The organism is uncultured Roseibium sp. (assembly GCF_963675095.2).
In the GTDB taxonomy this organism is placed as follows: Bacteria; Pseudomonadota; Alphaproteobacteria; order Rhizobiales; family Stappiaceae; genus Roseibium.
The window spans coordinates 1-114,225 of record NZ_CAXXSJ010000061.1 but is presented as its reverse complement, the minus strand read 5'-3'; the positions used below and the strand labels follow the sequence as shown (position 1 = coordinate 114,225).

The following is a 114,225-nucleotide window of genomic DNA, read 5'->3' as shown; positions in this document are numbered from 1 at the left end:
TCTCCTTTCATAGGATTGACTGGAAAGCCCGGCAGAAATGCCGGGCTTTCTTTTTGTTTGAATAGCTTCTTTCTTCGATTGCCAGTGAGAGCAGGGTCGCTTTCGAAAACTGGACGCGCGAAATCCTACCCGCAAGCGAGCGGGTGAAGCGCGACTATCCAGGAAAAGGGGTTTCGAGCCTGCCTCGTTCATGTGAATTAACGCGCCACGCGCTATCCACTTTTGACGCACGTCTTATTGCGAAATACCGGTTTCCACTTTTTCGCGATGTGCTCTAGGCTGAAAGCCGGTCCAAAAAGGCAGCTATTTCCTGCTGGGTTTCCTGATCCCATAGCACCGGCGCATGTCCCTGGCCTTTGACGGTGAACAATTTGGCGTCGGGATGGGTGGCGAGCATCTTGTCACAGGTCTCCCGGCTCAGAAGATCCGATTGTTCTCCATGAATTATGAGAAGCGGAATATTTTCCAGTGCTTCGAACAAATGCCAGATATCGGGAACGGGCGACGCGTCATCCTGACCGATCAGGGTGTGGGCCAATGCCGGATCGTAATCGATCACGCAGCCTGCGTCGCAAGGACTTGCAATTTGCTGGCTCAATTTGAGCCAATCCTGTTTCGCAAAAGATGAGAATTGCGGTCCAAGCAAATGCTCGAGCTGTTCGGCGAGTGCCTCAAAACTCGGATATTGCATTTTCTTGCCAAGTGAAGCCGCGATCCGGTGGATTGCCTTCATCTCCAGGTGAGGGCCGACGTCATTCAAGATAACTCCGACCATGCGATCGGGTCCGTAGCGATGCGCCATGGCCATGGCATGAAGTCCGCCCCGGGATGTGCCGAGAATTGCAAAACGGTTCAGACCGAGGGCCTCGATCGCGTCATCGATGTCGTGCCCTTCGATGGGGATCGCGTAATTGTGCCACTCCGGGTCCCATGCGCTGGCGCCGCGGCCACGGTAATCGAGGGCGACGACATGATAACCTAAGTTCTGAAGAAATATCGAAATATCATTGAAATCACGCGTATTTCGTGAAAGGCCAGATAGGCAAAGGACGGTCGGATGACGGCTTGTATCCTCCCCTTCAGGACGCCATTCGCGGCCTGAAAGGGCCAGGCCGTCGCGGCTGGTCCAGGTGAAGGTTCGGGATGCCTGTCCGGTGTCTCCGGAGGTTTCGATATCGTCTGTCCCGGGCTGGTTCATAAGTTCGGCGCTCCTCGCATGTACCGTCAGGCTTTTTGTTTTGGGAACCTAAACGGCTTTGCCGGATCTTGCCAAGTACGGGGAGATCCGACTTGGCAATAAATGACCACCTTAAACCAGTCGAGCCCGGCTGGACGTGGCCCAACCATGTTGTGAACCTTCGACAGCGGCTTATCAAAAAGAACAGGCTGCTTCTCTTTCAAGACCATTGCCCCGCGAGGATCAGGCGATTATTGTGCCGGTCCGATCGGGGTTCCCGGTCTCCAACGAAAAATCCATGAGGAAACCGAAGATGTTTACAGGATCGATTCCAGCGCTCGTGACACCGTTCAAGGACGGGGCGCTTGACGAGAAACGGTTCCAGGATTTTGTCGATTGGCAGATAAAAGAAGGCAGCACCGGACTGGTACCTGTGGGGACGACGGGTGAAAGCCCGACGCTGTCTCACGACGAACACAAGCGGGTTGTCGAGCTATGCGTCGAAGTGGCGGCCGGACGTGTGCCCGTCATGGCCGGTGCGGGATCCAACAACACGGAAGAAGCGATCGACCTGGCGAAATTCGCCGAGAAGGCCGGAGCAGATGGTCTGCTCGTGGTCACACCTTATTATAACAAGCCGAACCAGGCGGGTCTGAAGGCGCATTACCGTGCGATCGACGCTGTGGTCGGGATTCCGATCTTCATCTACAATATCCCCGGCCGCTCGGTCATCGACATGACTTCGGCCACGATGGCGGAGTTGTTCAAGACCTGCAAGAACATCAAGGGCGTCAAGGACGCCACCGCGAACCTTGCAAGAGCGAGTGAGCAGCGCCATCTGTGTGGTCCGGACTTCATCCAGTTGTCCGGCGAAGACATCACCGCGCTTGGCTTTAACGCTCATGGCGGTTCGGGGTGCATTTCCGTGACGGCCAACGTGGCACCGCGGATGTGTGCGGATTTCCAGGCGGCCTGTCTCTCTGGTGATTATGCGAAGGCTTTGTCCATTCAGGACAAGCTGGCGCCGCTACATCAGGCCCTGTTCATTGAGCCCAACCCGACGGGTGCGAAATATGCCCTGTCGTTGCTCGGGCGGATGGAAAACGAGGTGCGCCTTCCGCTGGTGGCGATTTCGCCGGAGACCGAGACTAAAATCCGCGAGGCTATGACCCACGCGGGGCTGATCAACTGATCGGCGGAACAATTCGGCACGGGACGGTTACTCCGGCCCGTGCCCATACAAGGTATTACAAGAATGGCGCCTAAACGCGGAGGTCCTCCGGGGCGGACGATCATCTCCGACAACCGGAAGGCCCGTTTCAATTTCGAGATCGAGGAAACCTTCGAGGCTGGCATTGAGCTGAAGGGAACGGAAGTGAAGGCCTTGCGGAACGGCAAGGCGAATATCGCCGAATCCTATGCCGCCGAGCACAAGGGCGAGATCTGGATCTACAACGTCTATATTCCAGAATATACGCAGGGCAACCGCTTCAATCATGAGCCGCGCCGTCCGCGCAAGCTGCTCATGCACAAGCGTGAAATCTTCAAGCTTGCGGGTGCCGTGCAGAAGGAAGGCAAGACCATCGTTCCGCTCAAGCTCTATTTCAACGAGCAGGGCAGGGCGAAGCTGGAGATTGCCCTTGCGAAAGGCAAGAAGCTGCATGACAAGCGCGAGACCGAAAAGAAACGCGACTGGCAGCGTGAGAAGTCTCGCCTGATGAAGGCCCATGGATAAGCCTTGAACAACCTGTGCGCAGGTTGTGGATATGATGTGGCTAATCTGCAGACTTCATTGGGGTACAATCTCCAATTTCATTGAACGGGACTTGAACTTTATAATCGAATCTTCTCCTCTGCATTGACAGGTTTCAGGGTGTTGTTTTTTGGGGGGATTATGAACAGGCAACTGTTCTGGGCGGTTCTTGTCCTGATTTCGGGTCAGCTTCTGGTGACATCGGCGATTGCAGGTTGCCAGACACAAGGCTCGCGTTTCATGCTCCACCACAAGAAGCCTATGAAGGCCTATAGTTGGGTGTCTTCGGGCAGTTGTGAGTACTATTTCCGTGCAGGCGGGCGCATGACTTTTACATCAGCGTCTATTATCCGTAAGGCGAAACACGGTGTGTTCAAAAAGACCTCGAGGTTCCAGTTCATCTATACCCCGAATAAGAACTACAAGGGTAAGGACAGCTATTCGGTCAGGATCTGCGGCCAAGATCTTCAGGGTAAAAACTGTGCGGAAATTGTTGTCGAAACGACCGTGAAGTAATCCAGTGCACAGCGGCTGTTGGAAAGTGCAGGGGCCGGCACTGTTACCGGTCGAGCAACTGGCCCAATGCTGCGCGCATTTCTTCGCCAATCGGCTTTGGTCGCCGATTTTCCCGGTCAACAAGGACATGCACGAAGCGGCCCTGGGCTGCCGCGGCTTGTTGCCCTTCCTTGAACAGCGCGATCGTGTAAATCACTGAAGACGAACCGATCTTTTCGATCCGGATACCGGCCGTCACCACCTCCGGGAAGATGAGTTCGGCAAAATACTGGCAGCCGGTTTCCACCACGAGGAAGATCTCCTCCGACCCGGCCGGATCGAGCAGTCCTTCCTCCACGTACCAGCCGTTAACTGCGGTATCGAAGAAGCTCAGATACTGAACGTTGTTGACGTGGCCATAGATGTCCACATCCATCCACCTGGTCGGGATTTCCCGGAAAACCGTGAACTCGGATCGGGTGAGAGGGGCCGGTTTGGCCGGTTTTTCAGCGTCGCTCAAAGGGCAGCCTCGTAAATGGCAAGGGCATCGGCCTCGGTGACCGGCCGGGGATTGTTGACCAGAAGGCGGGTCTGCTTCATGGCATCGCTGGCCATCTTGGGCAAGTCGGCGGCGGTGATACCGACTTCACGCAAGGTGGATTGAAGGCCGAGCCGGTTCGAAAGATGTCCCAATTCGTCGGCAAATGCCTGGGCACGGGCCTCCGGTTCGTCGAGAACCGCCAGCTCCGGAAAAACATGGGGCGCGAGTATGGCGTAGTCCGTTGCTGCGTCGGCTGCGTTGAAGCGCAGGACATGAGGCAGGACGAGCGCGTTCGATAGCCCGTGGGGAACATGGAACGTGCCGCCGATCGGATAGGCAAGCGCATGAACGGCGGCGACGGGCGAATTGGCGAAAGCCATGCCGGCCAGCATGGAGCCCAGAAGCATGGCGCCGCGGGCGTCCTCGTTCTTGGGTTCGAAAACGGCGGTTTCAATGTTGGTGCCGAGCAGCTTCAGCGCTTCGATCGCGAGAGTCCTGGAGACAGGGTTGTTGTTCGCACTCTTCGAAGCATAGCCTTCGATGGCGTGGACCATGGCATCGATGCCGGTGGCCGCCGTGACATGGGCCGGCAGGCCGAGGGTGAGTAACGGATCCAGAATGGCAAGGTCGGGCAGCAGAACCGGGGAGACGACACCGCGCTTTTCGTCGTCCTCCAGAGTGATGATCGAAATCGGCGTGACTTCCGAGCCGGTTCCGGCGGTCGTCGGAATGAGCACCAGGGGCAGGCGAGGGCCCTTGGCGTTGCCGATCCCCCAGGCATCGTCCAGATCCTCGCCGCTCGAGGCGAGCAGGGCGACCAGCTTGGCGATATCGAGAGAAGAGCCACCGCCGAAACCGATGACGCTGGTTGCGCCGTGCTTCATCGCCATACGCGTGGCCTGTTCCACCAGCTTGCGAGGTGGGTCTGCCAGCACGTCCTCATAAAGGGCCGTTTGGTAGCCCGCAGCTTTCAGATCCTTCAGGCAGCCGTCGATCAGTCCGCAGTTGATGATCCCCTTGTCGGTGACGATGAAAGGCCGATCGCCCAGAAGATCGCCGGCATGGCTGGAAAGCGCCCCAGCGGAACCGCTTTCAAAGACCACCCTGTGGCTGGTGTTGAAGGTAAACGCCCCGATCATCCTGTCCTCCCGCACGTTTTACCGCCCGATACGGCATGCTTTCGCGCCAGAATGCAAGGGCAGGTGGCTTTCGTCGAGATCTACTTTGGTGAAAACGGTACAGCGTTTCGAAATGGTGCCGTTACAGCTCGCGCGGGCCGAATTTGTTGGAGCGTGGGAAGCCGGTCGGCGGTAGACGTCCGGCCTGTCCGCGTTCGCCGCGCCAGTCGGCCAATTCGTTCAGCGTGCGGGTGAAACTGCGGCCGGAACTGTCGGTCCAGGTCAGACCGTCTTCGCCCTTGAAGACCCGGATATCGGCGATGTGGCCGTCGCGGTAGCGCTGCAAACGCACGCCGCGGCCGCGGCCCATTTGCGGAATCTGCTCCAGCGGGAAGACCAGAAGCTTCCGGTTCTCGCCGATCACGGCCACATGGTCGCCTTCGGCAGCAACGCAGATCGAGGCTTCCGCCGGGGCTGCCAGGTTCAGGACCTGCTTGCCCTTGCGTGTATTGGCAATGACATCGTCTTCCGGCACCCGGAAGCCGCGGGCTTCGTCGTTGGAAATCAGCAGGATCCGTCCCGGTTTGTGGACGAAGGCGCTGATCACGTCCTGGGCCTCGTCCATTTCCACCATCAGCCGGATCGGCTCGCCATGGCCGCGTCCGCCGGGAAGCTTGTCGGCGCCCAGCGTGAAGAACTTGCCGCCGGTGGAGAAGATCAGGATCTTGTCGGTGGTTTCCGCATGGAAGGACAGTTTCAGCTTGTCGCCCTGTTTGAAGGCGAGGTTGCCGAGATCTGCCTGATGGCCCTTCAGCGCGCGGATCCAGCCCTTTTCGGAGACGATGACCGTGATCGGTTCCTTTTCGATCATGGCCTGCTGAATGTCGTCCAGATCGTGCTCCGGGGCCTCTGCCAGGCCGGTACGCCGTTTGCCGATGTCGGTTTCCGGTCCGTAGACCTTGGAGACCTCCGCAATCTCCTTGCTGATCCGGGTCCACTGGCGTTGGTCGGAGCCGAGCAGCTTGGTCAGCTCGTCCTTTTCCTCGGAGAGCTTTTCGTGCTCCTTGCGGATTTCCAGTTCTTCCAGCTTGCGCAAGGACCGCAAGCGCATGTTGAGAATGGCTTCGGCCTGAACGTCGGTCAGTTCGAACGTCCGGATCAGTTCACCCTTGGCATCGTCCTCCTCGCGGATGATGCGGATCACCTCGTCGAGGTTCAGATAGGCGATCAGATAGCCTTCGAGAACTTCGAGACGATGGTTGATCTGGGCCAGCCGATGTTCGGAGCGGCGGACCAGGACTTCCTTGCGATGGTCCAGCCATTCGCGCAGGACCTGCTTCAGGCCCATCACCATGGGCACCTTGCCCTGGGAGAGCACGTTCATGTTCAAGGCGAACCGATTTTCCAGGTCCGTCAGCTTGAACAGGGATTCCATCAGGAGCGTCGCGTCGACATTGCGCGAGCGGGGAACCAGAACGATGCGGATGTCTTCCGCCGATTCATCTCGGATGTCTTCCAGAAGCGGCAGCTTGCGCGCGGTCAGAAGCTCGGCGATCTTCTCGATCAGCCGCGATTTCGGCACCTGGAAGGGGATCTCGGTGACCACCACGTTCCATTGGCCGCGGCCGAGATCTTCGACCTCCCAGCGGGCGCGGACGCGGAAGCTGCCGCGACCGGTCGTGTAGGCTTCGCGGATTGCCGCCTCGTCGGAGACGAGAAGGCCGCCGGTCGGGAAATCCGGGCCCTTGATGAACTGCAGCAGTTCATCGGGCTCGCATTTCGGGTTCTTGATCAGGTGTTGCGAGGCTTCGCAGAGTTCAAAGGCATTGTGCGGCGGGATTGAGGTCGCCATGCCGACGGCGATCCCCGAAGAGCCGTTGCCGAGGAGGTTCGGGAAGCCGCCCGGCAGAACGATCGGCTCCTTGTCTTCGCCGTCATAGGTCTCGCGGAAATCGACGGCATCTTCGTCCAGACCGTCGAGCAGGCGCTTGGCGGTATCGGTGAGGCGGGCTTCAGTGTAACGCATGGCGGCGGCATTGTCGCCGTCCACATTACCGAAGTTGCCCTGGCCTTCGATCAGCGGGTAACGTTGCGCGAAATCCTGGGCGAGGCGGACGAGGGCGTCATAGACGGCCTGATCGCCATGGGGATGGTATTTACCGATGACATCGCCGACGACGCGGGCGCATTTCTTGAAGCCGGCGCCGGGATCGAGTTTCAGAAGGCGCATGGCGTAAAGCAGGCGCCGGTGCACCGGCTTCAGCCCGTCGCGCACGTCCGGCAGGGCGCGGTGCATGATGGTCGACAGCGCATAGGCAAGGTAGCGCTCTTCCAGCGCTGTGCGCAGTTCGATGCCTTCAATGCCGCTTGGACCGCTCGGCGGAATCAACTCGTTTCCCATAGGAAACGAGTAGCGGCATCGAAAGTTCGACGCAAATGATTTGCGCAGAACTCTGCGGTTTCGAGCGTGGTTTTCCCCGGTTCGGGCATCCGGGGTGGATGGTTTCGATACTATTGCCGGGACGGCTGTAAGCAATGTGTCGGCTAAAGCGGGAAAGTGGAAAACTTACAACCCTGAAGCCTGGCGGCGATTTAGAGCCGGTGCCGTACTGTGATGTCACGGCGGAGCGCCGCAACGTAATATCTGACTAACGGGTTATTTAAGGTTTATCAGTAAGTTTATCAGGATATTGCCGGAACTATATAGCCGGATGTGCATTTTGGAATTGAACGGCAAAATATATTTGAGGCCTGTCAGGTGAAACTTGAAAAGCTAAAAAACCTGTTTTCTGTTCCGAGCGGTGACCCCGAACTGACGCTAGCGCAGTTCGATGCCAATACCAGACAGCTTCCCATGATGTATGCGCTGCTGCTGGTCAACACCTGGGCGCTGGTGGCAACGTTCTGGAACCTGGCGCCCCGCAGCCTCACGTTCTATATTCCGGTTGGGCTGTCAGTCCTGGTATTCGTCCGGCTGGTGAGATGGAGGCGCTCCATTTCAAAGTGCCCGGATGCCGCAACCGCTTTGAAATCCCTGAAACAGACAAATACGCTTGCACCGCTCATCGCGGCCGGCTTTTCCGCCTGGTCACTGGCGCTTTACCCTTATGGCGATGCCTATGCACAGGGGCATGTGGCGTTCTTTATGGGGATCACGGTCGTCGGCTGCATTTTCAGTCTGATGCACATGCTGTCGGCGGCGTTCAACGTGACGATGATCGTCAACGCCGCCTTCATCGTCTTCTTCGGCTTTTCCGGCAATCCTGTCTTCATGGCCAACGCCGGCAATCTCATCTTCGTGTCGATAGCCCTGCTGGTGATCGTGTCGATCAACTACAACAGGTTTGTTTCACTGATCGGGTCCCAAAGACAGCTCATCCAGCAGCAGAACGAGCTTGTGCAGAAGCAGAAAGAGACGCTGGAGCTCTCGAACGAAAACTACCGCCTTGCCAATCTAGACAGCCTGACCAATCTGCCGAACCGACGCTGTTTCTTCTCAGAGTTTGCGGAAAAACATGCGTCCGCGGCTATGGAACAGGCGCCGCTCATTATCGGCCTGATCGACCTGGACGGGTTCAAGGCCGTCAATGACTTGTACGGTCATGCGGTCGGAGACAAGCTGCTGGTGTCCGTGGCGGAGCGCCTGAAAGTTGCCTGCCAGGGGGATCTTCTCCTTTCGCGCCTGGGCGGCGATGAATTCGCCATTCTGATCAACCTGGAGCTTAGCGATGAGAACCTGATGCAGATCGGGCAAAATCTGTGCACGGTTCTGGAGGCGCCGTTCAATCTGGCGGAAGCGACCCTGTCGATTTCAGCCAGTATCGGTTTTGCCCGTTGGCAGACTGGCATCCAGTGCGACGAGCTCTACGAAAATGCGGACTTTGCCCTTTATTCCGCTAAACGAAGCCGGGATGCAGGCAGCAGTCATGTGGTCCTCTTCGGCAAGCCGCATGAAGCCAGGATCCAGCGGACGAAGCTTCTGGAAAAGGCTCTTCGAAGCGATACGGTCGCCGATGAAATGGGTGTTGCCTTCCAGCCGGTCGTGGATGTGAACAGCCGCGCAGTGGTGGCGTTCGAGGCGCTCGCACGCTGGACCAGTCCGACGCTGGGCATGGTGCCTCCGGGCGACTTTATTCCGGCTGCCGAACGGGCAGGGCTTATAAACCCGCTGACCCTGGTTTTGTTCAGGCAGGCGCTTATCTGCGCCAGGACCTGGCCGGAGGACGTCCGCCTGTCGTTCAATCTGTCGGCGGCCAATATCGCCAAGACCGACTATGTTCGCGAACTTGTCGACGAAATCCATAATTACGGCGTTGCGCCTAATCGGATCGACTTCGAGATTACCGAAACCGCGATAATCCGCGACGTCCACCGGGCACAGGAAGCGATCGCCGAACTCAAGCAGACCGGGGTCCGGATCTCGCTGGACGACTTCGGAACCGGCTATTCGAGCCTCAGCCACCTGCACAGCTTCCCGCTGGACAAGATCAAGGTCGACCGGTCGTTCGTGACCAATATCGGCGAGAATTCTGCCGGCTACGGGATCGTCAAATCGCTGCTCAACCTGTCCCGCGACATGAATATCGGCTGTATCATAGAGGGCGTGGAGACCGAGGAAGAACTGGCCATAATCCGCAGCCTCGGCGGCGAAATGGTTCAGGGCTACTATTATTCCAAACCCATTCCGGGGGATGCGGTCCTCGACTATCTGGCAAGCTTGGATGGCATATCGGAGGAGCGGTTTTTAAACCGGGCTTGATTGCCGTCAAGGTCGAATGCCTTCCCTGCATTGTTCGGACTAGTCGAAATTCCACGGATATTCAGCGCGGTATTGCTTCTCCAGTGCCGCAATCAGGCCGGGGCGCAGGTCGCCCGCCTTGATCCCTCGGGGCTCGTAGACGTTGCGATTTAAGAAGAAATCGGTCAGCCGGAACCCCTCAATCAGATCCCGGTAGGTGATCTCGCTGCCCGGCTGACGCTGGCCCTCCACGAGGAACGGGGGCAGGGGAAGCAGTTTGTCCCGGTAGGGCTCGCCGGCCTCCCGGCTGACGGCACGGGCCGATTTCGGCGACACCCACGCGAGGTCATCCCGGGTTCCGGTCGCCGCGCAGCTGGTCAAATCCAGGCCGTAGCCGAGTTGGTTCAACAGTTCCAGTTCGAAGCGGATGATCAGCGGGCCGGCGACATCGAACCGGTCGAGGTGGTCGAGCACTATCCTGAAGGCTTCATAGAGCCGTGCATGGGGATCGCGTTCCGGCAGAAGGCGAATGAGGCCGGCCAGATGCTGGACGCCATGCAGGCCGACGGACGAGGTCATCAGTTCGGCGGCACGCGAGCGGATCGGATCGACGGAAAAGATCCCTAAATGGTCCGCCAGCCGAGCCCGCCAGGTGACCTGCACCTCGTTGCCGGGCTGAAGCATCGGTTGCCGGCGGCGCGAGCGGCCACCGCGCACCAATCCCAGATGCCGGCCGCGCTCCGCCGTCATCACCTCAAGGATGACGTCCGTCTCGCCGTGCTTGCGGGCTCCCAGAATGATTGCTTCGCCGGTCCATTCCATGGAGCAAGTTTATACGATTCCGGGGAGGGGAGAGGCGGGAAGTTCCTGGCCGTAGGGTAAGGCGAGAGATGCTGTATCTCTCGTTGTTCCTTACCTCGGGAACTCCAGCCCCATTTCGCGATAACGCTCAGGATCATCCGCCCAGTTCTCGCGCACCTTTACGAACAGGAACAGGTGCACGGGCGCATCGATGATCTCAGCAAGCTCTTCGCGGGAGGCCTTGGAGATGGCCTTGATGGTCTGCCCCTTCTTGCCGAGGACGATGCTCTTCTGGCTGTCACGCTCCACGTAGATGGTCTGCTCGATGCGGACGGAGCCGTCCTTGCGCTCCTGCCACTGTTCGGTTTCCACCGTTGAGATGTAGGGTAGCTCCTGGTGCAGGCGCTCGAACAGCTTTTCCCGGGTGATTTCGGCAGCCAGGATGCGCAAAGGCAGGTCGGACGGCTGGTCTTCCGGATAAAGCCACGGACCTTCGGGAACCTGTGCGGCGAAATAATTCAGGATCGTCTCGACGCCGTCGCCATTCAGAGCGGACACCATGAAGGTCTCATCGAACGGCATGACCTCGTTGGCGGCTTTTGCCAGTTCCAGAAGCTTGTCGCGCTTGGTGACGTCGATCTTGTTCAGGATCAGCACCTTCGGCGTCTTGATATCGGCGAGCCTCTCCATGATCGCTTCGGCTTCCTCGTCGATTCCTTTTCGGGCGTCGATCAGGAGCGCGATCACATCCGCGTCCCGGGCGCCGCCCCAGGCGGTGTCGACCATGGCGCGGTCGAGGCGCCGCTTGGGTTGGAAGATGCCGGGCGTATCGACGAAGACGAGCTGGGCCTTGTCGTGCATGGCGATGCCGCGCACGATCGCCCGTGTCGTCTGCACCTTGTGGGTCACGATGGAGACCTTGGTGCCGACGAGCTGGTTGATGAGGGTGGACTTGCCGGCGTTCGGCGCGCCGATCAGGGCGATGAAGCCCGCACGCGTGCCCTCAGGCATCGGGGCCGAGGCTTCGGGAAGAGGCATGTCGAACCGCGGGCTTGCCTGCGGCATGTCATCGTCGTCGGAGTTCAAGTCCTGTCCTGTTCTTTCCAGACGCCCTCACGGCGGAGCACGGCTTCGGCGGCAGCCTGTTCGGCGATGCGCTTAGAGCCGCCCTGGCCTTCGCCGGGGGCAATCCCCTTTACATTGACGCCGACCACGAAACTGGGGGCGTGATCCGGGCCTTCGCGGCTGATAACATCGTACTTCGGTGTCGGCAGCCCACGCGACTGAGCCCACTCCTGCAGGGTGGTCTTGGCATCCCGCAAGGGGCCGGACCAGGATAGCATACGCGGTTCCCAAAGGCGCCTGACGAATTTTTCGGCGTCTGCAAATCCGCCATCCAGATAAATGGCTGCGATCACCGCCTCGCAAATATCGGCCAGCAGGGCCGCCTTCTTGCGGCCGCCGGTCTGAGCCTCGCTCTGGCCGATGCGCATGACATCGCCCAGACGCAGTTCGCTGGCGATTTCCGCGCAGGTTTCCCGCTTGACCATATGATTGAAACGCCGGGCAAGTTCGCCCTCATCCGCGTTCGGGAAATGATTGTGGAGCATACCGGCAACGACAAGGCCGAGCACCCGGTCGCCGAGAAACTCCAGGCGTTGATAGCTCTTCGTGACGCTGTCAGTCGGCGCGAGCGCACTGGCGTGGGTCAGCGCCACGTTCAGCAGGCCGGGATCCTTGAACTCATGCTGAAGGCGTTGGGCCAGTTCGCTCATGGCCTGTGTGCTTGCCGCCATATTGTTTCCTTGCGCCGCTTCCGCTCGGGCCGGCCTCAGGGGTGCAGATCCCTGAACAGGCGGTCCCAACGCACGTCCCAGGGCCATTTCCAGATCATCCAGGCCGGCGTACCATCCTCGATGGAGAAGAACAGGACTTCCGCGCGGCCGACCAGGTTTTCGTAAGGCACATAGCCGACAGCCGACAACACGCGGCTGTCGGTGGAATTGTCGCGGTTGTCGCCCATCATGAAGTAATGCCCTTCGGGCACTTCATAGACGCGCGTGTTGTCCAGCGCGCCGTTGTCGCTCAGATTGAGGGTCTCATAGGAAACGCCATTGGGCAGGGTCTCGCGGAAGCGTGCCACCCGCTTGACGCCAAAGCCGGTGTTTTCGATGTAGTCGTCGATGCGTTCCTGCTTGACCGGTTCGTCGTTGATGTAGACGACGCCTTCCTTCACCTGGATCCTGTCGCCGGGAAGGCCGATCACGCGCTTGATATAGTCGGTCGAATTGTCCTTGGGCAGCTTGAAGACGACGATATCGCCGCGTTTCGGTTCCGCACCCCAGATCCGGCCGGAGAAGGGGGCGAGGCCGAAGGGGAAGGAATAGCGGGAATAGCCGTAGCTGTATTTGGAAACGAACAGGTAGTCGCCGATCAGGAGCGTGTCTTTCATCGATCCGGACGGAATGTTGAACGGCTGGAACAGAAAGGTGCGCACGATCAGGGCAAGAAGGAGCGCCTGCACGATGATCTTCACGGTCTCGTAGAGCCCGCCGTCCTTGGCCTTCTTGTCTTCGTTCACGCTCATCTTGTCCTTTGACATGTAAATTCCGGGCTGATGGATCCGGCGGAAACGCCGGGAGCGAAATGACTGTTTAGAATCTGCTGCCGACTATTAGCGGCTCGCGGCTTTCGTGGCAATGACGGCCGGCTGGGTATGGACCGCTCACCGCTCGTCTTTCATGTAGGAATCCGGCAGTAAAAAGGTAGTGTCCTATTTGTCGATTTCTTCCAGTCCCGCAGCATGCGGGGCCGGAAACGGCGCGCGCTTGCGGGCAATCGAGGCCTTCCGCCGCGTCTGGTAGACTTCGACGCTCTTGTAGACAAGTACGTAGCAGATCACGGCGGTGATCGTTCCGAGAGGCACAGCGCCGACCAGCATCGGTTTGAACATCGGCAGCAGGACGTCGAGAGAACTGTCCAGCAGCCGCCTCGCGAATTCCTTGTGGATGTCATGGCCGGCAGGGGCCGCATCGCTGCGCAGGATCCATTGACCGACCTTGAAAGTGGAGGCCCAGATGAACGGGAAGGTCAAAGGGTTGCCGACGGACGTTCCAAGGGCGGAGGCGATCAGATTTCCGCGAATGATATAGGCGATAACAAAAGCGAGAATGAAGTGGAAGCCGACCAGAGGCGTGAAGGATGCGAATGCGCCGGCGGCAAATCCGATCGCAATCGCATGGGGCGTCGCGGTCAGGCGCAGGACGCGTTTTCCGAAATAGCGGGTCGACCGCGACCAGCTGTTGCGCGGCCATACGGCCACGCGAAGGCGTTCGATGTTGGTGGGCTTGTTGCGGCGGCGGAACAGCATACGGTTTTGTCGGTCTCGTTTCCGGTGTCCTAGGCGAGGCCCCGGCTTCCCGGTTTGACCGCAGGGATAGCCGCCAATTCCGGCGGAAGCTTGTCCGCTTCATAGGCCGGGACCTTGTAGTCAGCCAGGGAGATCAGGGGCACGCCCGTATCGGCCGCACCGGCAGAGCGGTCGATCAGACAGGCGACCGCCAGCACGTTCGCTCCGATCGACTTCAAAGCATCCACCGTTTCGCGGCTGGAGAGGCCGGTGGTCACGATGTCCTCGACGATCACGACGCGCGCGCCCTCCGGCATTTCGAACCGGCGCAAACGGAATTCTCCGTCCTCGCGCTCGACCCACATGGCCGGCACCTTCAGGTGGCGGGCGGTTTCATATCCGGGGATCAGCCCGCCCAGGGCGGGAGAGACGACGTAGTCGATGTCACCGAGACCTGCGGCGCGAATCTTTTCCGCGAGCGCCTTGCACAGGGTTTCCGTCCGCTCCGGATACATGAAGACCCGGGCCTTCTGGATGAATACCGGGCTTCGAAGGCCCGAGGACAGGATAAAATGGCCTTCAAGGATCGCGCCAGCGTCGCGGAACTGTTGAAGCACTTCCTCGCGAGTCATGGGGCGGCTCATGGGGCTGGTCATGCGGATGACTGTCCTTTCCTCGGTTTTCCGGCGTCAGCCGTTGACACGGGTCACACTGGAGACATTCGGTTTTGAACGCAACTGATTGATGATCCGGTTCAGGTGTTTCAGGTCCCATACTTCCAGATCAATGACCATTTGGTGAAAATCCGTTGCCTGGCGGACCATCTTCACATTGTCGATGTTGCCGCTGTTTTCGCCGATTACCTGGGCGATGGCGGCAAGCGAACCGGGCTCGTTGATCGCGGAGATGGCGAGTCTGGCGGGAAACCGTTCCGGATTGTCGACGTCGATGTCCCAGCGCACGTCGACCCAGCGTTCGCTCTGGTCGTCGAATTCCTTCAGGGACGGAGACTGGATCGGATAGATCGTCAGGCCGTCGGTCGGGGTCAGGATGCCGACGATCCGGTCGCCGGGGACGGCGCCTCCGTCCGGGGCAAAACCGACCGGGATGTCGCCGGACAACCCGCGGATGGGTAGTGCGGATCCGTCCCGGGCTTCGTCGCCGGAGTCCGGGTCAAGCTCACCCGCGGGTATGCGGAATTTCAACCCCGCTCCCTTTTCCAGGTCGAACCAGCCATCTTCGGACGTGGCCGGCGTATGGACGACACGGTCGTCCTGATAGTCAGGGTGGGCCGATTTCAGAACCGATTGGGCACTGATATCGCCACGGCCGACGGCCGCGAGAAGTTCGGCGACGTTCGGCTGATTGTGATCGCTCAGCGCGCTTTGCAGCAGGTCTTCGGAATACACCTTTTCCGCTCGGGCGAAAGCGCGCTTGAGGATGTGCTCTCCGAGGGCGCCATATTGCTTGCGGACGGATTCGCGGGTTGCCCGGCGGATCGCCGCGCGGGCCTTTCCTGTGACGGCGATCGATTCCCAGGCCGGCGGCGGCGTCTGCGCCTTGGACCGGATGATTTCCACCTCGTCACCGTTTCTGAGTTCGGTGACCAGGGGCATGATCTTGCCATTGACCTTGCAGCCGACGCAGGTGTTGCCGATGCCGGTGTGGACCGCGTAGGCGAAGTCGATCGGGGTCGCGCCGCGGGGCAGGGCAATCAGCCTTCCCTTGGGCGTGAAGCAGAACACCTGGTCGTGGAAGAGCTCCAGCTTGGTGTTTTCCAGGAACTCTTCCGGGGTGTCGCCTTCGTTGAGAAGGTCGATGGTTCGCCGCAGCCACTCGTAGGCGCGGCAATCTTCCGTGTGACGCGCGATGTTCAAGCCACCCATCTCGCCGTCCTTGTAAAGGGCGTGGGCGGCGATGCCGAATTCCGCGACACGGTCCATTGCGGCCGTACGGATCTGCAGTTCCACGCGCTGGCGGGACGGGCCGACGATCGTGGTGTGGATCGAGCGGTAGTCGTTCTGCTTCGGGGTGGAAATGTAATCCTTGAACCGACCCGGAACCGTCGGCCAGGTGGTGTGAATGACCCCCAGGACACGGTAACAGGCCTCGACCGTTCCCACCGTGACCCGGAAGCCGTAAAGATCGGAGAGCTGTTCGAAGCCGAGCGATTTCTGCTGCATCTTGCGAAAGATCGAATAAGGACGCTTCTCGCGGCCCTTGACCACCGCCGCCATGCCGCGTTCCGCGAGGCGTTCGGTCAGGGTCTTTTCGATTTCAGCGATCAGTTCCGCATTGGTCTCGCGCAGCTCGGTCAGGCGCTCGCTGATGGTGTCATAGGCTTCCGGATTGAGGGTCTTGAAGGAAAGGTCCTCCAGCTCCTCGCGCATGTCCTGCATGCCCATGCGCCCCGCGAGCGGAGCGTAGATCTCCATCGTTTCTTCGGCAATCCGGCCGCGCTTGTGCTCGGGCATGTGGTGGAGCGTGCGCATGTTGTGCAGCCGGTCCGCCAGCTTGACCAGTAGCACCCGGACATCGTCGGCGATTGCCAGCAGGAGCTTGCGGAAGTTTTCCGCCTGCTTGGCTTTCTGGGAAACGAGGTCGAGGCGCTTGATCTTGGTCAGTCCGTCGACCAGCTTGCCGATCTCTTCGCCGAACATGGAATCGATTTCGGCGCGGGTCGCGTCCGTGTCCTCGATCGTGTCATGCAGAAGGGCGACGGCGATGGTTGCGTCATCGAGACGCAGATCGGTCAGGATCGCGGCAACTTCGAGCGGATGGGAGAAGTAGGGGTCACCGGATGCGCGTGTCTGGGGGCCGTGCTTCTGCATGGCATAGACATAGGCCTTGTTGAGGAGGGCCTCATCCGCATCGGGATTATATCGGGTTACTCGTTCAACGAGCTCGTATTGGCGCATCATGGCCGGAACCGACCCATATGACAGCCGGGAGAAACGGGAGGTTTTCGAAAAACCTGCCGGGCTGGCGATGTTCTGAAGCCGTCAACCCGGCGTGTCTTGAAACAAATCCTAGACGTCGTCGCTGCGCTCCGGTGGTACCAGGCCTTCCAGGCCGCGCAGAAGATCTTCTTCCGACATACGGTCGAATTCCACAGCCGAATCATCGACCGCATTGACCTGGGTCGTCTGCTGCTGGCCCGAGGGAACCATCGGCACGGCTTCCGCTTCCGGCTCGTCCACTTCCACATATTTTTGCAGGGAGTGGATAAGGTCTTCCTTCATGTCTTCGGGACTTACGGTCTGCTCGGCAATCTCGCGCAGGGCCACGACCGGGTTCTTGTCGTTGTCACGCTCTACGGTGAGCGGTGAGCCGCTTGAGATCATGCGAGCGCGATGAGCGGCCAGGAGGACCAGCTCAAAACGATTTTCGACCTTGTCGATGCAGTCCTCGACGGTCACACGCGCCATACGACGTCTCCATGAGTTAGGGAACTTGAAAAGAAAGCGTATAATATTCAGATTAAGGGAAAGCAACCCCGTATCGGGGAGCTGTTTGCTTCAATTCAATTTTGCTGGAAAATGGACCTTCGGGCGGAAGTTGGCGCGCTTTGTCATTGCGACCGGCGACAGTTATGGTGTAGGGCAATGGTATCGGTTATGTAAAAATACACAAATACCAACCAAATGGTAAAAACCGACAGAAGTAAGAATCGTAAAAGCGATCATGTGCACGAAATGACAATGGAAGTACGCACCATGATGTGGGTTGGACGGCTCGATTCCGTCGGCTTCGGAGTTTCAACTCCGGGAGGCTGTAGAAACAATAAGAAAGGTTCCCACGCGAATGTTTGATGCCAGAGAAAAAGTTGCTTTATTTATTGACGGCGCCAATCTTTACTCGACTGCCAAGGCCATAGGCTTCGATATTGATTACAAACGTCTCTTGAAGGAATTTCAGGGTCAAGCTTATCTGCTTCGGGCCTACTATTACACCGCTCTCATCGAAGATCAGGAATACTCCTCCATCCGGCCGCTGATCGATTGGCTCGATTACAACGGTTATAAGGTCATCACGAAGCCGGTGAAGGAGTTCGTTGATTCGTCCGGCAGGCGGAAGGTGAAGGGCAATATGGATATCGAGCTCGCCGTCGATGCGATGGGGCTCGTCGACAGCGTCGACCATATCGTTCTCTTCTCCGGTGACGGTGATTTCCGGTCGCTGGTGGAAGCCCTGCAGAGAAAAGGCCGCAAGGTCAGCGTTGTTTCGACCCTGAAGACGCAGCCGCCGATGATCGCCGATGATCTTCGCAGGCAGGCCGATCACTTCATCGACCTGGCGACCCTTGCCAGCAAGATCGGCCGGGATCCGTCCGAACGTCCCGCACGCCCGCAGACCGGGCCGGACTTCGACGACGAAGACGACGACGACTACTAAGCCGGCGATTTCGTAAAGAATGCGAGGAACCTGACTGCGATGGTCAGTGTCGACCCACCGCTGGACTGTCAGGCATGCCCGAGGCTCGTAGGCTTACGCCATGAGCTTCGGGAACAATTTCCCGACTGGTTCAACGCGCCGGTCCCGTCTTTCGGGTCTCCGGATCCGAAGCTGCTCATCGTCGGTCTGGCGCCGGGTATGCGCGGTGCGAACCGGACGGGCCGGCCGTTTACCGGTGACTTTGCCGGTGACCTTCTTTACGAAACCATGCTGGATTTCGGTTTTGCCGCCGGAGCTTATGAAGCCCGTCCCGATGACGGACTGGAACTGCGGGATGCGATCATCACCAATGCGGTGCGCTGCCTGCCGCCGCAGAACAAGCCGACAGGTCCGGAAATCAAGACATGTCGCCCGTATCTGATCGCGACGCTTGAGGCCAATCCGGGCCTGAGGGCGGTGCTCGCACTCGGGCGGATCGCCCATGAAACCTTCCTGAGCGCTCTGGAGCTTCGCCGCGCCGATTTCACCTTCGGTCACGGTGCGCGCCACGATCTGGGGACGCGGCAGCTTGTCCTGTTCGACAGCTATCACTGCTCGCGCTACAACACCAATACCGGCCGGTTGACCACGGAGATGTTCCGCTCGGTCTTTACCGATATCCGCCAGTTTCTGGATGCGGCATAAACGCGGGAAGCGTTCTTTCAGGGATGATCACCCAAGCAGAGGGTCGGGCTCGGTCCAACCTTCCGGCCCCAGGTGTTCCTGAGGCTTGAAGCGGGCCTTGTAGGCCATCTTCTCAGATCCTTCGACCCAATAGCCCAGATAGACGTAAGGCAGCCGCAGCCGGCGGGCACGCTCGATGTGATCGAGGATCATGTAGGTTCCCAGGCCCACGCTTTGCACGTCCGGGTCGAAGAAGGAATAGACCATGGACAGGCCGTCGGCGAGCTGGTCGGTCAGTGCCACCCCGAGCAGGGGGCCTTCGCCAGCCCCGGTTATGAAGCTGTCTGGGCCGCGCCGCCTGTATTCGATGACCATGGTTTCCACATGGGTGTCTTCGACCATCATAGCGTAGTCGAGTACGCTCATTTCCGTCATGCCACCGCTTTCGTGACGGGCACGCAGATAGGTCTGGAACAGATCGTATTGTTCGGCCGACGGACTGGGCGGAAGGCGCGCGCCGATCAGGTCGGCTCCCTGCTTCCATTGGCGCCTCAGGGACCGTGTCCACTCAAAATCATCGACTCTTACCCGAACCGAGATGCAGGCACGGCAGCTTTCGCAAGCGGGACGATAGGCGATGTTCTGGCTGCGCCGGAAGCCGCCCTGGGTCAGAACGTCATTGAGCGCCGTGGCGTGATGGCCGATCAGGTGGGTAAACACCTTCCGCTCCTGACGGCCTTCCAGATAGGGGCAAGGCGCGGGCGCGGTCAGATAGAACTGCGGATGTTCGGTGGGATGCCTTGTCACTGTCCGGTTCCGTGGGCCTTCATGCGTTCTTGTTCACCCGTCAAAGTCCATAATACCATGGAGCGACCAATGAGAAAGTCACCCATAATATAAGCGATAGCGGCGTTCCGGCACGTATGAAGTCGGAAAATCTGTAATGTCCCGGGCCCATGACGATCAAATTGGTCTGGTAGCCCACCGGTGTCGCGAACGAACTGTTTGCTGCCAGCAGCAGACACACAACGAAGGCTTCGGGGGACTGCCCGAGCTGGTTCGACATGTTGATCGCAATCGGTGTGAACAGAACCGCTGCGGCATTGTTGGACAGGAAATTGGTCAACACCATGACGATCAGGTAGAGCGCCGACAGAATGACTGCTGCGGATTGGCCCTTGAGCAGGGTGACGAGTGTGCCTGCAATCGCGGTCGCGCCGCCCGATGATTCCAGCGCCACGGCGCCGGCCAGGGAGGCGCCGACCAGCATGAAGATCCGGCTGTCGATGGCGCGCATGGCCTGGCGCACATTCAGGCACCCGGAGGCCACCATGGCGAAAGTGCCGGCGATGGCCGCGGTAACGATGGGGATCAGGCCGCTGGCGGACAGGCCAACGACAATCGCGAAGATGGCAAGGGCGCGGGGTGCGTAGCGCCGGCGCGGCACTTCCGCCGTCGACCAGTCGAGCAGGAGAACGTCGCGGCTGCCGCGCAGCCTTGAGATCTGCTCAGCGCTGCCGCCCACCAGCAGCACATCGCCGGCCTCCAGACGGATATTGTTCATGGCCATGCGCGGCATGCGGCTGCGCCGCTGGATGCCCATGACGACGCAGCCGGTTTCCGCGTGGAAGCCCGATTGCAGCAGGGTGCGCCCCATCATGCGCGAGGCGGGGGCAACCACGACCTCCGCGAGGGTCATGGAACCCGGCGGCGTGGACGACTGGTCCCCGTTGTCCGCAGTCTGGCTGGAGTTTTCCGGATCCATCAGTGGCTGGCGGCGGGACAGGGCGTTGGCAAGGGCCGCGCGGGTTGCCGCCACAATGACCGTATCGCCGGGCGACAGGGTGACGTTCTCGAAAGGAGGCAGGATCGGCTGCTCACCCCTTTGCACAAGGCGGACCGTCATGTCTTTCAGGGCGGGGAACATGCCGGCGACGGAGGTCACGCCCACCAGGGGGTGGCCGTAGGTGATATCGATCTGGGCGATGAACTGCTTGCCGGAGGCGCCGGTGAGTTCGTCGGCCATGGTCTTGCGCGTCTTCAGGAGGCGCGGCATGAAAAACAGCACATAGATCGAACCGGCGCCGGCCAAAAGGAGGCCGATCGGGGTGAAGCTGAAGAACCCCAGACGCAGATCGGAATGCTGGGCAGCGTAGTTGACGACCAGCAGGTTCGTCGAAGACCCGATCAGCGTGGTCATGCCGCCGAGGATGGCCATGAAGGACAGCGGCATTAGCACCCGGGACGAAGACTGGCCCATGGTTGCCGCGACCGCGGTCAGGATCGGCAGGAACATCACCACGACGGGGGTGTTGTTGAGAAAGGCGCTGAGGCCCCCAACAGCGACAAGGACCGGAATGGTCGCCAGATGCGAGCGCCCGCGCACCCAGCGGACGATGGCCTGGGCCGGACTTTCCAGCGCATTGGTCTGGAACAGGCCCTGGCCGATGATCAGCAGGCAGATGATGGTGACCAGCGCGGGATTGGCAAAGCCGACGAGAAAGTCGGCGGTTGTTACCGGACCGCGCTCGGTCTCGACGGGAAAGAGCGTGAATATTGCTGCGAGGGAAACGACGGACCCGAGCGCGATTACCTCGATGGAATAGCGCTCCAGAGCATAGAGTACCACCGTTGACGCGATCACCACGAAGGTCAGCGCCATGGCTACGTCAATTGATTCCATCCACCTGCCTGCTGCCGCCTGGCCGAAGCCGAAGGCGTCCAGTCTAAAGCACGCGCAGGGGGAATAGGAAGTCCCCCGACTGCAGTAAGAACAGATCTGGCGAAAAGAGCCATGCGTTCTCGTCGGCGTTTTGGAAAAAGATTCCTGCCGTCAGGCCCAAAATCAGCCGCGTGCCTGGAGGGCAGCGGAATTCATCACAACCGTTCCGAGGATCAGGTCGTGTAGCAGGCGCTTGCGGTCGGTGAACAGCGACACCAGGAGCACGAGGGGCGTCAGCAGGGCGACGGAGAACCAGAACAGGAGCAGGTGCATGACGGCCAGCAGCGGGTAGGGGCGGCCGCCGTACCAGAGGCGCATTTCCAGGCCCATGGCACGCATTCCGGGCGTTGCCGCATTGGGGCCGCCGAGGGTGAAGGCGGTGTAGAGGATCGCGACGCCCTGGGCCAGGAAGGCGTAGAAAAACCAGGCCAGGCCAAGGGTGAAGATCCCGAGAATGAAGACGAGAACCGCGGCCACGCAGGTCAGGATGGCAACAGCGATAGCGTCGATGCAGAAGGCGAAGATGCGCTTCGTTCTGATGCCATCGAACAAGTCCGGCATGGCGACCGGATCGTAGGCGTCCTGTCGGGAACCGGTGGAATCAATGTCTGTGGCCATGGGACGGTCTCCTTATCCGCTCCAACCGATGTGGGGACGACCGCCCGGTTTCGCAAACCAAATGTCGCGGAAACCGGTGGGTTTCACTCAATCGATTCCGCCACGTCCATGTGACGGACCCGGTAGCCGCGCTCGCGCAGGGCAGCGACGATCTCCTCGCCGTGATGGGCGTCGAAAGCCTCGAAGGTGACGTCCAGTGTGGTTCCTTTGGCCGGGACATTCAGGAACAGGTGGTGATGGGCGACATCGACCACATTGCCCTTGAGGTTGCCGATGATCGTAGCGATCTCGCCCAGAACGCCGGGCCGGTCGGGCGTATCGATGCGGATGGAGACGAGACGGCCGTCCCGAGCCAGTTCGCGGATCACGATGGAGGACAGGAGCCGGGGATCGATGTTGCCGCCGCACAGGATCAGGCCGACCTTCTTGCCGGCAAACCGTTCCGGTTCGGTCATCAGGGCGGCTAGGCCTGCGGCACCCGCACCCTCGGCGATGGTGCGCAGACGGGTCAAATAAGCGTTGATCGCCCGCTCGATGGTGCTTTCCTTGGCCAGAATGATGTCGTCGACGACCTTCTTGACGATCTGCCGGGTCAGCTTGCCCACATCGCGCACGGCGATGCCTTCGGCGATTGTTGCGCCTTCACAGCGCACCTCCTTGCCGTAGAAGTCGCCCCACATGCCGGGATAAAGCACGGTCTCGACGCCGATCACCTCGATGTCCGGCCTGATCGCCTTGGCAGCGGTACCGTTGCCCGAAATCAGCCCGCCGCCGCCGATCGGAATCACCAGCATGTCCAGGTCCGGATAGGCTTCCAGCATTTCCAGAGTGATGGTGCCCTGACCTTCGATCACACGGGGATCGTCGTAGGGGTGTACCCAGACGAGGCCGCGTTCCGATGCGATCCGGTCGGCTTCTTCCGAGGCCTCATGGACGGTCTCTCCGGCAAGCACAACCTCAGCACCGTAGCTTTTCGTCGCGGCGATCTTCACGAAAGGGGTTGATTCCGGCATGACGATGGTTGCCGGAATGCCGAGGCGCTTTGCATGGCAGGCGACCCCTTGGGCATGGTTGCCGGCCGACATCGCGATTACACCGCGGGCGCGTTCATCCGCGGTGAGGCTTGCCAGCTTGACGATGGCGCCGCGCTCCTTGAACGCGCCGGTCACCTGCATGTTTTCGTATTTGACGAAAACCTCTGCGCCGGTCAGGGCTGACAGCGCGGGAGCGGGCAGGCAAGGCGTCTCCAGGACCGCGCCCCGTATCAGTTTGGCCGCCTTTTGAATGCCTGCGAAGGTGACCTCACCGGGATCCGGAATTGCGCCAGGTCCGGTTGGCGTGGCGGTCATAACGTGCGGGCCAGGAGAGTGGCCACCTGAGGTGCAAAATAGGTCAGGATACCGTCGGCGCCGGCCCGTTTGAAGGCCATCAGGCTTTCAATCATGGCGCGGTCCCGGTCGATCCAGCCGTTGGCGCCGGCCGCCTCGATCATCGCGAATTCGCCGGAGACCTGATAGGCATAGGTCGGCATGCGGAACGTGTCCTTCAGACGCCACAGGATGTCGAGATAGGGCATGCCCGGCTTGACCATGATCATGTCGGCGCCCTCGGCGATATCCAGTTCCGCCTCGCGGATGGCTTCGTCCGTATTAGCCGCATCCATCTGGTAGGTGCGCTTGTCGCCGATCAGGGTGGCGTTGGTGCCGACCGCGTCCCGGAACGGACCGTAGAAGGCCGAGGCGTACTTGGCCGCATAGGACATGATCTGGACGTCGCGGAAATTGTTGGTGTCCATGGCCTGGCGAATGGCGGCGACGCGGCCGTCCATCATGTCGGACGGGCCGATGATATCGGCGCCGGCTTCCACCTGATTGAGCGCCTGGCGGCAGAGCTGGTCGACGGTTTCGTCGTTGAGGATCGTCTCGCCGTCCATCAGGCCGTCATGGCCGTGGCTGGTATAGGGGTCTAGGGCAACGTCGGTCATCAGCCCGAGATTGAGGCCCTCCTGCTTGATCGCCCGGCAGGACTGGCACACCAGATTGTCCGGATTGAGCGCTTCGGAGCCCGTCGGATCGCGCAGGGCCGGATCGGTGTAGGGGAAAAGGGCGATGACCGGAATGCCGAGGCTTTCCGCCTTGACCGCATCCTTCACCGCTTCGTCGACGGACAGGCGTTCCACACCGGGCATGGAGGGAACGGGCTGGCGGATGCCGGCGCCCTCGACGACGAAGATCGGCCAGATCAGATCGTTGGTCGTCAGGACGGTCTCCCGCACCAGGCGCCTGGACCAGTCCGCGCGCCGGTTGCGGCGCATGCGGCGGCCGCCGAGGATCTCATCCATATCGGAACTGGTGATGGACGGGGAGCGGGTGGAAGACGACATCTTTCTGGGATCCTGTAATGGGGGCCTGCTAACAGGGGAAGCATGCATGATACATTGCCTGAATCCATGCGACCCTATCACGGGATCGGGTGCGATCCAACATGATGTAAAATAACGATAAACGCTTATGAAAATGCGTTTTATTGACGTTTACGTCAAAACTGGCTAAGTCCCATTCAACATCGGAAGCCAAGACTTTAACCTGTAAACAGCAGGGCTCGGGAGGACAGGTCATGGATTTTTCCCTCAGTGAAGATCAGCGCGCCTTTCAGGACATGGCGGCAGCCTTTGCCCGCGATGAAATGGAACCGTATGCGCGGGAATGGGACGAGAACAGCCTCTTTCCCGTCGATACGCTGCGCAAGGCTGCGGAACTGGGATTCGGTGGCATCTACGTGCGCGAGGATGTCGGCGGCTCGGGTCTGACCCGCACGGACGCGGCGATCATCTTCGAGGAACTGGCCAAGGGCTGCACCTCGACGGCGGCCTATATTTCCATCCACAACATGGCTGCCTGGATGATCGATACCTATGGCAGCGAGGAACTGCGGCAGAAATACCTGCCCGACCTCTGCTCCATGAAGAAATTCGCCAGCTATTGCCTGACCGAGCCGGGAGCAGGATCCGATGCGGCCTCCCTGCGTACGAAGGCGACGGATGATGGCGACCACTACATCCTGAACGGCTCCAAGGCGTTCATTTCCGGCGGCGGCGCCAGCGATGTCTATGTGGTCATGGTGCGCACCGGAGGCGACGGCCCCAAAGGCATCAGCTGTGTCGTGGTGGAAGAGGGGACGCCCGGTCTGAGTTTCGGCGCCCAGGAGATCAAGCTCGGCTGGAAGAGCCAGCCGACTGCCCAGGTAAATTTCCAGGACTGCCGAATTCCGAAGACCAACCGGGTCGGGGCGGAAGGCGAGGGCTTCAAGATCGCCATGGCCGGGCTCGACGGCGGCCGGTTGAATATCGGTGCCTGTTCGCTCGGCGCCGCCCAGACCTGCCTGGAACGCACCATTATCTATATGAAGGACCGCAAGCAGTTCGGCCGTGCGCTCGCCGAATTCCAGGCGCTGCAGTTCCGCCTCGCCGACATGGCGACCGAACTGGAGGCCGCACGGCTCTTCCTGCACAAGGCGGCCATGCTGGTGGATGCCAAGGCACCGACGGCGACAACGACCGCCGCAATGGCCAAGCGGCTTGCGACCGATACCGGCTTCAAGGTGGTCAACGAGGCCCTGCAGCTGCATGGCGGCTACGGCTATCTGCGCGACTACCCGATCGAGCGTTACCTGCGCGACGTGCGCGTGCACCAGATCCTGGAAGGCACCAACGAGATCATGCGGCTGATTATTGCCCGCGATCTTTTGAAAGACTGATCATTCGAAACGGGGACGGATGTGAGCGACGATATCTTGTTTGAACAGCGCGGCGCAGCGGGTTTCATCACGCTGAACCGGCCGCAGGCCCTGAACGCTCTGAACCACGGCATGGTAACGGCAATGGCCCGCCAACTGACGGCCTGGGCCGGCGATGACGGGATCAGCCACGTGGTCATCTGCGGGGAAGGGGAGAAAGCCTTTTGCGCCGGCGGAGATATCCGCAGCATCTATGATGCGAAAATAGCCGGCGAAACCGGTCTGGCGGACTTTTTCCACGATGAATACCTGCTGAATGCCCAGATCAAGTCCTATCCGAAGCCCTATATCTCGCTGATCGACGGTATCGTCATGGGCGGCGGTGTCGGTGTTTCGGTGCATGGCAGCCACCGGGTCGGCACAGAGAACACCATGTTCGCCATGCCGGAGACGGGAATAGGTTTCTTTCCGGATGTAGGCGGGACCTGGTTCCTGCCGCGGATGCCAAAGGAAACCGGAACCTATTGTGCCCTGAGTGCCGGGCGCCTGAAACAGGCGGATGCGCTGGAAACAGGGGTTCTGACTCACGCGACCTCCCGCGAGAAGCTTCCGGCTCTGATGGAGGCGCTGGAGCAGGCTGCGGACGTCGATGCGGCTCTTGCTGGCTTCCATGTCGACACGGAACCGTCCGACCTGATGACAAGGGCGGATTTGATCGAGGAGGTTTTCTCCGCCCCGACTGTTACGGACGTGATGAACCGGCTCGATGCCTGCGGGGATCCATGGGGCCAGAAGGTGGCGGCAGGGATCCGCTCCAAGTCGCCGACCAGCGTTCATCTGGCTTTTGAACAGATGCGACGAGGTGCAAAGCTGGACTTTAGCGGCTGCATGCGCTTGGAATACCGGATCGTTACGAAGATCCTCGAGGGACATGATTTCTTTGAGGGGGTAAGGGCGCTTCTGGTCGACAAGGATCAGTCGCCGAAATGGCAGCCGAACCGGTTGGACCAGATCGACGAGACCGTGCTTGCACCCTATTTCGAGGAACCGGCCTCAGGGGATCTTCCTCTTTAATAATAAGTACCGGACAGGACCGAAATGCTCGCGAATCTTCATGCCATTATGAGTTCGAGGCCGCCGTGGAGCAGCATCCTGGTATGGTATCTGCGCGCAATTGCGGTCCTGTTGCTCGGGGGAGGGCTGATCCACTGGGCGCGGATCATCGGGATCACACCCTGGCGCGATGTCTGGTTCTGGGACATGCCGCTGGCGTGGCAATCGGCGACGGTCTTCTTCGGCGTGCTTGATCTGGTGGCGGCGATCGGGCTGTGGCTGGCGGTCTCCTGGGGCACGGTCATGTGGCTGTTTCGCGCCGGGCAGCCAGATCGTGATGCACACCCTGTTTTCCGATATCTACGGCCGCCCGACCCTACGAGATCGCATTCTATCTTCTGACGATCGCGGGATATCTGCTTCTGACCTACCTGATGGAGCGGGAAAATCGCGCGCGTTAGCCCTGTGCGGACCAAGGACCGGGCCATCACAGGCTGTCGGGGACGCAGGATCACTTATTTCAACAGCAACACGGATATGCCGGAAGCGAAAGCGCGGTCCGGCAGCGGGACAAGTCGGGAGGAGTTGTCATGACAAGTAAGATCGGATTTATCGGCCTGGGCAATATGGGCGGGCCGATGGCGGTCAACCTGATGAAGGCCGGGCATGACGTCCTGGGTTTCGATCTGTCGGAAGGCGCGCTTGCGGCCTTTGAGGATGCGGGCGGCACTTGCATAAAAAGCGTCCCCGGAGCTCGCGGCGGCCAGTGACGTCATCGTCACCATGCTTCCGGCCGGTGCCCATGTGCGCCAGGTCTATATGGACGAAGGCGGTATTTTCGAAAACGCCAAGCCGGGGACGCTGATGATCGATTCCTCGACCATCGACGTGGAAAGCGCGCGCGCGCCGTCGCCGCGGCCGCAGCCGAACGGGACATGCCGATGGTCGACGCGCCGGTGTCCGGCGGCGTCGGTGGCGCCACGGCCGGAACCCTGACCTTTATGGTCGGCGGGGCCCGCGGCAGCCTACGAACAGGCCAGGCCCTATCTGGACATCATGGGCAAGACCATCGTCCATGCCGGCGACTCCGGAACCGGGCAGGCCGCCAAGATCTGCAACAACATGGTGCTGGGCATTTCCATGATCGCGGTCAGCGAGGCATTCGTTCTCGCCGAGCGGCTCGGCCTCGATGCGCAGAAGTTGTTCGACATTTCCTCCACCGCCTCCGGCCAGTGCTGGGCGCTGACCTCCTATTGTCCGGTGCCGGGGCCATTGCCGAGCTCGCCGGCGAACCGGGACTACCAGCCGGGCTTTGCGGCCGCGATGATGCTCAAGGACCTGAAGCTGGCGCAGGAGGCGGCCAGCACCTCCGGGGCGTCCACACCTCTCGGTGCGGAGGCGTCCGCGCTTTATAATATGTTCTGCAATTCCGGTGGCGAGGCGCAGGACTTCTCGGCCATCGTCAAATACCTGCGTGGATCATGATTAATCAAAACTTTCAAGGTGTTGAGAATCGACCTTAAATAATTAACGGACGATTCAGTGTGTCTCTTAAGCGGATTTTAGAAGCGCTGCTGTAACTTTGTTTACAAGGTGGGAAAAATATCCACCTCGCGACAGGTAATGAATAAAGAGGCGCAAACATATGATCACGGCTACAAAGGGCAGTCGACGCAGTGGTTCAGGGGGAAGATGAAGCGGAAATCAAGCCGCTTTATCTTGAAGCCCTGACCCTTGTTGAGCGGCTGCACAGACGACTGCTTGATGTCATCAAGGACGAGTTCGATCGCATGGGCCGGTCCGATGTGAACAGCGTGCAAGCTCTGCTTCTGTTCAATATCGGCGACGCCGAACTGACCGCAGGCGAGTTGAGAACCCGAGGCTACTATCTCGGCTCGAACGTGTCCTACAACCTGAAGAAACTGGTTGAAACCGGCTATATTCACCATCAGCGCTCCCGCATGGACCGCCGCTCGGTTCGTGTCAGCCTGACGGAAAAGGGACAGGAAGTCGCGCGCATCGTGAACGACCTTTACGAACGCCACGTTCTTTCCGTCGAGCAGGTCGGGGGAAATCGGTACCGAGGATTTCGTTACCCTGAACAAATCCCTGCGCAGGCTGGAGCGTTTCTGGACCGATCAGATCCTCTATCGGCTCTGAGCGGCTCCAACGCCAAATGCTCTTTCAAACGCCGCTCCCGGTTCGCCGGGGCGGCGTTTTCCTGTTTGTGTCGCCCAATGGGCAGAAGAAGACCTCACGAAATGTTCAAGTCGCTGTAAGTGCCGCCGAGCGACATGTTCTGGACACAATGGGATGCGTATGTGCAATACAGGAAATCGCGCCAGGATTTGCCTTTTTCAGTCGATAGCGAGACTTATTTTTCGACTTCGAAATGTGAATTCCGGAGAGCGCAGGCCGTTGATCGGGGCCAAAACCTGTAATTTGTTAATCATGATGGCCATAAATTGGCCTTGGGTTTTGGCTAATGCACCGGTTCAGGTGTGAAATGACGAGATCCGGTCCAGGCGATACGAAAGACCGTATTTGAGATCACAGTGACATAATGGGGTTGGTAATGACTGCATCCTTCGGGAACGCCCGCGGTTTCATGTTAAAGGCGGCAAAGCGGCCGGCGGCAGCCTATGGGGCTGCTCGCCTTGTCGTTCGCAGCCTTCAATACGGCTGCCGTGGCGCAAAGCCCGCTTGATGCCGTTCGTCATCAGAATCAGTCGCTGGAATGGCAGGACCGGTTCCAGGCCACCATGGAAAGCCTCAATTCCCTCGACAGCGCCGAGCCGACCCTGTCGCCGCAAACGGCAGACTATATCGCGGGTGGCGATCGATCGCTATTCCCGTATCGTCCAGCAGGGCGGGTGGGGCCGCGTGTCCAGTGGCAAGACGCTGCGGATCGGCGCGCGGGATGCGCGCGTCGTTGAACTTCGCCGCCGCCTGATCGCTTCTGACGACCTGGAACAGAAGGCAGGCATGTCCGACACCTTTGATTCCTACGTGGATGCCGCTCTGCGCCGGTTCCAGCTTCGCCACGGGCTTCTGGCCGACGGTGTTCTGGGCGAATCCACCATTGTCGCGCTCAACGTTCCGGCGGATGTCCGACTGCGCCAGCTTGAAACCAATCTGGTGCGCCTGCGCTCCATGTCGGGCTTCCTTGGCGACCGCTACGTAATGGTCAATATTCCGGCAGCCGAAATCGAAGCGGTCGAAAACGGCCGCGTGCGTTCGCGCCATACCGCCGTCGTCGGCAAGATCGATCGGCAGACGCCGATCCTGAACAGCGAGATCTACGAGCTCAACTTTAATCCGTACTGGACCGTTCCGGTGTCCATCATCCGTAAGGACCTGATCCCGAAGATGAAGGAAGACCCGGAATATCTGGCCCGGAACAAGATCCGGATCTTCGACTGGAAGGACAATGAACTGGCCTGGCAGCAGATCGACTGGAACACCGAAGAAGCGACCCAGTACCAGTTTCGTCAGGAACCGGGCGCGGAGAATTCGCTCGGCCATGTCCGGATCAACTTCCACAACAAACACCAAGTCTATCTGCACGATACGCCGTCGAAGACTCTTTTCGGTTCCGATTACCGCTTCCATTCCTCAGGCTGTGTCCGCGTTCAGAACGTGCGCGAACTCGTGACCTGGCTGCTGCAGTCGACCACGCCGGACTGGAACCGGTCCAAGGTCGATCAGGTTATCCGGGTCGGCGAGCGTGAAGACGTGAAGCTGAAGAGGAAGATCCCGCTCTACCTGACCTACATCACGGCCTGGGCCAACGCGGAAGGCGTGGTTCATTTTCGCGAAGATATCTATAACCGGGACGACCTCTACGGTTCGACCGGCGAAGGTATCGGCGATGCGCAAGCTCGTCTGTAACCAGCCTTCTTATCTTGCTGTTTCGTCATTCCAGACAAGCGCAGCAAAGCTGCGTGCTGATCTGGAATCCAGAAATCAGTCGCGCCGAAGGCGCGCCTTTTCTCTTTTCCTTTTGTAAGTAGGGCTCGCAAATGCTCGCGCTGACATCTGGCAACTGTGTTTCACGGAGTGAACGGCACTTCATCACGAATAACTGCGTTCGCGGTTGTCAGCAGCTTTCTGGCAACCGCTATTTTGAAAGGCTTTCCGCGATTTTCAAGAGTGTCAGCGAAGGCCTTGAACCTTGAGCTTGAGCGGGAAGCGGTCACAGCCGCCATGTAAAGGGCATCCCGCACCGGTTTGCGTCCCCCGCGGATTGAGCGTTTACCGCAGAAGCGCCCGGTATCGGCGTTGAAAGGGGCAAGTCCAGCGAGTGCGGCCAGTGATTTGGCCGGTCGGGTGCCGAGCTCGGGCAAGAGGGTCATCAAGGTCACAGCGGTTACCGGACCGATGCCCGGAACAGAGCGCAGGAGCTTTTCCTGACGGGCAAGGACTGCGCTGTTGTGCAGAAGTGCTCGCATCTTTTCTTCCAGACGTGCGATCTCCCGGTCCAGCCAGGCGATATGTCGCTTCAAGCTGTCCCGTTCATCTGCAGTGGCCTCACTGAGACGCTGTTTGTCCTTTTGCCGGACGGAGACCAACTGACCGCGCCGCCGATGGACGGCTTCAAGGCGGAGGCGGGCCGGATCTCTGGGCAAAGTGGCTTCTGGGGCAAGGCTTTGGCCTAAACGGGCAAGCATGCGCGCATCGATACGGTCCGTCTTGGCCAGATGTCCGGTGGCTGTCGCAAAGGCACGTGCTCGAGCCGGATTGACCCTGGCATAGCCGATGCCGTGAACCTCCAGAGCCTTGGTCAGAACTCTGTCGTAGCGCCCGGTCGCCTCCAGAACGAAGAAGGGCGTGCGTCCATTCAACTGGCTGAGCCATCCCGCAATGTCAGTGACCGTATTGCCGATCCGAAGGGACCTGCCGGTGTCGAACAAATCCAGATGCGCTTTAGAAACGTCGCATCCAATAACGTCAGGGTGTAAAGTCATTGTGCCTATCCCTGTGCTACGAGGTCCGCGCCAACGGCCTCTATCAACTGTTCAGGTTGGGTATGTGGAACGGGCGGGGGCCAAGCCAGTAAACGGTCTTACAAGACCAGGATTCCAACGGCCTCCCGCCCGGACACACCTAAGCACAATTCCGACACACAGGATTCCAGATCAGCGTTCGGCAGCGCCTCACTTGTCTGGAATGACGGCGCGGGAGTGTGATAAATGCGGGAAGGCTTATGGAGAGAAGCAGATGAGTCGCGATGCGCCGCCTTCCGGCGAAATCTATCTTGAAATCCAGCAGATCGGACGGCAGGTCAAGATGACCGCCATTCATGCGGATACAGGGGTAGAGGTCGTCGTCTTCGGCCCGATTACCGCATCTCAGGAAGATTTGAAGCGTATTGCCGTGCGCAAGCTGCAGAGGCGCCTGGAGCAGGAAAACGGCGCCTGATACCTCTCGGGACCCAAATTTCTGTTGTTGGACCGGCCCGGTGTCAGTTTTGTGAAACTTGGCGTCGCAGTAGCCCTTGGTTCGTGCCGGTCCCTATGCTAGTTCCACGCCTGCACGGAACGTGAGGCCTCAACAGTGGCGAACGGACCGGGGCCGGAGAGAGATCCGGCAATCAGAATTCTACCAGAAAAGGATGGTGCGATGTCCTTGACAGATTCCGCGGCCGGCCAGTCTTCCCATTCGGCATTCTTTACCCGCAGCCTTGCAGAGACCGACCCGGATATTTTCGGCGCCATCGAGAACGAACTTGGCCGGCAGAGGCACGAAATCGAGCTGATCGCTTCGGAGAACATCGTTTCCCGTGCGGTCCTGGAGGCCCAGGGCTCGATCATGACCAACAAGTATGCGGAAGGCTATCCGGGCAAGCGCTACTACGGCGGCTGCCAATTCGTGGACGTGGCCGAGTCCCTTGCCATTGAACGCGCCAAGCAGCTGTTCGGCTGCAACTTCGCCAACGTCCAGCCAAATTCCGGCAGCCAGATGAACCAGGCGGTGTTCCTGGCACTGCTGCAGCCGGGCGATACCTTCATGGGTCTCGACCTCAATTCCGGCGGTCACCTGACCCACGGCTCTCCGGTCAACATGTCCGGCAAGTGGTTCAACGTGGTTTCCTACGGCGTTCGCAAGGACGATCACCTGCTCGATATGGACGAGATCGAGCGGCAGGCGCAGGAACACAAACCGAAACTGATCCTGGCCGGCGGAACAGCCTATTCGCGGATCTGGGACTGGAAGCGGTTCCGGGAAATCGCCGATTCCATCGGTGCCTACCTGATGGTCGACATGGCCCACATCGCCGGTCTTGTGGCCGGCGGCGTGCATCCGTCGCCGATCCCGCATGCCCATGTGTGTACCACCACCACCCACAAGTCCCTGCGCGGTCCGCGCGGCGGCATGATCCTCAGCAATGACGAGGACATCGCCAAGAAGATCAATTCCGCGGTTTTCCCGGGTCTTCAGGGCGGTCCGCTGATGCATGTGATCGCCGCGAAGGCAGTGGCTTTCGGCGAAGCGCTGCAGCCGGAATTCAAGACCTATGCGAAGAGCGTGGTCGACAACGCAAAGGCCCTGGCTGCGACCCTGCAGGAGCAGGGGCTGGATATTGTATCCGGCGGCACGGATAACCATCTGATGCTGGTCGATTTGCGTCCGAAGAACGCGACCGGCAAGAAGGCCGAAGCCTCGCTCGGCCGGGCGAACATCACCTGCAACAAGAACGGTATCCCGTTCGATCCGGAAAAGCCGTTCGTGACCTCCGGTGTCCGTCTGGGTACGCCAGCCGGTACCACCCGTGGTTTCGGTGTCGCCGAGTTCCGCGAGATCGGCCTGCTGATCACCGAAGTGCTTGACGGCCTGAAGGCGGCCAACAGCGAAGAGGGTAATGCGGCGGTTGAAGCGGCGGTCAAGGCGAAGGTCGAGGCTCTGACGGCCCGGTTCCCGATTTACTGAGGCCATCATGAGGGCCGGTTGAACCGGCAGGGAGCTTTCGAAAATGCGGTGTCCCTATTGCGGGGGTGACGAAACCCAGGTCAAGGATTCCCGTCCGACCGAGGATAATACGGCCATTCGCCGGCGCCGGGTATGCAACACCTGCGCCGGCCGGTTCACCACGTTCGAGCGGGTCCAACTGCGCGAACTCATGGTCCTGAAGCGGTCGGGCCGGCGGGTTCCCTTCGACCGGGAAAAGCTGATGCGCTCGGTGCAGATCGCGGTGCGCAAGCGCCCGGTCGAGCCGGAACGGATCGAGCGGATGGTGAGCGGCATCGTCCGGCAGCTGGAAAGCTCCGGGGAAAGCGATATTACTGCGGAAACCATCGGCAATCACGTCATGGAAGGCCTCAAGGGCATCGATGACGTGGCCTATGTCCGCTTCGCCTCCGTCTACAAGAACTTCCGCGAAGCCAAGGACTTCGAGGCGCTTCTGGACGAATTGAGCGGTCCGGAGCAGCAGATGCTCGACGAGAACTGATCGGGGCCGGATTTTCCGCAGAACCAGAAGTAAAGCAGTCCGTTTCATGCCATCGGCGACCAACCTCGACCTCAAATACATGGCTGCCGCCGAGCGTTATGCGCGCCGGGGGCTGGGCGTGGTCTGGCCGAACCCGCCGGTCGCAGCGCTGATCGTTGCCGAAAACGAGCGCGGGGTTCCGGTGCTTGTCGGCCGGGGTCGGACGTCGAAGCCGGGCGGGCCTCATGCGGAGGTCAATGCGCTCAGAAGCGCCGGCGACAAGGCGCGCGGTGCGACCTGTTACGTGACGCTGGAGCCGTGTTCGCATTACGGTCGGACACCGCCGTGCTCGCTGGCCCTTGTCGAGGCAGGCATCAAGCGGGTCGTCATCGGCATGCTCGATCCGAACCCGCGTGTAGCCGGGCGCGGGGTCAGGATGCTGCAGGAAGCCGGAGTGGAGGTCGTGGTCGGCGTCCACGAGGAAGCCTGCCAGCGGTTGTACCACGGCTTCACCCTGCGGATCACGCGGCAGCGGCCGCATGTGTTCCTGAAGCTCGCCGTGTCGCGGGACGGTTTCATCGGCCGGGAAGGGGCGGGACAGGTGCGGATTTCCGGCGAACTGTCCATGCGCATGGTTCATGGATACAGGGCGACCTATGATGCGATCCTGGTCGGGATCGGGACTGCCCTTGCCGACGATCCGCAGCTGACCTGCCGGCTGCCGGGCATGGCCGAGCGCTCTCCGGTCCGGGTGATCGTCGATGCCAGGGCCCAATTGCCGCTCAAGTCGAAGCTGGTGAAGACCGCTGCCGATGTCCCGGTCTGGCTGATCTGCGGCAATGGCGCCGATCCGGATCATCTGAGAGAGCTTGCCGATGCCGGCGTGCTGGTGATCCGCGTTCCGATCGATGACGGCCGTATCCACCCGTCGGTCGTCGTCAGCGCGCTGAGTGCCCGGGGCATCACCCGGCTGATGGTGGAAGGCGGGTCGCGGATCGCGAATGCGTTCCTGGACGCGGACCTTGTCGATGACCTGTGTGTCGTGACCGGCGCGGTGGACGTGGGCGAGGGCGGCATCCCGGCGCTCTCCGGCCGGGATCTTGAAACGGTCCTGAAAGACCCCAGGTTCGCACGGGTCGGTGCCGGTTATCTCGAAGATGACCGGTATATCTATCTGAGCAGGCGGGAAGCCTGAACGACGGGAAGCCTGACATGTTTACTGGAATCGTTACCGATCTCGGCGAGATCCTGAGCGTCACCAAGATCCCGGCCGGCATCCGGACCCGGATTCGCACGGCATATGATCCGGATGGCATCGACATCGGCGCATCGATTGCCTGCGGCGGCCCGTGCCATACGGTGACGGCCAAGGGGACGGACGGGCAAGGCAACTGGTTCGAGGTGGAATCGGCGTCCGAAACACTGGCACTGACCACCGCCTCGGACTGGGCGGCCGGAATGAAGCTCAATCTGGAGCGCTCGCTTGCCATCGGGGACGAGCTCGGCGGTCATCTGGTTCTAGGTCACGTCGACGGACGGGCAAGGATCGTCAAGCGGGAAGACCATGACGACTCGGTCTATTTTCAGTTCGAGGCGCCGGAGGAGTTCGCGCCCTACATTGCCCGGAAAGGCTCCGTTGCCCTGGACGGCACGTCGCTGACGGTGAACGAAGTCGACGGTCGGTTGTTCTCGGTGTTCCTGATCCCGCATACGCTCTCCGTCACCACATGGAGCGAGCGGAAGGAGGGCGATTTCGTCAATCTGGAAGTCGACATGATGGCGCGATATGCTGCGCGCCTTGCGGAATATGCCAGGCCGTCATAACAGCGCCGCAAAGTCTTATGTAACGGTATCGCCGAAACGTTCTTGCCAAGCGATGGCTGCAGGGACATATCGGGGTGGACAAATCGAGGCAGACATGGTTCCTGTCGCGACCCTCAAGACAAATGAATGGATCCATGAGCTCAAATCCGAAACTGCTGATTATCGAAGCCCGTTTCTACGATGAAATCGCTGACGCCCTTGCCGAAGGCGCGATTCAGGCGATCGAGGCCGCCGGTGCCCAGTATGATCGGATTTCCGTTCCCGGCGTTCTGGAAATTCCGGCAGCCCTTTCCATGGCCCTGACGGCGATGGAAGGAGAGGGCACGTTTTACGACGGCTTCGTGCTGCTCGGCTGCGTCATTCGCGGCGAAACCTCGCATTACGACATTGTCGCCAATGAATCGGCGCGGGTCATCATGGACCTGATCGTCGATGCGGACCTGGCCGTCGGCAATGCTATTCTGACTGTTGAAAACGCCGAACAGGCCTGGGCCCGGGCAAAGGTGGACCAGAAGAACAAGGGCGGATCGGCGGCGGAAGCAGCTCTCGCGATGATCGCCCTGCGCGAAAGGCTTGGAGTTTAACCGATGACCGACAAGGTCGATCAACCGAAGCCGCAACCGACTGCGAAAACGAACCGTCCTGCAAACAAGCGCGGCGCGGCGCGTCTGGGAGCCGTGCAGGCTCTCTACCAGATGGACGTCGGCGAAGTGTCGCTGGCCGATGTGATCAGCGAATTCACGACCTTCCGGCTCGGCAAGGAACTGGACGGCGAGCAGTACCGTGAAGCGGATGAACAGTGGTTCAAGGACATCGTTAAAGGCGTGGTTGAAGACCAGAAGTTCCTGGATCCCTTCATTCACACAGCGCTTGCCGAAGACTGGCCGCTGAAGCGGATCGACAGCCTGCTCAGGGCGATCCTGCGCAGCGGGTCCTACGAGCTGCTGCGGCGCAAGGATGTACCAGCGCGCGTGATCATCTCCGAATATATCGATGTGGCGAAAGCCTTTTTCGAGGATGACGAGCCGGGGCTAGTGAACGGTGTTCTCGACCGGCTGGCACATGATCTGCGCAAGGCGGAATTCGATGCGCCGAAGGCCGGCGGCAGCGAGGCCTGACCATGGCCGGTGACCGGCCGCACGAATTCGAGCTGATCAAGCGCTTTTTCGCGCCGCTTGCGACCGATTCCGGCAGTCTTGGTCTTGCCGATGACGCTGCAGTGTTCACACCCCGGCCCGGATATGATCTTGTCCTGACAAAGGACATGCTCGCCGCTGACGTGCATTTTTTCGCGGTTGATCCTCCGGAGGCCATCGCGCGGAAGGCGTTGCGGGTCAATCTCTCCGATCTGGCGGCCAAGGGCGCCCGGCCGAGGGGCTATCTGCTCGGTCTCGGGCTTGCCGTCGACTGGACGGCAGACTGGCTGGAACGGTTCTGCGCCGGTCTCAAAGCCGATCAAGCCGCCTATGACGTTGTGCTTTGGGGCGGCGATACGATCAAGTCAGGCGACGGTCTGCAGATATCGGTCACGGCGATCGGCGAGGTGCCGCAGGCGAGAGCAGTTCGGCGCAATGGCGCGCGGGCAGGGGATGCGCTTTATGTGTCCGGCACCATTGGTGACGGAGCAGCTGGCCTGAAGGCACGCCTCGACGGCGGCTTTGCCGCACGGTTCGGCCTCCATGACGAGGACTTGGCGCACATTCTCGACCGATATCTGCTGCCGCGTCCGCGTGTGGAGCTGGCAGAGGCGCTGAGCGATCATGCCCATGCGGCGATGGACGTCTCCGACGGGCTCTTCGCCGATGCAAAGCACATCGCCGAGGCGTCCGCGGTGGATCTCAAGATCGATCTCGATCTTGTGCCGGTTTCACCGGCGCTGGGAAAGATCCGTGAAGCGAACCCCCGGGAATTCACCGGCTTGCTCGGCGGCGGCGACGACTACGAGATCCTGGCGTGCGTTCCCGAAGCCTCGGTTGCCGCGTTTGAGGACGGCGCCGGGGCTGCGGGCTGTCCCGTGACCCGGATCGGAGAAGTCGCGACCGGCAACGGCCAAGTCGAGCTGCATCGGGGCGGTTTGCCGGTGCAATCTCCGACCGCCGGCTTTCAGCATTTCTGACGGCCGGCCTCCAAGCCGTCGCACCTTCTTGCCGTAAACGCCTTGCCAATGAAACCGGGCCTCTGATATTCGAAATCCACGGTTTCAGGCACCGGCCGCTCGCGAGCCTTTGGCTTCGGTAGAGCCTGTTTCAGAACGATACCCCGAAACCTTTTGTTCCGTTGGGGCAATGCGAGCACCCTCCATTCCCGCAGATGCCGGGATCACAAGGAATGTGAGAAAGAGGATTTCGGCATGTCGTCGGACACCGTGAAACCGAATGCCTTTGTCCATGGTCCGCTTGGCGTCATTTACGCCAAAACGGCCCTTCCCATCATCTTCGTCATGAGCATGAACGGCCTTCAGGCCGTGATCGACGCCGTTTTTCTCGGTGTGTTCGTCGGGCCGGAAGCGCTCGGGGCTGTGACGCTGATGTTTCCCTTTTTCATGATCATCATTGCACTCGCGACCCTCGTCGGGAGTGGCATGTCCAGCATTCTGTCCCGCCGGCTCGGAGCGGGAAGTTTCGACGAGGCCCGCTCGGTTTTCGCCGGGGCGCACGGGCTGGCGGTTGTCGTGTCGGGCTGCCTAATCGTGCTTTTCCTGGTCCTCGGCGGGCCGGTGACGCGGCTTGCCGCCGACGGGTCGCCGGTTCTGGAGCATCTGGGGTATGTCTATCTTCGGATCCTGGTGCTGTCGTCGCCGGTTTTCTTCGTGATGGCGGTCAATGTGGACGCGCTACGCATTGAAGGGCGTACCGGCTTCATGGCGGCCATGAGCCTGCTGGTGTCTCTGGCCAATATCGGTTTCACCTATGTGCTGATCGTGGTCATGGGGTTGGGGGTCGCCGGCTCCGCCTTCGGCACGGCACTTGCCCAGGCTTTGGCTCTGGCGATCATTGTCGTCTTTCGGGTGCGGGGACGGACGCCGTTGAGACCGGGTTCCTTGCTGCACCATAGCCCTTTGACCGGCTGGAAACGGATTCTGGCGCTTGGTGCACCGCAAAGCCTGAATTTCATGGGGATCGCGCTGGTTTCGGCTTCGATCATTGCCGCGCTGCAGCTGAGCGGCAGCGGTAATTATCAGGCGACAGTATCGGCTTATGGCATCATCACCCGCATCATGACCTTCGTGTTCCTGCCGCTTCTCGGGTTGTCTCAGGCATTGCAGGCAATCGTGGGCAACAATTACGGCGCGGAGGCCTGGACGCGCTCCAATACCAGCCTTCGCCTGGGACTGGCGATCGCGTTTGTGTACTGCATCGCCGCGGAAGGCGCGCTCGTCCTTTTTGCCGAGCCGATCGGCTTCGCCTTTGTCGACGACAGGCTGGTGGTTGGAGAAGTGGTGCGGATCCTGCCGGTGATGACGGCGATGTATTTCCTGTCGGGCCCGCTGGTCATGATTGCCATCTATTTCCAGTCCATCGGCGACGCGGGACGGGCGGCGGTGCTCGGACTGGCCAAGCCCTATGCCTTCGTCATACCCATGATCTTCCTGCTTCCGCTTGCGTTTGGCGAAGTGGGGATCTGGATGGCGACGCCCGTTGCCGAAGTCCTCCTTTTCGGGCTGACGACTGTTGTGCTGGTCGCAACGGCCCGCAGCCGGAACCTGAGATGGGGGCTGTTCGTCACCGAGGCATGAAGGGGAGGGAGAGCCTGAGATGTTTTTGGCTCGCCAATTATTACGTCTAGTTGCGCTCCCCTGAAATTAGGGGCTGTCAAACCCGGCGCGCTCGTGTAGGCATGACAGCTCTCTTTAAAAAGACGTTCGTATTCTCAGGAACAGACATGTCTGCCACTGCCGCTGCTTCCCACGGGTTCATCGATGACCGGCTTGCCAAGCGCAATGCCCTCTTGCTCGCCTTCGCCCAGGCGCTGGGCGGTGCATCCGCCTCCATCGTGATCGCCACGGGATCGCTGATCGGCAGCAGCCTTCTGGGAAGCGACAAGTCGCTGGCAACCCTGCCGGTCTCCGCCTTCGTGCTTGGGACGGCCATCGGGACCCTGCCGGCCGGGGCAATCATGCGCCGCTTCGGGCGGCGGGCCGGCTTCATGGGGGCGGCCGCATTCGGCATTTTTGCGGCATTGCTTGCGTCGTTCGCGGTGTTCCAGGGCAATTTCCCGCTGTTCATCGTCGCCTGTAGCGGCAGCGGATTTGTCGGTGCTTTCGTGCAGCAGTTCCGTTTTGCCGCGGCGGATACGGCAAGCGACGCATTCAAGCCGAAGGCGATTTCATGGGTGCTTGCCGGCGGCGTCCTGGCGGGCGTTGTCGGTCCGCAGACGGTGATTATCACCAAGGACATGTTCTCGCCGATCCTGTTTGCCGGCACCTATCTGGCGCAAGCCGGACTTTCTTTTGTCGCCCTGCTACTGGTCTCCTTTATCAGGATCCCGAAGCCGGTGAAGGCGCCGGGGGGAACTCACGGCGGTCGGCCGATCCGCACGATCATGGCGCAACCCCGTTTCATCGTCGCGGCCGCCTGCGGCATCTGTTCCTATGCCCTGATGAGCCTGGTGATGACGGCAACGCCGCTGGCCATGATCGGCTGCGGCCTGTCTTCGACCGATGCGGCGCTGGGCATTCAGTGGCACGTGCTGGCCATGTTCGGTCCGAGCTTCTTCACCGGCAACCTTATTGCCCGTTTCGGCAAGGAGCGGATCGTCACCATCGGCCTGGCCCTGCTCGGTGGCTGCGCCATTATCGCACTCATGGGCGTGGAGCTTGTCCATTTCTGGAGCGCGCTCATTCTGCTTGGTCTCGGCTGGAACTTCGGTTTCATCGGCGCTACCGCCATGCTGACGGATACTTATCGTTCCGAGGAACGCAACATGGTGCAGGCGACCAATGATTTTCTGGTCTTCGGATGTGTGGCCTTCGCGTCCTTTTCTTCCGGGGCGCTGCTCAACCATTTCGGTTGGGCAACCGTGAACTGGCTGGTCTTCCCCTTCGTCGTCCTGTGTGCCGTGCTCCTCGGCTGGCTGGTCTTCCACGAGAAGAAGCATGTTGCGGTCTGACAACCGGATCAGAAAAGTCAAAATAAATTCCGACGAAATTGCTGCGGTGCACCGTATTCTGCCCTAAAGGCAAGTGTGTGTAATCCCTAAGAGTAACTTGACGGCTGTTGCCGATCTGTTGCTATCGTGTGGACCATTGACGCGCCGCATCCATGTGGCGCTGTTTTGGGCTGGCCGAAAAACAAAAAGACAAACGGCCTGCTGCACAATTGGGAGGAATTATGAACGAGATAATGATCGTTATCATCGTCTGTGGTCTGCTGTCAGTGGCATATGGGGCCTGGGCGATCCAATCCGTGATGGCAGCGGATGCCGGCACGGAACGCATGCGGGAGATAGCGGGGGCAATTCAGGAGGGGGCGCAGGCCTATCTCACCCGCCAGTACACAACCATTGCCATCGTGGGGGCCGTGGTCTTCGTCATTGCCTGGCTGTTGCTGTCTGCAACGGCGGCCTTTGGCTTCCTGATTGGCGCGGTGCTCTCCGGGACTGCGGGTTTCATCGGCATGATGGTATCCGTGCGCGCCAATGTGCGGACCGCGCAGGCGGCAAGCCAGAGCCTCGGGGCGGGTCTTGAGATCGCGTTCAAGTCCGGCGCCGTGACCGGTCTTCTCGTCGCCGGCCTCGCACTGCTCGGTGTCGCGGTCTATTTCGCGATCCTGACAGGACCGATGGGCCATGCGCCGACGGACCGTGTGGTGATCGACGCCCTCGTTGCCCTCGGCTTCGGGGCTTCGCTCATATCGATCTTCGCCCGTCTCGGCGGCGGCATCTTCACCAAAGGGGCGGACGTCGGCGGCGATCTGGTCGGCAAGGTCGAAGCCGGTATTCCCGAAGACGATCCGCGCAACCCGGCGACGATTGCCGACAACGTGGGCGACAATGTCGGGGACTGCGCCGGCATGGCGGCCGACCTGTTCGAAACCTACGCGGTGACCGTGGTCGCCACCATGGTTCTGGCGTCGATCTTCTTCACGGGTGGTGCGGCTATCGATCTGATGCTGCTGCCGATGGTGATCGGCGCGAGCTGCGTGGTGACATCCATCATCGGCACCTTCTTCGTGAAGCTCGGCTCGAACAACTCCATCATGGGGGCGCTCTACAAGGGTTTCATCGCGACGGCGGTTCTGTCTGCGGTCGCGCTGTTCATCATCACCTTCTTCTGGCTTGGCTTCGACACGACCTATGAGACGTCGGGCGGCACGGTCTTTGCCGCGCGGCACTTGTTCTACTGCGGCCTCGTCGGTCTGATCGTGACCGGCCTGATCATCTGGGTGACGGAATATTACACGGGCACCAATTTCCGCCCGGTGAAGTCCATCGCCCAGGCATCGGTGACCGGACACGGCACCAACGTGATCCAGGGGCTGGCGATCTCGCTTGAGGCAACGGCGCTTCCAGCACTGATCATCATTGCCGGGATTCTGGTCGCGCACTCGCTGGCAGGTCTGTTCGGCATTGCGATCGCGGTGTCCACGATGCTGGCGCTGGCCGGCATGGTCGTTGCGCTCGATGCCTTCGGACCGGTGACCGACAACGCCGGCGGTATCGCCGAAATGGCGGACCTCCCTGCAGAAGTCCGGTCCACGACAGATGCGCTGGATGCGGTCGGCAACACCACCAAGGCCGTGACCAAGGGTTACGCCATCGGGTCCGCAGGTCTCGGTGCGCTGGTGCTGTTTGCTGCCTATACGGAGGACCTGAAGTTCTTCTCCGCCAATGCGGCGGAAGGATCGGTGTTCCACGGCATCAATGTGGAAACGCTGTTTAACCTGTCCAACCCCTACGTCGTGGCCGGTCTGCTCTTCGGCGGCCTGCTGCCCTATCTCTTCGGCGGCATTTCCATGACCGCCGTGGGCCGGGCGGCGGGATCCGTGGTCGAGGAGGTCCGGCGCCAGTTCAAGGAAAAGCCGGGCATCATGCAGGGCACGGAACGTCCGGACTATGGTCGGGCGGTCGACATGCTGACACGGGCGGCGATCAAGGAAATGATCATACCGTCCCTGTTGCCGGTGCTGTCGCCGATCGTCGTGTTCTACGTGGTTCGCGCCGTGGCGACACCGGCCGATGCCTTCGCCGCGGTCGGTGCCATGCTGCTCGGCGTGATCGTGACCGGCCTGTTCGTGGCAATCTCCATGACCGCCGGCGGCGGCGCCTGGGACAACGCCAAGAAGTCCTTCGAGGACGGCTTCATCGACAAGGACGGTGTCAAGCACGAGAAGGGGTCAGAGGCCCACAAGGCTTCGGTGACCGGCGATACGGTGGGTGACCCTTACAAGGATACGGCCGGTCCGGCCGTCAACCCGATGATCAAGATCACCAACATCGTGGCGCTGCTGTTGCTCGCCGTGCTGGCGCATCACTGATCGGATTGTCTCTGCAAAAACAGAAAGCCCCGGCAAACCGCCGGGGCTTTTTCGTTTCGTCCGGAGGTCCGGAACCTGACTTCCGAGACCGGGGTCAGAGACCCAGGCTCGGGTTCGTGGCGCCCTTCAGGATCTGGCTGAGGAAGCCGTAGTCCGTACCGCCGGTGCGGGTCTTGCGGGTGATGAGATCGACGATCTTACCGTCCTGGAGACCGTAATTCGCGATATCGCGGACATAACCTTCCTCATCGAAATAAACAGCGACAACCCGCTGCTCGACGATGTCAGGTGCCATGAAGGCCGTGGTTTCTGTGACCTGGGAGATATAGTAGTAGGCGTCGCCATTCAGACTGGACGTGGTCGAAGGCGATCCAAGCACCAGTTCCACCTGCTCCTTACTGGACCCGACCTGCACCTGATTCAGCATGTCGGAGTTCACCACATGGCCGTGGGTGTAGGAGGTCGTGAAACAGCCGCCCAGCGGCAGGCTGATCAGAAGCGGAATAATCAGGGCGTGGGCCTTTATCGTCATACTCGTCTCTTGTCTTCCTGTGGGCCGGTCCGTTTTCCTGACGCGGCAAACCTTGCGGTGCTTTCTTCAAATTCGTTTCTTGGCAAAGTCCCTATCGTGGGATAGGGCACATGGCAATACAAGTTTGTATCCAATCGTCTTGAACTAGATCCGGAGACCGCAATGCTTTTCGGCCTTTTTCGCCGTCGTCCGCGTGAAGGCGAGTACAAGACCTACGATGAGATCGTGGCTCAAGCGCGGCAGCCGGTATTTTATACCGATTACCGTGTTCCCGACACGCTGGACGGGCGTTTCGACCTGATTGTTGCCCACGCCGTTGTCTTGTTTCAAAGACTTGCGGGCGAAAACAAGACAGTTTCGGAATTCTCGCAGGGCGTGTTCGACCTGTTCTTCCATGACATGGATGCGAGCCTGCGCGAGATGGGAGTGACCGATACCCGGGTTCCCAAGAAGGTCAAGGCGATGGGCGAGGCATTCTACGGCCGTGCGGATGCCTATGCGCCCTGTCTGGCGAATGACGATGTCGCCGGTCTTTCCGAAGCGCTCAGCCGCAATATCTATACCGATGCGCCGGACAAGGTCGCTGAACGCGCCCTTGCGCAGTATTTGTTGGCCGCCTCAAAGGCGCTCGCGGCCAAGGACACGGCAGAGCTGATGACCGGCAAGCTGGACTGGCCGGAACCGGCAGCCTTTGCGCCGGGCGAAGAAACAGCGCCCGGCCGAAACGACGGACAAAACCAATGACAGCCGAAAAATTTCCTTTTTCCCACAAGGTGAATGCGGAACGCTTGGGCGACCGCGAAGAGACGATCGTGATCGAGCCCGACAAGGCAGCGCTGAAGCGGATTGCAGAGGCGAACGGTTGTTTGAATGTCGGCAGCCTTCGTGCGGAACTGACCCTGAAGCCCTGGCGCAAGGCCGGTGTTCGCGTGGTCGGAACGATCGAGGGTACCATCACCCAACAGTGTGTGGTCACACTGGAACCGTTCGAACAGGATATTTCGGAAGAAATTGACCGGACGTTCGAGCCTGTCTCCAGCCGGCCGCGCCGCCCGCGTGATCTCAATGACGAGGGCGAGATCGAAATCGACCTCGAAACGCTCGATCCGCCGGATGTGATGGTGGACGGCGTGATTGATCTGGGAGCGCTTATCTGCGAACAACTGGCGCTGAGCATCGATCCGTTTCCGCGCAAGCCAGGTGCCGTGTTCGAGCAGGAAGAGGAAACCGACAGCGGCGAGGAAGAGGGCAAGCCGTCCCCGTTCGCAGCCCTTGCCAAACTCAAGCAGGACCCTGAGCAGTCGTAATAAATTAACGGTTGTCACGCGGTTGGAAACGGTTATGTTCGCGTGCGTTTGATTGCCTTGCCGGCCTTCCGGCAAGGGAGGAACAGGCGATGGCTTTCTCAAAGCCCTGCCTGCAGAGAGTTTCAAAAGACCCGGTCGATGGCGAAAACCATTCCAATATCCCTCGATGTCATGGGCGGTGATTCCGGCGCGGAGGTGGTTATCCCCGGCGCGGAGATCGCACTTGTCCGCCATCCCGACATTCGCTTTGTGCTTTATGGCAATGAGAAGGTGGTGCTGCCGCTTCTGGAGAAGTATCCGCGGGTGAGGGATGCCTCGACCTTTCATCATTGCGACGTATCGGTCGCCATGGATGCCAAGCCGAGCCAGGCCCTGCGTCAGGGACGGTGGCGGTCCAGCATGTGGCGCGCGATCGAGGCGGTCAAAAGCGGTGATGCGGCCGTGGCTGTTTCCGCCGGCAACACCGGCGCGCTGATGGCCATGTCGAAGTTCTGCCTCAGGACCATGGCCAATATCGAGCGGCCGGCAATCGCGGCGATCTGGCCGACGGCGCGCGGCGAATCCGTCGTCCTCGACGTCGGAGCGACCATCGGGGCGGATGCCCAGCAACTGATCGACTTCGCCATTCTGGGCGGCGCCATGGCGCGGGCCCTGCAGGGCCTCGAAAGCCCGACCGTTGGGCTGCTCAACATCGGCGTGGAAGAGGTCAAGGGGCTGGAAGAGGTGCGCACGGCCGGACGGCTTCTGCGGGAAACCAAGCTGAGGAAGCTGACCTATGCAGGATTCGTTGAGGGCGACGATATCGGCAAGGGAACCGTCGATGTTGTCGTAACGGAAGGATTTGCCGGTAATATCGCGCTGAAAACCGCGGAAGGCACGGCGAAGCAGATTGCCGGATACCTGCGTTCGGCCATGAACCGGACGTTCATGTCGAAGATCGGCTACCTGTTTGCAAAAAGTGCATTCGACCGGCTTCGGGACAAGATGGATCCGCGCAAGGTGAACGGCGGGGTTTTCCTCGGCCTCAACGGCATCGTCATCAAGAGCCATGGCGGGACGGATGCCGAAGGCTATGCCGCGGCGATCGATCTTGCCTATGACATGGTGCGCAACGAACTGCTACACAAGATCGCTCAGGATCTCGTGCATTATCATCGCGGCCGGTTCGCCGACGCCGCGGCTAATTCGGAAGGTGATTTGTGAGCGTAATCCGTTCGACCGTAATCGGCTGCGGCAGCTATCTGCCGGCCAAATGCCTGACCAATGCAGAACTTTCCGCGATGGTGGATACCTCCGACGACTGGATCGTACAGCGGACGGGCATCCGGCAGCGCCATATTGCAGCCGAAGGCGAAGTGACCTCCGACCTGGCCCTCAATGCAGCGCGTGCCGCACTTGAAAATGCGGGCATGGATGCTCAGGACATCGATACCATCATCCTGGCAACGGCGACGCCTGATTACACGTTTCCGGCAACGGCTGTAACGGTCCAGGCGGGTCTGGGTATCCATCACGGAGCCGCCTTCGACGTGCATGCGGTCTGTTCGGGCTTCGTATATGCCCTGACCACCGCCGACGCCTATATCCGCTCCGGGATGTCGAAGCGGGTGCTGGTGATCGGTGCGGAGACCTTCTCCCGGATTCTGGACTGGAACGACCGGACCACCTGTGTCCTGTTCGGTGATGGCGCCGGCGCGGTGGTTGTCGAGGCTTCGGAAGGGGCCGGCGACATTACCGATCGCGGCGTTCTGACGTCCCACCTGCGTTCCGACGGTCGTCACAAGGAAAAGCTTTATGTGGATGGCGGGCCGTCCGCGACACAGACCACCGGTCATCTGCGCATGGAAGGTCGTGAGGTCTTCAAGCATGCAGTCGGCATGATCACCGATGTGATCGAGGACGCGTTCAACGAAACCGGAACGACGGCGGAAGACCTGTCCTGGTTCATTCCCCATCAGGCAAACAAGCGGATCATCGATGCGAGCGCCAAGAAGCTCGGGATCGCGCCGGAAAAGGTCGTGACGACCGTCGATAGACACGGCAATACATCGGCCGCATCAATTCCGCTTGCGCTCGATACGGCTGTCCGGGACGGACGGGTGAAGCGCGGCGACCTGGTGCTTCTGGAGGCCATGGGCGGCGGATTTACCTGGGGTTCCGTCCTCTTGCGCTGGTAGTCCAGTTCCGGGCAAGCCGGTCTCGGTAATTGCAACGATCGCAAGACTGGTGTTGACCGTTCCTTTGGGACGCAATACCGTAGGACTTTACAGCAAGTTCCGTTGCAAAATCAGCCAGATCACTGGCGTTTCGAGGAGGGGTTATGGGTAGCAGGACTATCACCCGCGCCGACTTATGCGAGGCGGTCTATCAGAAAGTCGGTCTTTCCCGAACGGAATCATCTGAACTGGTCGAGCGGGTTCTCTCCGAAATCTCCGAATGCCTGTTGAAGGGCGAATCGGTCAAACTGTCGTCCTTCGGATCTTTTGTGGTCCGCTCCAAGGGCGAACGGATCGGCCGAAATCCCAAGACCGGTCAGGAAGTTCCGATATCGCCGCGTCGCGTCATGGTTTTTAAACCGAGCAACGTGTTGAAGCAGCGGATAAACGATGCGTTGACCGGCTCTTCGTCTTCCTGATTGATGACTAAGGCGGCATGAGCTCTCAGGATAAAAGCCCGGACGCTTTTCGAACGATCAGCGAAGTTGCGGACGATCTGGATCTGCCGCAGCATGTCCTTCGTTTCTGGGAAACGCGGTTTTCCCAGATCAAGCCCCTGAAGCGCGGTGGTGGCCGTCGCTACTACAGGCCGGACGATGTGGAGCTCTTGCGCGGGATCCGCCATCTGCTTTATGGCGAAGGGTATACGATCAAGGGTGTGCAGCGAATCCTGAAGGAGCAGGGCGCTCGCTTCGTGATGCAGATCTGGAAAGAGGATGCGATCCCCGTTCCGGTCTTGCAACAGGCGCCGGTTCAGGATGGTTCGCACATCGATGAACATGCAGAACAATCCGGGAAACCGGAGAAGCTGATTCCGGCAGAGGCCAGTACGGTCGAGATCGCTGAAGGCGAGACGCCCCTGCCGAAAGACGTCCTCGCCGAGACACTCGTCCGGAATGCGGAGCCGGCCAAATCCGGCGGCTTACGCTTCATGGAACGGTTTCGTCCTGAAAAGGAGGGCGAAGGAGCGGCGGGCGCGTCCGAGGCTTTGTCCAAGGATGACGTCCGCCGTCTTCAGGCGACCCTGTTCGAGCTGCTGGAATGCAAGCGCGTTCTGGATCAGGCGCGCTGAGTTTTCCAAAGCCTGTTTTCGGTTTCGAACGAGGCAACGCATTCGGAGCGGCAGTATTCAATCTTTTCCAAACAAACTACTGAATTCTTTTTCGCCATTTCTTGTCGATAAAGGGTGGTCGTGATACGGTTTTGTTAACCATGATCGAATAACTAATCATGGTTTGATGCGGAGCGTATGGCCATGTTTTTAATTCTTATTGCCGCGATTGTATTTTACGCGGTCATGAGCTTGTTATTTTTTATTTTTTCTGTTTCCGAAATGATCGAAAATCGTAACGGCAACGCTGTGAAGATCATTTTCGCCGTCGTATATTCGGCATTCTGGCCGGTAACACTTGTTGTGGTCAGTACCGCTCTTTTCGTGAAGCGGTCGTTTCGAAGAATCGCAGCGATCTCCAGCTAGTTCCGTTCGGACAATACCGACCGAAAAAGCGGAGCAGAGACCAGCACAAAAGCTGGCCATAATCACCATATTGCGTGGAATTGTTGGTCGGGCAGGCCGGATTTGAACCGACGACCCCTTCACCCCCAGTGAAGTGCGCTACCAGGCTGCGCTACTGCCCGAACGCGCCTTACCTATCTCTTTCAGGAGAGCTGTGCAAGGCGCTTATTTGGTACCAGGCCGAGATTGTGCCCAGAGTTTTTGGATTTGTTTTTGGATTCGCATTTATCGTCTGTTTGCGCTCGAGCTTGTCGGCGGCAATCAGTCCCCAGGCAATGCCGTAGAGCATATAGACATGGCGCCAGTGATCCGTGTCGATGATCGCGCTCAAGAAGACATGGGAAAAAAGCACGGCGAAGACGCAGTGGAGAAAGGGTGTCCAGGGTCGACGCTTGAATAGGAGCGGGAACAGGGACGCCAGCGTCCAGAAGACCATCGCGATATAGACCGTCCCGCCGAGCCAGCCATAGGTCGTGAAGCCCTTCAGATAGACGTTGTGCTCGTCTTCGGGAAAGTACTTGTTGAATTCCAGGGGGCCGAGCCCGAGCGGATGTTCCATGACCATCTGGAAGCCGAACGCGTAGCGGGCGAAACGGCCAAGACGTGCAGCGTCATAGGGCTGCTCGAGCTTGGCGCGCTGCTGGAACATCTCGGCGACGCTGTCGATCGACAGGACCGTGGCAATCAAAGCCAGGACGGCCAGAACCCCGAGCGCGCCCAGCACCAGCAATCGCAGGCGCTTAACCGGTCCGCGTTCCGTGATCAGGGCGAGCAGATAGACGACGAGGGAGGCGGCGACCAGAACGCCCCATGCGCCACGGGAAAAACTGAGGAAGATCCCGAGCAGCAGAACGGCCAGCATCAAAAGTGTCAGGATATTGGCCCTCAGCCTGCCGAAAAACAGCCGCTGAATGAGAAGCATGGATGGCAGCGCCAGGAAGGGGCCGAATACGTTGGGGTCCTGGAAGGTGCCGCGGGCGCGGTCGTAGAGCGTGAAATAATCGGCGCCGGGAAACAGGTGGAAGTAGCCAGCGACCCCGATGAAGGCGACGAAAACGGAACCGGCCAGCAAGCCGCTCTCAATCGTCTTGTAGCGCTGCGGATCGTCGGCAAGGATGGCGGCGTAGAAGATCGACGTGATCGCCAGGAAGACCGAGACCGCCATATACATGACGGCGACGTCGAATTCCCGGGCGAGCGGTACCGATGCGATGCCGCCGGCCGAATAGAGCATCATGCAGATGATCAACGGCCCGAACTCCCGCCTCAGTTTCAGGCCGCAGGCAAGCCAGATGACCAGCAAACCGGCCATATAGAGTTCATAAGGCGCCGGTTCGCGGATCACGAAGCCGGACAGGAAGGCAGCAAGCCACAAGGCGCCACTGCCGATGCTCTTCGTGCTCAGCGCGAAATGGGGATGAGGGGCGGCCGTCTGCCCGAATGCGGCCGACCCTGCGCTCAATATGCGTTTTCCGAATTCAGCAGACGGAGCGGTGTCAGGAACAGGATCTTCAGGTCGAACAGGATCGACCAGTTCTCGATGTAGTAGACGTCGCAGTCGACACGCTTCTGGATTTTCTCCTGGGTGTCGACTTCACCGCGCCAGCCGTTGATCTGGGCCCAACCGGTGACGCCGGGCTTCACCTTGTGCCGGGCGAAGTAGCCATCCACGACGTCGTCCCAGGTCTTGTTGTCGGTATGGGCGTTGACGGCGTGCGGGCGTGGGCCGACCAGAGACAAGCTGCCGGCCAGAACGTTGAACAACTGGGGCAGTTCATCAATCGAGGTTTTGCGAATGAAACGACCGACGCGGGTGACGCGGGCGTCATTCTTGGTAACGACCTTTTTCGCCTCCGGGTCTGCCATATCCTGATACATCGACCGGAATTTCAGTACATCGATGATTTCATTGTTGAAGCCGTAGCGCTTCTGGCGGAACAGGACCGGGCCCTTGCTGTCCAGCTTGATGGCGACGGCGGTGGCGATCATCAGCGGGAACAGCGTGACAAGCGCAAGGCTGGCGAAGACGATGTCGAACACGCGCTTTGCGACCATATCCCAATCGGTGATCGGTTTTTCGACCACGTCGACGAATGGCACGGTTCCGATGAAAGACGTGCCGCGGTTGCGGAAACGGACCTTGTCGGTATGCGCCGACAGGCGGATATCCACCGGCAGGATCCAAAGCTTGCGCAGGAGTTCCAGAACGCGTTTTTCGGCCCTGAGAGGAATACAGACGATCAGCATGTCGATCCGGGCAAGCCGGCCGAATTCGACCAATGCGGTGATGTTGCCCAGCTTCGGATAGCCCGCAACGACCGGCGGAGAGCGGTCATTGGCCCGGTCGTCGAAAATACCGCAGATGCGGATATCGTTGTCCGGCTGGGTCTCCAGATCGTGGATCAGGTCCGCCGCGGCTGTGCCGCCGCCAACGATGACGGCGCGCCGTTCCAGACGCCCGTTGGCCCTCCAACGGCGGACCAGAGCGGATACGACGAGCCGGACGCAGATCAATCCGGCGAGGGAAGAAACGAACCAGACGCCCGCCCAGTGCTGGGAAACGTCCGAGCCGAAACCGGTGGTAAACTGGATGATCGCCAGCATGACGAAAACCATCGTCCAGCTCGCGGCGACACGGCCGATCTGGGACATGGCCCGGCCCATGACCGATACCTGATAGGTGTCGGATGCCTGGAAAAAGGCGAAGGCAAAGACGACCGAGATGCCCATCGCGATGAAGTTCGCCAGGCCGAGGGTGGTCGCTCCGGCAACGGTGTGGGAGGCGGCCAAGGCGGTCAGCAGAATGAGAGCCATGTCGACCAGGCGCACGGAACCGGTGAGGACGGGAACCGAAATACCGTCGTCGTCCAACGAGGCCGCGATCTCCAGTGCTTCCTGGGACAGTCCGCTGGGATCGCCCTCCTGACGTTCATCTTCCACGAAGGAGGTGGCGTCGCTGGCCTCCTGCAGATGATGTAGACCATCCGTCAGTCTCTGGCGCAGATCCGGAGTGTTGGACGCCTTCTTGTGTGCCGAATTCCGGCCTCTTGTTTTCATGGCCGCGCTTCTCATTATTGGTTTCTCGATCTGGCAAGTACGGATTGTGCACCGGCTACCGGAGCGGAACGGGAAGAGGATCTGCCCGTAGCGGTTTCAGGCGGCACGACGCCGCGCAGTTCCTGATAGAGCGTGGTGATCCGGTCGCTCATCAGTTCGACCGAAAAGGTTTCTGCCAGACAGGTTCGCAGCCCTTCGGCTGCGATCTGGAGCTCGGCAGGAGCCTCCATTGCGTTTTCCATTGCAATCGTCAGCTTGCCGATATGGCCGGGCTCGATCAGTCGGGAGGCGAAGCGGCCGAAGATTTCCGGAATACCGCCGACACGGGTGGCGATCAGCGGACGTTTTGCGGCCACAGTTTCCAGAATGATGTAGGGCATGGCTTCTGCCCGCGAGGGGACGACGACGCATTTGGCCATCTTGAAGGCTTCCCGGGCCGGCAGGGCGCCGTGGAAGGTCACCTTGTCGCTCAGGCCGAAGCGCTCGACCATGGCCTTGTAGCGCTCCTCGTCCGGGCCTTCGCCGACGATTTCGGCCGTGGGTGCGGTGCCGGTCTTGAGGCGGATGTTGTAAAGCGCCTCGATGAACAGGTCCGTGCCCTTCAGATCGCGAAGCATGCCGATGTAGAGAAAGTCGGAGGCGTCCGGATTTTCCGTGACCGGCTTGAACTCCTCCGGCTGCAGGCCGTTATAGACAACCCGGGCCAGGGCCTTGGGATGGCCGACCTTGGTTTCGAATGCCGCGTATTCGTAATCTGACACGAAGACCAGGCCGTCGGTGAACCGGGCCAGAAGATTTTCGATGCCGTGGTAGACCCGGCCTTCCAGTCGATGCGGATCGTAGTGCAGGCTACCGCCGTGAGGACAGTAGATCCGGGTAACGTTCTGCCCCTTGAGACGAAGCAGGGTCCCGATGATGCGTGCATAGGCGCCGCCCTTGGCACCGTGGCCGTGCAGGACATCGGGCTTCAGATCCCGGATATACTTGTAAATGTTCCAGGTCGCTGCCATGTCCTGGAACGTCAGTTGTCGCTGCATGGGGAACCGGGCGACACCCAACGCGAGTTTGGGGCGCAGTTCCTCCACGAGGGCATTGTCGAAATCGCTTCCTGTCGTGCTGTCGCAAATCACGCCGACCTGATGACCGGCCTCGGACTGGGTCGTGGCCAGGTCCATGATGTGGCGAAAGATGCCGCCGATCGGCGAACGCACACAGTGAATGATCCGAAGCGGATCGGTTGTCATGGTACATGCTCCCTGTTCGAGCCTCCGGGCCTCTTTGAGCCCGTGAAGCCGATGAGCTGCACCTTACGACAGGGAGATGAGTCCGCGGTTAATTCGCCATCGCGTCAGAAGTAGCGCTCGCGGACGTAAATCGTGTCTCCGGGGCGGATCGGGTCCGAAATGGGAACACGTCCGTTTATAATTTCACCGTTAACCTGACGGGTAATATCGACGTCCTCTTGCCGGGCGCGACTGCTGAATCCACCCGCCGTGGCGATCGCATTCTGGACCGTCATGCCGGCGACATAGTTATATTGGCCTGCGGTTTGCACCTCGCCCATGATGAAGATCGGTCGATAGCTGTCCACCTCAACCGATACATCCGGATCGCGCAGATATCCCTGCCGGAGTTTTTGCGCAATCAGGTTGGCCAGCTCCTGTTGCGTTTTACCGCGCACGGCGACGCTGCCGATCAGGGGGAACGCAATATATCCAGCCTGATCAACGGTGTAGGTGTTCGAAAGATCCGTCTGCCCAAAAACGATGATGCGCAGCTTGTCGCTGGAATCGAGTTGGTACGGCATGGTCAGCGTTTCATGAAATGCCGACGGCGGACGCCTGTAGCCACTGCAGGCGGCGAGCCCTGTACAAAGCACCAGAATCAGGAATGCTCTCGTAAGCATCAACGAATCTCCTAACACACTGACCCAACATCCCAAGTCATGGTTAATGGCGCGTGAAGAGGGTGAACACAGTTAAGATGCATTGGAAAAACAGCGGAGGAAGGAATTAACGTTTGACCTGCCGTATCGGTGTGGCTCTTAACGGAACGCTTACCCTGATTCGTCATTATTCGATCATTAGTTCGGAGTTTTGACGATGAATGCGACCCGCCCGCCGGTTTCTTCCGATGATATGGCCCTCGATCTGAGCCGTCTGATACAGGCGATCGGAGGTGCGCTCAGATGGCTGCTTCCTCTTGTCCTGATCGTGGGGGGCGTCTTTTTCCTGGCGCTTCAACTCGTCCCGTCGAAATATAAAGGCGAGGCCAAGGTCCTTATAGAAAGCACGGACGGCAAATTCCCGGGCGCGACGAGAGGCGTGGAAGAGGAACGGGCGCTTCTAGACGCCGAAGGCATTTCCAGCCAGGTGCAGCTCCTGATGTCGGCCGATCTGGCGCGGCGGGTTGCCAAGCGTCTGGATCTGGCTGCGGTGCCGGAGTTCAAGGCGGCCATCGCCGGGTCCGCTCTGGATGATCTTTTCTCCCTGATCGGGCTTTCATCGGATACGTCCCGGTCTTCCGTGGAGGAGAAGGTTCTCAAGTATTATTATGAGAACCTGGAAATTTATCGTCTCGAAGGATCGCGTGTGATCGCGGTCGAATATTCCGCGGAAGATCCGGAACTGGCTGCCGCGGTGGCCAATACCATCCTCGACGAATACATTGCCCTTCAGGCGAGCGCCAAGCGGGAAACCACGGAAGTCGCGGCCACCGCCATGGAGCCGCAGATCCAGCAGCTGCAGCGGGAAGTGCAGGCCGCGCGCAAGGCGGTTGCCGATTACCGTTCGCGAGCAGACCTTCTGGTGGGCAAGGATAACCTCACCCTCAATCAGCAGCAGCTTGCAGATATCAGCAGCAAATATTCCGCAGCCCAGGCCGAAAAGGCCGAGGCGCAGGCCAAGGCGGATCTGCTTCGCGGTCTGCTGAATTCAGGCGGATCCTTCGATACGGCCAGCGATGTCCTGAATTCCCAGCTGATCCAGCGCCTCCGGGAACAGGAAGTCGCGATCCAGTCGAAGATCGCGGAGCTTTCCATCACGCTTTTGCCGAACCATCCGCAGCTCAAGGCGCTGAATTCCCAGCTTGCCGGATACGAACGCCAGATCCGCGCCGAAGTACGCAAGGTGCTGGTGGGACTGGAAAATGACGCCAAGGTGTCGAGCCAGCAGGCGGATGCCTTGGAAAAGCGGCTGAAGGAACTGAAAGCGGCTGCGGCCAGTTCCAATGCCGATCAGGTCAAGCTGAGCGAACTGGAGCGTGAGGCCAATGCCAAGGCATCCCAACTCGATACGCTGATGTCGAGTTTCCGCGAGGCGGACATGCGGCTTCGAGCCCAGGCACTTCCCGCCGATGCGCGTATTATCTCCCGGGCCAGCATTCCGGTTGAACCCTACGCGCCCAAGGTGCTGGCGATTACCATCATTTCGGCGCTTGTTACCTTCGTGCTCGGCTGTGCCTACGTGATCCTCGGAGAATTCCTGTCCGGACACGTCCTTTATCCGGTCGGAGAGGAGGGCAATGCCCCGATGCATCCGACACAGGTGCAAATGCCGGGGGCAAATTGGAACGGCCGCTATGAGGCTGGCGGACCTGCCGCCTATTCCATGACGGGCAGTTTTTCAGACTTCGATGCGCCGCCGGCCGTAAAGGCGGAGCCTGAGTCCGAAGTCGAGGAAGAAAAGCCCGCCGCTCCGAGCCGTTCGCGACGGAACCGGAATTCCGGTCCGGTGGCCGCAGGTCGGAGACCGGCCGATCCGGTCCGTAAGCGCACGGATTATGACAGGGATATTGCTCCGGATTGGGTGGCGGATACGGACTATGACGACGAATGGGATGCCGCACCGGCCGGGATGCCTGATCAGGAGGACCGGATCGACGGTCGGACCGTGGTTTTGAGTGTCGACGAGGCCGAGGCGTCGCAGGCGCTCGCCCTGGAGCTGGCGCGCAAGGCGTCCGGGGCCGGGGGCGCCGTGCTGTTCCTGGAAGTGTTTCCGGAAGTCGACGACCCGCGTGCGGCCCCGGGCTTTTCCGATCTGGTCGCCGGTGTCAGCGCCTTTTCGAAAGTCATCTATCGCGACCCAGAGTCCGGGGTTCACATTATCGAAGCCGGCCGCTTGCCGATCGACGATCGTTCGGCGCGAAGCGCGCGGTTCGGCAAGGCTCTGGAGGCCGTTTTCCGGACTTATGACACGGTCGTGGTCAATTTGGGTGCCATTGATGGCTCGCTGGCCAGTGCGAGGCTGCTTGGTCTCGCGGACAAGATCCTGGTGACGTCGGCCGGCGGGGGGTATGGCCGGGAGCTCGACAGTGCAGCCAATCTGCTGGCGCGCAACACCGGGGCGCCGGTTGAGGTCGTACAGCCTGCCAATGGCAAGGCCTCAGGCGAGAAATCCCGGAGAGGGGCCGGCAGGGCGGCCTGAATTATCGGTTGAGAGATTTCAGGCGGGCCTGAAAGAAGGCGTCGCCTGAAATCAGCCGCCCAGTTTGCGGACGAATGGCCGGAGCTTGCGGACAAGCTGCCATAGTGTTCGGGAATTGCGGATTTTCGCCTTGGCGAACTGTTTTGCCTTGTTCGCCTGCAGGTTCATCCAACCCTTGGCGGTAACGGCGAAGAAACTGTCGCTGAGGGGCTGCGGTTCCGACCAGGGGTGCTTGTAGGCTTCGTCGCCCAACCCGAGATCCAGGATGTCTATCCTTGGATCGGCACATGCGGCGGCGATGATGTTTTTCAACAGCACGACTCCCGGGCTCTGGTTGACCAGGTCGTCATGGGAAATCGAGGTTGAATAGCAGATCAGCCGACTGCCCTGGTGAAGGGTCAGATAGGTTGCGCGGATTGCGTCACCGGCCTCCAGCGCCCAGACAGCGATCTGCGTGTCTGCGGTCAGCGGACCGTTGTCAGGGTGAAGACCGGCCAGCCTCTCCAGAAAGCGACGTTTTTTGGGTGATGAAAAGCCGCTCGGAATGCCGGCCTCGGCTTCCCGCTTTGCGCGCTGCGCGAAAAATGCTTCCAGGCCCCGCCGGATGTCTTCTTCCGTTTCCGCGCGGAACACCCGGAAGTTTCCAGCCGCTTCAAGCTTGCGTTGCTTACGGATCAGCAACTTTGCCGATTTTTTGCTGAAATTGGATCGGAAGAGGCTATCGAAATCATTGGTGAGCCTGCCGACGAAGAATGGGCTCGGACTTTCCGTCCGTTCTTTCAACAGAAGTGGAGAGGGCCGGTCGTTCCAGGTTTGCGGAATATTTGCCAGATGGAGCAGATCGGCCCCTGCGAGATGGCAGACTTCCTCCAGGATGGCGGTTAACGTGTCGGATGAGATCGCGGCATAACAGTCCGGGTTCCACAGGCCGGTGTTCTGGTTGGCATTTTCCTGCCCCAGAAAGGTGAGGACCCTGCAGCCTCGTCTGTGTTCGAGGCCCAAAGGCAGGGCAAAGGCAAAGGTGTTGTTTTGACGGGCAATGACGAGGACCGGCTCGATTTGCCTGTCCCTGCCGACTGCTGTGTGCCAGGCCTCAAACCAGCCAAAGCGCTGATAGGTCAGACCGTCCGCCTGTTCTTCAAGCGAAAGCCACGCGGGCGCAGCCTTTTCCAGAGCCCGGTAGATCGTCACGTCAAAACCTTCGGTTGTGAAGGCTGAACGGGACATTTCGGACGCCGGAGCCATGGCTTTAAACGTGTCAGCGCTTGAGAATTTATAATCGGATGCGGACTGTACGGCCATGAGAATACCAGTGGATGCAATGATTTCATCCGCACTAATAGCAACAAATAATAAAGAAAAAGTGGCTAGCTTCTGAGCTCGAAAGCAGTGAGGTTTGATTTTTAATGGGCGTTCGCAAAAAGCTATTCAAGGCCGCGTTTCAGGTGCTGCAGCGCAGCGGCCTGGGACAGGCCATGGCGCCCATAACCCAGGGATGTGGCGCGATATTTATGCTGCACCGGGTTAAACCGGCCAGTTCTGATCCGTTTCAGCCGAACAGTCACCTGGAAATCGAGCCGGACTTCCTGCGCAAGGCGGTCGCCCATATCCGCAGCAATGGTTATGAGATCATTTCCATTGACGAGGCCGTGGATCTGCTGAAATCGGGCTATGGCCGCAAGCGCTATGCGGTGCTGACCTTCGACGATGGCTACAGGGACAATCTTGAGGTTGCCTATCCGCTTCTGAAGGAACTGAACGCGCCGTTCATCGTGTACGTGGCCAGCGGCCTGATCGACCGGACCACGGAAATGTGGTGGACCGCTCTTGAGAGGATCATTGCCGCGAACGACGAAATCCATCTGACCGGTGACAATGGGGGCGCGGGCATTTCCTGCCGGACGGCGGAAGAAAAATACCTCTGCTACACCAAGATGTGCGCATTCCTGAGCCAGGAGGTCAGCGAGGTCGAGCAAAGGGCGATCATTCGCCGGCTGGCGGAAAAATACGGCCTCGACCTTTCGGTTCTTGCTGACGACCTGATGATGAACTGGGACGAGGTGCGGCGGCTGGCAAGCGATCCGCTGGTGACGATCGGTGCCCATACCCATAACCACTACGCGATCGCCCGGCTTGGAGAGGCTGAGGCCCTTCAGGACATCGACAAGGGCGTTTCCAGGCTGGAGGAAGAACTCGGCCGCAGGCCCAAGCATTTCGCCTATCCCTATGGAAACAACCGGGCTGCGAGCGCGCGGGATGCCGCGCTTCTGAGAGAGTATGGTTTCAGTTCTGCGGTGACCACATTCCCCGGCGTTCTGAAATCGGTCAACGCCCGGGATCCGATGATGCTGCCGCGCGTGTCCTTGAACGGACATTTTCAGGACGGCTATGTCATCGACCAGTATCTGACGGGCGCGCCCTTCGCGCTTTACAGGTCGCTGAAGTGGCTGCGTTAAGCCTGATCGCGTTTCAGCCTTTCGTCCTGTCAGGCTTCTGCATCCACCAGATGATGGCCCCGGCCGGGATCACCCAGATCAGCCCGGCAATCGCGAAATAGACCAGCCTGACCGGCACCGATGCCTGCTGCAGGGTCATGTCGCCGATCACCATGGCGACCAGGGCATAGACGACCACAAAGACCACCAGGGCGACCATGCCGATGAACTTCCGGAAAGAGGGAACCATTCCTGCTGACCTTTTTGTCTCTGGTTGAGAAGCGTTAGAGTGTCGCAAATTTGCTGCGATGGCTTGCCGCAGTCCGTCTGCACCTATATCTCCACCGGTCAAAGGTCAAATCCGGGATTCCTCATGACTGCGTCTCTTTCCTCCTTCGCCGGCTTTTCGGCCGATGACATGGCAATCCGCCGTAATCGCGCGATGATCCGGTGGTGGCTCTATTTCGTCTGCCTTCTCGTTCTGGCGATGGTGGTTGTCGGAGGTGCGACACGGCTGACGGAATCAGGGCTTTCGATCACCGAATGGAAGCCGATCCACGGCGTCATTCCGCCGCTCAACCCTGCAGAATGGCAGGAGGAATTCGAGAAATACCAGCAGATCCCCGAATACAAGATCATCAACAAGGGCATGTCGCTGGAGGAATTCAAGTTCATCTTCTGGTGGGAATGGTCGCACCGGCTGCTCGGGCGCCTGATCGGCGTCATCTTTTTCGTGCCCATGGTCGTGTTCTGGGCCCGCGGACAGATCGAACCCTGGCTTAAACCGCGATTGGTGTTCGGCCTGTTTCTCGGCGGCCTGCAGGGGGCGATCGGCTGGTGGATGGTGGCCTCCGGTCTTGTCGACCGGACGGACGTCAGCCAGTACCGGCTGGCCATTCACCTGACCCTGGCCTGTTTCATCTTCGCTTATCTGTTCTTCATCGCGCGGCGTCTGAAGTTCCGGGAAGGGGCTCCGACCGGGGAACAGGCCGCCCTTTTCGGGTACGGCAGGGCTGTTCTGGTTCTGGTTTTCCTGCAAATCTTCCTGGGTGGTCTGGTCGCCGGGCTGAATGCCGGGTTGACGTTCAACACCTGGCCGCTGATGGACGGGCAGATCATCCCGCGCGGGCTGCTCGCCATGTCGCCGGCGTGGCTGAACGTCTTTGAAAACGTGATGACCGTTCAGTTCCAGCACCGCATGACGGCCTATGTCCTGATCGCCGCGATCCTCTTCCTGCTGATGAAGACCCGCAAGGTTTCCACGTCGAACCGGGTCCGGCGTCCTGCATACCATCTGGCGGGTTTCGTCATCCTGCAGACCGTGTTCGGTATCCTGACGCTGCTCTACCAGGTGCCCCTGGATATCGCCCTGACCCACCAGGCCTTCGCGGTCATCGTGCTGGCTGGCGCCGTCGACTATCTGGCCTCGCTTCGGGGCAGTTATCCGATTCAGGCATGAGCGAAGGCTTTTAGCGCAAAAAAAGCCCGCCGGATTTGGCGGGCTTTTTCGTTTCAGATATCGCTTTGATCAGGCATTCAGGGCCTGATCGAGATCGGCGATGATGTCTTCGGCATCTTCCAGCCCGACGGAAATCCGGACTACGTCGGGACCTGCGCCGGCCGCCGTCTTCTGCTCGTCGGAGAGCTGGCGGTGGGTGGTGGAGGCCGGGTGGATGATCAGGCTGCGGGTGTCGCCGATGTTGGCGAGGTGCGAGAACAGCTCCACGTTGGAAACGAGCTTCACGCCCGTGTCATAGCCGCCTTCCACGCCGAAGGTGAACACCGCGCCAGCGCCCTTGGGCATGTATTTCTTCTGCAGCTCGTGGTGCTTGTCCTCCGGCAGGGCGGCGTAGGACACCCAGCTGACCTTCGGATGGGACGCCAGATGCAGGGCGACCTTCTTGGCGTTGTCGCAATGCCGCTGCATCCGGAGCGGCAGGGTTTCGATGCCGGTCAGGATCATGAAGGAATTGAACGGCGAGATTGCCGGTCCCAGATCGCGCAGGCCAAGGACCCGGCAGGCAATCGCGAAGGCGAAGTTGCCGAAGGTCTCGTGCAGCACGATGCCCTGGTATTCCGGGCGCGGGGTGGACAGGAGCGGATAACGGTCGTCCGCGGACCAGTCGAAGGTGCCGCCGTCGACGATGATGCCGCCCATGGAGTTGCCGTGGCCACCCATGAACTTGGTGAGCGAATGGAGCACGATGTCCGCGCCATGTTCGATCGGCCGGCACAGATAAGGCGTCGCCATGGTGTTGTCGACCACCAGCGGGATCCGCTTGGCCTTGGCGATCTGGGCGATGGCCTCGATATCGACGATGATGCCGCCGGGATTGGCAAGGCTTTCGATGAAGATCGCCTTGGTGTTGGCATCAACGGCCGCTTCGAAGCTGGCAAGGTCGGCAGGATCCGCCCATTTGACTTCCCAACCGAAGCTCTTGAAGGAGTGGTTGAGCTGGTTGATCGACCCGCCGTAGAGCTTGTTCGCCGCAACGATGTTGTCACCCGGTTGCATCATGCTGTGGAAGCACAGAAGCTGGGCGGAATGGCCCGAGGCCGTTGCAAGAGCCGCCGTGCCGCCTTCCAGGGCCGCTACCCGTTCCTCGAGAACCGCCGTCGTCGGGTTGGTGATGCGGGTGTAGATGTTGCCGAAGGCCTGCAGACCGAAGAGGGACGCGGCATGGTCGACATCGTCGAAGACGAAGGATGTCGTCTGGTAGATCGGCGTGGCGCGGGCTCCGGTCGCCGGATCGGGTTGGGCGCCTGCATGGATCGCCAGTGTGGAAAATCCGGGTATTCCTTCGCTCATGATAGCCTCCGTTCTTGTAAATTTCGCGCATACTGGCCGAAGCATACGTTAGCGTCAAAGGAAACCTATAGGTTGAAACCCCACTTTTTGGGTTGTTTTTTCCATTTGGGAATTCGAAAGCGGAACGGCTCCGGTTTCGACCTTCAAATGCGCTTTTTGTCCATAAGGCCTTATTCGCTTCCGCTCGGCTTTAATCCGCGATGCTGAAATCCGCTTTTCAGCGTCGGGCGTTTGGCCGACAGGGTTCGCGAGTTGACCCCGGCCCAGCCGATTTCGCCGGAAAGCCGGCCGTATTCGATCTTCGGACAGCGGTCCATGACTACCTTGATGCCCGCGGCCTCGGCCTTTCTCGCGGCTTCATCGTTGCGCACTGTGAGCTGCATCCAGATCACCTTCGGCAGCCGTCCCGAGGCGAGGATGTCGTCGACGATCAGGCCGGCGGCGGCCGAATTGCGGAAGATGTCGACCATGTCCGGTGTTTCGGGAAGATCGGCAAGCGAGGCATGGGCGGTCTGGCCGAGGATTTCCTTGCCCGCCAGGCCCGGATTGATCGGCCAGACGTCATAGCCCTTCGACAACAGGTATTTCAGGACGAAATAGGAGGGCCGCACGTTGTTGGCGCTGGCACCGACCATGGCGACGGTCTTCACCTCATCGAGGATGCCCTTGATGTAGGCGTCGGAATACTGATCGTGGTTCATGGATTTTAGCTATCCGTCCATTCCGGCTTGCGCTTCTGGAGGAAGGCGCCGATGCCTTCTTCCGCGTCGCGGGCCATCATGTTTTCGACCATGACATTGGCGGCATGGTCGTAGGCTTCCGACAATGGCATTTCGAGCTGCTGGTAAAAGGCTTCCTTGCCGATCTTGACCGTATAGGCCGATTTCGAGGCGATGGCCTCGGCGTATTTCTGAACGACCTGTTCCAGGTAGTCGGCGGGCACGATGCGGTTGATCAGGCCGAACTCCTTGGCGGTCGATGCATCGATGCTCTCGCCGGTCAGAAGCATTTCCATGGCCTGCTTGCGCGAGACGTTGCGCGACAGGGCGACCATGGGCGTGGAGCAGAACAGGCCGATGTTGACGCCCGGCGTGCAGAAGGTCGCCGTATCGGTGGCAATCGCCAGGTCGCAGGAGGCGACGAGCTGACAGCCGGCGGCGGTCGCCACACCGGTGACGACGGCGATCACCGGCTTGGGATGGCGCACGATCTGCTGCATCAGGGCGGAGCACTGGCGCATGATGTGCTCGTAGGTGCCGCGGCCACGGTCAGCTTCGGCGCGGGCGGCGGTCAGTTCCTTCAGGTCGTGGCCGGCGCAGAAGACCTTGCCCTCGGCGCCGAGCAGGATCACGCGGACATCCGGGTTTTGCTCCGCCTTGGTCAGCTCTTCGGACAGCGCGGTCATCATTTCCCGGGACAGTGCGTTCATCCGCTCCGGACGCTGCATCACGATCCTGTAAACGCCTTCATGCAACAGGGTTGCGACAAGCGGTTTTTCGGCTGCGCTGCTGGCAGCGGCTGCTGCGTCGGACATGAAAGGGCTCCCTGAAGGTTCTGTCTTTCCGGCTTTATAGCCGATCCGGGCGGGCTGGGAATAGCCGGGTTAGGCTTGTCTGCGTCTAAAGCGCCACCGACGGCGCGCGCTTGATTTCCTTCAGGACCACATTCGTCTGGGCGCCTCTCACCGCCGGCAGGCGGAACAGGAAGTCGTCAAGAAAGCGGTTGTAGGCGTCGATGTCGGCGCAGACCACGCGCAGGTGATAGTCGGCCTGACCCGTGGTCGCGTGGCAGTCCTGGACTTCCCGGCGGCCCGCGACGGCCCGGATAAAGGCCGCGATGGCGTCCGGGTCGTGGCGGGCGAGCTGCACGTGGACGATGGCGTGGAACGCGAGCCCAAGCTGTTTCGGCTTCAAAATGGCGCTATAGCGCTCGATGATGCCGGCCTGTTCCAGGGCGCGTACCCGGCGCCAGCAGGCGGACGGCGACATGCCGACCTTTTCGGCAAGCTCCGCGTTGGGGATACGGCAGTCCTCTTGCAGCAGCGCCAGCAGCCGGCGGTCGCGGTCATCGAGATCCATCTGGTCAATATTTCCGTAGTCTGGAAGTTATCCGGATAATTCATCCATTCAATAGCGGTTCTACACGCTTTCTGGAACCTTTTTCCGCTTTGTGTCTGGCAAAATATACCGGAGAGAAAATGGAGGGGAGTGCGCCATGCTACAGCGCCATAGCCAGATCGGCGATTACCGGCTCAGCGATCGTTTCGAGCGCAAAGACGGCCGGGTGTTCCTGACCGGAACTCAGGCGCTTGCGCGTATCATGTTCGATCAGGCGCGCCGGGACCGCGACGCCGGGCTGAACACCGCCGGGTTCGTGTCCGGCTACCGGGGATCGCCGCTCGGCGGGCTCGATCTGGAGCTGTGGCGCAACCGGGCAAAGCTGAAACAGGACCGGATTACCTTCATGCCCGCGGTCAACGAGGACCTGGGGGCAACGGCCGTGCTCGGCGCGCAGCAGGCGGTGCTCGATCCGGACTGCGAGGTCGAGGGCGTCTTTTCCATGTGGTATGGCAAGGGGCCGGGGGTCGACCGCTCCGGCGACGCCCTACGCCACGGCAATGCCTATGGCTCGGCGCCAAAGGGCGGCGTGCTGGTGGTGGCCGGCGACGACCACGGCTGTGTTTCCTCGTCGATGCCGCATCAGTCGGATGTCGCCTTCATGACCTGGTTCATGCCGACGCTGAACCCGGCCTCGGTGGAGGAATATCTGGAATTCGGCGAATACGGTTTTGCCCTGTCGCGATTTTCCGGCACCTGGGTGGGCTTCAAGGCGATTTCGGAAACGGTGGAATCCGGCCGTTCCGTGGAGCTCAGACCCGACCGACGCTTCATCATTCCCGAGTTTGATTTTCCTCCTGGCGGATTGCATGTGCGCCGCGCGGATCTGCCGAGCGTGGAGATCGAGACCCGCATCGGCCATAAGCTGCGCGCCGTGGAGGCCTTCGTGGAGGCCAATCCGATCGACCGGCACATCTACGAGGTGCCGGACGCGCAATTCGGCATCGTCACCACAGGCAAGGGACACCTGGACCTGATGGAGGCGCTGCGCCTGCTTGGGGTCAATGAGGCCAAATGCCGGGAGCTCGGCATCGACATCTACAAGGTGGGCATGGTCTGGCCGCTGGCGCGGCGGGATGCGCTCGACTTCGTTCGCGGCAAAAGGGAAGTCCTCGTCGTTGAGGAAAAGCGCGGCATTATCGAAAGCCAGTTCAAGGAATATTTCTACGACTGGCCGGGGGACAAGCCGGAAAAGATGGTCGGCAAACACGACGCGGCCGCGACCCGCGACCTGGTGCCCTGGACCGGCGAACTCGAACCGCTGACGCTCGTTCCGATCGTTGCCGAACGGCTGGACCGGTTTTTCCCCGGCGAAAGCCTGCCGGACAAGGCGCGCGCGCTCCTGGCGCCGCAAAAAATCGTGCTCAACACGGAAGGGGCGACGCGGACGCCGTATTTCTGCTCCGGCTGCCCGCACAACACCTCCACCAAGCTGCCGGACGCCAGCCGGGCCGCGTCGGGCATCGGCTGCCATGTGATGGCAAGCTGGATGGACCGCAGCACCGACGGCTATGCCCAGATGGGCGGCGAGGGCGTGCCGATTGCCGTGCGTGGCATCTTCAACGGCGGCCGGCACATGTTCCAGAACCTGGGCGAGGGCACCTGGTATCATTCCGGCTCGCTCGCCATCCGCCAGTCGGTCGCAGCCAAGGCCAACATCACCTACAAGATCCTTTATAACGACGCGGTCGCCATGACCGGCGGCCAACCTGTGGACGGGCCTGTCAGCGTCGCCGGCATCGCCCAGGCTTGCCGGGCGGAAGGCGTTGACCGGATCGCCGTCGCCTCCGACGACATTTCCAAATTCGACGGCACCGACTTCCCCTTCGGCACCACCTTCCACGACCGGGCCGATCTGGACCCGCTGCAGCGGGAGTTGCGCAAGGTAAAGGGCGTCAGCGTTCTCATCTACGAACAGACTTGCGCCACGGAAAAGCGCCGGCGGCGCAAGCGCGGCAAGATGGAGGATCCGAAGCGCTTCGCCTATATCAACCCGCTGGTGTGCGAAGGCTGCGGCGACTGTTCGCTGGAAAGCAACTGTCTCAGCGTCGAGCCGCGCGAGACCCGCTTCGGGCGCAAGCGCAAGATCAATCTGTCGACCTGCAACAAGGACTTTTCCTGCCTCAACGGCTTCTGCCCGAGCTTCGTCACAGTGGAGGGCGGCGAACGTGCGGTCCATGAGGCGGAAGGCCTTGATCCGCTGGCGCTCGCCGCCCGGCTGATCGAACCGGAGATGGCGACGCTCGACGAACCGTTCGACCTTTTGGTGGCCGGCGTCGGCGGCACCGGGATCGTGACCGTCAGCGCGCTCGTCACCATGGCGGCCCATCTGGAGGGGCTTGGGTCCAGCGTGCTCGACTTCACCGGCTTCGCGCAGAAATTCGGCACGGTGCTTGGTTATGTCCGTCTGGCGGCCGCGCCTGAGGATATTCACCAGGTGCGCATCGAGCAGGGCGCTGCGGACGCGGTGATCGGTTGCGACATCGTCGTCAGCTCCTCGCCCAAGGCATCGACGCTTTACCGGCAGGGAACGAAGGTCGCGCTCAACACGGCCGAAATGCCCACCGGCGACCTGGTTCTGCGGCGCGACGCGGACCTCAAGGTCGGTACGCGCGAAGCGGCGATCCGCTCCGCGGTCGGCTGCGACAACGTGACGGCGATCGATGCCAACCGGATCGCGGAGGAGCTTCTGGGCGAGCAGGTCTTCGCCAATATCATCATGCTCGGCTTTGCCTGGCAGCAGGGGCTGGTGCCGATCAGCTGGCAGGCACTGGACCGGGCCGTGGACCTCAACGGGGTTCAGATCGAAAAGAACCGCCGGGCGCTCGCCATCGGCCGTCTGCTGGCGGCGGACCCGGAAGCGCTGCGGCCCTATCTGAACCAGCCGGAGGAAGAAGAACCCGGTCTCGACGAGCTGATAGCGGAACGGGCGGCGTTCCTCACCGGCTATCAGAATGCGGCCTATGCGGAGCGCTACCGGCAAACCATCTCGGCCTTCCGCAAGGCCATACCAGACGAACTGACGGCCATCGCCGCCAAGGCGCTGTTCAAGCTGATGGCCTACAAGGACGAATACGAGGTCGCCCGGCTGCACACTGGCATGGGTTTCGACGAGGAACTGGCGAAAACATTCGCCGGCGACTTCAAGGTCCGCTACCACCTCGCCCCGCCGCTGCTGCCGCTCGGCAAGGATGCGCGCGGGCGGCCGAACAAACGCGCTTTCGGTCCGTGGATCCGGCCCGCGTTCAAGGTGCTTGCCGGCATGAAGGGACTGCGCGGCACCTGGGCCGACCCCTTCGGCCACACCAGCGAACGGCGGCTGAACCGCAGCCTGATTTCCTGGTACGAAGGGGTGCTGGAGACGGTCGTCCGGACAGGTGCTGAAAATCGCGAAACCGTGGCTGACTTGCTCAAGACCCCGCTCGACATGCGCGGCTACGGTCCGGTGTTCGAGGCGGCGGTAGAGAAGGAGCGGGCGCGGGCGGAAAAGCTTCTGGCGGATCTCGGCCACGGCGCTTGAAAGCGGGGAAGGGCAAACCCTACTTCCCGTTTAGCATGTGATCCCCGTTTGATCAGGCTCTTACGGATGCGGCAGGGGAAATCCGTGGCGCTCCGTGAGGGCTTTCAGAATACCGTCCTTGTCGTCAATGAAGGCCGGACGGCCGGTGGCCGGATCCCTTTTGTCCGACAGAACGAGAACGGGCAGGCTCTGGTTCTCCGGTCCGAGAAGGTCCGCGACCTCGGTTCTCGGGCGCGGCCAGGGAATGCGCCGGACATCGATCCTTGTCCCGAGATCCGGGAACGAGGCAAGGACGCCTTCCATCAGGGCGCAGTGCCAACAGTAGAAGGTCGCGCCCGGATAGTCGGGGTCGGAAAATCCCGGCTGCAGCAGGTAGAGCCTGTCTTTCATCGCATTGTCCGGTCTGGTGCGGGAACGCCAGTCTCCTCGATTCCGCCAATTGGTGAAAGGCCAGCCACGTTCGCGCTTGCATTCGTTCGCTGTTGACGTTTACGTAAATGGAAACTGCAAAAGCAAAACGGATTCGGGACCGTGTTCCGAAGGGGAGGGATGAATGCAGCCGGTGATGAGTGTCGCGGAGATATCGGAGTTTCTGGACCGGGAATTTCCGCAGATACATGCGGGCGGGCGGGTCTACGCCATCGACGCGATTTCACCCGGCGAGGCGGTCGTGCGCCTGTCGGCCAATGACATGCATCTGCGTCCCGGCGGCACGGTGTCAGGCCCATCCATGATGGCGCTCGCGGATCTGGCGGCCTATGTGGTGATCCTGGCCCATATCGGCCCGGTGGCGCTGGCGGTCACCACCAATCTCAACATCAACTTCCTGCGCAAGCCGGAACCGGGCGACCTGGTCGCCACCTGCAAGCTTCTGAAGCTCGGCAAGCGGCTTGCGGTCACCGAATGCGGTATCGGCGGGGAGGGCGAGGAAGACTACGTCGCCCACGCGACGGCAACCTATTCGGTGCCGCCGCGCTAGGCGACGGTATCAGCCCAAAGCGTCAGGCCGAGTGGCGCAGATGCAATGCTCTGCGGATCAGCCGCATCACAACAGAGGCAATGACCGCTGCACCGATGAGAATGCCGGTCGCCAAACCGGCACCGCTCATGGTGCCGAACGGCAGTCCCATGGCGGCCGTGAAGACGCCGATCAGGATGCCGACCACCGCGCCGGTCAGGACGACGCAGATGAGTTGGGGCACCACGTCGCCGGTCATCCAGACCGGCAGACGGGCTGACCGGTAGACTTCGCTGAAGATGAGATACAGGAGAATGACCGCCGCAAAGGCGGCGCCTGCCTCCACGAGGGACAGGACGGGAGAAGCGGAAACCATTTTGTTGAGGGTCCACAAAGGGCAAATGCCCGATACGCGATATGCCTTCGCGCCAAGCTTTCCGGCTGGAACCTTGCCTTGCGGGTCTCTCGGTCCGGAGCGCGTATTGTCCGCCTTGTGGTGCCATGTCGGCAAGCGGAATCTTCATTAGGGAGCAGAGATTTCGAGCATGTGCGAAGCCCTGAAACGCGACAAGTAAAATACGATTAGTAAATGTGGTGCGGTAGGTAGGGTGAAACGGGTTATGTCTCAAGCTTGCCAGTGAGTTTTTCGCTCCGTTGTGTTGAGAAACAACAAGGAAAAACTAGCCGGAAAATGGCATCAATTCTTATGCTTAGGATTGAACTGAGACCGATGCTCCCTTAGAGCTCGACGCCGTTCCCTATTGACCATGTGCCTACGTTCAGACGACTTCTTAAAATAAGTCGGTTTGCTTTTGGGGATTGGTAAAGGAGGTTTATTTCGGGGTATTTTGACCTCATCTCGGTTTTGTTTCTCAAAATGATCAGCCATTCGTTCAAGCACGGCTCTATTCGCCATAAGTTCATTAAGTATTGCTTGGTTGTCTGCGGTTGAGGATTCTCCACTTTTTATTGCCACATGAAGAGCTAGCAGTGAAATAAGTAGCGGTAATGCCCATGCGCCTATTTGGATTATTTTCGAAAATAAAGCGCCTAAGTCAGGGTCGATATCAGAAGCTTTATTAATCGCCTCTTCGGGCTTGATTTCATTCCTCTGTAATTTTTCAGCTAGCGAATAGAGTGCCTCTAGGCTGTGGTGACAATTTAATTATTTAAGCCAGAGCATAATGCTTGCGAGCTTGATGAAGCCGATGAAGTTTGCAGCGAGCTTATCGTATCGCGTAGCGATACGGCGCCATTGCTTGAGTTTGGCGAAGTAGCCTTCTATTCCCCACCGGTTCTTGTATGCGATTTGGTCGTAGTGATGCTGATGCTTGCGATGGCGGCGTGGCGGAATGATGGGCTCGCCGCCTTGTTCAAGAATAAGATCATGTAGACTGTCAGCGTCATAGGCGCGATCCGCAAGAACCTGCTGTGCATGCAGACCGCTCATGAGACGGCACGCGGGAGCCATGTCATTTTGTTGTCCCGGCCCGATATCGAAGCGAACCGGTAAGCCCAGTGCGTCCACTACTGCGTGGATCTTCGTTCCAAAGCCGCCCCGGGAGCGTCCAAGGGCCTGGGCTTCAGATCCCCCCTTTTGCGCGCTCCGCCCGCGGCTTGGGCATGTGCTCTTATGACGGTCGCGTCGATTGCCAGCCACTCCATGTCCGGCTCACGGGCGATCGCCTCGAATATGCGCTCAAAGACACCAGCTTCAATCCAGCGATAGTAACGCCGTTTGGCTGTCTGATAGGGACCGAACCTGTCCTCTGGCAAATCTTTCCAGCGGGCGCCTGAGCGAGCGAGCCATAAGATCGCATTAAAGAAACGACGTCCGTCACTGCGCGGACCGCGCCGCCCCTGCCGGCCACCCGGAACAAATTCCCGAAGCCGCTCCCATTGATCGTCCCGAAGTATCTCGCCTTCCACACCAGCCTCCAAAAGCCAGTGTTGAATCTGATTTGTCGACCTTTGGGAATCTCCAATTCCTTAAATTGTCACTACAGCCTAGTGCGTCTTTCGAAATACTAGGGTGTATTAGTAGGTTTAATCGATCAGGAAGTGCGTCATATGTGCCTGGGATTATTTCGGCCATCTGACCGCATTTAGGGCAGTCTATCTTACATCCGATGAAAGTATTGTTCATTGCCCCGGCGCCAATGGCAAAGCCAGTTGCAGGAAATAAACCGTGTACAGGGCAAAATGCAGGGGGATGATGAATTGTAGGGTTCATTTGGTTGGAATCCAATTGAGGTAACCGGATTACACCCTTATTGCGAGAGGCGTGTCAAAGCGAATTGGTTGATTAATTTACGGTAATATAATACCGTTTTTATAACATATTGTTTTTGCTTGTAAAATTAAGTCGCTATCCGAATAAACGTGCTTGACCGGTTTTTTGTGCCGGCGTATAAGCTGCGCCGACGAATGTGAAAGTCCGTCTGACGCCTTCACGAGGGGCGCGCGGGCTTTTTTGTTTCAAGACGAAGAACGGATCAAACTCATGAAGACCTTCTCTGCCAAGCCGGCTGAGGTCGAGAAAAAGTGGATCTTGATCGACGCGGAAGGCATGGTCGTCGGCCGTCTGGCGGCCTACATCGCCTACCATCTGCGCGGCAAGCATCTGCCGACCTTCACGCCGCACGTCGATTGCGGTGACAACATTGTCGTCGTCAATGCCGACAAGGTGGTGTTCACCGGCCGCAAGTACGACAACAAGAAGTACTACTGGCACACCGGCCATCCGGGCGGCATCAAGGAACGCACCGCGCGCGCCATCATCGAAGGCAAGTTCCCGGAGCGCGTCCTGGAAAAGGCCGTGCAGCGCATGATGCCGGGCGGTCCGCTGACCAACAAGCAGCTGAAGAACCTCAAGGTCTACGCTGGTCCGAACCATCCGCATGAAGCTCAGTCGCCGGTCCTGGTCGACGTCAAGAGCCTCAACGACAAGAACGACGGCAAGAGGGCTTGAATATGGCTGAGCTGCAATCCCTGGAAGAACTGGGTGGCGCTGTCGAAACCGCTGCCCCCGAAGCGCCGGTCCATGTCCAGAAGCTGGACTCTCTTGGCCGCGCCTATGCCACCGGCAAGCGTAAGGACGCCATTGCGCGCGTCTGGGTGAAGCCCGGCACCGGCAAGATCATCGTCAACAAGAAGGACATGACCGAGTATTTTGCGCGTCCGGTCCTGCAGATGGTCCTGCGTCAGCCGATCATGCTTACCGACCGTGACGGCCAGTACGACATCATCGCCACCGTGAGCGGCGGCGGTCTCTCCGGCCAGGCCGGCGCGGTGCGCCACGGCATTTCCAAGGCTCTGACCTATTACGAGCCGGAACTGCGCGGCGTTCTGAAGAAGAACGGCTTCCTGACCCGCGACAGCCGTGTCGTCGAACGTAAGAAGTTCGGCAAGCGCAAGGCCCGCCGGTCGTTCCAGTTCTCCAAGCGTTAATCGCCGGACCGACTGGTTCCAAGTTCAAGAAACCCGCCGGAGCGATCCGGCGGGTTTTTTCATGCCTGAAGTGCTCTTGGTGCGGCCTTCGTGCGGATTTTCTTTTTGCGGGTTCCCAGGTCGAGCAGACGTCGGAACTTCGGGCAATCCATGTGTGAGGGGTGAGGGCAGTCCGCCACATGGCGGATGGCGTCCTTGAGATGGGTCAGCTTCTTGATCTGCTGGTCCAGCTCGTCTGCGCGGGCGTTTAGTTTATCCCGCGAAATACGCGGCGCGCCTGCTGGTCCCAGCATGGCGGCGATTTCCTCCAGCGAGAAGCCTGCCGATTTTCCAAGCGTGATGAAAGCAAGCTGCTGGATGACCGAAGGCTCGAACAGGCGCTTCAGTCCACGCCGGCCCACCGAGGCGATCAGGCCCTGGTCCTCGTAGTAGCGCAAGGCGGACGCTTTCGTTCCGCTCAGCGCGGCGACCTCCGAAATATCGAGAAGTTTCATCTCTTGACCTCAAGTCGACTTGAATTTGTACGCTAGTCAAACTTTGAGTTTTCTGCAAGAGGAGTGACTTCCAATGTCCAACCCAGAAATGACTGCTTCCGTGCCTTTGTGGCGCGATTTGCGTGCCGTGGCCCTGCTGATGGCCGGTACCTTGAAGATCATGGCGAATGCCACCATCAGTCCCGCGCTTGCGGGTCTGGCAGCGAGTTTCGCAGCGACCGCCCATGCGGGGCTTTTGACGCGGCTGCTCGTGCCTGCTCCCTCCTTTTCGGTGATCCTGCTCGCGCCGGTAGTGGGCCTCCTGGCGGACCGTTACGGCCGCCGGCCGCTTTTGCTTTGGGGGATCGTGCTGTTCGTCATTGCCGGTACGTCGGGGCTCTACCTTCCCGACCTGCCGTCGATCCTGGGAAGCCGGCTCCTTCTCGGCGTTGCGGTCGCGGTCGTGACCACCGCACAGACGGCCCTGATCGGCGATTATTTTTCCGGAGACCGGCGCAGCACGTTCCTGAGCTGGCAGGTGGCGGCGACCAATTTCGGCGGTTTTTTCTTCATCGTTCTGGCGGGTATGCTGGCCGGCGTGTCGCCCCGGCTGCCTTTCGCCGTCTACGGTCTTGCGGCCCTTTGCCTTCCTATTGCCTGGATCGCGGTGACCCGCGAACCCTCGCGCCCGGCACACGTTTCCCGTCCGTCTGAGAGGGACGACGGGAGTGCTGGCAACTGGGGCCTTGCCATTTTAGGTGTGACCGCGCTGACGCTGACAACGGTCATGCTGTTCTTCATGATGCCGACCCAGCTTCCGTTCTTCACGGAGTCTCTGGGGCTGGACAGTGCGTCCTGGACGGCAACCGCGCTCGGAACCCTGACCCTGACCGGTGGATTCGTGGCTCTGGCGCACAGTCGGATCCTCGGACTGCTGGGGCTCGCACGAACCTATGCGCTTGGCTATGCGCTGATGGCCATGGGTTTCGGCCTGCTGTCCACCGGCACGGCATCGCAGCAGCTGCTGCTGGCGACCGCCTCGATCGGTGCCGGCTATGCGCTGGTGATGCCGAACTTCATCATTCAGGCGCTCAGGGCCGCTCCGGCGTGGCGGCGCGGGTTCGTATCCGGCATCGTCACCACGGGGATGTTTTCAGGCCAGCTCATATCGCCTCTGGTCAGCACCCCGATCGCCAATGGCTTGGGGTTCGGGGCGACCTTTGCCGGTACATGCCTGATCCTTGCGGTCATGGCTGCGGCAGCTCTGCTGGCGTCGCTTGCCGGCAGGCGTGGGCAGGCCGATTGATGGCTTGTCCGCCTTTCTGAAACGGGCTAGGGCTTGTGCTCCTGAAGTGTCCGGACCCATGGAGCTATCGATGGATACGAAAAATCCCCTTCCAGTCGACAACGCCTTCTTGGGACAATCGCTCAAAGGCGGCTCTTATGAGCCGGCCTATTCGGGGGCGTTGAGTTTCATGCGCCGCCGCTATAGCCGCGACCTGAACGGCGTCGATCTGGCTGTCTGGGGCATTCCGTTCGACGCGGCGGTCTCCAACCGGCCGGGTGCCCGCTTCGGCCCGCAAGGTGTGCGCCGGGCCTCGGCAATCTTCTGCGGTGATCCGCAGTATCCGTTCCATTTCGATCCGTTCGAGATCCTGGCGGCTGTCGACTACGGCGACTGCGCCTTCGATTACGGCGTTCACGCGGAAATTCCGGGCCATATCGAGGCCCAGGCAACCGAGATCCTCGATACGGACACGCATCTCTTCACCATCGGTGGCGATCACTTCGTCACCTGGCCGCTGCTCAAGGCCCATGCGGACAAGTTCGGGGCCGCTGGCGCTGATCCAGTTCGATGCCCATCAGGACACCTGGGATGACGACGGCGGGCGGATCGACCACGGCAGTTTCGTCGGCCGGGCGGTTCGTGACGGCATCATCGATCCGGAACGCTCCATCCAGATCGGCATCCGCACCCACGCGCCCGATGATTTCGGCATCGAGATCATCCACGGTTACGACATCGACACGCTCGGCATCCAGGGGGTGATCGAGAAGATCGAGGCCCGCAGCGGTGTCGGTCCGGCCTACATGACCTTCGACATCGACTGCCTCGATCCGGCGTTTGCGCCGGGCACGGGCACGCCGGTTTCCGGCGGGCTGTCGTCGCGCGAGGCGCTGGCGATCCTGCGCGGGCTTGGCGGGATCGATTTCGTCGGCGGCGACGTGGTCGAGGTCGCGCCAGCCTACGATCATGCGGACATTACCTCGATTGCCGGTGCCTCCGTGGCGCTCACCTATATCGGCCTCCTGGCCGAGCGGCGGGCGAAGCAGCCGAAATAACCGAACCAGGCGACGCGACTAGCGCAGGACCTGTGGATAGAAAGCGAGCAGGATACCCAGCCCGATCATCAGCAGGCCGCCGGCAAGCTTGCAGAAACCGGCGTATTTTTCGCCCGCAAACCGGTCCACGGCAAAGGCGGCGGCGAGAAAGATGATCAGGTCGTCCAGCATGAAGAACAGGACGTAGAGCAGGATATAGAGATAGTAGGATAGCGGCGAAAGGTCCGCGACCGACAGCACATGGGTGAACAGGGCCGGCATGGCGGACGAGCAGATGAACTCGATCGAGTTCACCGCGAAAGCCAGGCCGACGATACTGGCGAAACTCACCAGACCCAGCGGTGAGGTGACCAGATGGCGGATCCGCATCCGGGTCTTCTGACGGCTGTCGAGATCGCCGACCGCGCAGACCAGTTGCCCACCGCTCCGAATGAATTCCTCCAGATTGAGCGCGCCGAAATAAATGGCTGCCAGCCCGATGAGCACCGTCAGGGTGTGGATATAGCCGAGGACCAGAAACACGTTCAGCCAGGCGGTCATGAACAGGAAATACAGGACGCCTGAGGCGAACAGGAAAGTCCCGATCAGGATATAGATCCGGGACCGGTCCTTTATCCCGATGATCAGCGAAATAAGATAGACCAGCACCCACATGGCGCACGGGTTGAAACCGTCGATCACGCCGAGCACGACGGCAAGGGCGGGCAGGGACAATTTGTACGGATCGATTTCTCCGATGACCGGCAAATCCAGCTTGTCCTGGCTGGAGGGCTCTTCGGCGACTGCTCCGGGATTTTCCGTGCCGTTAAGGGCCTGCCGGATCCACATCTCGATCAGGGCGCCGGTTGTGTCCGCCTCGTGGTAACCGAGCAGATGCTTGTCGCCAATAAACAGCAGCGGTGTGGCGATCTGATCGATCGGGAGGCCATGGTCCCGCATGAACCGGACCATCAACTCCAACTCTTCGTCCAGATTGATGTTGTGGGTCACCAGGCGGAGATCGGGATAGTCGGGCTTGATCCTTTCCAGGAAGGCCAGTTCCTTGCGGCAGTGGGGGCATCCGGGCGCGTAGAAGACATCAACGATAACGCCGGGATTCTCCGGGTCGAGCGTCTCGGCGGCCTGCTGCTCGGGTCCGCGTAGCAGAAGGAAGGCGAGAAGGGCGCCGAGAACAAGGAAAAGCCCGGTGCGGAACCGGGTCTGGAACATCGCTTTCAGGAGGGCTGTGCTGCCGGTCATGCGGGAGGGTCTGCCTGCAACAATCTCATGCGTCTATCATGCCATCGACCGGTGAAGCGAAACAGGGACGTGGTGTCGCGATCCTCGCGAAGTGTTATCGCTGCAAGCCGCACGTATTCGTGCGCCGCTGCCTGTTGTCATTGTCCGGAACGGACGTCCAGAACCGGTAAAGCGGGTGTGCATCGTGCATGCGTTCGTAGAGGGCCACCATACGGTCCAGAAAAACCAGCTTTCCCGCATAGGTGACGATCGTTCCAGAGATCGTCAGCCACAGATGGTTTTCCACGGCGCCGAGAACGGCAACGACAAAACCGACGCCGGCGACCACGGAGAGCAGCAGGGCCTTGTTGGCGTCTTCCTGCGGGATCGGGACCAGCATCCGGTTGAGCCAGATGCGTTCTCCCAGGGTGGCCTTGGCGGCCCAGGATCCGAGATAGGACGGAGGAGAAAAGAGGCGCGGATTGAGCCAGAGCCAGACGATCACGAGACCCGTGGCAAGTGCAGACAGGCCGATGCCGATCCAGACGTGGCTCCAGATCGCCAGGAGCAACAAGGGAAGCGTCGCCATCCGTGAGTACACGCTGAGCGGAGAGGCATGGCGGTTCCAGACTTTCGGGGACATGCCGAGAGCCCTGATCTGCCCGGCAGGCATCGCCTGATAGTGCCTCGGGCGAGGCATGGGGATCTGTTGGGCCTGCTTCATTGCATTTGTCCGGAATTCCGCTCCGTTTTCGTTTCGGGGCACAATCTAGCGCTTCTGTCGGTTTACCGCAATTTCCGGCACGGGATTCCCTGTGATGAAACGCCAAAGTGTTCGGCGTAGAACGCTCCGATCTGTCGTAGCGTTTTGAGGGTCCGTATTGATGAAACCTTGGTAAAATTGCCGATTCACATCTGTTGCTACGTTATCCCGATATAAATGTTTGCGGTTCTAAATTCTCATGAAATTGAAAATATATGACACATCCAGGAGGCCTCATTTCCATGAGGAGAGCCTTCCCCGACAGCAGCCGGTATGAACATGCCGATGCGGTCATCAGCGATTTCATTGCTCGGATCCAGCCGTCCGGCGGACAAGATGCCGCACCGGAAATACCGTTCGACCGCATGATGCTGGAAGAGGGCTGGTTGCGCAGGACGTTCGACCAGGTTTCCGACTATCTCTTTATCAAGGACCGTTAGTCCCGTTTCGTGATGGCCAACAGGACGGTTGCCGCGGACATGGGGGTCTCCTCTCCAGATGAGCTGGTGGGGAAGTCGGATTTCGATCTGCATCCGACGGCTCTAGCCGAAAAATTCTATGCCGATGAGCAGGACATCATGCGCACCGGCACGCCGAAAATCGACTACGAGGAGTTCGTCTATCTTCGTGACGGTCGCCGCCGCTGGGTTGCTTCCTCCAAGTTTCCCCTGCGCTCGGCGTCGGGCGAGATCGTCGGTGTCTTCGGCATCAGCCGGGATATCTCCGTCCGGCGACAGGCCGAAGACCTGGTCAAGGGGCAGAGCCGCGTTCTGGAAATGATTGCCGCCGGCGCCCCTCTGCCGGATATTCTGGAGAACCTCGTCTCCCTTATGGAGGCCCAGCTTTTCGGCGTCTGGGGATCCATCCTCCTGCTCGACGACGACGGCCGTCATCTGCGCCACGGTGCGGCGCCTTCCCTACCCGGGGCCTACTGCGAGGCCATCAACGGGGTCGAGATCGGTCCGGTCGTTGGCTCTTGCGGGACCGCTGCCTTTTTCGGCAAGACCGTGATCGTGGAAGACATCGGTACGGATCCCTTGTGGGCGGACTACAAGGACCTTGCGCTTTCGTTCGGTCTGCGTTCCTGCTGGTCGACGCCGATCTTTTCCCGCGATGGCAAAGTGCTCGGCACTTTCGCCATGTACACGGGACGTGCCGCCGTGCCAGGCGAACGTGAACGCAGTCTCATTCGTGACACGACCCGGATCGCGGCGATCGCGATCGAGCGCTACCGGACCGAAGCGCAGATCCGATACATTGCCCATCACGACAGTCTGACGGGTCTGCCGAACCGGAGGGATTTCTCGTTTCAGCTCGACCGGCTTATCGCGTCCGGGGGAGACCGGTTCGCCTTGATCTTCCTCGATATCGACCGGTTCAAAACCGTCAACGACAGCTTCGGCCATGTGGTCGGCGACATGGTGCTGAAGACCGTTACGGAACGGATCCGGGACAGTCTGGAGCCCGAGGACATGTTTGTCCGCTTCGGCGGAGACGAGTTCGTTATCGTCATAAGGGGAGAACGTGCGGCTCAAAGCACGCTGAATGCACTGTTGTGCGACATCAGCCAGCTTGTCGCACTCCCCATCCATTTCGACGAACAGGCGTTTCATGTCACCTGCAGCATGGGAATTGCGCGGTGTCCGGAGAACGGGACCACATCCGACGATCTGCTGGTGAGGGCAGACAATGCCATGTACCAGGCGAAGGAATACCGGCCGCGACGCGTTCTGTTTCTACGAGGACAGCATGTCGTCGGAAGGGCCGTCCCGAATGCGCCTGCTGGAGGACATGCGTAACGGCATCGAACGAAATGAATTCGTGCTCGAATACCAGCCGCAACTGGACCTTTCCTCAGGCAGAGTCTGCGGCGTCGAGGCGCTGGTGAGGTGGGAGCATCCCCAATTCGGCCGCATGATGCCAGGACAGTTCATTCCTCTGGCAGAGGATGCGGGCAGCATCAAGCTGCTCGGCCGGTGGGTGCTGAACGAGGCCTGCCGCCAGATGAAGGCCTGGCTGGAGACCGGCTACGAGTTGGAGACGATGGGCGTCAACGTCTCCGCCCGCCAGTTCCGGGATGCAAGCTGGATCGACGACGTGCTGAAGGCCCTTGAAAGCAATGGCCTGGAACCGCGTTTCCTCGAACTGGAAATTACCGAAAGCCACCTGATCCAGGACAAGTTCTATGCGGTACAGGTCATGGAACAGCTGCGCGAACTCGGGGTCGGGTTGGCAATCGACGATTTCGGCACCGGGTATTCGAGTCTGAGCGCAATCAGCGAGTTTCCGCTGAACCGGTTGAAGATCGATCAGACGTTTATCGACAAGACGTCATCCGACGACAAGGCCCGCGGCATCGCTAGGGCGATCGTCTCGCTCGGTCAGGTCCTGGATCTCGATGTCGTGGCCGAAGGGGTCGAGACCGCGGACCAACTGGATTTCCTGAAAGCCATCGGCTGCGCCAAAGGGCAGGGCTATTTTCTCGGTCGTCCGGTTGCCGCGGCCGATCTGGAAGAGACGCTTGCCAGGAAAGCCTGACGAAGTGCCTCAGACCCGCCTTGCGACGTAGCTTCCCGGGGCGTCTCCGAGGACTTTTACGCGATTGGCACCGGGCTTTCTGGCCTTGGCAAGGGTGGCGTCCTGTTTGCGGATCCAGGCGTCCCAGTTGGGCCACCAGGAGCCGGGTGTCTCGGTCGCGTTTGCAAGCCAGTCCTCAAGGGACCCTTCCGGTTTGCCGTTGGTCCAGAACTGGTACTTGCCCTTGGCCGGCGGATTGACGACGCCGGCGATATGGCCGGATCCGGACAGGACGTATTCCACCGGACCGCCGAAACAGCCCGAGCCGACGAATACGGACCTGGGCGGGGCGATATGGTCCTCGCGGGTGGCGAGATTGTAGATCGGGATCTTGACCTTGCTCAGATCGAGCTTCTGGTTGTCGATCACCATTTCGCCCTTGGAAAGCTTGTTTTCCAGGTAGCAGTTGCGCAGGTAGAACGAATGGTTGGCCGCCGGCATGCGGGTGCTGTCGGAATTCCAATAGAGCAGGTCGAACGGGAAGGGCTCCTGTCCCTTCAAGTAGTTGTTGACCACATAGGACCAGATCAGGTCGTTGGAGCGCAGCATGTTGAAGGCGGATGCCATCTTGCTGCCGTCCAGGTAGCCGCGCTCGGCCATCCGCTTTTCCAGAACCTGGATCTGCTCTTCGTCGACGAAGACCTTCAGGTCGCCGGCATGGGTGAAGTCGACCTGGGTGGTGAAGAAGGTCGCCGTCTTGATCCGCTCATCACCCCTGGCCGCCATATAGGCGAGGGTGACGGCCAGAAGCGTGCCACCGACGCAGTAGCCGATGGCATTGACTTCCTCCTGCCGGGTGGCGCGCTTGATGACATCGAGCGTGTTGAGGATGCCTTCCTTCATGTAGTGCTCGAAGCTCTTTTCCGCCTGGCGTTCATCCGGATTGACCCAAGAGATCACGAACACGGTGTGGCCCTGATCGACTGCCCATTTGATGAAAGATTTTTCCGGCGTCAGGTCGAGGATGTAGAACTTGTTGATCCAGGGCGGCACGATCATCAACGGCCGCTTCAGGACCTGGTCCGTCGCCGGCGCGTACTGGATCACCTGACAGACGTCGTTTTCCGCGATCACCTTGCCCGGTGTGACGCCGAGATTGACGCCAAGCTGGAACTTGGTCGGATCGGTCTGGCGGATCTTCACGTCGCCATGGCCGGCCTTGATGTCCTCAGCCAGGTGCTGCATGCCCTTGACCAGGTTTGCGCCGTTGCTTTCCATGGTCAGGCGCAACAGTTCCGGGTTGGTCAGGACGAAATTCGAGGGCGAAATCGCGTTGGAGATCTGCTTGACGTAAAACTCGGCCTTGTGCCGGGTATGCTCATCGAGCTCTTCCGCCTCCAGCACCATGTCTTCGGCCCATTTGCTGGTGATCAGGTAAAGCTGCTTGATGAAGTCGAAGAACTGATTCTCATTCCAGTCCGGATCGGCGAACCGCTTGTCGCGCGGCGGCGCGGTGACCGCGGGCGCCGCGGTTTCGCCCATCATGCGTTTCAGCGAGGAATTCCACAGTTCGATATAGCCGGTCCAAAGGCGCGACTGGGCTTCGACGGCGCGCTGCGGATCGGAAATCCAGTATTCGCCCACCTGGGCGAGGGTCTTGATCACGCCCGTCAGTTCGTCCGTGGAATCGTGCGTAATCTCGCCTTTTTCGCGCGGCTCGATGTAGGCGGCCAGAGCCTTACCGGCATTTTCGAGCGTCTTGGCGAGGTTCTGGGCAAAGGCTTCGGGGTTGTTGATGATATACTGCAGCATGGGATGCTGGCGATCGTCGGCCATATGCGCGCGTATCCTCCGAACTTATCTTCTTGTTGGCGCAATGAACGATTGCTTGCGCCAGTCCCCGGCATTATCAGTCATTTATGACATACATAGTGCCGTGACGTCGATTAGGAATTGCAGGTGAACTGGCAATCGGTGGTGTTTTGCTTCTGTCTTGGGGGCTTTGTTTCGGGGTGCGCCATGAGCGACGAAACGTCGCTTGTCGGTGCTCTCAACGCGGAAAACGAGTGGGCTGAACCTGTGGTTCAACAGGAACCACCTGTACAGACAACGTCTGCATCCGCGACAAAAACCCTCGGGACCGGGACCAGGTCTCTGACCGCAGAAGAAGAACGGGAAGCGACCATGGCACACCTGAAGGCGCTGGCACGCGCCAACCAGGAGCGGCAGGGGCGTTCGCCCTCGACGTCCGTTACCGAGCTGAAGCGGTTACAGGCGACCCATGGCGATATGGCCCTTTCGGATATTTCCGGCGCGAATACTGAGCAAAATTAGCCGGCTAGCCCGAATAGGCTGATGCGGAAATGAAAACCTGCTGCTAAAAGAGCGCAGCCGGGCGGCGGATCTCCCGTAGAACCGGCGATGATGATGAGAGTTGAGGACCACGAGGACCCGCGCCATGGAGGAATTTCACAAGACACGGCGGCTTCCGCCTTATGTGTTTGAACAGGTCAACCGGCTCAAGGCGAAGGCGCGCGCGGCGGGGGCGGACATCATCGATCTCGGCATGGGCAATCCGGACCTGCCGACGCCGAAGCACATCGTCGAGAAACTGACCGAAACGGTCCAGAATCCGCGTACCCACCGCTATTCCGCCTCCAAGGGTATTCCCGGCTTGCGCAAGGCGCAGGCGGCCTATTACGGCAGGCGGTTCGGCGTGAAGCTCAATCCGGATACCCAGGTGGTTGCCACGCTTGGCTCCAAGGAAGGGTTCGCAAACATGGCCCAGGCGATCACGGCGCCGGGCGACGTGGTGCTGGCACCCAATCCGAGCTATCCGATCCACACCTTCGGCTTCCTGATGGCTGGTGCCGCGATCCGGGCGATCCCGGCTGAGCCCGGCCCCGACGTGTTCCACGCCCTGGAGCGGGCGGTGATTCATTCGGTGCCCAAGCCGATCGCGATCATCCTGTGCTATCCGGCCAATCCGACCGCCTATTGCGCGGATCTCGATTTCTACAGGGACATCGTCGCCTTCGCGCGCAAGCACGAGATCTTCATCCTGTCGGATCTGGCCTATTCGGAGATCTACTTCACCGATACGCCGCCGCCGTCAGTGCTTCAGGTCCCCGGCGCCATGGACGTGACGGCCGAATTCACCTCCCTGTCGAAAACCTTCTCCATGCCCGGTTGGCGCATGGGCTTTGCGGTCGGTAACGAACGCCTGATCGCCGCCCTTGCCCGGGTGAAATCCTATCTCGACTATGGTGCGTTCACACCGATTCAGGTCGCTGCCTCGGCGGCGCTCAACGGCCCGGACGACTGCATTGTCGAAACGCGGGCGATCTACAAGAAGCGCCGGGACGTCGTGATCGATTCCTTCGCGCGTGCCGGATGGGATATCCCGGCGCCCGACGCCAGCATGTTCATCTGGGCGCCGATCCCGGAAAAATTCCGTCCGCTCGGCAGCCTGGAGTTTTCCAAGCTTCTTCTGGAAAAGGCGGAAGTCGCCGTTGCGCCGGGTATCGGGTTCGGCGAATACGGGGATGATTTCGTCCGCATCGGTCTCGTCGAGAATGAGCAGCGCCTGCGTCAGGCTGCGCGGAATATTCGTCGTTTCCTTGAAACCGCGGACGAAACATTGCACAACGTGGTCCCGCTCGGGGCTTCCCGCTGATTTCTGATACGAACTGGAATTCCTTAAATATGGCAGATGCTTTGAAAGTCGGGGTCGCCGGCCTTGGAACCGTAGGAGCTTCCGTGGTCCGGCTGCTCGCCAAGCATGGAGACATGATAGGCCGCAAGAGCGGCCGTTCGGTGAAGGTGACCGCCGTGTGCGCGCGCGACAAAAGCCGCGACCGGGGGATCGACGTTTCGGGCCTCGACTGGTTTACCGATGCGGTGGAAATGGCGGAAAAGGCCGATATCGATGTCTTCGTCGAACTGATCGGCGGCGACAGCGGACCGGCCGAAGTCAGCGTCCGGACCGCGCTTGCCAACGGCAAGCACGTGGTGACGGCCAATAAGGCGCTGCTTGCCCGCCACGGGGTGGATCTGGCAAAGCTTGCCGAGGAACATGACGTCTGCCTGAATTATGAGGCTGCGGTGGCCGGCGGTATTCCGGTCGTCAAGACGCTGCGCGAATCCATGTCCGGCAACGAAGTGTCGCGCATCTACGGCATCCTGAACGGAACCTGCAATTACATTCTGACCCGGATGGAAGCTGAAGGCATCAGCTTCGAGAAGTGCCTCGCCGATGCGCAACGGCTCGGTTACGCCGAGGCGGATCCGACGTTCGATATCGAAGGCAACGACACGGCGCACAAGCTTGCCATTCTCACCAGTCTGGCCTTCGGCACGGAGATCGCCGACGACGATATTTATATCGAGGGTATCACGTCGATCACCACGGCCGACATCCAGGCCGCGGACGAGCTCGGCTACCGGATCAAGCTCCTGGGCGTGGCGCAGCGGACGGATACCGGCATCGAGCAGCGGGTGCATCCGACCATGGTGCCGAAATCCTCGGCCATCGCCCGGATCGACGGCGTCCTGAATGCGGTGGCCATCGATGGCGACTTCGTCGGCGAAATCGTTCTGGTCGGCCCCGGGGCCGGCGGCGATGCGACCGCATCCTCCGTCGTCGCCGATATCGCGGATATTGCCCGCGGTGACGAAACCCCGGTTCTCGGCATGCCTGCGAAGGATCTGACCGAATACAAGCGGGCCCGCATGCGCCTCCACGAGGGCGGATATTACATGCGCTTGTCCGTTTACGACCGGCCGGGGGCTTTCGCGGAAATCGCCCGCTGCATGGCCGACGCGGGGATTTCTCTGGAGTCGATCGTCCAACGCCGTAACCCGGTGCGGGACGACGAATCCCGCAAGGCCGAGGAAGGCCTGCCTCAGCCTGTCATACTTATTACCTATGAAACGACGGAAGTTGCGGTTAAAGAGGCGCTCGAAGTGGTCATGTCGAAGGGCGTGGTTGCCGACAAGCCGCAGATGATCCGCATTGAAAAGCTGAAGTAACAATTGATTTGTGGGGGCTGGCGCTTCGAGCGCGCCCTTCGGGACAGAGGGACTGGAGATTTAGATGTCGAAAACTGATGCCGCCGGAAGCGCTGCGCTGGATCGTATTCTGACGCTTGAACTTGCACGTGTTGCCGAACGTGCCGCGGTTTCGGCTGCGCGCCTGCGTGGCCACGGTGACGAGATGGCAGCCGACCAGGCTGCAGTGGATGCCATGCGGCGCGAACTGAACCGCCTGCCGATCGACGGGACCGTCGTTATCGGCGAAGGCGAACGCGACGAAGCCCCGATGCTCTATATCGGCGAGAACGTCGGTACCAAGAAGGGGCCGAAGGTCGATATCGCGCTGGATCCGCTGGAAGGCACGACCATCTGCGCCAAGAACCTGCCGAATTCCCTGGCCGTGATCGCCATGGCTCCTGCCGGTGACCTTCTGAACGCGCCGGACAGCTACATGGACAAGATCGCCATCGGACCCGGCTATCCGGCTGGTCTGATCGACCTGGACGCGCCGATCGCCGAGAACCTGGCAGCGGTTGCCAAGGAAAAAGGCGTGAAGATCAATGAAGTCACGGCCTGCGTGCTCGACCGTCCGCGTCATGCCCGCCTGATCGAGGACATCCGCGCAACCGGTGCCGCCATTCGCCTGATCGGCGACGGCGACGTAGCCGGCGTGATCCACACCACCGATCCGGACGAAACCGGCATCGATCTCTATGCGGGTATAGGTGGGGCGCCGGAAGGCGTTCTTGCGGCTGCCGCGCTGCGTTGTATCGGCGGCCAGATGCAGACCCGTCTCGTGATCACCCGTGACGAGCAGGTCGAGCGCGCCCATCGTATGGGGATCGACGACATTTCCCGCAAGTTTACCCTTGAGGAAATGGCCGGTCCGGATGTGTTGTTTGCCGCAACCGGCGTGACCGACGGCAACATGCTGCAGGGCGTGCGTTTCGGCCGGAACTGCATCACGACCCATACGGTCGTCATGCGCTCCTCCACCGGCACTGTGCGGTACCTGAAGGCGCAACACACCCAGCTGGAAAAATTCCACCTCGATTGAGGACAGGCAATTGATGTTGGGCGGATTGCTCCCGACAGGAAAGACGATCTCATGAACGGCCCGACCGGCAGTGACGGTTCGGGCCGTCTTGTTCTGGGCGTTGCCCGTTCGGCAAACGATAACGCGTGGCGGGAACGGCTCGACCAGGCGCAGGCGCTGAATGCCATGACGATTGCTCAGCGGCTCGGTGTGCCCGATGTGCTGGCGCGTGTGATGGCGGCGCGCGGTGTGGAGCCGGAAGGGGCGGAAGACTTCCTGGCGCCGTCCCTGAAGATGCTGATGCCGGATCCGTCCCGGCTGGTCGACATGGACGCGGCCGTCGCACGTGTGGCCGATGCGGTGCAAAGCGGCACCAGGATTGCGATCTTCGGCGACTATGATGTGGACGGTGCAACGTCGTCTGCCATTCTCGCCAAATATCTGCGCTGGCTGGGCCTTGATCCGGTCATTCATATTCCGGACCGGATCATCGAAGGCTACGGGCCGAACGGTCCCGCCATAGAAGCGCTGAAAGATGGCGGGGCGGGGCTGCTTGTCACGGTCGACTGCGGCAGTACTTCCTTCGAGGCCTTCGAGGTGTCCAAGAAGCTTGGTCTTGAAGTGGTGGTCATCGATCATCACCAGGTCGGCGAGGAACTGCCCGAGGTTCGGGCACTGGTGAACCCGAACCGGCAGGACGATCTGTCGGGGCAGGGGCATCTGGCCGCCGTCGGCGTCACGTTTCTGTTCCTGGTCGGGTTGAACCGGGAACTCCGGCGGCGGGGCTTTTTCCAGGGGCATGGCTTCCAGGGGCGGGGCGAACCGGACCTGATGGCGCTTCTGGATCTGGTTGCGCTCGGCACTGTGTGCGATGTGGTGCCGCTCAAGGGGCTGAACCGCGCCTATGTCACCCGTGGCCTTGCGGTTATGCATAAACGGCTGAACCCCGGGCTCTCTTCACTGGCAGATGCGGCACGGGTCGCGGGAAAGCCGGCGCCTTACCATCTGGGCTTTCTGCTCGGGCCCCGTATCAACGCCGGCGGGCGGATCGGCGACGCGGCGCTGGGCGCGCGGCTGCTGACCTGTGAGGACGGCTACGAAGCGCGTGAGATTGCCGCGCGGCTCGACCAGCTCAACACCGAACGCCAGGCCATGGAAGCCGTCATGCTGGAGCAGGCCGGCGCTCAGGCCGTCATCGCGCTTGAGCAGGGCGACCCGGCCGTGTTGATTACCTGCTCCGACGACTGGCATCCGGGCATTGTGGGTCTGATTGCATCGCGTCTTAAGGAAGCGCATCGCCGGCCCGCCTTCGCCATCGCCTTCGACGAAACCGGCAAGGGCACCGGGTCCGGACGGTCCATCCAGGGGGTCGACCTGGGCAAGGCGGTACGCCAGGCTGTCGACTTGAAGCTCCTGGAAAAGGGCGGCGGCCATATGATGGCAGCGGGCCTGACGGTGATGCGAGACAAGCTCGATGACCTGACCGCCTATTTCAACGAAACGCTGGCTGAGGATGTGGAAGAGGCGGCGTCGAAGCGCGATCTGAAGATCGACGGGGCTCTGACGGCGACCGGTGCTACGCTGGATCTGATGGAAAAACTGGAACAGGCCGGCCCGTTCGGCGCCGGGCATCCGGAACCGGTGTTCGCTTTTCCCGCCCATCGGGTCGCCTTTGCCGATGTGGTCGGTAAGGGGCATGTGCGCGCAAGTATTGCCGCGCCGGACGGAACCTCCCTAAAGGCGATTTCCTTCAAGGCGGACGACAGGCCGCATGGCAAGATGCTGCTGGAGGGACGGGGGCGGAACCTGCACGTGGCGGGAACGCTGTCCATCGATACCTGGCAGGGCAGTCCGAAGGTGCAGCTTCGTATCCTGGATGTGGCAGACCCGCAAAAAGTCCGGATCTGATTGCCTTGTTAATTATGCTTAATCGACGTTAACCAATTGGCAACGTCCCCGGCCTAGCCTTTCTGCAGGCAGAAGGAATCGCCGGGGGCTGACATGCACGCTCAGGAAGAGCTGAAGAACCTTTTCACCGAAATCGAGCAATCCAGCGACCGTGCGCTTGCCGGCCTGCAGAAGGTCAGGGCGACCACGAAACTGGAGGCCTTCCCGAGCAACCGGCAGATGGCAATGCTGCAGGCCGCTTTTCTCGGCGCGCTGGCCTCGCTGATGGCGCTCTGGATCAGCCGCGGAGCCTAGGGTACGGACTCATAAAATTCTATTTTCAGGCGCCAATCCGGCAAAGAAAAGCGAGGAAAAGCCTGAAGAACCATGCGCGTGCATGGTGCAAAGGCTTTGATGCGGCTTGCCGCAGCCGGATTGGTGTCCTTTGGATCGACCAGGAAATGGCTGCCTCCTGCGTTGCAAAATCTTGAAAACCTCGCGGGTTTCCTGCGATTTATGCGCCTTGGATACAGCTATTTCCTGATCGACCTGAATACAGAATTTTGTAAGTCCGTACCCTAGAGCATCGGGCGATAACGCTGCCCGTTCCTCTTTACCTGCCCCGAAATATCGGGCAGAGGTGGCACCGGATTCATCTCTCCCGGAGCCTTTTTCGATGCAGGACTACCCCATCGCCTTGTGTGCGCTCAATCTTGGCTTCGCGCCTGCGTCGCCTGCCGCCTTCGCCGCGCATATCGAAGACAAGATGCTGGAAGCCGCCCGCCAAGGCGCGCGCCTTATCCTGTTTCCGGAATATGCGATCGAAGCCGCACTCGCCTGGAAGCCGGACGGCCTGCCGGCGACGGAGGAAATGGCTTTTCTCGCGGGCGCAGGGGCGGACCTGCTGGCATTGCTGCGGCCCTTGCCGGCGCGCCACGGGATTTCGCTCCTATGCGGCTCCATGCCGGTTGCCTGTGAGGGCGGATATACCAATACCGCCATTCTTCTGACTGTCGACGGACGGGAAATCCGGCAGGACAAGCTGTCCCTGACACCGGGCGAGCAGGACGAAGAGAGCTGGCAGCTCACGCCGGGAACCGCACTGAAGACCTTCGACCTGGACGGTCTGCGCATGGCAATCCTGATCTGCCTGGATGTGGAGATGCCCGCGCTTTCGTGTCTGCTGGCTCCGGAAAAGCTCGACCTGCTGTTGGTGCCGTCGATGACGGAAAAGCTCTCCGGCTATCACCGGGTCTTCGGCTGCGCGAAGGCGCGGGCGGTGGAGTTGATGACGGCCGTGGCCGTTTGCGGGACCGTGGGGGCTGCGAAGGGCACGACCCAGATGTTGACCAACGTCTCCGGGACGTCCCTGTTTCTGCCTTGCGAGGAAGAGCTGGGTTTTACCGGTATCGGCGTTGAAATTAGTCCGACCGGAGGGGAGGCCGGGGAGGAACCGTTCGCAATCGCAAAGGTGCCCGTTGAGAAGATACGGGCCCTTCGTGGCGGTTCGGCGGAGGTTTGGCCCGGGTCCTGGTCGGCAGAGCATGTTTCCGTCGTTAGGGCGGCTGGCTAGTTTTTCCATTGGCAGTTTTTAGCAGGCAAATTAAGCAACTTTTCACAAAATGCGCACATTGTGCACTTATAGCTGGACATAGCCATTGCTTGAGCGTAATTCGCTAAGTGAAATTCCTTAGTTTTGATTCTCGATAAAGCTTCTCAATAGACCTGCATGACCACGACAACTCTTACACCACCCGTATCGATCTTCTTGCAGAGCCTCGTCGGCATTTTCAAGCGGCCGCCGCGGCTGCAAATCGCCGCCTTGTGCTATCGGAAGTCGCGGAAAGGGTTAGAAGTTCTGCTGGTGACGTCCCGCGGTACCGGCCGATGGATCCTGCCCAAGGGGTGGCCGGAGCTGAAGGAAGCCGGTCACGAGACAGCAGAGACGGAAGCCTATGAAGAGGCGGGTATTGTCGGATCGGCGGAAAGCAAACCGTTCGCCCATTTCCGCTCCTACAAGGGGATGGATGGCGGATTGAACCTCCGCACCCGCGTCGATGTCTACCTGATCAAGGCGGAGGATCAAATTGCTGACTTTCCGGAACTTGGCCAGAGGACTATCGCCTGGGTTCCTGTCGACAAAGCAATCGAAATGACTGGTGAACCGGAACTGCACCGAGTTTTGAAACGGCTGGAAGCTCATATCAAACACCGTTGAGCGTTCCACTTGTCTAAATTTCCGATAAGCAGACCAGATCTGCATTAGGTGGCTAAGAAAACTTTGGACTGGGGCGCCAACGGAATTGATTTCCGGCTGTATTTGTTTATCCCTGCATCCTGCGAACGAACGGGCTCAGAAGCCCGGAGGCCGAAAGCCCGGGAACGAGGTGCATGGACGTTCACAAGAGCTATAAGAAGCCAACCCTCGACAAGGACCTCGATAAGTTCACCTATATCGAGGAGGCGGCCTCCAATGTCGGCCGCGGATTGGCTGCCCCGGGATTTGCCTTTCTCTTCATCATCCTGTCGGGTGCCATAGCCGGCATCTACATGACCGGCACCCACGGGGCGGCGGTGATCATGGCTGCCGCGGCCATCGGTGCCTATATGGCGCTCAACATCGGCGCCAACGACGTGGCGAACAACGTCGGCCCCGCTGTCGGTTCCCGTGCCATGACCATGGTGACGGCCCTCATTATCGCCGCCCTGTTCGAAAGTGCAGGGGCACTGATCGCCGGTGGCGACGTGGTCGGGACGATCTCCAAGGGGATCATCAACCCGGAAATGGTCAGCGACCCGGCGGTCTTCATAGCTGCGATGATGGCGGCCCTGGTGTCTTCGGCGTTGTGGATCAACCTGGCAACCTGGCTCGGGGCACCGGTCTCTACGACTCATTCGATCGTCGGCGGCGTTATGGGGGCCGGTATTGCGGCCGCCGGGATGTCCTCTGTGAACTGGCCGACTATGGGCGGTATCGTTGCGAGCTGGGTCATCTCGCCTTTGCTTGGCGGCGTGATCGCCGCCATTTTCCTGGCCATCATCAAGACCTTCATCATTTATCAGGACGACAAGATCGCGGCCGCACGGCGCTGGGTTCCGGTTCTGATCGCGATCATGGTCGGATGTTTTGCGGCCTATCTGGCGATGAAAGGCCTCAAGCATCTGGTCAAGATCAGCCTGCTACAGGCGTTGGCCGGGGGGCTGGTCATCGGCCTTTTATCCTGGGCAGCGGTCCGGCCGCTCATTCGCATGCAGTCGGAGGGACTTGAAAACCGGAACCAGTCCCTGCGCAAGTTGTTCTCGCTGCCCTTGATCTGTTCGGCGGCCCTTCTGTCTTTTGCCCATGGTGCGAACGATGTCGCCAATGCGGTCGGACCGCTGGCAGCCGTCGTTCATACGGCCGCTCTTGGCGAGGTCGTCTCGAAAGTCGCCATTCCCTTGTGGGTGATGGCGGTCGGTGCGCTCGGGATCTCCTTCGGGCTTCTTCTGTTCGGGCCCAAACTGATCAACATGGTCGGCCAGCAGATCACGAAACTCAATCCGATGCGGGCCTATTGCGTCGCCCTGTCTGCGGCGATCACCGTGATTGTTGCCTCCGGGCTCGGATTGCCCGTCAGCTCCACCCACATTGCCGTCGGCGCGGTCTTTGGCGTCGGGTTCTTCCGGGAATGGTACACGGAACGTTCGACCCGACGGACGGCGTTTTTGAACAAGAACAATGCGCTCAAGGACAAACGGGTGCGCCCGGTCAGGAACCGGGAAGAGCAGAACCGGCGCATGCTGGTACGCAGAGCCCATTTCATGACGATCGTTGCGGCGTGGGTCATTACGGTGCCGGCGTCTGCGGTCCTGTCGGGCCTTCTGTTCTTCGTCCTGCGCCCTCTGATGGGCTGATCCTGCGTTCTGTCATTCGAAACCAGACATGAAAAAACGGGGGCGTATTGCCCCCGTTTCCTGCAATGCGTCCAATTCACGTCGGATCAGTTGGACGCGGATCCGCTGGCATTCGGGAAGAACAATTGTTCGCCACCAACCTTGAAGGACGCGATGGCTTTCTGACCTTCCGCGCCGATCAGCCAGTCGATGAACTCCTGGCCGGCTTCCGCCTTCACGTTCGAATGCTTTTCCGGATTGACCAGGATGACGCCGTACTGGTTGAACAGGCGATCATCGCCCTGGGCCAGGATTTCAAGCGCTTCCTTGTTCTTGAAGGCAAGCCAGGTTGCACGGTCGGACATGGTGTAGGCACCCATACCGGCAGCGGCGTTCAGCGTCGCACCCATGCCCGAGCCGGTTTCCCGGTACCAGGTGCCGGAGGCGGCGGTCGGGTCAATGCCTGCCTGCTTCCACAGCGCGCGTTCTTTCTTGTGGGTGCCGCTGTCGTCGCCACGAGAGGCGAACGGCGCATTGCTATCCGCGATTTTCTTGAGGGCTGCGGTGGCATCGGTCATACCCTTGATGCCGGCCGGATCGCTCTTCGGCCCGACGATGACGAAATCGTTGTACATGACGTCGAAGCGCTTCACGCCCATGCCGTCGGCAACGAACTTTTCTTCCGCCGGCTTGGCGTGGACGAGCAGGACATCGCCGTCGCCATTGGCCGCATTCTTGAGAGCCTGGCCGGTTCCTACGGCGACAACACGAACCTCAATGCCGGACTTGTCCTTGAACATGGGCAGGATGTAGTCGAGCAGGCCGGAATTCTGGGTCGAGGTGGTCGACTGCACGATGATGAAATTATCGGCGGCCAATGCGGCGGCATTGGCTCCGGCGGTCAGGCCGATGGCTAAAACCCCGGCGGCCAGGCGTTTGAAAAGGCTCATGTCTGTTCTCTCCCTTATGAGCTGTTAAATCAGGATCTCGCCAGCCAGATAGGCACGGGCGGCTTCGGATGCCGGCCGATCGAAGAAGGTATCGGCAGGTGTATGCTCGGTAATTTTCCCGGCATGAAGAAAGACAACCTCTTCGCCGAGGCGGCGGGCCTGATGGGGCGCATGGGTGATCATGATCACCTTGACTCCGGCACGCCGAACCTTGGAGATCGCCTGTTCGATGACAAGGGTGGTCGCGGGGTCGAGATTGGCGGTCGGCTCGTCCAGCATCAGGACTTTCGGCTTGAGGATAAGCGCACGGGCAAGTGCCAGACGCTGTTGTTCACCGCCGGACAGTACCCGGGCGGGCCGCTTGGCCAACGGTTCGAGCCCAAGGTCGGAGAGGGCCTCCTTCAGCCGTTCTGCCCGGTCGGAGACCTTGCGCAGGCCGAGGGCGAAGTTCAGGTTCGCGGCAACCGAGCGGCGCAGCAGGACCGGTTTTTGAAACACGAGTGCCTGTTGCTTGCGGACGGCCTTGGTCACGGGCTGTCCCATCCAGCTGATTTCGCCGGACGTCGGCTGGAGAAGGCCGTGCAACAGCTTGAGGAACACGCTTTTCCCGGCACCATTCGGTCCCATGAGAACGGTCAGCCGGTCGGTGCTGAGGTCGAGGTCGATGCCTTTCAGGATGTCCGTATTGCCCGTGGCGAAGGTCAGGCCGCTTATCCGCAGCGGCATCGGCGACGGCGCCGGCCGTAATCCGTTGTCGGCATGGCTGGCAAGGCTGACAACCTCATGCATGGGCCGAACTCCGTTCCGTGCCGCGCAGGAGCGCCACCGCGCCGTTGACGGCGAGGGCGATCAACAGAAGGACCATGCCGAGGGCGAGGGCCAGCGCCAGGTCGCCGCGCGATGTTTCCAGCGCGATCGCCGTGGTCATCATCCGGGTCACGTGATTGATGTTGCCGCCGACGATCATGACCGCACCGACTTCCGCCACCGCGCGCCCGAATCCGGCAAGCAGCACGGTGATCAGGGAAAACCGGGCATCCCATAAAAGGGCACCGATCGCCGTGTGCCAGGGAACGACGAGGGAGTGGAAGGTGTCGGCATATTCCGCGTTTAGATCGGCGATGACCTGGCGGGTCAGGGCAATGATGATCGGGGTGATGAGAACCGCCTGGGCGATGATCATCGCGGTCGGCGTATAAAGCAGCTGCAGCGGGCCGAGCGGTCCCGCGTTGGACAGGAGCATATAGACGACGAGACCGACGACCACCGGGGGCAGGCCCATAAGCGCATTGGCGAGCACCGTGACTGCGGTTCGTCCGGGAAAGCGGGAAACAGCGAGAATCGCACCAAAAGGCAGTCCGATCAGGGCGGAAATACCGAGCGCGCTCGCGGTTACGCGCAGTGAAAGGCCAACGATTTCGGTCAAATCTTCGTCTCCACTGGCGATCAGATCACCCGCCAAGACGAAGCTATGTGCAAAATCCTGCATTTTATGTTTTTATTTTCATAATTGCTCTCCCTTCAGTAGCGTAACTTAGATTTTCGCAAGAAAAAAGAGCTCCCGTACCTTGTTCGGGAGAAACTGCCTTTCTGAATTGTGCAGGGAAACAAGCCGCCGGCTTCATGGCGGAACCGGTTGGGGGAGGCTGTGCGATCTCCGCTCGATACGGTGTCAGGCTGCGGTCGTTCGATCCTCGGCCGAAACCGGATGCGGCTTGTGATCCAGCGTGAGGCTTGCCCAGACGGGCAGGTGGTCGGAGGCGATCCGGGCGGTTTCCGACCGGTGGACGCCGGTACCTTGAACGGTGAATTCCGGACTGGTGATGATCCTGTCGAGGCTTGCGACAGGCATCGGGGAGGGGAAGCTGCGGCCCGGTGTGGTCACCTCGAAATGAGGATTGAACATCTTCAGGCTCTTGGCCGTATCCCACCATTCGTTGAGATCTCCGACCAGAATGGTGGGCAGGTCGTAGGGCCGGGCGTGGAGCTGGGTCATGACCGAGGCGATCTGGCGCTTGCGATAGGTCGCAACCACGCTCAGATGCATGGCCGCGACGCGGATTTGCTGTCCATTGACTTTCAGGTCCGCCATGACGGCACCGCGCGGCTCCAGTGTTGGCAGTTCCAGGCGCCTGAAATCGAGAATGTTGATGGAACGGCGGACCAGAATGGCGTTTCCGTGCCAGCCGATACTGCCTTCGCGGATGGCCAGCGGCACCGGCTTGTAATCGGTCAGTTCCGCGATCATTTCCGGCCGGAGGGTGGCTTCACGCGGTCCGAAGCGCTTGTCGGCTTCCTGGAGTGCGATCACGTCGCAGTCCATTTCGGAAATGACCTTGAGCGTGCGTTCCGGCCGCCGGCGCGCGTCCATTCCGATACTTTTCTGGATATTGTAGGATCCGATCTTCAGCATGGTCCGAATTTGCCCCGCTAAAGGTTAAGGGATCAAGACGAAGTTCCGGCAATCGGTGAATTGAGACCCTTGTTGCGATGCAGAGGGTCAAGCGGCCTGCATGCGTCCCAGCTTTTCAAGAGCCGTGTGCAGTCCATCGAGGCAGGTTTCGTCAATCGCGGTGCCGACGTCTCCACTCATGATGCTCAAAGCCTTTTCGATGGGCATGGCCGCCCGGTACGGGCGGTCGGCGGTCAGGGCATCGAAAATATCAGCCGTCGTGACGATCCTGGTTTCCATGCCGATGTCATTTCCTGACAGACCGTCCGGATAGCCCTTGCCGTCAAGGCGTTCGTGATGACCGCGTGCGATCGGACCGAGATCCGCAAATGCCGAGACCTGGGACAGGATCTGATCGGAAAAGACCGGATGCAGGCGGATCGCTTGCCATTCGTCCTCGTCGAGCTTGCCGGGCTTGTCGAGAACCATGTTGCTGACGCCAAGCTTGCCGATATCGTGAAGGAGGGCTGCGCGTTTCAGCTTCCTGCGATCCGGTGCGCTATAGCCGAGCTGTTCCGCGATCAGATCGGTGAACAGGGTGACCCTCTCGCTGTGTCCGGCGGTGTAGGGGCTTTTGGAATCGATGACTTGGGCAAAACCGGCGGCGATGTCGTCCAGCTGGTCTTCATCGACAGTCCGTACCAGCCGCGCCGGCTCCAGATCATACACCAGTTTGGCGAGATCCTCGCTTTGGAGTGCCTGCCAGAAACCCGGCTCACGGATGGTGTTTTCAAAACAATCCGTCAGCCTCGGATCGAACCAGGTTCCCGCCCGCGCCTGAACCTCCCTGAAGGCCGCTTCCGGGCCGGCATTGGTCTGGAAGACATCGATCACCTGCGCCATAAGGGCAATTTGCGAAAAGACCGGGATGTCATCTCCTGAAATCCTATCCGGTTTGCCGCTGCCGTCCCAATGTTCGTCGAGGCGGTAGATACCGTCACAGACAGCCTCAGAGAAATGCATCTGCCGGGCGATATCGGCGCCCCGGTGGCAGCGGGTCTCGATCAGTTCTCGGGTGATTTCGCCGCCGTTTTGAAGGATGTTGATGATCGCGCGGAAACGTTCTGCCAGTCCGGACTTGAGCCCGGTATGGGACAGAACGAACCGGAGAGCCGCAGACAGGCTGCCGTTGATGAGCTTGAAGTCCTGTTTAAGGGAAATGTCGTCGGCCAGATAGAGCTCGCAGATCCGGGCCGCGTTGCTCGAACAGCCCAGGTCCTTCAGCAGGATGGTGTAGTAGAGGTCGACGAGTTGTTCGTCATTGAGACCATAGGCCTTGCCGATATGGAAGCCGATCCAGCAGCACCGGACGCAATGCCCGCGTGGCTGGCCCTCGGTGATGTCCAAGGCATGGCTGAGGGCTCCAAGAAGTTCGGAGAGCTTGATTTCGTTGGTCTGACCTGACTGCAACACCGTGCACTCCCAATTCGGGATCGATGTCAGACTGTATTTCCGGAGCCCTTAATAAGTATTTGCACCATTCAATTGCACGGCAAATTCAAAATCATGCCGGCTATTCGCATCGGGAGAAAAACTGCTGAAGTGCACTTCCCGATGTGTTGACCGAGCCATGGTGCTTGTCCAAGATGCTTCCGAATTTTGATGCGACTTAATCTGCAATATTTTTCCTGGATGTCGATTTGGAGTGGGAATGGGGGCAGATCAGACGTTGCTTGACAAGCTTGCGCCCTATTGCGGAAAGCGGTTTTTCGGCAACGGGGATACGTTGCGTCTCAAGGGACAGCACTACCGGGACATGTTCGTCATTCTGGAGGGGACGGCCTGGGTCGAACTTGGAGGGTCTTACAATGGTCCGGGCCCGATTCCGGTTGGTGCGGGCAGTCCCGTCGGCGAAATCTGTTTCGTTCAGGGGTTGCCGGCGACAGCAACTGTTACAGCCGGATCGGATCTATTCGCTCTCAGTCTTGACGATGCGTGCCTGAAAAGACTTACCACTGAAAGACCTGACCTGGTCGCAGACCTCTTGAGGGAACTCGCGCAAACCGCCAACGAGCGGCTCAGCTTCAACCTCTCGGTCACGGGCGGTGGCGCCGGTCTTGAAGGGGCTGCCGGTATCAATATCATTTTGTGCCGGTCCGAAGAGCAGCTGCGGAAGGCCAGGCGTCTGCGCTATCAGGTCTATTGCGAGGAACTTGGCCGGACCTCACCCCACGCGGATCGCGACAACCGGGAAATCTCGGATGGGCTGGACCAGACCGGGTTTTGTTTCATAGCGCAAAAAGGCGGTGAAACCATCGGTACGTTGCGGGTCAACTATGCCTGCGACGGGCCGCTGGGCGGACTTGAGACGATCTACGGCATGACAGCTTCGCCGCAATTTCCGAACCACTGCGGGATCTGCACGAAGTTTGTCGTCGACAAGGCCAATCGTGGCGGTCCGACCGCCATGATGCTGATTGCCCAGGCCGTCCAGCTCGGTGTGCGCGATGGCATGCACGAGTGTTACATCGACTGTATCCCGAGCCTGACCGATTATTACCGGGCGCTCGGGTTTGAGGAGACCGCGCCGGAATTTCTGCATTCGGAAAACGGACTGTCGATCCCGATGAAGCTGAACCTGCAGAAACACGGTGCGCAAATGTCGGGCCGCAACGGGTTACGGCATATGCTCAGGCTTTTTCTCAAATCACGGGCCGGCAAGGGGGAGACGGATCAATGACCACTGCGAGCTGGATTGTTCTGGGCGTCGTCGCAATCCTCGGCCATGTCATGGCGGGCATCTGGTATTTCGCCAAGAAGCATGACTGGCGCATTTGCCAGAGAACCATCTACGACCTGCCGGAAAGCAGCCGGCAGCTGAAGCGCGAGCTGAAAAACTCCATCCACACGCCGCTTCATGCGGTTCTCCTGGGCCTGTGTCTGGCCCTGGGCCTTTTCCAGAACACGTCGGCCGCTTCATTCTGGGGGACCGCGCTGGCGATGACCGTCTGGGCGGAGATCTGGCACTATTTTTCCCACCGGGCCATGCATCTGAAGTCTTTGCACTGGATCCACGCCGAGCACCATAAAAGCCGCCTGAACACGCCGTTCACAGCGATATCCTTCTCCTTCACCGAAAAGCTTATCTTCGATCTGGGCATGCTGCTGCCGTTCGCGGTGGCCGATCAGGTCGTCAGCGTGAATTTTTTCGGGATCGCGGCCTGGTTCATCGGCTACCTGATCATCAATTCCTTCTCTCACGCGAACTTCGAATTCCGCGCGGCCGGCTACAACAAACATGTCGGCAAGGTGCTGACGACCACGACCTATCATGCCCTGCATCACTCGAGATACACCGGCAACTACGGTCTCGGGACGCGTGTGCTCGACCGCCTGTTCGGGACCGAATGGGAGGACTACGAGGCGCTTTATTCCCATGTCAACGCGGAGCATGTGCCGCTGAAGTCGCTGAAGGAAAAGGTTCCGGCCGCAGCGGAGGGGGAAACCGCATGAGCGGTAATGGTGTGCCCGATACCGGCACCGTTCCGGCCTATGTACCGCCGGCACCGAAAGCGCTCGGCTTTCCGGCGAACCTGGCCCGGCTGGTGAAGAACAATCTGGGCATCATTCCGCAAGCGGCCTACGAGCAGCCTCTGGTGATGACGGACAGTTTTCCCAAGCTGGCCTTTATCACCGGTCCCGAATTCGTCGAAACGGTGCTGAAACGGAAGGCTGGAGACTTTCCCAAGGGCCGGCTGCAGAACGAGACGCTGGAGCCGCTTTTCGGCAATGCGATGATTTCGTCGGAAGGCCATGACTGGAAATGGCAGCGGGCCATAACCGCACCGCTATTCCGGCATGAGGAGCTGTTGCGATATGTGCCGGTGATGCGCCAGTCGGCGGAAGATCAGATCGCGGCATGGAAAGCGGAAGGCGGCACGGGTTTCCGCGCCATCAACAGGGACATGTTCCGGGTCGCCTTCTCGGTCATCTCCCGCACCATGCTGGAAGGCGGCGCGGATGATGTCATCAAGGTGATCGAGACCGGGCATGCGGCCTATTTCGGCCATGTGAACTGGTGGATCCTCTACAAGATGCTCGGGCTTCCGGGCTGGCTGCCGCGGCCGGGCGGCGCGGTGATGCGGCTCCAGGAAAAGAAGATCCATGAGGCCGTCACCAGTCTGGTGCGCAGCCGCAAGGCGGATGCGGAGACCGGCGACGACCTTCTCGCGCGCCTTGTCCGGGGCCGCGATCCGGAAACCGGCGAGGGCATGTCGGACGAACGCCTCGTCAACAATATCATCGCCTTTCTGGTCGCGGGGTACGATACGACGGCGCTTGCGCTTTCCTGGGCGCTTTATCTGCTGTCGCTCAATCCGCTCTGGGTGGAACGGGCGCGGGCGGAAGTGAACCGGGTCGCCGGCGACAGTCCGATCGGTCCGGAGCATCTGAATGACCTGAAGGTCGTCGAACAGATCATCAACGAGACGCTTCGGCTTTACCCGACGGCCCCGATTGTCGTCCGCGACATCCTAGAAGATGCCGATTTCGGCGGAACCATCGTGCCGAAGGGGACCATCGGCCTTGTGCCGATTTATGCCATTCACCGGCATCGCAGCTTCTGGCAGGAGCCGAACCGCTTCGATCCCGCCCGTTTCGACCCGGAAACCGGCACAAAACCGAACCGCTATCAGTTTCTGCCCTTCGGCGCGGGACCGCGGATCTGCCTGGGGGCTGCCTTCACGATGATCGAGGCCAAGGTGATCCTGGCGACATTCCTGCGCGAGGCCCGTTTCGAACTGAAGCCGGGCTATATGGCCGAGCCGGTCGGCCAGATGTTCCTGACCATGCGCGAGGACATCCCCATGCGCGTCAGCTGGGTCTGATTTTCGCTCAGGGCCGGGCGCCGGAACGCGTCTCGATGACGATATCCGACCGCCGTTGCAGGAAGTCGAACAGGCTCGGCCGCTGGACGTTGGCATCCTCGTCGTCGTAGCGGATGATCATGCCCAGATCGACGGCGCCTTTGGTGAGGGGTTCCAATTGCCCCTCGCGGACTTGGCGGTAGAGATCCGGTACGCGCCCGGTTCCGTATTCCAGCCATTCGGACAGGGTGATCTGCCCGTCGGCGGGCCGGAAATCGGCTTCCAGGTTCTCCAGCCCCTCCGAGACCAGGGCGTAGGTGAGCAGGCCATGCTGTACCAGCTCGCTCTCCAGGGCGACGTTTTCTGCTTGGCTCGCCGTGATGATCTGCATGCCCTTGTCATAGGCGAGCTGTCCGAGGCTCCGGCTGTTCATCGGGCCGGGTTTGAAGCCGTTCGCCTCGACCACGGCCGCGGAGTTGCAGGCATCGATGATGATCACCGTCCGGCCGGCATCCATGGCATAGAGCCAGTCGGCAAGGGCAGCACTTGTAATCGTCCGGTCCAGCAGCTCAGGCGTCAGAGACCGGTCGGTGCCCGTGCCGATATCCCAGGGGAAGAGGTGAAAATTTCCGTCCGGGTTGGCGTAGCCGTGTCCGGAAAAGGTCAGCACCACCAGATCCTCCGGGTTCACCGCACGTAGCTCTTGCGCGCCGTCGATCTCCGCCAGTACATCCGGGTCCGCGGTGCGTCCGGCCAGAACATCGACGACGGCCTTGATGTGTTTGCGTGTCGCCGTCACCGGCCGCCCGTCGGCTCCGGACGCGACGAGTGCGATCGGAACGATATCCTTGTAGGTCTGAGCCGTTTCGGCGCCGAGTTTGGCGGCAAGTGTCGAGCGCAGGGCATCCGCATCGGCGACCGCATAGCGCAGGTTCCAGGCCGGGTTCTGATAGGCGTTCACGCCTATGGTCACGATATAGGCTCTGGGCGCCCGGACGCCGGTCTCCGCGTTGTAGCGATAGCTGAACGAGACTCGCTCTCCTTTCACGCCATCGGCATTGAAGGCATAGGCGGAAAAGGTCCGGATATCGTCTGCTTTGTCGGAAGGCGGCAACTTGATCCCTGAAAAGGTGATCAGGGATTTTCCGTCTGAGCCCGATTGAATGCTCACCCCGTCTTGCTGTCCGAAAGGATCGGGGAACTGGCCGACAAGCTGGCGGTCGCGGAACAGTTTCAGCGAGAATCCGCCATCGGAGTTATCGCCAATCGTCTCTTCGGCAGCCACGGTGACCGAAAGCAGACCACGATCGGTTTCTACCACTTTGTCGATGTTCACTTTCGGAACGTCGATATTGATGTCGGCAATGTCCCGGATTTCCGGAAATTCGTCGAGGGCGAGCAGGCGGGGTAGGAGGCGGGGCTCATAATAGTCCCGGTAGAACACGGAAACGGGCAAGGGGGTCAGCGGGTCGCTTTTGCGCACCCAGGAAAGGGCGGCCACATCGCCCGGATCGCTGGCGTCATATCGTCCGTCCGGCGCGACGGTCAGCCATCCGCCATCCTCTTGCAGGGACATCATCTTGACGAGCTTCTCGCCCGTGAGTGTGTTCCATAAAGTGGCCGACCCATCGCTTTCGACGACCGCCAGCAGGGAATCGTCGGGGGAAAAGCTGATCGTGTTTCCACGGCCGGCCTGGGCGGCAAACCGGGCGAGTTCTTCCCCGGTCTCAGCGTCCCGCAGGACCACGTGGTTCTTGTCGTCGCCGGTCGCAAGCCATGTTTCGTCGTTCGAGTAGGCTGCGGCCACGATCTGCGCCTGCCCGGCGAATTCGACCATCTGATCCGGATCGTCGGACCGGGCAAGAGCGGCATGGCCGAGCCAGCTCGACGCGATCAGATCCGCCATGTCTGCGCCCGCATTTGCGATCCGGACGGGCTGTCCGTACCGCCGCAGATCGATTTCCCTGAGCTGTTCGCCCGTGCGGGCGTGGTAGGTCCACAAGACGCCGCCCAGTTGATCGCCGACCAGGAGCGTGTCCGTTTTCGAATTGTAGCTGACGGACACGGTGCCCTTCGCCGGAAGTTTCGTGCGCCACAGTTCCTGTCCGGTGTCCAGATCCCAGGTCGCAAGGCGGGCGGACCCGTCGTCCGCCATTTCAAGCGGGGCGGTCGCCAGCCGGTCGTCGGGAGAAAACAGGATGCCGTCGCCGACCACGGGAAACGCATCGTAGGCAGTCAGTTTCGCAGCGCCGCTCTTGATATCCCAGACCGCCAGAAAGCCGCTTCCGAGGAACGATATGTGATTGCCGCTGTTGGAGAACCGGACCTTTTGCGGGGCGTTCATTGCAAACCGGCCGTTGGACGGATCCCGGATCGTGGTCGGGATCGACATGATCGTCCGATTGCCGACGCGGGGATTCCAGAACCTGATATCGGTCGCAAGGGCGCCGTTCGCGGTGCCCTGTTGATAGTCGAGCGTGAGAAGTCCCCGTTCGTCCGGCGCTAGGTTGTCGAAGGCGGGATTGCGGGAGAGGTTCGTAAGGCGTTTGACCTCCTTGCCTTCTTCCAGCGACCAGAGGTGCACGTAGCCCGGGGCATTGAACATCAGGTTCCTGCCGTCTTTGGAGAACCGGACGGCCTGGAAGGGGCTGACTTCGGTGCGGAACGCCCCGATCCATTCGCCCTTGTCAAAGTCGATTGCGCTGAGCTGAAGGGGCAGGGCGCCTGCCTGGACAATCGCTTGGGCCGAGCCTGGAACCGGCTTGATTTTCACGCCGTATATCGCCTGCAGGCTCTCCTGGGCGGGAAACCAGCGGCGCTCTTCGGCGATATCGCCGGTAAGAGGGTCGATCAGCCAGTATTTCTCGTTGCCGCCGGAGACCACCAGGTGGGTTCCGTCAGGAGCGATCCAGATGTCGGAGAGAAATTCATTGCCGATAGCGGTCTTGTAAAGGAGGCTCGAGCTGCTGCTTGCCGCATCCGGTCCGGTGAGGTGCCAGGCAAGGATGTGTTGCTTCTTACCGCCGGCCGGATCCTGCTCGGACAGGATCGCGAACAGCTCTTTTCCAGCCGTGCCATAGGCAAGCTTGAAGATCTCGCCCTTCTGGCCTTGAAGACGTTCAAGGAGCTGGCCGGTCTGCGCATCGAAGCGGTACACATCACCACTACTGGCTGCGACGGCGAATTCGCTGCCGTCCGGGCTTACATGAAGCGTTTCGAGAAGACTGTCGTAATCCCTGTGGAACCGCAGGCTTTCGAAACGCAGCCTTTCGTTTTTCAGGTCGAGCACCGCGACATCGGCGTTGTCCCAGAACCAGATGAAATCGCCGGCCTTTTGAAACTTCCCGACCGGCAGCCGGTTGTATTTCACCGGGTCGAAGGGCGATAATTTGCCCGACGCGGCGTTCCAGAGATAGATCCCTTGGGAGCCCGCGATCAGGGCGGTCTTGCTGTCCAGGAAGGTAAGATCGCTGATCGACTGACCGGGCAGGGCGTTCCCACGAATGGCGCGGCGTGTCGGAACGTGCCACAGCCACAGATATCCCTCGCTGTCGCCGGAGGCCATCAGGAGGCCGTCGGGCGAAACTGTGCTGGCGGTGACAAGAGCGGAATGTCCCGTGTTGGTCACCAGGCGCCGGGTTTCCTCTTCTTCAGGCTGCGCATCCGGCGGCGTACCGCCCAGCTCGAAAAAGGCGAACTCGCCCTGTCGGCCGTCGCTGCGTTCCAGGGCCAGCACGAGCCGTTCACCGTCGTCGGAAAAGGCTGCGGCCCCGATGCGCTTCCGGCCGCCTTCGTAGGTCAGAACCGGTGAGGGGACGTCGAGGTCCCAGACCTGTATCCGTGACTTCTTCCGGTCCAGGGCGAGAAGAAACCGGCCATCGCGAGACAACAGAAAATCATCAGGCTCAGTCACATCGAACCGTTCGGCGATTTCGCCGTTTTCGATGTCGCGCAGGGCGAGATATTTGGAGCCGTCTTCACGTTTATGTGGCCCGGTGACCAGCCGGAGGCCGTCGTCGCTGAGGCGGGCAGAGCCTACAATCTCGTCTTCCTTGTGTTTCCAGATAATGTCGCCGGAAGCGGAGATCAGGAAAAGCGTGTCAAACGTTGCAAGCACATGGCGCCCGTCGCCGCTGCTGACGGCGGGGGCGTGGAAACCGGCCAGATAAGCCGCCAGATCGGGCTGCAGTTTCTGGCTGTCGTAAACCCGGATCGGTTCCTGTTTTTCCAGGTCGAAAAGCGTAGCAAATTCACCGGCCAATTGAACATAGAGAGCCCGCTTTCCGTCCGAGGACAAAACGGGGATGCTGAAGCCGTCAAACGGCTCCTTCGTGTCGTAGCGCCAAAGCCGCTTTCCGGTATCGAGTGCGATCCGTTCAAAGCCTTTGGTGTCCCGGCGGACGATCGAACCGGTGTCCATGTCGAACAGGACGGGCGGGCCGGCGAGTTCGGCATCGAGCGCGAAACTGAACGTCTCCGTCCCGGAGGCAATCGAAAACCTGGAAACCCGCGTTGCCGTCAGGCCGTAGGCGGTTTGCGCCCACAAGAAGGCATCGTCCGGGTCGAATGCCAGCGCCCTGACGGACATGTGTTCGTGGGGTATCGAACCGATATGGACGAATTTGTCGGTCGCAGCTTCTTGAGCGCTGGTTGCCGATATCCATAAAGGCAGGAGTGTGGCCAGAACCGCCAGCGCTTTCACCATGAACGTCGATGCGAATTTGGCAGAAGGCACTGGCTGACGTCCCCTGAAGCCTGGGTTTCCTGACATTGGATCCGATCGCTATTGCCCGGTCATGCCGAGCAAAAGGGTCTCCCACTGGCTGATCTGGTCCTTGTCGGAAAAATTCGCCTCGACGACTTTCCGGATCGTGGCTGGATCCGGATGAGGATAGCCTCTCAACTGTGCCAGAAGCGCCAGCAGATCGCGATCGTGGCAGACGTCCTTGAGGTAGCGCCAGGTTGTCGGTTTATCGCCGTCGCTCTTGTGAGGCGCAAGACCGCACCGCTTGCCGGGGGCGGGATTGCGCCACAGCAGTGCCAGCATGTCGGCAAGGGCGGAGCTGTCGTCGGCAAAATAGGAGTGGGACAACATGTCCGTGCCGAGGCCGGTCATGTCGATCGTGTCGAAGTCGCTGGAGGCCAGTTGATTGTCGCCGCCAAGCCCTGCGCGCGTGGCGCTGCCGTGCAGTTCCCGGGAGGTCTTCAGGGCCCAGTCCTCTTCGGACGTGTAGAGGGTGAGGCGTTGCGCGACCGGATGGAACGACTTTGCCATTTCCGCAAACAGGTCTGCGTCTACATCGGGGGCGGCAAAGAAAACCTGACCGAACAGTGGGAGTTCGTCGGGCGTTCCGGTGTTCTTCAGGGCCAGAATTTCAAGGGCGTCCGTCAGCGCCCGGTTTCCCATGGAGTGGGCGACAATGTGGATGGTTTCGGCGCCGGATTTCTGCCTGAGCTCCTCCAGGAACCTGGCAAGCCGGCGGCCGCTGAGCCGGACCACCGCTTCATCGCCGATATAACGGGTGGTCTTTCCGGCAGACGGCCAGGAATAGAGGATCGGCAGACCCGAATAGTTCATGTCATAGGCAAGCTGGCCGGCCCGCTTGGCGGCGGCATCGAAGGTGACGTTGTAGCCGTGGATGAAGACAAAGGCTTCCTTGCTGGAATGCTTTTCAAGATCCGCATTCATCCTGGCGTAAAAGGCGGAGACGTCTTTCGGATCGACCTTCTGGACCATCACATGTTTGCTGGCGTCCGGGCCGAATTCCAGGCGCCAGATGGAGGGGGCCTCTATGGCTCCGGGCACATGAATGTCCGGGATGCTGACGGTGACAATGCCATATTCGAGCTGACCGCGGTCATAGCCGTAGTATTCGCCCGGGTCGTTGCTCCCTGAGCGCGCCCGGTCCGTAGCATAATAGATCTCCACTTCCCGGAAGCCGCCTTCATTGTTGGCCGCCTTGGTGCCGCCGGGTGCTCCGGGCCTATCCATTGTCAGGACGGCTTCCGCCGAAGCCGTGAATTGCTGGAATGCCTTGGTGTTTCCGCGCTTTTGGGCGACACGGGCAAGGTCGTTCATGACGCGGGCGACGGGGTCGCCGAACTGCATTCCGGACCGACGCTCCTCCAGCTCCTGTTCCAGGAGCCTGGAAGCCTGGCGGAGATTGCCATTTTGCTCGTTCAGTTCCGCGGCTTTGTGCAGCAAGGCGGCGATGTTCACATCGAGGCTGTCCCGGTTCTTGTCGGCGTAGGACGCCATGCCGGCCAGCAGCGCGGCCGCTTCCCCGGTTTTGTCGAGTTCCAGCAAAAGGTCGACTTTTTCCTGGAGCAGGTCGAGAACGACCTTGGGGTCCGTGCCTGCTTGCGCCTGCAGCCGGTCCAAGGCGCCATCGATGAGTTGCAGCCGTTCCTGCGGGTCCGGTTCCTGAGCGAGTTGCAGTCCGAATACGAGGGGATTGAAAGCACCGGCTTCGATATCCGGCACAGGGGCCTGCGCGTGAGAGGCGGCCAGGCTCGTGATCAGCATCATTAGGGAAAGCGGAAAAACCAGAAAACGCATGAAACAAGCCTGTATCAAACTTTGACCTAGCGGCAGAATAGACGCTACTCTCCTCGGGTGGCAACTCTACATGTTTCTGTTGAACAACGATAATTTGCCATTCGATCAATCATTCTCTGCATGATTGAAACCAATGCAACGAGGACCGCTCTATGCGCTGGACTGTGATTGCCGGTATCTTCATCTCCCTGTTTTTGGCGGGGAGTGCCAGTGCAGAGACGCGAGCAATGCTCGTGGGCGCTTTCGATTACGACAACAGCTTCGGCATTCCCGATCTCAAAGGCCCAAAGAACGACATTGAAGCAATCGCAGCCCTTTTGAAGAAACGCGGTGTCAAGGATGTGCGCATTTACCTGGACAGCCTGGATCCTCAACATAAGGCCACGCGGCAGAACATTCTGGACGGCTTCAGGAAGCTTGCGGAAGACGCAGCCAAAGGAGACTTCATCTATATCCACATGAGCGGGCACGGGTCGCGGCAGCTGGATATGAACAACGACGAGCGGGACGGTCTGGACGAGATCTTCCTGCCTTCCGACATCGGGAAGCCCGAGGCAGGTGCCAACCAGGTTCCGAATGCCCTGGTCGACGATGAGATCGGCGAGATTGTTGCCGGGTTGCGGCGCAAGGGGGCGGATGTCTGGTTCGTGCTCGACAGTTGCCATTCCGGGAGCGGAATGCGGGATGCCTCCAGCTTTTCCCTCAGCCGGAATGTGACGCCGGATGTGTTCGGCATCGACACGTCGGTTCGGTCCGGTAGCCAGAAGCGGGATACCGAGGCATTCGATGCGCCGGTCGCACAGTCGGGCGAGATGGGTAACTATCTCGCCTTTTATGCCGCACGTTCCACGGAGGTTGCCCGGGAAATCGACTTCAGCAAGGGCGCCGCGAAAGGCGACGAGGGCTGGTACGGCCTTTTCACCTCCGTGCTATTGCGTCGCCTCGAACAGAACCCGGACCTTTCCTATCGTCAGTTGTTTCAGGCCCTTCTCAGCGACATCAACAATGATCCCGAGCTGGGCCAGATGGGTATGCAGACGCCTTCCTGGGAGGGAAATCTGATCGATGCGGCCGTTTTCGGCGGAGAGATGAGCACCGGCGTCCATCGCTTTCTCGTCAACGGCGACGAAATCGAGGGCGGACTGATCCAGGGCATCCGGCCCGGAACCCTGGTCGGTCTCATGGACGGCGATTTGACGAAACACACCTTCCTGGGGTTTGCCCAGGTTGAAGAAGCCGAACCGCGGGTGGCTTACTTGCGTCCCGTCGCGGAGAGTTGCCAGCCGACCTCTCAGGATCTCTGCGAAGCAGAGGGCAACCTTCCGGAAAGCGCGCGGTTCGGCGAAATCGTTGCCCGGCCGATGGATATGATCATCCGCTTTTCACCGGTCCTGGATTTCAAGACCGGGGCTCCGATGGCTTCCGATGCGCCCGTGGCGGAACTGGTCCGGTCGACCTTGCAGGAAGTCACGGAACGCGCCGGCATTGCGGGCGAACAGGCAGAGGGAACCTATGACGTGCAGGTCCTGCTGGACGGCAAGACGCTGTGGTTCGGTCCCCAGGCGCATATCGAGCAGGAGCCCGCGGGGCTGTCTTTCAAGCTCGAAGAGCCTTATCCGGAAAACCGGCAAAAGCTTTCTTCCGTGCTGCTTCGGATCCTGAAGGCGGAATTGTTCGCCAAGGCGATGGATTCCATGGAAACCGAGCCTTCGCTTCTGAGCGAGGCGCCGATCGAGATTGAAGCCAGTCTTTCCAGCAGCGATATCCGGGTTCTGGCGCCGCCGGGACGCAAGGTTTCGGCGAAACGCGAGTGCCGGGCGGCTTACCGGAAAATGGACCCGAGCAAGGCCGCGCCACTGCAAAGCGGTCAGGATCTCAAGCAATGCGACATGCTCCAGTTCACGGCGCAGGGGAAGTTCGAGGACGCACTGGACCTCAACCGGATCCACATCGACGCGCAATATTGCATTCATCCCAAATACGAACTGGTCGATGGCAGTGACCGGAAAAAGCCGGTCGGTGCCCCGACGGTGGTCTGTTCCGATTGTCCACCGAACAACCAGTATTCCGCCGGCTACGATCGCGTCTATTTCATTGCGAGCAAGGTGCGCCGGAATACGGAGAGCTTCAATCTGGAGGGCCAGATCGAAAATTGCTTCGGCGAGGAGGACGGCAGCCGGGGGGCGGATACGAAAGGACTGTTCGGCAAGACGCTGAAAGCCATTTCCGACAAGTCACTTGGAAGCCGGTCCGGCTTTTCGTTCGATGACGCGGCGACCGATGTCTGGGTGAAGACCTACCGGTGGCGGACCCTTCCCAGATCGATTGCCTTCACGCTTGGGAACTAGGCCGCCAAGCCTAGGCCGCCCGGAGTTCCTGCGCTGCTTCTTCCAGCAGGCCGGCCACGTAGCCGATGAAAGAGCCCCAGGCCTCGACGACGAAGCTGTCGTCACCGATGCGCCAGAGCATGACCGGTGTCTTGTGGAAGAGCGTGCGGGTGACCATGCCGACCGGGAAGGCGGAGGTATCCAGATCGATCGGGATACCGGAATTCAGGAGCCATTCGGCCTTGTCGCCGGTCACGATCAGCGCCTCCTGGCGGTGGGAAATGTCGACAAGCGCATGAGGCGCATCGCCGATCGCTTCCGTGAGAGCCCTCTGCATCGCGTCGGCGTCGTCCTCAGGACCAAGCAGCAGCCATTCGTCCGGGCCGAGCCAGAGCGCGGCTTTATCGGCACCTTCGGATGCCGTGAGCGGTTGCTGGGGCAGGTCGAACCCGAGGGCCTTGCCGACCGCGTCCTGAGCCGCCTTGCGGCCGCGGAAGGAAAACCGGCCGAGCGGTGCGGTCTTCAACAGGGAGATCTCCGGGAGACTCAGAACCGGTTCTTCGGCCGCATCGGGCTGGTAGAGGGGATTAGCCATTGAGGCGGCCTCCTTCCTTGTCGACGAAGACGGGTTCGGTCACTTCGACCTCGATCGCTCCGCCGGGCATGGGAATATAAAGCGTTTGTCCGTGAAGCGCGCGGCCGTCCTTGACCATGGCGAGCGCGATGGAGCGGCCGGCAGCCGGGCTGTGGTATGCGGAGGTCACATGGCCTTCCGCAGACGTGCCCTTGGCCGGGTCCGGCACCCTGGTGACCTGGGCGCCTTCTTCCAGCACGACGCGCGGATCCTTGGTAAGCAGCCCGACGAGCTGCTTCCGGCCCTCGGCGACCAGGTCGGGGCGTGCAAGCCCGCGCTTGCCGACGAAGTCCTTCTTCTTCTTGCCGATGGCCCAGCTCATGCCGACATCGTCCGGGGTGACCGTGCCGTCGGTCTCCTGGCCGACGATGATGTAGCCCTTTTCGGCGCGCAGAACGTGCATGGTTTCCGTGCCGTAGACGACGCCGCCGAGTTTTGCCACTTCCGCGGCCATGGTCTCCCAGACCATGGTGCCGTGGCGGCGCGGCACGTTGATTTCAAAGCCGATTTCGCCGGTGAAGGAGATCCGGAACAGGCGACAGGGGACGCCGGAGAAGGTGCCGGTCGCCACGCTCATGTGGGGGAAGGCGTCTGGGGACAGGTCGATATCCTGAATGAACGGTGCGATGGCGTCGCGGGCAAGCGGCCCCTGCAGGGCGATCACCGCATATTGCTCGGTGGTCGAGGTCACCCAGACATCAAGATCGGGCCATTCGGTCTGCAGATAGTCTTCCATGGTGGCGAACACATGGGCGGCCCCGCCCGTTGTCGTGGTCACATGGAACCGGTCCTCGGCGATGCGGCCGATGACGCCGTCGTCGATGATGAAACCGGCGTCGTTGAGCATCAGGCCATAGCGGCAGCGGCCGGGTTTCAGTCCCTTCCACGGGTTGGTGTACATCCGCTCCAGGAATTCCGCCGCATCCGGGCCGACGACCTCGATCTTGCCAAGGGTCGAGCCGTCGAACAGGCCGACCTTCTCGCGCACGATCTCGCATTCCCGGGCAACGGCCGCATGCATGTCTTCGCCGTCCTTCGGGAAATAGCGCGACCGTTTCCACTGGCCGACATCCTCGAAGACGACGTCGTTGTCGACCGCCCACTGGTGGGACGGCGTCTTGCGGACGGGGTCGAAGAAGTCGCCGCGCGATGAGGTGGCGAAGGTGCCGAAGGTGGTCGGCGTGAACGGCTGGCGGAAGGTGGTCAGGCCCACCTGCGGCAGGGGCTTGTCCAGGGCGTTGGAGGCAATGGCCAGCGCGTTCATGTTCGACAGGCGGCCCTGGTCGGTCGCCATGCCGGTGGTGGTGTAGCGCTTGATGTGCTCGATGGAATGCATGCCTTCGCGCACGGCAAGCTTCACGTCTTTGGCGGTGACGTCGTTCTGGTAGTCGACGAAGGCCTTGACGCGGGAGGCGTCACGGTCATGCGGCAGGTCCCCGAGTGTGCCGCCTTCGCCGGCATGGGCGCCGGTCGCGACCGCATAGGTGCGCTTCGCGCTCTTGCCGGTTGCGGATTTCGCCGCGTCTTCGCCGGCTGCGTAACCGTCCTCAAGCACTGCGTTCAGGCCGTAAAGCCCCCGGCAGGCGCCGGCGGAGCGTTCGTTCTGCGGATGGGCGCCGGGAAGGAAGTTGCCGTTTGCCTCGTCCCAGACGACCTTGCCGCGGGACTGGGAATAAAGGCTGACGGTCGGGGTCCAGCCGCCGGACATCAGGAGCGCATCGCAGGCGACATCGCCGGCGGAACTGACGGCCCCGGTGTCGGAGACATGACCGAGCAGGGCGCCGGAGACTCGCTTGCGGCCGTTCGTACCGGTGACGACGCAAGAGGTGCGAACCTTGATGTTACGGGCTTCGGCAATGGCCATCAGGGCGTCGGGCACGGTCTTGCGGGTGTCGGCGATGGCCGCGATTTCCACGCCGTTGTCGGCGAGGTCGAAGGCCGCCTGCCAGGCGGTGTCGCAGGCGGTCGCCACCAGCACCTTCTGTCCGGCCTTGACACCGTAGCGGTTGAGATAGGTGCGGCCTGCGCCGGCCATCAGGATGCCGGGCCGGTCGTTTTCCGGAAACACCATCGGCCGTTCAATGCTGCCGGCGGCGATCACGACTTCCTTCGCGCGCACCTGCCACAGGCGTTCGCGCGGCAGGGCCGGGTCGGGATCGGCCATGTGATCGGTGACCCGCTCGGCCAGCGCCACGAAATTCTGGGCGTAATAGCCGAACGCGGTGGTGCGCGGCAGCAGGGTGACATTGTCCCGTGCGGCCAGCTCGGCAACAGTATCTTCAGCCCACTCTTCGGGCTGTTTGCCGTCGATGGTTGCTGCGGTCTCGCTTAGCAGCGAGCCTCCGAGGCTGGCCTGCTCGTCGCAAAGGATGACGCGGGCGCCGGTCTCCGAGGCGGCGAGGGCGGCGGAAAGACCGGCGGGGCCTGCGCCGATCACCAGCACGTCGCAATGGGCATAGAGATTGGCGTAGCGGTCGTGGTCCGGGTTCTTCGGCGGCTTGCCGAGGCCGGCCGCCGCGCGGATCACAGGTTCATAGACCCGGTCCCAGAACGCCTTCGGCCACATGAAGGTCTTGTAGTAGAAGCCGGAGGGAAGCAGCGGCGACAGCAAATCGTTGACCGCGCCGATGTCGAAGGACAGCGACGGGAACCGGTTCTGACTGATGGCTTCTAGGCCGTCATAGAGTTCGACCTGGGTCGCGCGCAGGTTCGGGGTCTGGTCGCCCTTGCGGTAGACGCCGACCAGCGCGTTCGGCTCTTCCGAGCCGGCCGTCAGGATGCCGCGCGGACGGTGATACTTGAACGACCGGCCCACGAGATGAACGCCGTTGGCAAGGAGAGCCGAGGCGAGCGTATCGCCCTCGAAGCCTTCCATGCGCTCTCCGTCGAAGGTGAAGGAGATTTTTCGGTCTCGGTCGATCTGACCGCCTTTTTCGGTACGGAAAGGCTGGCTCATTGACCGGCCTCCTTCTCCAGGGATGCCAGATCCGGCATCGGTTCTCCCGCCTTGTAGATCTTCAGGAACTTGTCGGAGACCGTGTCGCGGACCGCGTTGAAGAACCGTCCACAGCCATGGATATGGCGCCAGCGTTCGGCGTAGATCCCCTTGGTGTTGGTACGCATGTAGAGGAACTCCGCCCATTCCTCGTCGGTCTTGGCAGACGGATCCTCGGGGCGGGCGATGTGGGCTTCGCCGCCGCAACGGAATTCAAGTTCCGGGCGTTCGACACCGCAGTAGGGGCACTCAATCAACAGCATGGCGGTGGCCTTAGATGGTCGTCTTGACGGCGGCGGTTTCCGGATCTCCGGTATTCGGAGTTCCCGCCGGTTCGATGATGATGAGATGGGTTTCTTCTTCGGCCTTCGGGCAGTGCTCGACGCCCTTGGGCACCACATAGAGTTCACCCGGTCCGAGCGTGACGTTGCCGTCGCGCATCTGGATGGTCAGCTTGCCGGACAGCACGAAGAACAGGTCGTCCGTATCGGGGTGGGAGTGCCAGACGAATTCGCCGTTCACCTTGACCACCATCACGTCGTGTCCGTTGAAGGCGCTGACGATCTTGGGTGTCCACAGCTCGGAAAAGGTGGAGAGCCGATCCGCCAGGTTCACAGCCTGTCTGCTCATGACCGTCTCCTAGTGTGCCACGGCGGCGGCCGCGGCCTCGTCGATCAACCGGCCGGTGCGGAACCGTTCGATCGTAAACGGCGCATTGATCGGATGCGGTTCGTCCTTCGCGATCGTGTGGGCGAAGACATGGCCCGATCCGGGTGTCGCCTTGAAGCCGCCCGTGCCCCAGCCGCAATTGACGTAGAGCCCCGGCACCGGCGTTTTGGCGATGATCGGCGAACGGTCCGGGGTCACGTCGACGATGCCGCCCCAGTTGCGCAGCATGCGCATGCGGCGAAACATGGGGAACAACTCGCAGATGGCGTCGATGGTGTGGGTGGTGATGTGGATACCGCCGGTCTGGCTATAGGAGACGAACTGGTCGGTGCCTGCACCGATCACCAGCTCGCCCTTGTCCGACTGGGAGATATAGGCATGGATGGTGTTGGACATGACCACGCAGGGGAAGGCGGGCTTGACCGGCTCGGAGACCAGCGCCTGCAGCGGGTTCGATTCCAGCGGAACGCGCACACTGGCCATTTCCATCAACACGGAGGTATGGCCGGCCGCCACAACGCCGACCTTCTTTGCCTTGATGAAGCCCTTGGCGGTCTCGACGCCTTCGACAGCGCCATCCGCGCCGCGGCGAATGCCGGTTACAGCGCAGTTCTGGATGATGTCGACGCCGAGGCTGTCGGCGCCGCGGGCATAACCCCAGGCGACCGCGTCATGACGGGCCGTGCCGCCGACCCGCTGGAGGGCGGCGCCCATCACCGGATAGCGGATGTTCTTCTGGATGTTGAGCGGGGGACAGAATTCCCGCGCTTCCTCGGGCGTCAGCCATTCGTTCTGGACGCCGGCCAGGCGGTTGGCGTGGATGTGGCGCTTGAACACCTGGATGTCGTGAACCGTGTGGGCCAGCATCATGACGCCGCGCTGGGAGTACATGACGTTGTAGTTCAGTTCCTGGGAGAGGCCTTCCCAAAGGTCGATCGCGTGCTGGTAGAGCGCGGCACTTTCTTCCCAGAGGTAGTTGGACCGCACGATGGTGGTGTTACGGCCGGTATTGCCGCCGCCGAGCCAGCTCTTGTCGATCACCGCGATGTTCTTCAGGCCGTGTTCGCTCGCCAGGTAATAGGCGGTGGCCAGCCCGTGGCCGCCGGCACCGACGATGACGATGTCGTATTCGGCCTTGGGTTCCGGCGCCCGCCATTGGCGGCCCCAGTTCTTGTGGGCGGAAAAGGCGTTTTTGGCCAGTTCCAGAAATGAATATCGCAACATGAAGCAAAGCCCTGAACATCATGAAACCGAACCGGCAGCCGGTTTATCTCCGGTGCGGTCCGTACCATCGTTAGGGGTAGAACGGATGACCCTTTCGAACAAGGGCCGAGCCGCTTCCCGTTGCCGGCATCATTTCAAGGCGGGACCGGAAGGCATGACGGGTTTCAGTCGCAGGATAGCCTATTTGCGACATGCGGCAGCCAGTCGCCATCGGCGTCCGCGATCCCGTCTCAATCGAA

General features: G+C 60.4%; 98 protein-coding genes, 1 tRNA gene and 4 pseudogenes. 54 read left to right on the top strand and 49 right to left on the bottom strand.

Translation table 11 applies throughout. The features are described 5' to 3' along the window. Positions 1–274 precede the first annotated feature (274 nt). Positions 275–1,198 carry an alpha/beta hydrolase gene (locus ABIN98_RS24440; RefSeq protein ID WP_346914059.1) on the bottom strand — a complete coding sequence of 308 codons (924 nt, stop codon included), beginning with the start codon at positions 1,196–1,198 and terminating at the stop codon, positions 275–277. A gap of 292 nt (positions 1,199–1,490) precedes the next feature. Here ABIN98_RS24440 and dapA point away from each other — a divergent pair, with 292 nt between their 5' ends. The 3 genes from dapA (at position 1,491) to ABIN98_RS24425 (ending at position 3,446) form a co-directional block, all read left to right on the top strand. Further along, positions 1,491–2,369: a 4-hydroxy-tetrahydrodipicolinate synthase gene (gene dapA, locus ABIN98_RS24435; protein ID WP_346914057.1), complete on the top strand. Its 879-nt coding sequence runs from the start codon at positions 1,491–1,493 to the stop codon at positions 2,367–2,369. A gap of 63 nt (positions 2,370–2,432) precedes the next feature. After that, positions 2,433–2,912 carry an SsrA-binding protein SmpB gene (gene smpB, locus ABIN98_RS24430; protein ID WP_346914055.1) on the top strand — a complete coding sequence of 160 codons (480 nt, stop codon included), beginning with the start codon at positions 2,433–2,435 and terminating at the stop codon, positions 2,910–2,912. A 159-nt stretch (positions 2,913–3,071) separates the two neighbouring features. Further along, entirely contained in the window at positions 3,072–3,446 is a 375-nt protein-coding gene (locus ABIN98_RS24425; protein ID WP_346914053.1) for a hypothetical protein, read from the top strand. Between the two features lie 43 nt (positions 3,447–3,489). Here ABIN98_RS24425 and ABIN98_RS24420 read toward each other — a convergent pair whose 3' ends face one another. The 3 genes from ABIN98_RS24420 to parC all read right to left on the bottom strand — a co-directional run bounded on the left by ABIN98_RS24420 (position 3,490) and on the right by parC (position 7,485). Beyond that, positions 3,490–3,945 (bottom strand): thioesterase family protein, encoded by a 456-nt coding sequence (locus tag ABIN98_RS24420; RefSeq protein ID WP_346914051.1) that lies wholly within the window; start codon positions 3,943–3,945, stop codon positions 3,490–3,492. Then, positions 3,942–5,105 carry an iron-containing alcohol dehydrogenase gene (locus ABIN98_RS24415; RefSeq protein ID WP_346914049.1) on the bottom strand — a complete coding sequence of 388 codons (1,164 nt, stop codon included), beginning with the start codon at positions 5,103–5,105 and terminating at the stop codon, positions 3,942–3,944. The genes ABIN98_RS24420 and ABIN98_RS24415 overlap by 4 nt, the downstream gene beginning before the upstream one ends. Positions 5,106–5,226: 121 nt before the next feature. Continuing rightward, entirely contained in the window at positions 5,227–7,485 is a 2,259-nt protein-coding gene (parC, locus tag ABIN98_RS24410) for a DNA topoisomerase IV subunit A (protein ID WP_346914047.1), read from the bottom strand. 357 nt (positions 7,486–7,842) lie between these two features. Between parC and ABIN98_RS24405 the strand changes: the two genes are divergently transcribed. Continuing rightward, positions 7,843–9,843 (top strand): EAL domain-containing protein, encoded by a 2,001-nt coding sequence (locus ABIN98_RS24405; protein ID WP_346914045.1) that lies wholly within the window; start codon positions 7,843–7,845, stop codon positions 9,841–9,843. 39 nt (positions 9,844–9,882) lie between these two features. Here the strand turns inward: ABIN98_RS24405 and recO are convergent, their stop codons facing one another. From recO to rpoZ, 8 genes are all read right to left on the bottom strand, one after another. Next, positions 9,883–10,644: a DNA repair protein RecO gene (gene recO, locus ABIN98_RS24400; RefSeq protein WP_346914043.1), complete on the bottom strand. Its 762-nt coding sequence runs from the start codon at positions 10,642–10,644 to the stop codon at positions 9,883–9,885. Positions 10,645–10,734: 90 nt separating this feature from the next. Then, positions 10,735–11,661 (bottom strand): GTPase Era, encoded by a 927-nt coding sequence (gene era / locus ABIN98_RS24395; protein WP_346914105.1) that lies wholly within the window; start codon positions 11,659–11,661, stop codon positions 10,735–10,737. A 44-nt stretch (positions 11,662–11,705) separates the two neighbouring features. Continuing rightward, complete coding sequence (rnc, locus tag ABIN98_RS24390; protein ID WP_346914041.1) at positions 11,706–12,419, bottom strand: ribonuclease III; 714 nt, start codon at positions 12,417–12,419, stop codon at positions 11,706–11,708. A gap of 35 nt (positions 12,420–12,454) precedes the next feature. Further along, entirely contained in the window at positions 12,455–13,210 is a 756-nt protein-coding gene (lepB, locus tag ABIN98_RS24385) for a signal peptidase I (RefSeq protein WP_346914103.1), read from the bottom strand. A 186-nt stretch (positions 13,211–13,396) separates the two neighbouring features. Next, on the bottom strand, positions 13,397–13,993 hold the full coding sequence (locus ABIN98_RS24380) for a DUF2062 domain-containing protein (protein ID WP_346914039.1): 597 nt from the start codon (positions 13,991–13,993) through the stop codon (positions 13,397–13,399). Between the two features lie 29 nt (positions 13,994–14,022). Next, entirely contained in the window at positions 14,023–14,604 is a 582-nt protein-coding gene (pyrE, locus tag ABIN98_RS24375; protein WP_346914101.1) for an orotate phosphoribosyltransferase, read from the bottom strand. A gap of 57 nt (positions 14,605–14,661) precedes the next feature. After that, positions 14,662–16,893: a bifunctional (p)ppGpp synthetase/guanosine-3',5'-bis(diphosphate) 3'-pyrophosphohydrolase gene (locus ABIN98_RS24370; RefSeq protein WP_346914037.1), complete on the bottom strand. Its 2,232-nt coding sequence runs from the start codon at positions 16,891–16,893 to the stop codon at positions 14,662–14,664. 108 nt (positions 16,894–17,001) lie between these two features. Continuing rightward, positions 17,002–17,400, bottom strand: a complete 399-nt coding sequence (gene rpoZ / locus ABIN98_RS24365) for a DNA-directed RNA polymerase subunit omega (RefSeq protein WP_346895984.1) — start codon at positions 17,398–17,400, stop codon at positions 17,002–17,004. Positions 17,401–17,776: 376 nt separating this feature from the next. On the opposite strand from rpoZ, the gene ABIN98_RS24360 reads away from it, so the two are divergent. After that, positions 17,777–18,367, top strand: coding sequence for an NYN domain-containing protein (locus ABIN98_RS24360; protein ID WP_346914099.1), 591 nt, complete (start codon positions 17,777–17,779; stop codon positions 18,365–18,367). 39 nt (positions 18,368–18,406) lie between these two features. Beyond that, a complete protein-coding gene (locus ABIN98_RS24355) occupies positions 18,407–19,051 on the top strand; it encodes a uracil-DNA glycosylase (RefSeq protein ID WP_346914035.1) in 645 nt (214 codons plus the stop codon). A gap of 27 nt (positions 19,052–19,078) precedes the next feature. On the opposite strand, the gene ABIN98_RS24350 is transcribed toward ABIN98_RS24355, so the two are convergent. The 5 genes from ABIN98_RS24350 to hemB all read right to left on the bottom strand — a co-directional run bounded on the left by ABIN98_RS24350 (position 19,079) and on the right by hemB (position 24,711). Then, positions 19,079–19,837: an arginyltransferase gene (locus ABIN98_RS24350; RefSeq protein ID WP_346914033.1), complete on the bottom strand. Its 759-nt coding sequence runs from the start codon at positions 19,835–19,837 to the stop codon at positions 19,079–19,081. A gap of 40 nt (positions 19,838–19,877) precedes the next feature. Further along, complete coding sequence (locus ABIN98_RS24345) at positions 19,878–21,713, bottom strand: SLC13 family permease (RefSeq protein ID WP_346914031.1); 1,836 nt, start codon at positions 21,711–21,713, stop codon at positions 19,878–19,880. A gap of 162 nt (positions 21,714–21,875) precedes the next feature. Beyond that, positions 21,876–22,370: an RDD family protein gene (locus ABIN98_RS24340; protein ID WP_346914029.1), complete on the bottom strand. Its 495-nt coding sequence runs from the start codon at positions 22,368–22,370 to the stop codon at positions 21,876–21,878. An 83-nt stretch (positions 22,371–22,453) separates the two neighbouring features. Next, positions 22,454–23,719, bottom strand: a complete 1,266-nt coding sequence (locus tag ABIN98_RS24335; protein WP_346914027.1) for a threonine ammonia-lyase — start codon at positions 23,717–23,719, stop codon at positions 22,454–22,456. Then, entirely contained in the window at positions 23,716–24,711 is a 996-nt protein-coding gene (gene hemB / locus ABIN98_RS24330; RefSeq protein WP_394701603.1) for a porphobilinogen synthase, read from the bottom strand. Before hemB ends, ABIN98_RS24335 begins: the two co-directional genes overlap by 4 nt. 275 nt (positions 24,712–24,986) lie before the next feature. On the opposite strand from hemB, the gene ABIN98_RS24325 reads away from it, so the two are divergent. From ABIN98_RS24325 to ABIN98_RS24300, 6 genes and pseudogenes are all read left to right on the top strand, one after another. Continuing rightward, positions 24,987–26,126, top strand: coding sequence for an acyl-CoA dehydrogenase family protein (locus ABIN98_RS24325; RefSeq protein WP_346914023.1), 1,140 nt, complete (start codon positions 24,987–24,989; stop codon positions 26,124–26,126). 21 nt (positions 26,127–26,147) lie between these two features. Next, the gene (locus ABIN98_RS24320; protein WP_346914021.1) at positions 26,148–27,179 is read left to right on the top strand and encodes an enoyl-CoA hydratase/isomerase family protein; all 1,032 of its coding nucleotides are present in this window, start codon (positions 26,148–26,150) and stop codon (positions 27,177–27,179) included. Positions 27,180–27,203: 24 nt separating this feature from the next. Next, positions 27,204–27,560 (top strand): DUF6163 family protein, encoded by a 357-nt coding sequence (locus tag ABIN98_RS24315; RefSeq protein WP_346914019.1) that lies wholly within the window; start codon positions 27,204–27,206, stop codon positions 27,558–27,560. 188 nt (positions 27,561–27,748) lie between these two features. After that, positions 27,749–28,643: pseudogene (mmsB, locus tag ABIN98_RS24310) on the top strand (3-hydroxyisobutyrate dehydrogenase). A 191-nt stretch (positions 28,644–28,834) separates the two neighbouring features. Further along, positions 28,835–29,318: pseudogene (ldtR, locus tag ABIN98_RS24305) on the top strand (transcriptional regulator LdtR). 482 nt (positions 29,319–29,800) lie between these two features. Beyond that, positions 29,801–31,049: pseudogene (locus ABIN98_RS24300) on the top strand (murein L,D-transpeptidase). A 161-nt stretch (positions 31,050–31,210) separates the two neighbouring features. Here the strand turns inward: ABIN98_RS24300 and ABIN98_RS24295 are convergent. Then, positions 31,211–32,125 carry an IS110 family transposase gene (locus ABIN98_RS24295; RefSeq protein ID WP_346914017.1) on the bottom strand — a complete coding sequence of 305 codons (915 nt, stop codon included), beginning with the start codon at positions 32,123–32,125 and terminating at the stop codon, positions 31,211–31,213. Between the two features lie 253 nt (positions 32,126–32,378). On the opposite strand from ABIN98_RS24295, the gene ABIN98_RS24290 reads away from it, so the two are divergent. From ABIN98_RS24290 to ABIN98_RS24240, 11 genes are all read left to right on the top strand, one after another. Then, positions 32,379–32,579: a DUF6898 family protein gene (locus ABIN98_RS24290; RefSeq protein WP_346914015.1), complete on the top strand. Its 201-nt coding sequence runs from the start codon at positions 32,379–32,381 to the stop codon at positions 32,577–32,579. Between the two features lie 201 nt (positions 32,580–32,780). Continuing rightward, entirely contained in the window at positions 32,781–34,088 is a 1,308-nt protein-coding gene (gene glyA / locus ABIN98_RS24285; RefSeq protein ID WP_346914013.1) for a serine hydroxymethyltransferase, read from the top strand. 43 nt (positions 34,089–34,131) lie between these two features. After that, entirely contained in the window at positions 34,132–34,608 is a 477-nt protein-coding gene (gene nrdR, locus ABIN98_RS24280; RefSeq protein WP_346914011.1) for a transcriptional regulator NrdR, read from the top strand. Positions 34,609–34,654: 46 nt separating this feature from the next. Beyond that, a complete protein-coding gene (gene ribD, locus ABIN98_RS24275; RefSeq protein ID WP_346914009.1) occupies positions 34,655–35,782 on the top strand; it encodes a bifunctional diaminohydroxyphosphoribosylaminopyrimidine deaminase/5-amino-6-(5-phosphoribosylamino)uracil reductase RibD in 1,128 nt (375 codons plus the stop codon). A 17-nt stretch (positions 35,783–35,799) separates the two neighbouring features. After that, positions 35,800–36,411, top strand: a complete 612-nt coding sequence (locus ABIN98_RS24270; protein WP_346914007.1) for a riboflavin synthase — start codon at positions 35,800–35,802, stop codon at positions 36,409–36,411. A gap of 134 nt (positions 36,412–36,545) precedes the next feature. After that, complete coding sequence (ribH, locus tag ABIN98_RS24265; RefSeq protein WP_346914005.1) at positions 36,546–36,995, top strand: 6,7-dimethyl-8-ribityllumazine synthase; 450 nt, start codon at positions 36,546–36,548, stop codon at positions 36,993–36,995. A gap of 3 nt (positions 36,996–36,998) precedes the next feature. After that, a complete protein-coding gene (gene nusB / locus ABIN98_RS24260) occupies positions 36,999–37,529 on the top strand; it encodes a transcription antitermination factor NusB (RefSeq protein WP_346914003.1) in 531 nt (176 codons plus the stop codon). Between the two features lie 2 nt (positions 37,530–37,531). Then, the gene (gene thiL, locus ABIN98_RS24255; RefSeq protein WP_346914001.1) at positions 37,532–38,527 is read left to right on the top strand and encodes a thiamine-phosphate kinase; all 996 of its coding nucleotides are present in this window, start codon (positions 37,532–37,534) and stop codon (positions 38,525–38,527) included. A gap of 234 nt (positions 38,528–38,761) precedes the next feature. Next, the gene (locus ABIN98_RS24250) at positions 38,762–40,147 is read left to right on the top strand and encodes an MATE family efflux transporter (RefSeq protein ID WP_346913999.1); all 1,386 of its coding nucleotides are present in this window, start codon (positions 38,762–38,764) and stop codon (positions 40,145–40,147) included. A gap of 146 nt (positions 40,148–40,293) precedes the next feature. After that, positions 40,294–41,520, top strand: coding sequence for an MFS transporter (locus ABIN98_RS24245; protein ID WP_346913997.1), 1,227 nt, complete (start codon positions 40,294–40,296; stop codon positions 41,518–41,520). Between the two features lie 221 nt (positions 41,521–41,741). After that, positions 41,742–43,886: a sodium-translocating pyrophosphatase gene (locus ABIN98_RS24240; protein WP_346913995.1), complete on the top strand. Its 2,145-nt coding sequence runs from the start codon at positions 41,742–41,744 to the stop codon at positions 43,884–43,886. 94 nt (positions 43,887–43,980) lie between these two features. Here ABIN98_RS24240 and ABIN98_RS24235 read toward each other — a convergent pair whose 3' ends face one another. Next, positions 43,981–44,418: an outer membrane protein assembly factor BamE gene (locus tag ABIN98_RS24235; RefSeq protein WP_346913993.1), complete on the bottom strand. Its 438-nt coding sequence runs from the start codon at positions 44,416–44,418 to the stop codon at positions 43,981–43,983. 162 nt (positions 44,419–44,580) lie between these two features. Here ABIN98_RS24235 and ABIN98_RS24230 point away from each other — a divergent pair, with 162 nt between their 5' ends. From ABIN98_RS24230 to ABIN98_RS24205, 6 genes are all read left to right on the top strand, one after another. Continuing rightward, positions 44,581–45,162, top strand: a complete 582-nt coding sequence (locus tag ABIN98_RS24230; RefSeq protein ID WP_346913991.1) for a ubiquinol-cytochrome C chaperone family protein — start codon at positions 44,581–44,583, stop codon at positions 45,160–45,162. Then, positions 45,159–45,725: a DUF177 domain-containing protein gene (locus ABIN98_RS24225; RefSeq protein ID WP_346913989.1), complete on the top strand. Its 567-nt coding sequence runs from the start codon at positions 45,159–45,161 to the stop codon at positions 45,723–45,725. The genes ABIN98_RS24230 and ABIN98_RS24225 overlap by 4 nt, the downstream gene beginning before the upstream one ends. Before the next feature lie 138 nt (positions 45,726–45,863). Further along, the gene (plsX, locus tag ABIN98_RS24220; RefSeq protein ID WP_346913987.1) at positions 45,864–46,928 is read left to right on the top strand and encodes a phosphate acyltransferase PlsX; all 1,065 of its coding nucleotides are present in this window, start codon (positions 45,864–45,866) and stop codon (positions 46,926–46,928) included. Further along, positions 46,925–47,902, top strand: coding sequence for a beta-ketoacyl-ACP synthase III (locus ABIN98_RS24215; protein WP_346913985.1), 978 nt, complete (start codon positions 46,925–46,927; stop codon positions 47,900–47,902). The genes plsX and ABIN98_RS24215 overlap by 4 nt, the downstream gene beginning before the upstream one ends. Before the next feature lie 143 nt (positions 47,903–48,045). Next, the gene (locus tag ABIN98_RS24210) at positions 48,046–48,360 is read left to right on the top strand and encodes an integration host factor subunit alpha (protein ID WP_346913983.1); all 315 of its coding nucleotides are present in this window, start codon (positions 48,046–48,048) and stop codon (positions 48,358–48,360) included. A 17-nt stretch (positions 48,361–48,377) separates the two neighbouring features. Further along, the gene (locus ABIN98_RS24205; protein WP_346913981.1) at positions 48,378–49,013 is read left to right on the top strand and encodes a MerR family transcriptional regulator; all 636 of its coding nucleotides are present in this window, start codon (positions 48,378–48,380) and stop codon (positions 49,011–49,013) included. 489 nt (positions 49,014–49,502) lie between these two features. Here ABIN98_RS24205 and ABIN98_RS24200 read toward each other — a convergent pair. From ABIN98_RS24200 to ABIN98_RS24180, 5 genes are all read right to left on the bottom strand, one after another. Beyond that, a tRNA-Pro gene (locus ABIN98_RS24200) sits at positions 49,503–49,579 on the bottom strand. A gap of 8 nt (positions 49,580–49,587) precedes the next feature. Next, entirely contained in the window at positions 49,588–50,919 is a 1,332-nt protein-coding gene (locus ABIN98_RS24195) for an O-antigen ligase family protein (RefSeq protein WP_346913979.1), read from the bottom strand. Continuing rightward, positions 50,916–52,514: an undecaprenyl-phosphate glucose phosphotransferase gene (locus ABIN98_RS24190; RefSeq protein ID WP_346913977.1), complete on the bottom strand. Its 1,599-nt coding sequence runs from the start codon at positions 52,512–52,514 to the stop codon at positions 50,916–50,918. Before ABIN98_RS24190 ends, ABIN98_RS24195 begins: the two co-directional genes overlap by 4 nt. Before the next feature lie 14 nt (positions 52,515–52,528). After that, positions 52,529–53,758, bottom strand: coding sequence for a glycosyltransferase (locus ABIN98_RS24185; protein WP_346913975.1), 1,230 nt, complete (start codon positions 53,756–53,758; stop codon positions 52,529–52,531). Between the two features lie 104 nt (positions 53,759–53,862). Continuing rightward, positions 53,863–54,420, bottom strand: coding sequence for a polysaccharide biosynthesis/export family protein (locus ABIN98_RS24180; protein WP_346913973.1), 558 nt, complete (start codon positions 54,418–54,420; stop codon positions 53,863–53,865). Positions 54,421–54,616: 196 nt separating this feature from the next. Between ABIN98_RS24180 and ABIN98_RS24175 the strand changes: the two genes are divergently transcribed. Beyond that, the gene (locus ABIN98_RS24175) at positions 54,617–56,938 is read left to right on the top strand and encodes a GumC family protein (protein ID WP_346913971.1); all 2,322 of its coding nucleotides are present in this window, start codon (positions 54,617–54,619) and stop codon (positions 56,936–56,938) included. Between the two features lie 51 nt (positions 56,939–56,989). Here the strand turns inward: ABIN98_RS24175 and ABIN98_RS24170 are convergent, their stop codons facing one another. Next, a complete protein-coding gene (locus tag ABIN98_RS24170) occupies positions 56,990–58,165 on the bottom strand; it encodes a GNAT family N-acetyltransferase (RefSeq protein WP_346913969.1) in 1,176 nt (391 codons plus the stop codon). A gap of 179 nt (positions 58,166–58,344) precedes the next feature. Here ABIN98_RS24170 and ABIN98_RS24165 point away from each other — a divergent pair, with 179 nt between their 5' ends. Further along, positions 58,345–59,394 (top strand): polysaccharide deacetylase family protein, encoded by a 1,050-nt coding sequence (locus ABIN98_RS24165; RefSeq protein WP_346913967.1) that lies wholly within the window; start codon positions 58,345–58,347, stop codon positions 59,392–59,394. A gap of 13 nt (positions 59,395–59,407) precedes the next feature. Here the strand turns inward: ABIN98_RS24165 and ABIN98_RS24160 are convergent, their stop codons facing one another. Further along, positions 59,408–59,623 (bottom strand): DUF2842 domain-containing protein, encoded by a 216-nt coding sequence (locus tag ABIN98_RS24160; protein ID WP_346913965.1) that lies wholly within the window; start codon positions 59,621–59,623, stop codon positions 59,408–59,410. Between the two features lie 123 nt (positions 59,624–59,746). On the opposite strand from ABIN98_RS24160, the gene ABIN98_RS24155 reads away from it, so the two are divergent. Further along, entirely contained in the window at positions 59,747–60,832 is a 1,086-nt protein-coding gene (locus tag ABIN98_RS24155; protein WP_346913963.1) for a COX15/CtaA family protein, read from the top strand. A 69-nt stretch (positions 60,833–60,901) separates the two neighbouring features. Here ABIN98_RS24155 and ABIN98_RS24150 read toward each other — a convergent pair whose 3' ends face one another. The 4 genes from ABIN98_RS24150 to ABIN98_RS24135 all read right to left on the bottom strand — a co-directional run bounded on the left by ABIN98_RS24150 (position 60,902) and on the right by ABIN98_RS24135 (position 64,260). Continuing rightward, positions 60,902–62,182, bottom strand: a complete 1,281-nt coding sequence (locus ABIN98_RS24150; protein ID WP_346913961.1) for an O-acetylhomoserine aminocarboxypropyltransferase — start codon at positions 62,180–62,182, stop codon at positions 60,902–60,904. Between the two features lie 170 nt (positions 62,183–62,352). Beyond that, on the bottom strand, positions 62,353–62,883 hold the full coding sequence (locus ABIN98_RS24145; protein ID WP_346913959.1) for a CoA-binding protein: 531 nt from the start codon (positions 62,881–62,883) through the stop codon (positions 62,353–62,355). 5 nt (positions 62,884–62,888) lie between these two features. Further along, on the bottom strand, positions 62,889–63,716 hold the full coding sequence (locus ABIN98_RS24140) for an enoyl-CoA hydratase (protein WP_346913957.1): 828 nt from the start codon (positions 63,714–63,716) through the stop codon (positions 62,889–62,891). An 85-nt stretch (positions 63,717–63,801) separates the two neighbouring features. After that, complete coding sequence (locus ABIN98_RS24135) at positions 63,802–64,260, bottom strand: Lrp/AsnC family transcriptional regulator (RefSeq protein ID WP_346913955.1); 459 nt, start codon at positions 64,258–64,260, stop codon at positions 63,802–63,804. Between the two features lie 136 nt (positions 64,261–64,396). Between ABIN98_RS24135 and ABIN98_RS24130 the strand changes: the two genes are divergently transcribed. Then, positions 64,397–67,819, top strand: coding sequence for an indolepyruvate ferredoxin oxidoreductase family protein (locus ABIN98_RS24130; protein ID WP_346913953.1), 3,423 nt, complete (start codon positions 64,397–64,399; stop codon positions 67,817–67,819). A gap of 60 nt (positions 67,820–67,879) precedes the next feature. Here the strand turns inward: ABIN98_RS24130 and ABIN98_RS24125 are convergent, their stop codons facing one another. Next, positions 67,880–68,209 carry a DUF3088 domain-containing protein gene (locus ABIN98_RS24125; RefSeq protein ID WP_346913951.1) on the bottom strand — a complete coding sequence of 110 codons (330 nt, stop codon included), beginning with the start codon at positions 68,207–68,209 and terminating at the stop codon, positions 67,880–67,882. 163 nt (positions 68,210–68,372) lie between these two features. Here ABIN98_RS24125 and ABIN98_RS24120 point away from each other — a divergent pair, with 163 nt between their 5' ends. Beyond that, a complete protein-coding gene (locus ABIN98_RS24120) occupies positions 68,373–68,798 on the top strand; it encodes a PaaI family thioesterase (RefSeq protein WP_346913949.1) in 426 nt (141 codons plus the stop codon). Between the two features lie 22 nt (positions 68,799–68,820). On the opposite strand, the gene ABIN98_RS24115 is transcribed toward ABIN98_RS24120, so the two are convergent. Beyond that, positions 68,821–69,153: a hypothetical protein gene (locus ABIN98_RS24115; protein ID WP_346913947.1), complete on the bottom strand. Its 333-nt coding sequence runs from the start codon at positions 69,151–69,153 to the stop codon at positions 68,821–68,823. A 789-nt stretch (positions 69,154–69,942) separates the two neighbouring features. Continuing rightward, a protein-coding gene (locus ABIN98_RS24110; protein ID WP_346907107.1) for an IS5 family transposase occupies positions 69,943–70,706 on the bottom strand; the annotation gives its coding sequence in 2 pieces (ribosomal slippage) (positions 69,943–70,376 and positions 70,376–70,706; 765 coding nt in all). Positions 70,707–71,280: 574 nt separating this feature from the next. Between ABIN98_RS24110 and rplM the strand changes: the two genes are divergently transcribed. Further along, positions 71,281–71,748: a 50S ribosomal protein L13 gene (gene rplM / locus ABIN98_RS24105; RefSeq protein WP_346913945.1), complete on the top strand. Its 468-nt coding sequence runs from the start codon at positions 71,281–71,283 to the stop codon at positions 71,746–71,748. A 2-nt stretch (positions 71,749–71,750) separates the two neighbouring features. Then, positions 71,751–72,227, top strand: coding sequence for a 30S ribosomal protein S9 (rpsI, locus tag ABIN98_RS24100; protein ID WP_346913943.1), 477 nt, complete (start codon positions 71,751–71,753; stop codon positions 72,225–72,227). Positions 72,228–72,286: 59 nt separating this feature from the next. Here the strand turns inward: rpsI and ABIN98_RS24095 are convergent, their stop codons facing one another. Then, entirely contained in the window at positions 72,287–72,721 is a 435-nt protein-coding gene (locus ABIN98_RS24095; protein WP_346913941.1) for a helix-turn-helix domain-containing protein, read from the bottom strand. A 73-nt stretch (positions 72,722–72,794) separates the two neighbouring features. Between ABIN98_RS24095 and ABIN98_RS24090 the strand changes: the two genes are divergently transcribed. Both ABIN98_RS24090 and speB read left to right on the top strand, forming a co-directional pair. Then, a complete protein-coding gene (locus ABIN98_RS24090) occupies positions 72,795–74,006 on the top strand; it encodes an MFS transporter (protein WP_346913939.1) in 1,212 nt (403 codons plus the stop codon). Positions 74,007–74,076: 70 nt separating this feature from the next. Continuing rightward, a pseudogene (speB, locus tag ABIN98_RS24085) lies at positions 74,077–75,043 on the top strand (agmatinase). 18 nt (positions 75,044–75,061) lie between these two features. On the opposite strand, the gene ABIN98_RS24080 reads toward speB, so the two are convergent. Together ABIN98_RS24080 and ABIN98_RS24075 are read right to left on the bottom strand one after the other, a co-directional pair. Further along, on the bottom strand, positions 75,062–76,282 hold the full coding sequence (locus tag ABIN98_RS24080; RefSeq protein WP_346913937.1) for a glutaredoxin: 1,221 nt from the start codon (positions 76,280–76,282) through the stop codon (positions 75,062–75,064). Positions 76,283–76,376: 94 nt separating this feature from the next. After that, on the bottom strand, positions 76,377–76,985 hold the full coding sequence (locus tag ABIN98_RS24075) for a DUF6653 family protein (RefSeq protein WP_346913935.1): 609 nt from the start codon (positions 76,983–76,985) through the stop codon (positions 76,377–76,379). Positions 76,986–77,266: 281 nt separating this feature from the next. Here ABIN98_RS24075 and ABIN98_RS24070 point away from each other — a divergent pair, with 281 nt between their 5' ends. The 3 genes from ABIN98_RS24070 to ABIN98_RS24060 are packed head-to-tail and all read left to right on the top strand — an operon-like array spanning position 77,267 to position 79,562. Then, complete coding sequence (locus ABIN98_RS24070) at positions 77,267–77,464, top strand: hypothetical protein (RefSeq protein ID WP_346913933.1); 198 nt, start codon at positions 77,267–77,269, stop codon at positions 77,462–77,464. 12 nt (positions 77,465–77,476) lie between these two features. Then, positions 77,477–78,823, top strand: coding sequence for a diguanylate cyclase domain-containing protein (locus tag ABIN98_RS24065; RefSeq protein WP_346914097.1), 1,347 nt, complete (start codon positions 77,477–77,479; stop codon positions 78,821–78,823). After that, the gene (locus ABIN98_RS24060; protein ID WP_346913931.1) at positions 78,798–79,562 is read left to right on the top strand and encodes an EAL domain-containing protein; all 765 of its coding nucleotides are present in this window, start codon (positions 78,798–78,800) and stop codon (positions 79,560–79,562) included. The genes ABIN98_RS24065 and ABIN98_RS24060 overlap by 26 nt, the downstream gene beginning before the upstream one ends. Before the next feature lie 9 nt (positions 79,563–79,571). Here ABIN98_RS24060 and ABIN98_RS24055 read toward each other — a convergent pair whose 3' ends face one another. After that, positions 79,572–81,377: a class I poly(R)-hydroxyalkanoic acid synthase gene (locus tag ABIN98_RS24055; protein ID WP_346913929.1), complete on the bottom strand. Its 1,806-nt coding sequence runs from the start codon at positions 81,375–81,377 to the stop codon at positions 79,572–79,574. Positions 81,378–81,560: 183 nt separating this feature from the next. Here ABIN98_RS24055 and ABIN98_RS24050 point away from each other — a divergent pair, with 183 nt between their 5' ends. The 9 genes from ABIN98_RS24050 (at position 81,561) to ABIN98_RS24010 (ending at position 91,392) form a co-directional block, all read left to right on the top strand. Further along, the gene (locus tag ABIN98_RS24050; protein WP_346913927.1) at positions 81,561–81,875 is read left to right on the top strand and encodes a hypothetical protein; all 315 of its coding nucleotides are present in this window, start codon (positions 81,561–81,563) and stop codon (positions 81,873–81,875) included. Between the two features lie 124 nt (positions 81,876–81,999). Then, positions 82,000–83,217, top strand: coding sequence for an LL-diaminopimelate aminotransferase (locus ABIN98_RS24045; protein WP_346913925.1), 1,218 nt, complete (start codon positions 82,000–82,002; stop codon positions 83,215–83,217). A 29-nt stretch (positions 83,218–83,246) separates the two neighbouring features. Continuing rightward, complete coding sequence (locus ABIN98_RS24040) at positions 83,247–84,572, top strand: homoserine dehydrogenase (protein WP_346913923.1); 1,326 nt, start codon at positions 83,247–83,249, stop codon at positions 84,570–84,572. 64 nt (positions 84,573–84,636) lie between these two features. Beyond that, on the top strand, positions 84,637–85,632 hold the full coding sequence (glpX, locus tag ABIN98_RS24035) for a class II fructose-bisphosphatase (protein WP_346913921.1): 996 nt from the start codon (positions 84,637–84,639) through the stop codon (positions 85,630–85,632). Between the two features lie 51 nt (positions 85,633–85,683). Beyond that, a complete protein-coding gene (gene recJ, locus ABIN98_RS24030; protein ID WP_346913919.1) occupies positions 85,684–87,519 on the top strand; it encodes a single-stranded-DNA-specific exonuclease RecJ in 1,836 nt (611 codons plus the stop codon). Positions 87,520–87,612: 93 nt separating this feature from the next. Then, entirely contained in the window at positions 87,613–87,813 is a 201-nt protein-coding gene (locus ABIN98_RS24025) for a hypothetical protein (RefSeq protein WP_346913917.1), read from the top strand. Between the two features lie 361 nt (positions 87,814–88,174). After that, positions 88,175–89,071: a nitrilase-related carbon-nitrogen hydrolase gene (locus tag ABIN98_RS24020; protein ID WP_346913915.1), complete on the top strand. Its 897-nt coding sequence runs from the start codon at positions 88,175–88,177 to the stop codon at positions 89,069–89,071. Positions 89,072–89,227: 156 nt separating this feature from the next. Beyond that, positions 89,228–89,716, top strand: coding sequence for an NUDIX hydrolase (locus tag ABIN98_RS24015; RefSeq protein WP_346913913.1), 489 nt, complete (start codon positions 89,228–89,230; stop codon positions 89,714–89,716). 173 nt (positions 89,717–89,889) lie between these two features. Then, positions 89,890–91,392, top strand: a complete 1,503-nt coding sequence (locus ABIN98_RS24010) for an inorganic phosphate transporter (protein ID WP_346913911.1) — start codon at positions 89,890–89,892, stop codon at positions 91,390–91,392. Between the two features lie 86 nt (positions 91,393–91,478). Here ABIN98_RS24010 and ABIN98_RS24005 read toward each other — a convergent pair whose 3' ends face one another. The 5 genes from ABIN98_RS24005 to ABIN98_RS23985 all read right to left on the bottom strand — a co-directional run bounded on the left by ABIN98_RS24005 (position 91,479) and on the right by ABIN98_RS23985 (position 96,183). Next, positions 91,479–92,321: a substrate-binding domain-containing protein gene (locus tag ABIN98_RS24005; RefSeq protein WP_346913909.1), complete on the bottom strand. Its 843-nt coding sequence runs from the start codon at positions 92,319–92,321 to the stop codon at positions 91,479–91,481. A 24-nt stretch (positions 92,322–92,345) separates the two neighbouring features. Beyond that, on the bottom strand, positions 92,346–93,110 hold the full coding sequence (locus ABIN98_RS24000) for an ATP-binding cassette domain-containing protein (RefSeq protein WP_346913907.1): 765 nt from the start codon (positions 93,108–93,110) through the stop codon (positions 92,346–92,348). Then, positions 93,103–93,810 carry an ABC transporter permease gene (locus ABIN98_RS23995; protein WP_346913905.1) on the bottom strand — a complete coding sequence of 236 codons (708 nt, stop codon included), beginning with the start codon at positions 93,808–93,810 and terminating at the stop codon, positions 93,103–93,105. The genes ABIN98_RS24000 and ABIN98_RS23995 overlap by 8 nt, the downstream gene beginning before the upstream one ends. Positions 93,811–93,993: 183 nt before the next feature. After that, positions 93,994–94,734: an endonuclease/exonuclease/phosphatase family protein gene (locus ABIN98_RS23990; RefSeq protein WP_346913902.1), complete on the bottom strand. Its 741-nt coding sequence runs from the start codon at positions 94,732–94,734 to the stop codon at positions 93,994–93,996. 87 nt (positions 94,735–94,821) lie between these two features. Beyond that, positions 94,822–96,183 (bottom strand): HD-GYP domain-containing protein, encoded by a 1,362-nt coding sequence (locus ABIN98_RS23985; protein WP_346914096.1) that lies wholly within the window; start codon positions 96,181–96,183, stop codon positions 94,822–94,824. Positions 96,184–96,424: 241 nt separating this feature from the next. On the opposite strand from ABIN98_RS23985, the gene ABIN98_RS23980 reads away from it, so the two are divergent. From ABIN98_RS23980 to ABIN98_RS23970, 3 genes are read left to right on the top strand one after another with little or no spacing between them, the layout of a single operon-like run. Continuing rightward, a complete protein-coding gene (locus ABIN98_RS23980) occupies positions 96,425–97,453 on the top strand; it encodes a hypothetical protein (RefSeq protein WP_346913900.1) in 1,029 nt (342 codons plus the stop codon). Beyond that, on the top strand, positions 97,450–98,226 hold the full coding sequence (locus ABIN98_RS23975; protein ID WP_346913898.1) for a sterol desaturase family protein: 777 nt from the start codon (positions 97,450–97,452) through the stop codon (positions 98,224–98,226). Before ABIN98_RS23980 ends, ABIN98_RS23975 begins: the two co-directional genes overlap by 4 nt. Further along, positions 98,223–99,599 carry a cytochrome P450 gene (locus ABIN98_RS23970; protein WP_346913896.1) on the top strand — a complete coding sequence of 459 codons (1,377 nt, stop codon included), beginning with the start codon at positions 98,223–98,225 and terminating at the stop codon, positions 99,597–99,599. Before ABIN98_RS23975 ends, ABIN98_RS23970 begins: the two co-directional genes overlap by 4 nt. Positions 99,600–99,606: 7 nt before the next feature. On the opposite strand, the gene ABIN98_RS23965 is transcribed toward ABIN98_RS23970, so the two are convergent. Both ABIN98_RS23965 and ABIN98_RS23960 read right to left on the bottom strand, forming a co-directional pair. After that, positions 99,607–104,313: a caspase family protein gene (locus tag ABIN98_RS23965; RefSeq protein WP_346913894.1), complete on the bottom strand. Its 4,707-nt coding sequence runs from the start codon at positions 104,311–104,313 to the stop codon at positions 99,607–99,609. 48 nt (positions 104,314–104,361) lie between these two features. Then, positions 104,362–106,137, bottom strand: a complete 1,776-nt coding sequence (locus ABIN98_RS23960) for an alpha/beta hydrolase (RefSeq protein ID WP_346913892.1) — start codon at positions 106,135–106,137, stop codon at positions 104,362–104,364. A 152-nt stretch (positions 106,138–106,289) separates the two neighbouring features. Here ABIN98_RS23960 and ABIN98_RS23955 point away from each other — a divergent pair, with 152 nt between their 5' ends. Continuing rightward, on the top strand, positions 106,290–108,485 hold the full coding sequence (locus tag ABIN98_RS23955) for a caspase family protein (protein WP_346913890.1): 2,196 nt from the start codon (positions 106,290–106,292) through the stop codon (positions 108,483–108,485). A 10-nt stretch (positions 108,486–108,495) separates the two neighbouring features. Here the strand turns inward: ABIN98_RS23955 and ABIN98_RS23950 are convergent, their stop codons facing one another. Genes ABIN98_RS23950 through ABIN98_RS23930 form a run of 5 tightly spaced genes read right to left on the bottom strand, consistent with a single transcriptional unit; the run spans position 108,496 to position 113,986 of the window. Then, positions 108,496–109,059, bottom strand: coding sequence for a sarcosine oxidase subunit gamma family protein (locus tag ABIN98_RS23950; RefSeq protein ID WP_346913888.1), 564 nt, complete (start codon positions 109,057–109,059; stop codon positions 108,496–108,498). Then, a complete protein-coding gene (locus ABIN98_RS23945; protein ID WP_346913886.1) occupies positions 109,052–112,054 on the bottom strand; it encodes a sarcosine oxidase subunit alpha family protein in 3,003 nt (1,000 codons plus the stop codon). Before ABIN98_RS23945 ends, ABIN98_RS23950 begins: the two co-directional genes overlap by 8 nt. Further along, positions 112,051–112,356: a sarcosine oxidase subunit delta gene (locus tag ABIN98_RS23940; protein ID WP_346913884.1), complete on the bottom strand. Its 306-nt coding sequence runs from the start codon at positions 112,354–112,356 to the stop codon at positions 112,051–112,053. The genes ABIN98_RS23945 and ABIN98_RS23940 overlap by 4 nt, the downstream gene beginning before the upstream one ends. A 10-nt stretch (positions 112,357–112,366) precedes the next feature. Continuing rightward, a complete protein-coding gene (locus ABIN98_RS23935; RefSeq protein ID WP_346913882.1) occupies positions 112,367–112,723 on the bottom strand; it encodes a cupin domain-containing protein in 357 nt (118 codons plus the stop codon). 9 nt (positions 112,724–112,732) lie between these two features. Continuing rightward, a complete protein-coding gene (locus ABIN98_RS23930; RefSeq protein WP_346913880.1) occupies positions 112,733–113,986 on the bottom strand; it encodes a sarcosine oxidase subunit beta family protein in 1,254 nt (417 codons plus the stop codon). Positions 113,987–114,225 lie beyond the last annotated feature (239 nt).

Excerpts from the sequence above, each read along its gene's own strand:
- ABIN98_RS24150 (WP_346913961.1), bottom strand. The coding sequence starts at position 62,182 with ATGAGCGAAGGAATACCCGGATTTTCCACACTGGCGATCCATGCAGGC.
- ABIN98_RS24090 (WP_346913939.1), top strand. The coding sequence starts at position 72,795 with ATGTCCAACCCAGAAATGACTGCTTCCGTGCCTTTGTGGCGCGATTTG.
- ABIN98_RS24010 (WP_346913911.1), top strand. The coding sequence starts at position 89,890 with ATGGACGTTCACAAGAGCTATAAGAAGCCAACCCTCGACAAGGACCTC.
- ABIN98_RS24140 (WP_346913957.1), bottom strand. The coding sequence starts at position 63,716 with ATGTCCGACGCAGCAGCCGCTGCCAGCAGCGCAGCCGAAAAACCGCTT.
- ABIN98_RS24225 (WP_346913989.1), top strand. The coding sequence starts at position 45,159 with ATGACAGCCGAAAAATTTCCTTTTTCCCACAAGGTGAATGCGGAACGC.
- parC (WP_346914047.1), bottom strand. The coding sequence starts at position 7,485 with ATGGGAAACGAGTTGATTCCGCCGAGCGGTCCAAGCGGCATTGAAGGC.
- ABIN98_RS24065 (WP_346914097.1), top strand. The coding sequence starts at position 77,477 with ATGGCCAACAGGACGGTTGCCGCGGACATGGGGGTCTCCTCTCCAGAT.
- ABIN98_RS23955 (WP_346913890.1), top strand. The coding sequence starts at position 106,290 with ATGCGCTGGACTGTGATTGCCGGTATCTTCATCTCCCTGTTTTTGGCG.
- ABIN98_RS24045 (WP_346913925.1), top strand. The coding sequence starts at position 82,000 with ATGGAGGAATTTCACAAGACACGGCGGCTTCCGCCTTATGTGTTTGAA.
- era (WP_346914105.1), bottom strand. The coding sequence starts at position 11,661 with ATGCCTCTTCCCGAAGCCTCGGCCCCGATGCCTGAGGGCACGCGTGCG.
- pyrE (WP_346914101.1), bottom strand. The coding sequence starts at position 14,604 with ATGACTCGCGAGGAAGTGCTTCAACAGTTCCGCGACGCTGGCGCGATC.
- ABIN98_RS24335 (WP_346914027.1), bottom strand. The coding sequence starts at position 23,719 with ATGACCGCCACGCCAACCGGACCTGGCGCAATTCCGGATCCCGGTGAG.
- ABIN98_RS24190 (WP_346913977.1), bottom strand. The coding sequence starts at position 52,514 with ATGAAAACAAGAGGCCGGAATTCGGCACACAAGAAGGCGTCCAACACT.
- ABIN98_RS24270 (WP_346914007.1), top strand. The coding sequence starts at position 35,800 with ATGTTTACTGGAATCGTTACCGATCTCGGCGAGATCCTGAGCGTCACC.
- ABIN98_RS24180 (WP_346913973.1), bottom strand. The coding sequence starts at position 54,420 with ATGCTTACGAGAGCATTCCTGATTCTGGTGCTTTGTACAGGGCTCGCC.
- ABIN98_RS23975 (WP_346913898.1), top strand. The coding sequence starts at position 97,450 with ATGACCACTGCGAGCTGGATTGTTCTGGGCGTCGTCGCAATCCTCGGC.
- ribH (WP_346914005.1), top strand. The coding sequence starts at position 36,546 with ATGAGCTCAAATCCGAAACTGCTGATTATCGAAGCCCGTTTCTACGAT.
- dapA (WP_346914057.1), top strand. The coding sequence starts at position 1,491 with ATGTTTACAGGATCGATTCCAGCGCTCGTGACACCGTTCAAGGACGGG.
- ribD (WP_346914009.1), top strand. The coding sequence starts at position 34,655 with ATGCCATCGGCGACCAACCTCGACCTCAAATACATGGCTGCCGCCGAG.
- nusB (WP_346914003.1), top strand. The coding sequence starts at position 36,999 with ATGACCGACAAGGTCGATCAACCGAAGCCGCAACCGACTGCGAAAACG.
- ABIN98_RS24370 (WP_346914037.1), bottom strand. The coding sequence starts at position 16,893 with ATGATGCGCCAATACGAGCTCGTTGAACGAGTAACCCGATATAATCCC.
- ABIN98_RS24240 (WP_346913995.1), top strand. The coding sequence starts at position 41,742 with ATGAACGAGATAATGATCGTTATCATCGTCTGTGGTCTGCTGTCAGTG.
- glyA (WP_346914013.1), top strand. The coding sequence starts at position 32,781 with ATGTCCTTGACAGATTCCGCGGCCGGCCAGTCTTCCCATTCGGCATTC.
- ABIN98_RS24295 (WP_346914017.1), bottom strand. The coding sequence starts at position 32,125 with ATGACTTTACACCCTGACGTTATTGGATGCGACGTTTCTAAAGCGCAT.
- ABIN98_RS24095 (WP_346913941.1), bottom strand. The coding sequence starts at position 72,721 with ATGAAACTTCTCGATATTTCGGAGGTCGCCGCGCTGAGCGGAACGAAA.
- thiL (WP_346914001.1), top strand. The coding sequence starts at position 37,532 with ATGGCCGGTGACCGGCCGCACGAATTCGAGCTGATCAAGCGCTTTTTC.
- ABIN98_RS23995 (WP_346913905.1), bottom strand. The coding sequence starts at position 93,810 with ATGCAGGATTTTGCACATAGCTTCGTCTTGGCGGGTGATCTGATCGCC.
- ABIN98_RS23960 (WP_346913892.1), bottom strand. The coding sequence starts at position 106,137 with ATGCGTTTTCTGGTTTTTCCGCTTTCCCTAATGATGCTGATCACGAGC.
- glpX (WP_346913921.1), top strand. The coding sequence starts at position 84,637 with ATGTCGAAAACTGATGCCGCCGGAAGCGCTGCGCTGGATCGTATTCTG.
- ABIN98_RS24070 (WP_346913933.1), top strand. The coding sequence starts at position 77,267 with ATGAGGAGAGCCTTCCCCGACAGCAGCCGGTATGAACATGCCGATGCG.
- recO (WP_346914043.1), bottom strand. The coding sequence starts at position 10,644 with ATGGAATGGACCGGCGAAGCAATCATTCTGGGAGCCCGCAAGCACGGC.
- ABIN98_RS23940 (WP_346913884.1), bottom strand. The coding sequence starts at position 112,356 with ATGCTGTTGATTGAGTGCCCCTACTGCGGTGTCGAACGCCCGGAACTT.
- ABIN98_RS24005 (WP_346913909.1), bottom strand. The coding sequence starts at position 92,321 with ATGAGCCTTTTCAAACGCCTGGCCGCCGGGGTTTTAGCCATCGGCCTG.
- lepB (WP_346914103.1), bottom strand. The coding sequence starts at position 13,210 with ATGAGCGTGAACGAAGACAAGAAGGCCAAGGACGGCGGGCTCTACGAG.
- rpsI (WP_346913943.1), top strand. The coding sequence starts at position 71,751 with ATGGCTGAGCTGCAATCCCTGGAAGAACTGGGTGGCGCTGTCGAAACC.
- rnc (WP_346914041.1), bottom strand. The coding sequence starts at position 12,419 with ATGGCGGCAAGCACACAGGCCATGAGCGAACTGGCCCAACGCCTTCAG.
- ABIN98_RS24040 (WP_346913923.1), top strand. The coding sequence starts at position 83,247 with ATGGCAGATGCTTTGAAAGTCGGGGTCGCCGGCCTTGGAACCGTAGGA.
- ABIN98_RS24170 (WP_346913969.1), bottom strand. The coding sequence starts at position 58,165 with ATGTCCCGTTCAGCCTTCACAACCGAAGGTTTTGACGTGACGATCTAC.
- plsX (WP_346913987.1), top strand. The coding sequence starts at position 45,864 with ATGGCGAAAACCATTCCAATATCCCTCGATGTCATGGGCGGTGATTCC.
- ABIN98_RS24440 (WP_346914059.1), bottom strand. The coding sequence starts at position 1,198 with ATGAACCAGCCCGGGACAGACGATATCGAAACCTCCGGAGACACCGGA.
- ABIN98_RS24210 (WP_346913983.1), top strand. The coding sequence starts at position 48,046 with ATGGGTAGCAGGACTATCACCCGCGCCGACTTATGCGAGGCGGTCTAT.
- ABIN98_RS23980 (WP_346913900.1), top strand. The coding sequence starts at position 96,425 with ATGGGGGCAGATCAGACGTTGCTTGACAAGCTTGCGCCCTATTGCGGA.
- ABIN98_RS24345 (WP_346914031.1), bottom strand. The coding sequence starts at position 21,713 with ATGGAATCAATTGACGTAGCCATGGCGCTGACCTTCGTGGTGATCGCG.
- ABIN98_RS24050 (WP_346913927.1), top strand. The coding sequence starts at position 81,561 with ATGAGCGACGAAACGTCGCTTGTCGGTGCTCTCAACGCGGAAAACGAG.
- ABIN98_RS24415 (WP_346914049.1), bottom strand. The coding sequence starts at position 5,105 with ATGATCGGGGCGTTTACCTTCAACACCAGCCACAGGGTGGTCTTTGAA.
- ABIN98_RS24125 (WP_346913951.1), bottom strand. The coding sequence starts at position 68,209 with ATGAAAGACAGGCTCTACCTGCTGCAGCCGGGATTTTCCGACCCCGAC.
- ABIN98_RS24135 (WP_346913955.1), bottom strand. The coding sequence starts at position 64,260 with ATGGATCTCGATGACCGCGACCGCCGGCTGCTGGCGCTGCTGCAAGAG.
- ABIN98_RS24115 (WP_346913947.1), bottom strand. The coding sequence starts at position 69,153 with ATGGTTTCCGCTTCTCCCGTCCTGTCCCTCGTGGAGGCAGGCGCCGCC.
- ABIN98_RS24165 (WP_346913967.1), top strand. The coding sequence starts at position 58,345 with ATGGGCGTTCGCAAAAAGCTATTCAAGGCCGCGTTTCAGGTGCTGCAG.
- ABIN98_RS24130 (WP_346913953.1), top strand. The coding sequence starts at position 64,397 with ATGCTACAGCGCCATAGCCAGATCGGCGATTACCGGCTCAGCGATCGT.
- ABIN98_RS24360 (WP_346914099.1), top strand. The coding sequence starts at position 17,777 with ATGTTTGATGCCAGAGAAAAAGTTGCTTTATTTATTGACGGCGCCAAT.
- ABIN98_RS24000 (WP_346913907.1), bottom strand. The coding sequence starts at position 93,110 with ATGCATGAGGTTGTCAGCCTTGCCAGCCATGCCGACAACGGATTACGG.
- nrdR (WP_346914011.1), top strand. The coding sequence starts at position 34,132 with ATGCGGTGTCCCTATTGCGGGGGTGACGAAACCCAGGTCAAGGATTCC.
- recJ (WP_346913919.1), top strand. The coding sequence starts at position 85,684 with ATGAACGGCCCGACCGGCAGTGACGGTTCGGGCCGTCTTGTTCTGGGC.
- smpB (WP_346914055.1), top strand. The coding sequence starts at position 2,433 with ATGGCGCCTAAACGCGGAGGTCCTCCGGGGCGGACGATCATCTCCGAC.
- ABIN98_RS24055 (WP_346913929.1), bottom strand. The coding sequence starts at position 81,377 with ATGGCCGACGATCGCCAGCATCCCATGCTGCAGTATATCATCAACAAC.
- ABIN98_RS24145 (WP_346913959.1), bottom strand. The coding sequence starts at position 62,883 with ATGAACCACGATCAGTATTCCGACGCCTACATCAAGGGCATCCTCGAT.
- ABIN98_RS24250 (WP_346913999.1), top strand. The coding sequence starts at position 38,762 with ATGTCGTCGGACACCGTGAAACCGAATGCCTTTGTCCATGGTCCGCTT.
- ABIN98_RS24235 (WP_346913993.1), bottom strand. The coding sequence starts at position 44,418 with ATGACGATAAAGGCCCACGCCCTGATTATTCCGCTTCTGATCAGCCTG.
- ABIN98_RS24290 (WP_346914015.1), top strand. The coding sequence starts at position 32,379 with ATGAGTCGCGATGCGCCGCCTTCCGGCGAAATCTATCTTGAAATCCAG.
- hemB (WP_394701603.1), bottom strand. The coding sequence starts at position 24,711 with ATGGATGAGATCCTCGGCGGCCGCCGCATGCGCCGCAACCGGCGCGCG.
- ABIN98_RS24340 (WP_346914029.1), bottom strand. The coding sequence starts at position 22,370 with ATGGCCACAGACATTGATTCCACCGGTTCCCGACAGGACGCCTACGAT.
- ABIN98_RS24025 (WP_346913917.1), top strand. The coding sequence starts at position 87,613 with ATGCACGCTCAGGAAGAGCTGAAGAACCTTTTCACCGAAATCGAGCAA.
- ABIN98_RS23950 (WP_346913888.1), bottom strand. The coding sequence starts at position 109,059 with ATGGCTAATCCCCTCTACCAGCCCGATGCGGCCGAAGAACCGGTTCTG.
- ABIN98_RS23990 (WP_346913902.1), bottom strand. The coding sequence starts at position 94,734 with ATGCTGAAGATCGGATCCTACAATATCCAGAAAAGTATCGGAATGGAC.
- ABIN98_RS24355 (WP_346914035.1), top strand. The coding sequence starts at position 18,407 with ATGGTCAGTGTCGACCCACCGCTGGACTGTCAGGCATGCCCGAGGCTC.
- ABIN98_RS24245 (WP_346913997.1), top strand. The coding sequence starts at position 40,294 with ATGTCTGCCACTGCCGCTGCTTCCCACGGGTTCATCGATGACCGGCTT.
- ABIN98_RS24325 (WP_346914023.1), top strand. The coding sequence starts at position 24,987 with ATGGATTTTTCCCTCAGTGAAGATCAGCGCGCCTTTCAGGACATGGCG.
- ABIN98_RS23945 (WP_346913886.1), bottom strand. The coding sequence starts at position 112,054 with ATGAGCCAGCCTTTCCGTACCGAAAAAGGCGGTCAGATCGACCGAGAC.
- ABIN98_RS24175 (WP_346913971.1), top strand. The coding sequence starts at position 54,617 with ATGAATGCGACCCGCCCGCCGGTTTCTTCCGATGATATGGCCCTCGAT.
- ABIN98_RS24315 (WP_346914019.1), top strand. The coding sequence starts at position 27,204 with ATGCTCGCGAATCTTCATGCCATTATGAGTTCGAGGCCGCCGTGGAGC.
- rpoZ (WP_346895984.1), bottom strand. The coding sequence starts at position 17,400 with ATGGCGCGTGTGACCGTCGAGGACTGCATCGACAAGGTCGAAAATCGT.
- ABIN98_RS24060 (WP_346913931.1), top strand. The coding sequence starts at position 78,798 with ATGCGCCTGCTGGAGGACATGCGTAACGGCATCGAACGAAATGAATTC.
- ABIN98_RS24160 (WP_346913965.1), bottom strand. The coding sequence starts at position 59,623 with ATGGTTCCCTCTTTCCGGAAGTTCATCGGCATGGTCGCCCTGGTGGTC.
- ABIN98_RS24425 (WP_346914053.1), top strand. The coding sequence starts at position 3,072 with ATGAACAGGCAACTGTTCTGGGCGGTTCTTGTCCTGATTTCGGGTCAG.
- ABIN98_RS24120 (WP_346913949.1), top strand. The coding sequence starts at position 68,373 with ATGCAGCCGGTGATGAGTGTCGCGGAGATATCGGAGTTTCTGGACCGG.
- rplM (WP_346913945.1), top strand. The coding sequence starts at position 71,281 with ATGAAGACCTTCTCTGCCAAGCCGGCTGAGGTCGAGAAAAAGTGGATC.
- ABIN98_RS24080 (WP_346913937.1), bottom strand. The coding sequence starts at position 76,282 with ATGACCGGCAGCACAGCCCTCCTGAAAGCGATGTTCCAGACCCGGTTC.
- ABIN98_RS24015 (WP_346913913.1), top strand. The coding sequence starts at position 89,228 with ATGACCACGACAACTCTTACACCACCCGTATCGATCTTCTTGCAGAGC.
- ABIN98_RS23930 (WP_346913880.1), bottom strand. The coding sequence starts at position 113,986 with ATGTTGCGATATTCATTTCTGGAACTGGCCAAAAACGCCTTTTCCGCC.
- ABIN98_RS24380 (WP_346914039.1), bottom strand. The coding sequence starts at position 13,993 with ATGCTGTTCCGCCGCCGCAACAAGCCCACCAACATCGAACGCCTTCGC.
- ABIN98_RS24155 (WP_346913963.1), top strand. The coding sequence starts at position 59,747 with ATGACTGCGTCTCTTTCCTCCTTCGCCGGCTTTTCGGCCGATGACATG.
- ABIN98_RS24230 (WP_346913991.1), top strand. The coding sequence starts at position 44,581 with ATGCTTTTCGGCCTTTTTCGCCGTCGTCCGCGTGAAGGCGAGTACAAG.
- ABIN98_RS24020 (WP_346913915.1), top strand. The coding sequence starts at position 88,175 with ATGCAGGACTACCCCATCGCCTTGTGTGCGCTCAATCTTGGCTTCGCG.
- ABIN98_RS24205 (WP_346913981.1), top strand. The coding sequence starts at position 48,378 with ATGAGCTCTCAGGATAAAAGCCCGGACGCTTTTCGAACGATCAGCGAA.
- ABIN98_RS24075 (WP_346913935.1), bottom strand. The coding sequence starts at position 76,985 with ATGAAGCAGGCCCAACAGATCCCCATGCCTCGCCCGAGGCACTATCAG.
- ABIN98_RS24185 (WP_346913975.1), bottom strand. The coding sequence starts at position 53,758 with ATGACAACCGATCCGCTTCGGATCATTCACTGTGTGCGTTCGCCGATC.
- ABIN98_RS23935 (WP_346913882.1), bottom strand. The coding sequence starts at position 112,723 with ATGAGCAGACAGGCTGTGAACCTGGCGGATCGGCTCTCCACCTTTTCC.
- ABIN98_RS23970 (WP_346913896.1), top strand. The coding sequence starts at position 98,223 with ATGAGCGGTAATGGTGTGCCCGATACCGGCACCGTTCCGGCCTATGTA.